At 32.1% G+C, this 115,343-nt stretch carries 98 protein-coding genes, 2 tRNA genes and 6 pseudogenes (2 of these 106 only partly in view); 61 read left to right on the top strand and 45 right to left on the bottom strand.

Annotation, left to right across the window (positions count from 1 at the left end; translation table 11 throughout):
- The 7 genes and pseudogenes from gpmI to EAG11_RS21155 form a co-directional block, all read left to right on the top strand.
- Positions 1–1,427, top strand: partial view of a 2,3-bisphosphoglycerate-independent phosphoglycerate mutase gene (gpmI, locus tag EAG11_RS21185; RefSeq protein ID WP_129540930.1) — the 3' portion only. 91 nt of this gene lie to the left of the window's left edge; 1,427 of the gene's 1,518 nt are visible here — the last part of the coding sequence; the start codon falls outside the window, past its left edge; the stop codon is at positions 1,425–1,427.
- 126 nt (positions 1,428–1,553) lie between these two features.
- On the top strand, positions 1,554–2,225 hold the full coding sequence (locus tag EAG11_RS21180) for a TetR/AcrR family transcriptional regulator (RefSeq protein WP_129540929.1): 672 nt from the start codon (positions 1,554–1,556) through the stop codon (positions 2,223–2,225).
- A gap of 12 nt (positions 2,226–2,237) precedes the next feature.
- Positions 2,238–3,896, top strand: a complete 1,659-nt coding sequence (locus EAG11_RS21175; protein WP_129540928.1) for a peptidase domain-containing ABC transporter — start codon at positions 2,238–2,240, stop codon at positions 3,894–3,896.
- Positions 3,897–3,901: 5 nt separating this feature from the next.
- Positions 3,902–5,314: an HlyD family secretion protein gene (locus EAG11_RS21170; protein WP_129540927.1), complete on the top strand. Its 1,413-nt coding sequence runs from the start codon at positions 3,902–3,904 to the stop codon at positions 5,312–5,314.
- On the top strand, positions 5,247–6,635 hold the full coding sequence (locus tag EAG11_RS21165) for a TolC family protein (RefSeq protein ID WP_129540926.1): 1,389 nt from the start codon (positions 5,247–5,249) through the stop codon (positions 6,633–6,635). Before EAG11_RS21170 ends, EAG11_RS21165 begins: the two co-directional genes overlap by 68 nt.
- 80 nt (positions 6,636–6,715) lie before the next feature.
- Positions 6,716–7,246, top strand: coding sequence for a helix-turn-helix domain-containing protein (locus EAG11_RS21160; protein WP_129538344.1), 531 nt, complete (start codon positions 6,716–6,718; stop codon positions 7,244–7,246).
- Positions 7,240–8,079 (top strand): annotated as a pseudogene (locus tag EAG11_RS21155) (IS3 family transposase); the annotation flags it as partial. The gene EAG11_RS21160 and the pseudogene EAG11_RS21155, both read left to right, overlap by 7 nt.
- A gap of 54 nt (positions 8,080–8,133) precedes the next feature.
- On the opposite strand, the gene EAG11_RS21150 reads toward EAG11_RS21155, so the two are convergent.
- On the bottom strand, positions 8,134–9,378 hold the full coding sequence (locus tag EAG11_RS21150) for a DUF445 domain-containing protein (RefSeq protein WP_129540924.1): 1,245 nt from the start codon (positions 9,376–9,378) through the stop codon (positions 8,134–8,136).
- A gap of 199 nt (positions 9,379–9,577) precedes the next feature.
- On the opposite strand from EAG11_RS21150, the gene map reads away from it, so the two are divergent.
- The 8 genes and pseudogenes from map to EAG11_RS21110 all read left to right on the top strand — a co-directional run bounded on the left by map (position 9,578) and on the right by EAG11_RS21110 (position 19,295).
- On the top strand, positions 9,578–10,396 hold the full coding sequence (gene map, locus EAG11_RS21145; protein ID WP_129540923.1) for a type I methionyl aminopeptidase: 819 nt from the start codon (positions 9,578–9,580) through the stop codon (positions 10,394–10,396).
- Between the two features lie 54 nt (positions 10,397–10,450).
- Positions 10,451–10,827, top strand: a pseudogene (locus EAG11_RS21140) (GxxExxY protein).
- Positions 10,828–10,908: 81 nt separating this feature from the next.
- A complete protein-coding gene (locus EAG11_RS21135) occupies positions 10,909–11,682 on the top strand; it encodes a class I SAM-dependent methyltransferase (protein ID WP_129540922.1) in 774 nt (257 codons plus the stop codon).
- Positions 11,683–11,799: 117 nt separating this feature from the next.
- The gene (locus EAG11_RS21130; RefSeq protein ID WP_129540921.1) at positions 11,800–14,709 is read left to right on the top strand and encodes a DEAD/DEAH box helicase; all 2,910 of its coding nucleotides are present in this window, start codon (positions 11,800–11,802) and stop codon (positions 14,707–14,709) included.
- Positions 14,710–14,772: 63 nt separating this feature from the next.
- Positions 14,773–16,026: a DUF5103 domain-containing protein gene (locus EAG11_RS21125; protein ID WP_129540920.1), complete on the top strand. Its 1,254-nt coding sequence runs from the start codon at positions 14,773–14,775 to the stop codon at positions 16,024–16,026.
- An 80-nt stretch (positions 16,027–16,106) separates the two neighbouring features.
- Positions 16,107–16,493: a Co2+/Mg2+ efflux protein ApaG gene (apaG, locus tag EAG11_RS21120; protein WP_129540919.1), complete on the top strand. Its 387-nt coding sequence runs from the start codon at positions 16,107–16,109 to the stop codon at positions 16,491–16,493.
- Positions 16,494–16,644: 151 nt separating this feature from the next.
- Complete coding sequence (gene pruA / locus EAG11_RS21115; RefSeq protein ID WP_035618140.1) at positions 16,645–18,273, top strand: L-glutamate gamma-semialdehyde dehydrogenase; 1,629 nt, start codon at positions 16,645–16,647, stop codon at positions 18,271–18,273.
- Positions 18,274–18,566: 293 nt separating this feature from the next.
- Positions 18,567–19,295, top strand: a complete 729-nt coding sequence (locus tag EAG11_RS21110; protein WP_129540918.1) for a hypothetical protein — start codon at positions 18,567–18,569, stop codon at positions 19,293–19,295.
- A 77-nt stretch (positions 19,296–19,372) separates the two neighbouring features.
- Here EAG11_RS21110 and EAG11_RS21105 read toward each other — a convergent pair whose 3' ends face one another.
- Positions 19,373–20,461 carry a hypothetical protein gene (locus tag EAG11_RS21105; protein ID WP_129540917.1) on the bottom strand — a complete coding sequence of 363 codons (1,089 nt, stop codon included), beginning with the start codon at positions 20,459–20,461 and terminating at the stop codon, positions 19,373–19,375.
- A gap of 310 nt (positions 20,462–20,771) precedes the next feature.
- Here EAG11_RS21105 and EAG11_RS21100 point away from each other — a divergent pair, with 310 nt between their 5' ends.
- The 4 genes from EAG11_RS21100 (at position 20,772) to EAG11_RS21085 (ending at position 25,562) form a co-directional block, all read left to right on the top strand.
- On the top strand, positions 20,772–21,824 hold the full coding sequence (locus EAG11_RS21100; RefSeq protein WP_129540916.1) for a sensor histidine kinase: 1,053 nt from the start codon (positions 20,772–20,774) through the stop codon (positions 21,822–21,824).
- Between the two features lie 46 nt (positions 21,825–21,870).
- Positions 21,871–23,037 carry an alpha/beta fold hydrolase gene (locus tag EAG11_RS21095; protein WP_129540915.1) on the top strand — a complete coding sequence of 389 codons (1,167 nt, stop codon included), beginning with the start codon at positions 21,871–21,873 and terminating at the stop codon, positions 23,035–23,037.
- A gap of 30 nt (positions 23,038–23,067) precedes the next feature.
- Positions 23,068–24,789, top strand: a complete 1,722-nt coding sequence (locus EAG11_RS21090) for a serine hydrolase (protein ID WP_129540914.1) — start codon at positions 23,068–23,070, stop codon at positions 24,787–24,789.
- A gap of 74 nt (positions 24,790–24,863) precedes the next feature.
- Entirely contained in the window at positions 24,864–25,562 is a 699-nt protein-coding gene (locus EAG11_RS21085; RefSeq protein ID WP_129540913.1) for a LytTR family DNA-binding domain-containing protein, read from the top strand.
- Between the two features lie 68 nt (positions 25,563–25,630).
- On the opposite strand, the gene EAG11_RS21080 is transcribed toward EAG11_RS21085, so the two are convergent.
- Both EAG11_RS21080 and rsmG read right to left on the bottom strand, forming a co-directional pair.
- On the bottom strand, positions 25,631–27,046 hold the full coding sequence (locus tag EAG11_RS21080) for an alkaline phosphatase (RefSeq protein ID WP_129541157.1): 1,416 nt from the start codon (positions 27,044–27,046) through the stop codon (positions 25,631–25,633).
- 304 nt (positions 27,047–27,350) lie between these two features.
- Positions 27,351–27,980, bottom strand: coding sequence for a 16S rRNA (guanine(527)-N(7))-methyltransferase RsmG (gene rsmG / locus EAG11_RS21075; protein ID WP_129540912.1), 630 nt, complete (start codon positions 27,978–27,980; stop codon positions 27,351–27,353).
- A 107-nt stretch (positions 27,981–28,087) separates the two neighbouring features.
- On the opposite strand from rsmG, the gene EAG11_RS21070 reads away from it, so the two are divergent.
- Together EAG11_RS21070 and EAG11_RS21065 are read left to right on the top strand one after the other, a co-directional pair.
- Complete coding sequence (locus EAG11_RS21070; RefSeq protein ID WP_129540911.1) at positions 28,088–29,185, top strand: acyl-CoA desaturase; 1,098 nt, start codon at positions 28,088–28,090, stop codon at positions 29,183–29,185.
- Positions 29,186–29,256: 71 nt separating this feature from the next.
- Complete coding sequence (locus EAG11_RS21065; protein WP_129540910.1) at positions 29,257–30,447, top strand: pyridoxal phosphate-dependent aminotransferase; 1,191 nt, start codon at positions 29,257–29,259, stop codon at positions 30,445–30,447.
- A 63-nt stretch (positions 30,448–30,510) separates the two neighbouring features.
- Here the strand turns inward: EAG11_RS21065 and EAG11_RS21060 are convergent, their stop codons facing one another.
- Positions 30,511–31,569 carry a serine hydrolase gene (locus tag EAG11_RS21060; RefSeq protein ID WP_129540909.1) on the bottom strand — a complete coding sequence of 353 codons (1,059 nt, stop codon included), beginning with the start codon at positions 31,567–31,569 and terminating at the stop codon, positions 30,511–30,513.
- Between the two features lie 260 nt (positions 31,570–31,829).
- Between EAG11_RS21060 and EAG11_RS21055 the strand changes: the two genes are divergently transcribed.
- The 3 genes from EAG11_RS21055 to EAG11_RS21045 all read left to right on the top strand — a co-directional run bounded on the left by EAG11_RS21055 (position 31,830) and on the right by EAG11_RS21045 (position 34,936).
- On the top strand, positions 31,830–32,423 hold the full coding sequence (locus tag EAG11_RS21055; protein WP_129540908.1) for a hypothetical protein: 594 nt from the start codon (positions 31,830–31,832) through the stop codon (positions 32,421–32,423).
- 38 nt (positions 32,424–32,461) lie between these two features.
- A complete protein-coding gene (locus tag EAG11_RS21050; RefSeq protein ID WP_129540907.1) occupies positions 32,462–32,920 on the top strand; it encodes a hypothetical protein in 459 nt (152 codons plus the stop codon).
- Between the two features lie 141 nt (positions 32,921–33,061).
- The gene (locus EAG11_RS21045; protein ID WP_129540906.1) at positions 33,062–34,936 is read left to right on the top strand and encodes a U32 family peptidase; all 1,875 of its coding nucleotides are present in this window, start codon (positions 33,062–33,064) and stop codon (positions 34,934–34,936) included.
- A 44-nt stretch (positions 34,937–34,980) separates the two neighbouring features.
- Here the strand turns inward: EAG11_RS21045 and EAG11_RS21040 are convergent, their stop codons facing one another.
- The gene (locus EAG11_RS21040) at positions 34,981–35,769 is read right to left on the bottom strand and encodes a hypothetical protein (protein WP_129540905.1); all 789 of its coding nucleotides are present in this window, start codon (positions 35,767–35,769) and stop codon (positions 34,981–34,983) included.
- Positions 35,770–36,195: 426 nt separating this feature from the next.
- Between EAG11_RS21040 and EAG11_RS21035 the strand changes: the two genes are divergently transcribed.
- Genes EAG11_RS21035 through EAG11_RS21020 form a run of 4 tightly spaced genes read left to right on the top strand, consistent with a single transcriptional unit; the run spans position 36,196 to position 38,736 of the window.
- Positions 36,196–36,675 carry a hypothetical protein gene (locus EAG11_RS21035; protein WP_129540904.1) on the top strand — a complete coding sequence of 160 codons (480 nt, stop codon included), beginning with the start codon at positions 36,196–36,198 and terminating at the stop codon, positions 36,673–36,675.
- Positions 36,676–36,680: 5 nt separating this feature from the next.
- Positions 36,681–37,841, top strand: a complete 1,161-nt coding sequence (gene purT, locus EAG11_RS21030) for a formate-dependent phosphoribosylglycinamide formyltransferase (protein ID WP_129540903.1) — start codon at positions 36,681–36,683, stop codon at positions 37,839–37,841.
- Positions 37,842–37,843: 2 nt separating this feature from the next.
- Positions 37,844–38,161 (top strand): DUF6370 family protein, encoded by a 318-nt coding sequence (locus EAG11_RS21025; RefSeq protein ID WP_129540902.1) that lies wholly within the window; start codon positions 37,844–37,846, stop codon positions 38,159–38,161.
- Positions 38,161–38,736 (top strand): Crp/Fnr family transcriptional regulator, encoded by a 576-nt coding sequence (locus EAG11_RS21020; protein WP_129540901.1) that lies wholly within the window; start codon positions 38,161–38,163, stop codon positions 38,734–38,736. Before EAG11_RS21025 ends, EAG11_RS21020 begins: the two co-directional genes overlap by 1 nt.
- Positions 38,737–38,850: 114 nt before the next feature.
- Here the strand turns inward: EAG11_RS21020 and aceA are convergent, their stop codons facing one another.
- Positions 38,851–40,131: an isocitrate lyase gene (gene aceA / locus EAG11_RS21015; RefSeq protein WP_129540900.1), complete on the bottom strand. Its 1,281-nt coding sequence runs from the start codon at positions 40,129–40,131 to the stop codon at positions 38,851–38,853.
- A gap of 33 nt (positions 40,132–40,164) precedes the next feature.
- Positions 40,165–41,766, bottom strand: coding sequence for a malate synthase A (aceB, locus tag EAG11_RS21010; protein ID WP_129540899.1), 1,602 nt, complete (start codon positions 41,764–41,766; stop codon positions 40,165–40,167).
- Between the two features lie 119 nt (positions 41,767–41,885).
- Between aceB and EAG11_RS21005 the strand changes: the two genes are divergently transcribed.
- The 4 genes from EAG11_RS21005 (at position 41,886) to EAG11_RS20990 (ending at position 45,578) form a co-directional block, all read left to right on the top strand.
- The gene (locus EAG11_RS21005) at positions 41,886–43,367 is read left to right on the top strand and encodes a helix-turn-helix domain-containing protein (protein WP_129541156.1); all 1,482 of its coding nucleotides are present in this window, start codon (positions 41,886–41,888) and stop codon (positions 43,365–43,367) included.
- Between the two features lie 458 nt (positions 43,368–43,825).
- Entirely contained in the window at positions 43,826–44,542 is a 717-nt protein-coding gene (locus tag EAG11_RS21000) for a pirin family protein (RefSeq protein ID WP_129540898.1), read from the top strand.
- A gap of 165 nt (positions 44,543–44,707) precedes the next feature.
- Positions 44,708–44,938 (top strand): (4Fe-4S)-binding protein, encoded by a 231-nt coding sequence (locus EAG11_RS20995; protein WP_129540897.1) that lies wholly within the window; start codon positions 44,708–44,710, stop codon positions 44,936–44,938.
- Positions 44,939–45,047: 109 nt separating this feature from the next.
- The gene (locus EAG11_RS20990) at positions 45,048–45,578 is read left to right on the top strand and encodes a YceI family protein (RefSeq protein ID WP_129540896.1); all 531 of its coding nucleotides are present in this window, start codon (positions 45,048–45,050) and stop codon (positions 45,576–45,578) included.
- Between the two features lie 357 nt (positions 45,579–45,935).
- Here the strand turns inward: EAG11_RS20990 and EAG11_RS20985 are convergent, their stop codons facing one another.
- A complete protein-coding gene (locus EAG11_RS20985; protein ID WP_129540895.1) occupies positions 45,936–46,799 on the bottom strand; it encodes an AraC family transcriptional regulator in 864 nt (287 codons plus the stop codon).
- Positions 46,800–46,898: 99 nt separating this feature from the next.
- Here EAG11_RS20985 and EAG11_RS20980 point away from each other — a divergent pair, with 99 nt between their 5' ends.
- The 5 genes from EAG11_RS20980 to EAG11_RS20960 all read left to right on the top strand — a co-directional run bounded on the left by EAG11_RS20980 (position 46,899) and on the right by EAG11_RS20960 (position 50,092).
- Complete coding sequence (locus EAG11_RS20980; RefSeq protein WP_129540894.1) at positions 46,899–47,261, top strand: DUF983 domain-containing protein; 363 nt, start codon at positions 46,899–46,901, stop codon at positions 47,259–47,261.
- Between the two features lie 154 nt (positions 47,262–47,415).
- Positions 47,416–48,291 carry an ACP S-malonyltransferase gene (fabD, locus tag EAG11_RS20975; protein ID WP_129540893.1) on the top strand — a complete coding sequence of 292 codons (876 nt, stop codon included), beginning with the start codon at positions 47,416–47,418 and terminating at the stop codon, positions 48,289–48,291.
- Positions 48,292–48,434: 143 nt separating this feature from the next.
- Entirely contained in the window at positions 48,435–49,106 is a 672-nt protein-coding gene (locus EAG11_RS20970) for a DUF4919 domain-containing protein (protein ID WP_164998746.1), read from the top strand.
- 24 nt (positions 49,107–49,130) lie between these two features.
- Entirely contained in the window at positions 49,131–49,457 is a 327-nt protein-coding gene (locus EAG11_RS20965; RefSeq protein WP_129540891.1) for a LytTR family DNA-binding domain-containing protein, read from the top strand.
- Positions 49,458–49,570: 113 nt separating this feature from the next.
- The gene (locus EAG11_RS20960) at positions 49,571–50,092 is read left to right on the top strand and encodes a hypothetical protein (protein ID WP_242499221.1); all 522 of its coding nucleotides are present in this window, start codon (positions 49,571–49,573) and stop codon (positions 50,090–50,092) included.
- 75 nt (positions 50,093–50,167) lie between these two features.
- Here the strand turns inward: EAG11_RS20960 and EAG11_RS20955 are convergent, their stop codons facing one another.
- From EAG11_RS20955 to EAG11_RS20935, 5 genes are all read right to left on the bottom strand, one after another.
- Positions 50,168–51,367 (bottom strand): glycerophosphodiester phosphodiesterase, encoded by a 1,200-nt coding sequence (locus EAG11_RS20955; RefSeq protein WP_242499220.1) that lies wholly within the window; start codon positions 51,365–51,367, stop codon positions 50,168–50,170.
- 116 nt (positions 51,368–51,483) lie between these two features.
- Positions 51,484–51,669: a hypothetical protein gene (locus EAG11_RS20950; protein ID WP_129540890.1), complete on the bottom strand. Its 186-nt coding sequence runs from the start codon at positions 51,667–51,669 to the stop codon at positions 51,484–51,486.
- 105 nt (positions 51,670–51,774) lie between these two features.
- Positions 51,775–52,680 carry a DMT family transporter gene (locus EAG11_RS20945; RefSeq protein ID WP_129540889.1) on the bottom strand — a complete coding sequence of 302 codons (906 nt, stop codon included), beginning with the start codon at positions 52,678–52,680 and terminating at the stop codon, positions 51,775–51,777.
- 83 nt (positions 52,681–52,763) lie between these two features.
- Positions 52,764–53,786, bottom strand: a complete 1,023-nt coding sequence (galE, locus tag EAG11_RS20940; protein WP_129540888.1) for a UDP-glucose 4-epimerase GalE — start codon at positions 53,784–53,786, stop codon at positions 52,764–52,766.
- A 36-nt stretch (positions 53,787–53,822) separates the two neighbouring features.
- Complete coding sequence (locus EAG11_RS20935) at positions 53,823–54,953, bottom strand: DegT/DnrJ/EryC1/StrS aminotransferase family protein (protein WP_129540887.1); 1,131 nt, start codon at positions 54,951–54,953, stop codon at positions 53,823–53,825.
- 165 nt (positions 54,954–55,118) lie between these two features.
- Here EAG11_RS20935 and EAG11_RS20930 point away from each other — a divergent pair, with 165 nt between their 5' ends.
- Together EAG11_RS20930 and EAG11_RS20925 are read left to right on the top strand one after the other, a co-directional pair.
- Positions 55,119–56,345 carry a 3-deoxy-D-manno-octulosonic acid transferase gene (locus tag EAG11_RS20930; RefSeq protein WP_129540886.1) on the top strand — a complete coding sequence of 409 codons (1,227 nt, stop codon included), beginning with the start codon at positions 55,119–55,121 and terminating at the stop codon, positions 56,343–56,345.
- A 371-nt stretch (positions 56,346–56,716) separates the two neighbouring features.
- Entirely contained in the window at positions 56,717–56,944 is a 228-nt protein-coding gene (locus EAG11_RS20925; RefSeq protein WP_129540885.1) for a hypothetical protein, read from the top strand.
- A gap of 152 nt (positions 56,945–57,096) precedes the next feature.
- On the opposite strand, the pseudogene EAG11_RS20920 reads toward EAG11_RS20925, so the two are convergent.
- From EAG11_RS20920 to mutS, 4 genes and pseudogenes are all read right to left on the bottom strand, one after another.
- Positions 57,097–57,443: pseudogene (locus EAG11_RS20920) on the bottom strand (DUF1508 domain-containing protein).
- Positions 57,444–57,589: 146 nt separating this feature from the next.
- A tRNA-Leu gene (locus tag EAG11_RS20915) sits at positions 57,590–57,675 on the bottom strand.
- Positions 57,676–57,689: 14 nt separating this feature from the next.
- Positions 57,690–57,762 (bottom strand) — tRNA-Gly (locus EAG11_RS20910).
- Positions 57,763–57,912: 150 nt separating this feature from the next.
- Positions 57,913–60,522: a DNA mismatch repair protein MutS gene (mutS, locus tag EAG11_RS20905; RefSeq protein WP_164998745.1), complete on the bottom strand. Its 2,610-nt coding sequence runs from the start codon at positions 60,520–60,522 to the stop codon at positions 57,913–57,915.
- A gap of 158 nt (positions 60,523–60,680) precedes the next feature.
- Between mutS and EAG11_RS20900 the strand changes: the two genes are divergently transcribed.
- From EAG11_RS20900 to EAG11_RS20890, 3 genes are all read left to right on the top strand, one after another.
- The gene (locus EAG11_RS20900; RefSeq protein ID WP_129540884.1) at positions 60,681–61,103 is read left to right on the top strand and encodes a DUF1573 domain-containing protein; all 423 of its coding nucleotides are present in this window, start codon (positions 60,681–60,683) and stop codon (positions 61,101–61,103) included.
- Between the two features lie 80 nt (positions 61,104–61,183).
- The gene (locus tag EAG11_RS20895) at positions 61,184–61,720 is read left to right on the top strand and encodes an RNA methyltransferase (protein ID WP_129540883.1); all 537 of its coding nucleotides are present in this window, start codon (positions 61,184–61,186) and stop codon (positions 61,718–61,720) included.
- Positions 61,721–61,741: 21 nt separating this feature from the next.
- Positions 61,742–62,335, top strand: a complete 594-nt coding sequence (locus EAG11_RS20890; protein WP_129540882.1) for a CHAP domain-containing protein — start codon at positions 61,742–61,744, stop codon at positions 62,333–62,335.
- Here the strand turns inward: EAG11_RS20890 and folK are convergent.
- Positions 62,336–63,468: pseudogene (gene folK / locus EAG11_RS20885) on the bottom strand (2-amino-4-hydroxy-6-hydroxymethyldihydropteridine diphosphokinase).
- Between the two features lie 448 nt (positions 63,469–63,916).
- The gene (locus tag EAG11_RS20880; RefSeq protein WP_129540881.1) at positions 63,917–65,104 is read right to left on the bottom strand and encodes a hypothetical protein; all 1,188 of its coding nucleotides are present in this window, start codon (positions 65,102–65,104) and stop codon (positions 63,917–63,919) included.
- 439 nt (positions 65,105–65,543) lie between these two features.
- Between EAG11_RS20880 and EAG11_RS20875 the strand changes: the two genes are divergently transcribed.
- From EAG11_RS20875 to EAG11_RS20865, 3 genes are all read left to right on the top strand, one after another.
- A complete protein-coding gene (locus tag EAG11_RS20875; protein ID WP_164998744.1) occupies positions 65,544–65,945 on the top strand; it encodes a helix-turn-helix domain-containing protein in 402 nt (133 codons plus the stop codon).
- 89 nt (positions 65,946–66,034) lie between these two features.
- Positions 66,035–67,798 carry a signal peptide peptidase SppA gene (gene sppA / locus EAG11_RS20870; protein ID WP_129540879.1) on the top strand — a complete coding sequence of 588 codons (1,764 nt, stop codon included), beginning with the start codon at positions 66,035–66,037 and terminating at the stop codon, positions 67,796–67,798.
- A 545-nt stretch (positions 67,799–68,343) separates the two neighbouring features.
- The gene (locus EAG11_RS20865) at positions 68,344–70,980 is read left to right on the top strand and encodes an AsmA-like C-terminal region-containing protein (RefSeq protein ID WP_129540878.1); all 2,637 of its coding nucleotides are present in this window, start codon (positions 68,344–68,346) and stop codon (positions 70,978–70,980) included.
- A gap of 77 nt (positions 70,981–71,057) precedes the next feature.
- Here the strand turns inward: EAG11_RS20865 and EAG11_RS20860 are convergent, their stop codons facing one another.
- The 3 genes from EAG11_RS20860 to EAG11_RS20850 form a co-directional block, all read right to left on the bottom strand.
- Positions 71,058–72,923 carry an alpha,alpha-trehalase gene (locus tag EAG11_RS20860; RefSeq protein ID WP_129540877.1) on the bottom strand — a complete coding sequence of 622 codons (1,866 nt, stop codon included), beginning with the start codon at positions 72,921–72,923 and terminating at the stop codon, positions 71,058–71,060.
- Positions 72,913–74,133 carry a sugar MFS transporter gene (locus tag EAG11_RS20855; protein WP_129540876.1) on the bottom strand — a complete coding sequence of 407 codons (1,221 nt, stop codon included), beginning with the start codon at positions 74,131–74,133 and terminating at the stop codon, positions 72,913–72,915. The genes EAG11_RS20860 and EAG11_RS20855 overlap by 11 nt, the downstream gene beginning before the upstream one ends.
- An 88-nt stretch (positions 74,134–74,221) precedes the next feature.
- Positions 74,222–76,867 carry a TonB-dependent receptor gene (locus tag EAG11_RS20850; RefSeq protein ID WP_242499219.1) on the bottom strand — a complete coding sequence of 882 codons (2,646 nt, stop codon included), beginning with the start codon at positions 76,865–76,867 and terminating at the stop codon, positions 74,222–74,224.
- A 157-nt stretch (positions 76,868–77,024) separates the two neighbouring features.
- Between EAG11_RS20850 and EAG11_RS20845 the strand changes: the two genes are divergently transcribed.
- Complete coding sequence (locus EAG11_RS20845) at positions 77,025–78,053, top strand: LacI family DNA-binding transcriptional regulator (protein ID WP_129540875.1); 1,029 nt, start codon at positions 77,025–77,027, stop codon at positions 78,051–78,053.
- Positions 78,054–78,059: 6 nt separating this feature from the next.
- Here the strand turns inward: EAG11_RS20845 and EAG11_RS20840 are convergent, their stop codons facing one another.
- Positions 78,060–78,854: a DUF2797 domain-containing protein gene (locus EAG11_RS20840; protein ID WP_129540874.1), complete on the bottom strand. Its 795-nt coding sequence runs from the start codon at positions 78,852–78,854 to the stop codon at positions 78,060–78,062.
- A 267-nt stretch (positions 78,855–79,121) separates the two neighbouring features.
- On the opposite strand from EAG11_RS20840, the gene EAG11_RS20835 reads away from it, so the two are divergent.
- A complete protein-coding gene (locus tag EAG11_RS20835) occupies positions 79,122–80,636 on the top strand; it encodes a GH3 auxin-responsive promoter family protein (protein ID WP_129540873.1) in 1,515 nt (504 codons plus the stop codon).
- Between the two features lie 458 nt (positions 80,637–81,094).
- Complete coding sequence (locus EAG11_RS20830) at positions 81,095–81,334, top strand: hypothetical protein (RefSeq protein WP_129540872.1); 240 nt, start codon at positions 81,095–81,097, stop codon at positions 81,332–81,334.
- 174 nt (positions 81,335–81,508) lie between these two features.
- Here the strand turns inward: EAG11_RS20830 and serB are convergent, their stop codons facing one another.
- The 6 genes from serB to EAG11_RS20800 form a co-directional block, all read right to left on the bottom strand.
- Positions 81,509–82,738, bottom strand: a complete 1,230-nt coding sequence (gene serB, locus EAG11_RS20825; RefSeq protein ID WP_129540871.1) for a phosphoserine phosphatase SerB — start codon at positions 82,736–82,738, stop codon at positions 81,509–81,511.
- A gap of 270 nt (positions 82,739–83,008) precedes the next feature.
- Complete coding sequence (locus EAG11_RS20820) at positions 83,009–83,452, bottom strand: VOC family protein (protein WP_129540870.1); 444 nt, start codon at positions 83,450–83,452, stop codon at positions 83,009–83,011.
- 26 nt (positions 83,453–83,478) lie between these two features.
- Positions 83,479–83,922 carry an SRPBCC domain-containing protein gene (locus tag EAG11_RS20815; RefSeq protein WP_129540869.1) on the bottom strand — a complete coding sequence of 148 codons (444 nt, stop codon included), beginning with the start codon at positions 83,920–83,922 and terminating at the stop codon, positions 83,479–83,481.
- Positions 83,923–83,932: 10 nt separating this feature from the next.
- Complete coding sequence (locus EAG11_RS20810) at positions 83,933–84,340, bottom strand: VOC family protein (RefSeq protein WP_129540868.1); 408 nt, start codon at positions 84,338–84,340, stop codon at positions 83,933–83,935.
- A 153-nt stretch (positions 84,341–84,493) separates the two neighbouring features.
- The gene (locus EAG11_RS20805) at positions 84,494–84,898 is read right to left on the bottom strand and encodes an SRPBCC family protein (RefSeq protein ID WP_129540867.1); all 405 of its coding nucleotides are present in this window, start codon (positions 84,896–84,898) and stop codon (positions 84,494–84,496) included.
- A gap of 38 nt (positions 84,899–84,936) precedes the next feature.
- A complete protein-coding gene (locus tag EAG11_RS20800; protein WP_129540866.1) occupies positions 84,937–85,344 on the bottom strand; it encodes a VOC family protein in 408 nt (135 codons plus the stop codon).
- Between the two features lie 141 nt (positions 85,345–85,485).
- On the opposite strand from EAG11_RS20800, the gene EAG11_RS20795 reads away from it, so the two are divergent.
- On the top strand, positions 85,486–86,451 hold the full coding sequence (locus EAG11_RS20795) for a GlxA family transcriptional regulator (RefSeq protein WP_129540865.1): 966 nt from the start codon (positions 85,486–85,488) through the stop codon (positions 86,449–86,451).
- 81 nt (positions 86,452–86,532) lie between these two features.
- On the opposite strand, the gene clpX is transcribed toward EAG11_RS20795, so the two are convergent.
- The 5 genes and pseudogenes from clpX to EAG11_RS20770 form a co-directional block, all read right to left on the bottom strand.
- Positions 86,533–87,765: an ATP-dependent Clp protease ATP-binding subunit ClpX gene (clpX, locus tag EAG11_RS20790; protein ID WP_129540864.1), complete on the bottom strand. Its 1,233-nt coding sequence runs from the start codon at positions 87,763–87,765 to the stop codon at positions 86,533–86,535.
- Positions 87,766–87,940: 175 nt separating this feature from the next.
- Positions 87,941–88,615: an ATP-dependent Clp endopeptidase proteolytic subunit ClpP gene (gene clpP, locus EAG11_RS20785; RefSeq protein WP_035617906.1), complete on the bottom strand. Its 675-nt coding sequence runs from the start codon at positions 88,613–88,615 to the stop codon at positions 87,941–87,943.
- 168 nt (positions 88,616–88,783) lie between these two features.
- Positions 88,784–90,108: pseudogene (locus tag EAG11_RS20780) on the bottom strand (trigger factor).
- Positions 90,109–90,227: 119 nt separating this feature from the next.
- Positions 90,228–90,572, bottom strand: a complete 345-nt coding sequence (locus tag EAG11_RS20775) for a phage holin family protein (RefSeq protein WP_129540863.1) — start codon at positions 90,570–90,572, stop codon at positions 90,228–90,230.
- Between the two features lie 56 nt (positions 90,573–90,628).
- On the bottom strand, positions 90,629–91,393 hold the full coding sequence (locus tag EAG11_RS20770; RefSeq protein ID WP_129540862.1) for an alpha/beta fold hydrolase: 765 nt from the start codon (positions 91,391–91,393) through the stop codon (positions 90,629–90,631).
- Positions 91,394–91,568: 175 nt separating this feature from the next.
- Between EAG11_RS20770 and EAG11_RS20765 the strand changes: the two genes are divergently transcribed.
- Entirely contained in the window at positions 91,569–92,966 is a 1,398-nt protein-coding gene (locus EAG11_RS20765) for a hypothetical protein (RefSeq protein WP_129540861.1), read from the top strand.
- Positions 92,967–93,006: 40 nt separating this feature from the next.
- Here the strand turns inward: EAG11_RS20765 and EAG11_RS20760 are convergent, their stop codons facing one another.
- From EAG11_RS20760 to EAG11_RS20750, 3 genes are all read right to left on the bottom strand, one after another.
- Positions 93,007–93,864: a DUF4249 domain-containing protein gene (locus EAG11_RS20760; RefSeq protein WP_242499218.1), complete on the bottom strand. Its 858-nt coding sequence runs from the start codon at positions 93,862–93,864 to the stop codon at positions 93,007–93,009.
- Positions 93,865–96,060, bottom strand: coding sequence for a TonB-dependent siderophore receptor (locus EAG11_RS20755; protein WP_242499217.1), 2,196 nt, complete (start codon positions 96,058–96,060; stop codon positions 93,865–93,867).
- Between the two features lie 159 nt (positions 96,061–96,219).
- Positions 96,220–96,933, bottom strand: coding sequence for a pyridoxine 5'-phosphate synthase (locus EAG11_RS20750; RefSeq protein WP_129540859.1), 714 nt, complete (start codon positions 96,931–96,933; stop codon positions 96,220–96,222).
- A 115-nt stretch (positions 96,934–97,048) separates the two neighbouring features.
- Between EAG11_RS20750 and EAG11_RS20745 the strand changes: the two genes are divergently transcribed.
- From EAG11_RS20745 to murI, 8 genes are all read left to right on the top strand, one after another.
- Positions 97,049–97,708 carry a CBS domain-containing protein gene (locus EAG11_RS20745; protein ID WP_129540858.1) on the top strand — a complete coding sequence of 220 codons (660 nt, stop codon included), beginning with the start codon at positions 97,049–97,051 and terminating at the stop codon, positions 97,706–97,708.
- Between the two features lie 85 nt (positions 97,709–97,793).
- On the top strand, positions 97,794–98,678 hold the full coding sequence (locus EAG11_RS20740; RefSeq protein ID WP_129540857.1) for an NAD kinase: 885 nt from the start codon (positions 97,794–97,796) through the stop codon (positions 98,676–98,678).
- Positions 98,679–98,851: 173 nt separating this feature from the next.
- The gene (locus EAG11_RS20735) at positions 98,852–99,535 is read left to right on the top strand and encodes a DUF6089 family protein (protein WP_129540856.1); all 684 of its coding nucleotides are present in this window, start codon (positions 98,852–98,854) and stop codon (positions 99,533–99,535) included.
- A gap of 4 nt (positions 99,536–99,539) precedes the next feature.
- Positions 99,540–100,277, top strand: a complete 738-nt coding sequence (locus EAG11_RS20730; protein ID WP_129540855.1) for an isoprenyl transferase — start codon at positions 99,540–99,542, stop codon at positions 100,275–100,277.
- A complete protein-coding gene (gene bamA / locus EAG11_RS20725; protein WP_129540854.1) occupies positions 100,210–102,939 on the top strand; it encodes an outer membrane protein assembly factor BamA in 2,730 nt (909 codons plus the stop codon). The genes EAG11_RS20730 and bamA overlap by 68 nt, the downstream gene beginning before the upstream one ends.
- Before the next feature lie 38 nt (positions 102,940–102,977).
- Positions 102,978–103,976: an OmpH family outer membrane protein gene (locus EAG11_RS20720; RefSeq protein WP_129540853.1), complete on the top strand. Its 999-nt coding sequence runs from the start codon at positions 102,978–102,980 to the stop codon at positions 103,974–103,976.
- Positions 103,977–104,011: 35 nt separating this feature from the next.
- Positions 104,012–104,509, top strand: coding sequence for an OmpH family outer membrane protein (locus tag EAG11_RS20715; protein WP_129541150.1), 498 nt, complete (start codon positions 104,012–104,014; stop codon positions 104,507–104,509).
- A gap of 127 nt (positions 104,510–104,636) precedes the next feature.
- On the top strand, positions 104,637–105,413 hold the full coding sequence (murI, locus tag EAG11_RS20710; protein WP_129540852.1) for a glutamate racemase: 777 nt from the start codon (positions 104,637–104,639) through the stop codon (positions 105,411–105,413).
- 328 nt (positions 105,414–105,741) lie between these two features.
- On the opposite strand, the gene EAG11_RS20700 is transcribed toward murI, so the two are convergent.
- Together EAG11_RS20700 and EAG11_RS20695 are read right to left on the bottom strand one after the other, a co-directional pair.
- Positions 105,742–106,263 (bottom strand): gamma carbonic anhydrase family protein, encoded by a 522-nt coding sequence (locus tag EAG11_RS20700; RefSeq protein WP_129540851.1) that lies wholly within the window; start codon positions 106,261–106,263, stop codon positions 105,742–105,744.
- A 31-nt stretch (positions 106,264–106,294) separates the two neighbouring features.
- Positions 106,295–107,281, bottom strand: a complete 987-nt coding sequence (locus tag EAG11_RS20695) for a type IX secretion system membrane protein PorP/SprF (protein ID WP_129540850.1) — start codon at positions 107,279–107,281, stop codon at positions 106,295–106,297.
- Between the two features lie 163 nt (positions 107,282–107,444).
- Between EAG11_RS20695 and EAG11_RS20690 the strand changes: the two genes are divergently transcribed.
- From EAG11_RS20690 to EAG11_RS20680, 3 genes are all read left to right on the top strand, one after another.
- Entirely contained in the window at positions 107,445–108,344 is a 900-nt protein-coding gene (locus EAG11_RS20690; protein ID WP_129540849.1) for a NifU family protein, read from the top strand.
- Positions 108,345–108,519: 175 nt separating this feature from the next.
- A complete protein-coding gene (locus EAG11_RS21980; protein ID WP_207209611.1) occupies positions 108,520–109,167 on the top strand; it encodes an apolipoprotein A1/A4/E family protein in 648 nt (215 codons plus the stop codon).
- A 100-nt stretch (positions 109,168–109,267) separates the two neighbouring features.
- On the top strand, positions 109,268–110,080 hold the full coding sequence (locus EAG11_RS20680; RefSeq protein ID WP_129540848.1) for a mechanosensitive ion channel family protein: 813 nt from the start codon (positions 109,268–109,270) through the stop codon (positions 110,078–110,080).
- Between the two features lie 11 nt (positions 110,081–110,091).
- On the opposite strand, the pseudogene tsaB reads toward EAG11_RS20680, so the two are convergent.
- From tsaB to EAG11_RS20655, 5 genes and pseudogenes are all read right to left on the bottom strand, one after another.
- Positions 110,092–110,762 (bottom strand): annotated as a pseudogene (tsaB, locus tag EAG11_RS20675) (tRNA (adenosine(37)-N6)-threonylcarbamoyltransferase complex dimerization subunit type 1 TsaB).
- Between the two features lie 70 nt (positions 110,763–110,832).
- Complete coding sequence (locus EAG11_RS20670) at positions 110,833–112,119, bottom strand: efflux RND transporter periplasmic adaptor subunit (protein ID WP_129540847.1); 1,287 nt, start codon at positions 112,117–112,119, stop codon at positions 110,833–110,835.
- Positions 112,120–112,125: 6 nt separating this feature from the next.
- Complete coding sequence (locus tag EAG11_RS20665) at positions 112,126–113,571, bottom strand: TolC family protein (protein ID WP_129540846.1); 1,446 nt, start codon at positions 113,569–113,571, stop codon at positions 112,126–112,128.
- 82 nt (positions 113,572–113,653) lie between these two features.
- A complete protein-coding gene (locus EAG11_RS20660) occupies positions 113,654–114,772 on the bottom strand; it encodes an efflux RND transporter periplasmic adaptor subunit (protein WP_129540845.1) in 1,119 nt (372 codons plus the stop codon).
- A gap of 41 nt (positions 114,773–114,813) precedes the next feature.
- Positions 114,814–115,343, bottom strand: partial view of an ABC transporter permease gene (locus EAG11_RS20655; protein WP_129540844.1) — the 3' portion only. The gene runs 742 nt beyond the window's last position; 530 of the gene's 1,272 nt are visible here — the last part of the coding sequence; the start codon falls outside the window, past its right edge — the gene reads right to left on this strand; it ends in the stop codon at positions 114,814–114,816.

Below are 115,343 nucleotides of genomic sequence, written 5' to 3'. Positions count from 1 at the left end.
TTATAAATAGTCTTTACAAAAACTACCCAAGCGCACAACTTCGTACCGATGGTTTAAATGTAGGTTTACCTGAAGGTCAAATGGGAAATAGTGAAGTTGGTCATATGAACCTTGGTGCAGGAAGAATCGTTTACCAAGATTTAGCAAAAATTAACCTTGCAGTAGCTAACAATACTTTAGCAAAAGAGCAAGTACTTGTAGATGCCTTTACTTACGCAAAAGAAAACAACAAAAAAGTTCACTTTTTAGGTTTGGTTTCAGATGGTGGTGTCCACTCACACACTTCCCACCTAAGAGGATTAATAGATGCTACTCAAGAATATGGCTTAGACAAAGTATTTATTCACGCTTTTACAGATGGTCGTGATGTAGATCCAAAATCTGGAGCAACTTATATTCAAGACTTAGAGAACCACATTGCAAATACTCCAGTTAAAATAGCATCAGTTATAGGTCGTTATTACGCAATGGATCGTGACAAACGTTGGGAACGTGTAAAACTTGCTTACGATTTGATTGTAAACGGGTTAGGCACACATTCTAAAGATGCTGTAGCTTCTATTAATGAAAGTTATAAAAATGATGTTACTGATGAGTTTATTGCTCCAATCACTATGGTTGACGCAAACGACAAACCTTTGGCAACTATTGAAGAAGATGATGTTGTTATTTTCTTCAATTTTAGAACTGATAGAGGTCGTGAGCTTACTGAAGCCCTTTCGCAAGAAGATTTTCATGAGCAAAACATGCACAAACTAAACTTATACTACGTTACGCTTACCAATTATGACGAAACGTATAAAAACGTAAAAGTTGTTTACAATAAAGACAATATCACAGAAACCTTAGGTGAAGTTTTAGAAAAAGCAAATAAAAAACAGATTCGTATTGCCGAAACTGAGAAATATCCTCACGTAACCTTTTTCTTCTCAGGAGGAAGAGAAGTCCCTTTTGAAGGAGAAACTAGAATCTTAAGAAATTCTCCAAAAGTAGCTACTTATGATTTAAAACCAGAAATGAGCGCCTTTGAATTAAAAGATGCACTTGTCCCTGAATTAAATAAAGGTGAAGTAGATTTTGTATGTTTAAATTTTGCCAATGGAGACATGGTAGGTCATACAGGAATTATGAGTGCCGCTATATTAGCCTGTGAAGCTGTAGATGCTTGTGTAAAAGAAGTTATCGAAGCTGCTCTAGCAAATGATTACACCACTATTGTAATTGCTGATCACGGAAATTGTGAAACTATGATTAATCCTGACGGAAGCCCTAATACAGCACACACAACTAATCCTGTACCAATTATTTTGGTTGACAAAGAATTAAAAACAATTCATGATGGTGTTTTAGGAGACATCGCTCCTACTATACTTGAATTAATGGGAATACCACAACCTGCTGCAATGACTTGTCATTCATTACTATAAAGTAATTTGAAACAAAAAACTAAAAGCTGCTCTTAACCATAAGAGCAGCTTTTTTTTTACACAAATAAAAGTTAAATCATCAAAGTTAAAAGTAATACTATTATATTTGCATTTAAAATAACTTATATGGAAATTATACTATCAAATTTAAAAATCCAAGTCAATGAAAAGATCTACGTAAAAGATCCTGAAACATCTGTATTAGGAAAAAAAATCATTGAACATAGTATACTTCTCATTGACGCTATTGGTTTTGATAATTTTACATTTAAAAAATTAGGTGATAAAATAGGTTCAAACGAAAGTTCTATTTATCGTTATTTCGAAAACAAACACAAATTATTAGTCTATCTGTCTTCTTGGTACTGGAGTTGGATGGAATACAAACTTGTTTTTAGCACTACTAACATTACGGACAAAAAAGAAAAACTTAATAAAGCTATAACAATTGTTACCGAAAAAGTAACAGACGACACAAATACAGATCATATCAATGAAGCGGTATTGAATAAAATCATTATTGCTGAATTCACCAAAACTCTTCATACTAAAGAAGTAGATCAAGAAAACAAAGAGGGTTTTTTTTTAATATACAAAAGAGTTATTAACCGAATTGTTGCTATAGTAAAAGAAGTAAATCCAGAATATCCTTTTGCAAAATCTTTAGTATCTTCTATTGTAGAAGGTAGTTTACACCAACATTTTCTAACAGATCATTTAAAGACTATCACAGATTGCAATGAAACTGTTACAACCACTCAATTTTATTTAAACCTTGCAGAAAACGTTTTGCGCTAAAAAGAAAAAAATATGACTCCAATAAAACGATTTTACAATCTACTCGAACTAGATAAAAAAGACATTTATCAAATTTTCTTTTATGCTATTTTTGCAGGATTAGTCAGTTTATCACTCCCATTGGGCATTCAGGCGATAATAAACTTTATACAATCAGGTAGAGTAAGTGTTTCATGGATTGTACTTATCATACTGGTAGTGATTGGTGTAGCGTTAGTAGGTATTTTATCTTTGATGCAGCTGCGTATTACTGAAAATTTACAACAAAAAATATTTGTCCGATTCTCCTTTGAGTTTGCAGCACGCTTACCTAAAATCACATCAAATCAGATATATGGACATTATTTGCCAGAGTTAACAAATCGTTTTTTTGATACGCTAACTATTCAAAAAGGAACTTCTAAATTATTAATTGACTTCTCAGCTGCCTTACTTCAAATCATCTTTGGGATTATTTTATTATCCTTATATCATCCTTATTTTATTATTTTCGGGGTTCTCCTTCTTTTGCTTTTATTCTTTATTTTCAAATTCTCTTATAGCCCTGGAATAGAAACCAGCCTAAAAGAATCAAAAGCTAAATACAGCGTTGTAAGCTGGTTACAAGAAATAGCACGCAACAGTTTTAGTTTTATCAATGAACTCACTCATGATTTTGCGCTTCAAAAAAACGATACTTTAGTAACCGAATATGTTACTTATCGCGAGAAGCATTTTAGCGTCATTAAAAAACAATTTACTCAATTAATTATCTTTAAAATAATAATAACCGCTGGTCTATTATCTATTGGGGGATTTCTAGTACTAGGTCAAGAAATGAACATTGGCCAGTTTGTAGCCGCAGAAATCATAATCTTACTAGTGATAAACTCTGTTGAGAAAATTATCTTGGGACTTCAAACCTTCTATGACGTTTTAAGTTCTGTTGAGAAAATAGGACAAATAAATGACTTAGAATTAGAAGAATACACAGACTCTAAAGACGATAATTACTACAATAACATAACGTTAGAGACTGAAAATTTGAATTTTAAATTTCCAGATTCAGAAAATTTTATTTTAGAAAATATTAATCTTAAAATTGAACAAGGAGAAAAAGTAGTGATTGATGGTACGAACGGCTCTGGAAAAACAACACTGATTCGATTATTATCAAGAGTTCTAAAACAGAACTCAGGTTCTCTTTACATCAATGATGACACCTATAAAAAAATAAATATAAAACAATACCGCTCACAAATTAACTACATAAATTACAATGAAACTCCATTTGAAGGAACTATTCTAGAAAACCTAACCTTTAATGACCCTAGTGTAAGCTCTGAAGATTTAAAATGGGCAATCGAAGGTGTTCAACTTGGCTCATTTATCAAACAATTACCAAAAGGTTTAGACACACATATTTTCCCCGAAGGGCAACAACTATCTTCATCAAATGCTCAAAAATTACTATTGGCGAGAAGTATTATTCATAGGCCAAAAATTCTTTTTTATGAAGATCCAACTGACACTATGGATGATAATGTTGCTAATGAAATTATTGACTTTATAACTTCAGACAAAAACAAATGGACCATTATTGTTTCTTCTAAAAATCCATATTGGGAAACAAAATCTACTCGAAAAATAACGATGCAAAGAGGACATATCATACTTGATCAAAAAAAATAAGAGTTATGCTAAACATTTCTGACAACAAAACAAAAATACAGCCCCTTAACAAGTATGAAACTGTGAAAAACCTAAGCAATAGGCCTCATTACAGAATTCTGAACAAAATCATTATAGGCACTTCTATCTTTGGTATAATTGCTCTTTTCTTTCCTTGGACACAAAACATTTCTGGATCAGGAGCTGTAACAACTCTAAAGCCTAACCAAAGACCGCAATCTATCCAGAGTGTTATTTCTGGAAGAATTGAAAAATGGTATGTTCAAGAAGGTGATTTTGTAAAAAAGGGAGATACAATCATGTACATATCTGAAGTAAAAGAAGACTACATGGATCCAAATTTGGTAGAGAATACTAAAAATCAAGTAACTGCAAAAAAGCATTCTCTAGAATCATATGACTCAAAAGTGAATACGCTGTCTAAGCAAATTGAATTCATAGAGAATGAACAGAAATTAAAATTAGAACAAGCAAAAAATAAAGTAAAACAATCTCTTTTAAAAATAAAAAGCGACAGCATCGATCTTATCGCTGTTAAAACGCAATTAAAAATCGCAAACACGCAATATGATCGTTCCGTACAACTAAACAAAGAAGGATTAAAACCCTTAACCGATGTAGAAGAAAAACGTTTAAAATTACAGGATGTTGATGCTAAGATTGTAACTCAGGAAAACAAGTATCTAACAAGCAAAAATGAATACATTAATTCTAAAGTAGAAATCAATAGAATTACTGCTGAATATTCTGAGAAGACAGCTAAAGCAAAAAGTGATCAATTTACAACTTTAAGTAATAAATTCGACACGGAAGCACAAGTCAATAAATTAGAAAATCAATACGTAAATTATAGCGTTCGAAATGGCATGTATTACATCAAAGCAGCTCAAAATGGGTACATCAATAGAGCTTTGCTAGCCGGTATAGGAGAAACCATAAAAGAAGGAACACCAATTGTAACCATAATGCCATCTGAGTATGATATTGCTGTTGAAACTTACATAAGTCCAATCGATTTACCGCTGATGTCAAAAGGCGAAAAAGTGCGTATTTGGTTTGATGGCTGGCCGACGATTGTGTTTTCTGGATGGCCAGATATTTCATATGGAACATTTGGAGGAAAAGTGGTAGCTATTGAAAACTTTATTAGCCCCAATGGCAAATACAGAGTCCTTATTGCTCCAGATCCATCTGAGGCAAAATGGCCAAAACAACTTAGTATTGGCTCTGGTGCTCAAACGCTTGCTTTATTAGATACTGTACCCATTTGGTTTGAAATATGGAGAACCCTAAACGGATTCCCTCCAAATTATTATAAAAGCGAGACAAAAACCACTAAAGAAAAAAATAATGAAACCGATATATTTAGTCTTTCTATTTATTGGTTTTACGCTTTTTGGCCAAGAACCAATCTCTAAAGAATTCACCTATAATGAATTTCTTGGATATGTAAAAAAATACCATCCTTTGGTTAAAAATGCTAATTTAGAAGTAAGCAAGGCTCAAGCTAATTTAATGATGGCTCGAGGTGGTTTTGACCCAAAAATTGAAGTCGATTTTAGTAAAAAAGAATTTAAAGACAAAGAATACTATTCTATTTTAAATAGCAGTTTTAAAATTCCCACTTGGTATGGAATTGAGTTAAAAGCAGGATTCGATAATAGCGAGGGTATTTATCTCAATCCCGAAAATTCTACTCCAAATCAAGGACTAACTTCTTTTGGAATCAATGTGCCTATCGGGCAAGGGTTATTCATTAATCAAAGAATGGCAGATGTTCGAAAAGCCAAAATTCAAATGAAACTAAGCGAGTCTGAGAGAAAACTACAAGCCATTAGTATTTTATACGATGCTTCGATTGCTTATTTTAATTGGAAGAAGAATTTCGACGAGATGAGGTTATATGAGATGTACAATAACAATGCACAAATACGCTTATCAGGAATTAAATCCTTAATAAGTCGCGGAGATAAACCAGCAATTGACAGTATTGAAGCAGGAATAAGTTTAAAAAACAGACAATTAAGCTATGAGGATTCTAAACTAAAACTAACCAAATCTAAATTGGAACTATCTAATTTTCTTTGGCTAGAAAACAATATCCCCTTAGAGGTTTCAGAAAATCTTATACCAGAAACAGCGCTAGAAAACACCTTACAAGAAACGCTAAAAACTAATGATCTATTACAGAAAGACTTTAGCTTGGATGCACATCCAAAAATAAATGCACTACAAAATAAAATAGATATCCTGAATGTAGAGAAAGATCTAAAGCAAAATATGCTGTTACCAAAAATAAATTTGGGTTACTCCTATCTATCGGAACCCAGTTATATTGACAATTATCGTTTTCAAGATTACAAATTTGGTGTGGAGTTTTATTTTCCTCTGTTTTTAAGAAAAGAACGCGGGAGCTTGAAATTAGCCAAATACAAAGTTCAAGAAAATGAATTTGCTCTGGCTTTAGAAAAAGTGCAATTGACCAATAAAATAAATGCGCAAAAAATAGAAATCACTTCACTGCAAAAACAGAAGAAACTTGCCAAAGATTTGGTCGAAAATAACATTACAATGCTCAACTCAGAAGAACGATTATTTTCATTTGGAGAGAGCTCTTTATTCTTGATTAATACACGAGAAAATAATTTAGTGAGTGCTAAGCTTGCCGCTATCGCTTTAGAAAATCGATTCTATATCTCTAATTCAGAACTTTTTAAAATCATGGCAAACCCAGATTAAAACAAAACTCAAAATATTCTAAAAAGAGACAAGTCTTTAGACTGCCCCCAAAAAGTTAGACACTATTTGGGGGCATTTTTATGGAAAGAAAAGTCAAGTATGATTACGCATTCAAACTTGAATGTGTAAGGTTAGTTATCGAGAAAGGATACTCCAGTGAAGCGGTATCTAATGAAAAGAGTATTAGTGAGTCAAATATTCGTAGATGGGTTAGCTTTTACAGAGCATATGGAACAATCGGATTGTTACCACGGAAGAATCGTGTCTATTCCATTGATTTTAAACAAAAAGTATTACTATCAATAGATAAGGATTTATTATCACTAAGGGAAGCTCGTTTAAAATTTAACATTCCCTCAGACTCAATTATTATCAGATGGAAAAGAGATTTTGCTAACTTTGGTTTAGAGGGATTATCATCTAAACCTAAAGGAAGACCCAGATCTATGAATTTTAAGAGAAAACAGAGAAAAACAGACAAACCCTTAACTAGGGAAGAAGAACTTTTAAAGGAACTGGAGTATTTACGAGCTGAGAACGAAATTTTAAAAAAGTTCAACGCCTTAGTTCAAGCCGAACAAGCCAATCAAAACAAAAGGCTCAAACCATAATGGAACTAAGGCATAAATATGATTTAGACCTCTTGCTAAATTGTACGAACATGGTTAGAAGTACTTATTATTACTATGAAAAAAGAAGTCAAGTAATTGATAAATACAAAGATGTTAAAGATTTGATTAAACAGATTTACAATCATCATAAGGGTAGATTAGGTTACAGGCGTATTACTTTATTAATCAGGCAAAAAGGAATTTTAATTAATCACAAGACAGTGTTGCGATTGATGAAAATTTTAGGATTAAAAAGTTTAATCAGAATCAAGAAGTACAGATCATATAAAGGAGAACAAGGAAAGATAGCTCCTAATATATTGCAGCGCAATTTTAAGGCTGATAAACCCAATCAAAAATGGGCTACCGATGTAACTGAGTTTAATATCTCAGGTAATAAATTGTACTTATCACCTATAATTGATCTTTTCAATGGGGAAATAATAAGTTATGATTTATCTGAAAGACCAAATTTTAATCAAATCACCAATATGCTTAAAAAGTCTTTTCGAAGAATATCAAATGATACTAATTTAATATTACACTCCGATCAAGGCTGGCAGTATCAAATGAAGCGATATCATCAGCTTTTGAAGGAGAAAGGATTAGTGCAGAGTATGTCAAGAAAAGGAAACTGCTTAGACAATGCAGTTATAGAAAATTTCTTTGGCATATTAAAATCAGAACTATTTTATATTATGAAATTTAAAGACATAAATCATCTAAAAAAGGAAATTATAGAATATATAAAATATTACAATAATGAAAGAATCAAACTGAATTTAAAAGGAATGAGCCCGATACAATATCGAGCTCATCATTATCAAAATTAATTATAAATTTGTCTAAACTTTTGGGTGCAGTCTACTTACGGCTTGTCTCTTTTTTTAAGTAATAATATGCTCTACAAAATAAATTAAAAGACCTACAAACCCTCCTACCACAGTTCCATTAATACGTATAAATTGAAGATCTTTGCCTATTTCTAATTCTAGCTTATTAGAAATTTCTTCCTTATCCCAGCTCTTTACTGACGAAGCTATCAGATCACCAATCATTTGTTTATTTTTCAGAAGAATACCTAGCAAATCTATTTTTACAAAATCATTTATTTTGCCCAACATTACCGGATCACTTTTTATACTGATTCCGAAATTCTGAATCATACTAATAATTCTGTTTTTTATTTTAGAATCATCTTTCTTTTCTAAATCGGTAGCAATTGCATCTTTTATCTGACTCCATATAGCGCTAATATATTCTATCACTTCTTTTTTATGAGCAAACTCAATCACTAAATCATTTACTTTTTGTTGCAACTCTGGTGAATTATTCAATTCAGAAATAAAATTAAGAACATAAGTATTTATTTTTCTTCGAATACCACTATCCGTATGTTTTGCTTCATCTATAAACTCGTAGAGTCCATTAAAAATACCGTCTGCAATTTTTTTATCTGCTACTCCGAGCGTATACCAAGGTGTAGATTCATTTACTTTTTCACGAATCACATCTCTATTATTCTGCAATTCTTCAGTAAGTATTTTTAGCACATTAGAAATTAATTGCTCTTGCTTTTCACTTTTGCTCAAAGACTCCAATCCAATCGCAATCCATTCTCCAAAGTTTATTTCTTGTAATTTAGCTTCAAATTTTACTTGAACAAACTTCTGAACATCCTCATCAACAATCGTTTTTAAAATACCAGGAATTACATCTTCAATAATCAAACAAGCAATTGTATTTGCATTGTTTTTTTCAGAAAGCCAATTAGCTGCTTTTTCAGCAAAATTAAACTGCTCGATTTTCGCTTCTAATTTATCTTTTATCAAGAACTCATCTGAAACAAAAGTTCCTAAATTTTGACCAATAGTATCTTTATTATTAGGTATCAAAGCCGTATGTGGAATTGGCAAACCCAAAGGATGCCTGAATAAAGCTACTATCGCAAACCAATCTGCAATTCCACCAACCATAGCCGCTTCGCTAAAAGCTTTGAGCCATCCTATTTTAAAGTAAATTGAAATTAGAAAAAGAACTACAGCTACACCCAATACACCCAACGCAAATCTTTTCATCTTTATCAAACCAACCGATTTGCTTATTCCATCTTGGTTATTAATGCTTTTCATAATAGGAAGGATTAATTAATAAGCTAATTTATTCAATTGTTTCAACAACTGTTTTCATTTTAATAAGATAATTTTACAAACTTTCTATATATTTATAGACTGCTATTAAATCTAATTATAAATGATATAATTAAATACAAAAGCTATTTAAAGAAAATAATATTAAAATTGTACTTTTGCCAACTGAAAATCCGAAATTATGATTATTGTAAAATCACGTGAAGAAATAGAATTAATGCGCGAAAGTGCCTTAATCGTATCAAAAACATTAGGAATGATTGCTTCTGAGATAAAAGAAGGAGTTACCACATTATATCTTGATAAACTAGCCGAAGAATTCATTCGTGATCACGGTGCAGTTCCAAGCTTTTTAGGTTTATATGACTTCCCAAACTCACTTTGTATGAGTCCAAATTCACAAGTTGTTCACGGTATTCCAAATAACACTCCTTTAAAAAGCGGTGATGTTATCTCGGTAGACTGTGGTGCATACAAAAACGGCTATCATGGAGATCATGCCTATAGCTTTGAAATAGGAGAAGTTGCTCCAGAAGTTAAAAAATTACTACAAGTTACCAAAGAATCTTTATATGTTGGAATCCGTGAATTTAAAGCAGGAAACCGTGTAGAAGATGTTGGAAGTGCAATACAAAAATATACCGAAGCACATGGATACGGAGTTGTTCGTGAACTTGTTGGACATGGACTTGGGCAAAAAATGCACGAAGATCCTGAAATGCCAAATTATGGTAAAAAAGGAAGAGGAAAACTTTTTGTAGAAGGAATGGTTGTTGCTATTGAACCAATGATTAACCTGGGAACAAGAAACATAAAACAACATAAAGATGGCTGGACAATTACAACAGCTGACGGTAAACCAAGTGCGCATTTTGAACATGATGTAGCTTTAATCGATGGTAAACCAGAAATCTTATCCACTTTCCAGTACATCTATAAAGCACTAGGAATCGAGAGCAACGAAGAAGATGAATTCAGAAAAGTGCCTTTGATATTATAACACGAATTTCACGAATTTTCACGAATAAAGCTTTTGTTAAAAATTTCACTGATAATGATGAATGAATTATATCTAAAAGAAGAGTCTTATAAAATAATAGGAATCTGTATGGAAGTCCATAAAATTTTAGGCAAAGGACACAGTGAAAAAGTTTATGGTGATGCTTTAGAATATGAGTTTCAAAAAAATCAAATTCCTTATGATCGAGAATTAAAATATAATATCGCTTATAAGGAAATCATACTGCCAAGTTATTATTTTGCAGATTTTGTTTTTTCAATGAAATTATTTTAGAGCTAAAAGCAATTACAGCACTAACGACGAGTGAAATCAGACAAACATTAAATTACCTAGCGGCTTCTCAAAATAAATTAGGATTACTAGTCAATTTTGGAGAAGATAGCCTTAAATATAAAAGAATAATACTTTAATCCCAATCAAAGGTTCGTGAAATTTCACCATCACATTAATTCGTGCCAATTCGTGAAATTCGTGTTCAAATCTATTTAACAGTGAAGAAACTTTTCAAACTAGTTCTTAATACCATTCCACGTCCATTATTAATTCGTTTGAGTTATGTGGCACGTCCTATTTTAGCCTTTTCATTAAAAGGAGATAAATTTACTGATCCTATTGATGGGAGAAGTTTTAAAAGTTTTTTGCCTTACGGATACGGAAAACAACGTAACAATGTACTTTCACCAAGTACTCTATCTTTAGAAAGACACCGTTTGTTATGGCTATACCTGAACGATCAAACTGATTTCTTTACAGCACCAAAAAAAGTATTGCACTTTGCTCCCGAACAAGCTTTTTACAAACTATTTCGCAAGCAAAAAAATCTTGATTACACAACAACTGACTTATTTTCACCTTTAGCAGATGTTAAAGCAGATATATGCAATTTACCTTTTAAGGATAATGAATATGACGTTATCTTATGTAATCATGTTTTAGAACACATTCCGGATGACACCAAAGCGATGCAGGAATTGTTTCGTGTTTTAAAACCTGGAGGAATGGCAGTTTTACAAATCCCACAAGATTTATCTAGAGCAGTTACTTTTGCAGATGACACTATTACAGACCAAAAAGAACGTGCTAAGATATTCGGACAATATGATCATGTACGTATTTATGGCCGTGATTATTTTGATAAATTAAGAAGCATTGGCTTTATCGTAATCGAAGAGGATTACACCAATAAAATAGCTCCAGAGCTAGTCGAAAAATATTGTTTAGCCAAAGGAGAAATTATCCCGCTTTGCTTTAAACAGGAAAACTAAATAGTCTTTTCTTCAAGTGATACAATCACATTTAAAAAGTTTTCAAAATAGCAATAATTTGAAAACTTTTTAATTTTATACAAGTCCTCAAATTACAACCAAACCAAACCTACAATCTTGCAACCTTCTAAATTATTTCAATTTTGTTTTGACATCAGTTTTGAAAAAAATCTGAATACTTATATCCCAACCGCTTATATCATTGAAAACACCGATGAAATTAGATATTTAAACAAAAAAGCAACAACAGGCGTTCTAGAAAGTTTCGGAATTGTTTTCGAAGATTTAGACTCAAATACACAAAAAATACTAACTGCTTGTGAAGCATTAAAGCCTGAATTTATTTTCAAGAAATTTAGTGCAAAAATCAAATCAGCAAAAATAATTACGGATTTACAAAAAGATTCCAAAATTGATTTTGCAATTCGCCAGCATTTACAACTAAATCTAAACACCTTTTACACGCTAATTGTAAAAGAACAATTTCCTTTATCAATTAACATGGGAGTTGAAAAGGATTTTTATCGCTCCCGAATTAGTATCGAACCTCTAGATTTTGAACCTCAAATTCAATTTGACAAACACTCAGAAGGAATTACATATACCCTATCTTTAAAAGAAAACAACACTACTTTTTCACCCATGAATAGTAGTGTCGACATACTATTAGACGAACCAAGCTGGTTAATTATTGATAAAAAACTAGGACAACTAAAGGAGTTGAATTCTAAAAAGCTCACCCCTTTTTTAAAGAAAAAATCAATCGAAATCCCTTCAAGATTAGTTGATGATTATTTTAAAAATTTCATTCCTGAAATAGCTAAAAAAACTGACATTGGAGCAACTGGTTTTGAAATTGAACTTCGTGATAAAATTATTTCTTGTACGATTCAACCCGTTTATGATTTCTTTAAAAACTGCTACTATCTCAACCTTTATTTCGACTATAATGGCTATTTATTTGATGCCAATAAAACTAAAAACACACATACATTTGTTGATTTCAGCATTGCTAATGAACCAAAAATAATTCAGTTTAAACGAAGTCCTGACGAAGTTTTATATACCGAAAAACTACTTGAAATTGGTTTCATAAAAATTAAAAATGAATTGTTTGGATGGAACACTGACACTGAAGCTCATGATCCTTATACTAATATTCAATTGGTTATTAATCGGAAAGAAGAGCTAGAAAGTTTAGGTTTTACAATTGAAAAACTTCAACTGGAAAGCAAAGAAATCATCACAGAAAGTCATACCATTTCGGCTTCAAAAGGAGAAACAAAAGAAGATTGGTTTGACATCAAAATAATCCTTACAATTGGAAATTTCACTATCAATTTTAGTGAAATTATTCCGAATATAAAAAGCAAAGAAAGGCTCTTTTTATTGCCTGACGGAAACTATTTTTTGATTCCATTAGAATGGCTCAGTAAATATAGCTCGCTGGCAAAATTAGCCAGAACAGAAAATGGAAATCTTCTTTTGCGTAAAAGTAATTTTGCGGCTTTGGATGCAATTCCGGAAATCAAAAACGATGTAAACCCTATTCTTAAAGCTGAATACGCCTCTTCTGATTTGTTAAAAGCTACTTTAAGACCCTATCAAATTGATGGTGTCAAATGGCTTTTGAGTCATTTTAACTCCAATTTAGGGGCTTGTCTGGCTGACGATATGGGACTTGGAAAAACGTTACAAACTTTGGCTGTATTAGTTGCCGTTCAGGAACAGCTAGGATTTACAACCAAAACCACCAATTTTGATTTGTTTCAAAACGAAACCGTTATTGAAAGAGATCCTTTAAAAACCTTGATTGTTCTACCTTCTTCATTGGTTTTTAACTGGTATAATGAATCTCAGAAATTCACACCGCATTTTTCAAAAATGCAGTATGTTGGTAACGACAGAAAACTATTAGCGAGTAGATTAGAATCATCCGATTTGATTTTCACTAGTTACAGCATCATTCACCGTGATATTGCAATTTTAGAAAAGTATAATTTTCGCTATTTAATTTTGGACGAAAGTCAATACATCAAAAATAAAAATTCTAAAATTTTTAAAGCGATTAATAAAATAAACACAGAACATAAAATAGCTCTAAGTGGTACACCTATCGAAAACTCATTAGACGATTTGTGGTCGCAAATGCAATTTATAAATCCTGATATTTTGGGTAGTTATAATTTCTTTGCGGAAAATTTCAAAATCCCGATTGAGAAAAAGCAAGATGAAGATAGTTTAACTGAGCTAAAAAATCTTATTCAGCCTTACATTTTAAGAAGAACCAAAGAACAGGTATTAAAAGACTTACCAGAATTAACAGAGCAGATTTATTATTGCGACATGGATCCTGAACAGGAGAAATTATATGAAAAAGAAAAATCAAAAGCTCGTAATTTTTTATTAAAAACAGATGGCTCCGGTCCAGACAAAATTAGCATCATCAATACGTTGATGAAGTTAAGACAACTGAGTAATCATCCTAAAATGGTAGATCAGGAATCAGAAATTGATTCTGGGAAATATAATGCAGTTACAAACTATCTAGAAACTTTAGTAAAAGGGAAACAAAAAACCATCATTTTTAGTTCATTTGTTACCAATTTGAGTTTTTATACAACTTGGTGTAAAGAGAACAAAATAGATTTTTGCGAGATAACAGGTGAAACTCCTGCTAAGAAAAGAGAACAGCAAGTAAATCTGTTTCAGGAAAATGAAAATCCTTTGTTATTTTTTATTTCACTCAAAGCAGGTGGCGTTGGTTTAAATATCACCAAAGCTTCTTATGTTTTATTCTTAGATCCATGGTGGAATCCTTTTGCTGAAAAACAAGGAGTAGGTAGAGCTCATAGAATTGGACAATTAAATAAAGTAAATGTCATTCGATTTATTTCAAAAAATACGGTTGAAGAAAAAATAATTAAACTGCAAGAAAACAAAAAACTACTATCAGATTCACTATTAGAAGAAAGCTATATTAACGACGAAATCGAAATTAATTTAGAATATATATTAGGTTCTTAACAAATAGGCCCATTTTTCGTTATATAAAATTCCTATATTTACATTTTTGCAACGTAATATATTATGCTAAAATCTATCTTCCGAAAATTAGTTCTCCTTCTTATTTTTACTTCGGCAAAAGCCCAAGTACAATCTGAAATTGCCCCTCCCTATAATATAAAGACTGTTTCTTTTGTACAAAGCGGACAAAATATTGTTCCAATATTCGAATTAGGAAGTGAGATTCAATTGCAATTTGATGACCTTTTTGGTAATGAAGCCGATTATTACTACGAAATAACGCACTGTGACTATAATTGGATTCCTTCAAATATTCCAAAAACAGAATATCTACAAGGATTTGATGGCCAGAGGATCACTAATTACATTAACTCATTCAACACACTACAAATATACTCACACTATAAACTCTCTTTCCCTAATCAATTCACTCATATATTGATTACAGGTAATTACATTCTCAAAATTCTGAATGAAGATAAAGAAGTGGTTTTTTCTAGAAAGTTTATTGTGTACGAAAATTTAGTTACTGTACCTGCACAGGTAAAAAGAAGCCGAACAGTAAACAATATTGAACATAAGCATAATTTAGATTTTTCTATAAAATCTAGCTCTCTTAACTTTCAAACTCCTTTACAAAATGTAAAAGTTCTTTTATTACAAAATGGCAATTTCAATACTGCAATAAAAAACATTCCGCCACAATATACCATCGGGAATGACTTAATATATAAATACAATGATGAAACTCAATTTTGGGCAGGAAACGAATTTCTATATTTTGAAAATAAAGACATTCGCAACGCAGGTAACAATGTGGGAAGAGTTGATTCAAGCAAAGACATATACAATTCTTATCTATATACTAACCAAGCGCGAGGAAACTTTCCTTACACCAACTATCCAGACATAAATGGTAACTTTCTTGTAAAAAATATAAACGCAACAAATAATGAGATCGAAGCTGATTATGCTTGGGTTTACTTCACCCTTTCGGCACCTGCTTTCCGACTCAATAAAGACATTTATGTTAATGGAATGTTTGATAATTACAGCTTAACTCCTGAGAATAAAATGGACTACAATACAGAAAAAGGAGTCTATGAAAAAGCAATAATGATAAAACAAGGATTTACTAATTATCAATATCAAATAGCTGATAAAAAAGGGGTGATCGATTTTGAAAATGCAATTGATGGTAATTTTTATCAAACCGAGAATGAATACACCATACTGGTTTATTATCGTGAGAATAGTGACCGTTATGATCATGTAATCGGAAAAGGATCCGCTAACTCACTGAATATCATTAACTAAAAAACATTTAGCAAATGATTCTTTTAAATCATTTTTTTTTGTAAATTTGCTTCTATTACGCACATATATAACACTTTAGTATGGTTTCTCAAATAACAAGAGGCATAAAAATATCCGTTTTAACTAGTTTTGAAGGTACTTACTTCAAGAACTACAAGATTCATTTTGCCTTTAGCTATGTAGTTACTATTGAGAACCATAGCAAAGATTCGGTACAACTTACTTCTCGCCATTGGGAAATTTTCGATTCGCTTAACGATATCGAAATAGTTGATGGTGAAGGCGTAATTGGAAAAAAACCAGTTTTAAAACCTGGTGAATTCCATACCTATAGTTCAGGATGTCTTTTATCATCTCCTTATGGAGCGATGAAAGGATATTTTAATATGGTAAATTTTACTACTACAAAAATTTTCAAAGTTATAGTACCTAATTTTAGAATGTGTGCTCCTTTTGCTTTGAACTAAATTCTTATTGCATCTAAATATTTTATAGTTAACTTATAACAAAATTATCAGATTATTAATTTAACCTTCGTACTTTTGTAGAGCGTTAGATAATTCGTATAAAATGAATTATCCAACTGTTAATTTGTCTAATTATCTAATTTTAAACAATATGCTAAAAGGATTTTTTCATGTACCTAAAGCGGTAAACGAACCCGTAAAAGGATATGCTCCAAACTCACCAGAAAAAGCAGCAGTACAAGCAGCTTACACTACAATGTGGAACTCTAAAATTGATGTTCCGTTATATATTGGAAGTGAAGAAATTAAAACTGGAAACACTAGAAATATTACGGCTCCTCATGATCACAAACATGTAGTAGGTACCTACCACTTAGCCGAAAAAACACATATCGAAAAAGCAATTGCTAATGCGCTTGAAGCAAAAGACGCATGGGCTAATATGGCATGGGAACAACGTGCTGCTATTTTCTTAAAAGCTGCTGAACTTATTGCTGGCCCTTACAGAGCTAGAATAAATGCTGCTACAATGATCGGACAATCAAAAAACATTCACCAAGCTGAAATTGATGCTTCATGTGAATTAATTGATTTCTTACGTTACAATGTTGAGTTCATGACCCAAATTTATGCAGATCAGCCAAAATCTGATTCTACAACTTGGAACCGTCTTGAATACAGACCTCTAGAAGGTTTTGTATATGCAATTACTCCTTTTAACTTTACTGCTATTGCTGCAAATCTTCCTGCAAGTGCTGCAATGATGGGGAATGTTGTTATCTGGAAACCAAGTGATAGCCAAGTATTCTCAACTAAAATTATCATCGACGTATTTAAAGAAGCTGGAGTTCCAGACGGTGTAATAAATGTTGTTTTTGGTGATGCATTAATGATTACTGATACAGTATTAGCAAGTCGTGATTTTGCAGGAGTTCACTTTACAGGTTCAACTCATGTATTTAAAGATATTTGGGCAAAAATTGGTGCAAACATTCACAATTACAAAACTTACCCAAGAATCGTAGGTGAAACAGGTGGTAAAGATTTTATCATTGCACATCCAAGTGCTAACGCTAAACAAGTATCAACTGGAATTGTACGTGGAGCATTTGAATTTCAAGGACAAAAATGTTCTGCAGCTTCAAGAGCTTACATCCCACAAAGTTTATGGCCAACAATAAAAGAACAATTAATTACTGACGTGAAATCTATGAAAATGGGTTCACCAGAAGATTTTGGTAATTTTATTACTGCTGTTATTCACGAAGGATCTTTTGACAAGTTAGCAAGTTTTATTGACCAAGCTAAAAAAGACGCTGATGCAGAAATAATCGTTGGTGGAAATTACGACAAATCTGTTGGATACTTTATTGAACCAACTATTATTGTAACTACAAACCCTAAATATACTACAATGGAAACCGAATTATTCGGACCAGTAATTACTATTTATGTATATGAAGATGCAAAATGGGAAGAGACTTTAGAATTAGTTGATACTACTTCTGAATATGCTCTTACTGGAGCTGTATTTAGTCAAGATCGTTACGCTATTGAAGTAGCTACTACAAAATTACAAAATGCAGCAGGTAACTTCTATATTAATGACAAACCAACAGGAGCTGTTGTAGGAATGCAACCATTTGGTGGTGCAAGAGCATCAGGAACAAATGACAAAGCAGGTTCTGCATTAAACTTATTGCGTTGGGCTTCACCAAGAACAATAAAAGAAACGTTTGTAACTCCAGAAGATTATAGATATCCTTTTTTAGGAGAATAGTCTCCAAAGTTTAAGAACATAAAACCCCACAAGCTTCAAATATTTTTGAAACTTGTGGGGTTTTCTTTTATAAAGTTTTTTTCACAAATTCATTTTTATTTGTAATATTTTTCGCTTTTTATTGATTTTCAAAAACATACAAGCGATAAAATACCCTATTATGCTATTTTTAAAACTTATCATGACATAGTTAAAATTAAGTACAAATGTAAATTTGAATATTCTTGATCAAGTAACATAGCCTTGAGAAATAAAAAACAAATATTCGTATGTAAAAATTAAATAAAGTAATTATGAAAAGTATAGAAAAAGCGCCAAAAATAATTCGCGAAGCCAAAAGCATCAATCATCCAATTGATTTTAAATGGAATGGAAAAATAATGGAAAAACTTATCGATCCTGCTGAAAATCACGACAAACTAGAACTCGCCTTAACAGGCATTAGCCATAAAGCTTCTTTAGGACTAACAGCTGCTTTACTCGAATGGATATACTGGCGTTATAAAAATCACACCGAAGCATCACAAGAAATGAAACAACGTATTGAAGCACTGTGGTGTGCAGTATCAAATCCTGAATACACAAAGCCATTAGTATTTGACCTCAATATGAATGTGCCTGCATCTGGACCTATAGACGGCCCGCTATGGGTTGCACTTATGAATGTGAGAATGATAGATGTACTACGTCGCAAAGGATCGTATTACCTTCAAAGTGAAATTGTTGGTCTAGCTCTACTTGCTCGTCACATCTCACCTAAGAAAAAAATATTTAACAAATGGCTTAAAAGCACCTTAAAAGAGCTTAACCTTTTATTCCCATGTCGATATGCTTATGATGATTTGGATAGTAATAACGATGTATATAATCCTTCTGCTGAACCTGTAATATGCCGTGATTTTTTCTTTGATCCATTTTACAAATACACCATAAAATCTTCAGAGATTGCAATTAAGACTTTTGTTGCAAGGCTGGATTACGAGATAAATCCTTTCTTATGTTTTCCAAGTGAAAACAACTAAAATCAACATTTTATATAAGAAAACACAAGTTTCTAATAATTTGAGACTTGTGTTTTACTTATGATAATGAATCAAGTCTATTTTCCTAATTCAAAACTAGAAATCGTGTGAAAAGAATCTATTTCAGTATTCTTCTCTCCTTTAAAAGTATCGTAGTTTACAACCAACAATTTCCCTTTATAAATTATCGTTTCACAAGGGTTATCTAATTGTCCATCAGAACCATCAGCATTACCATTTTCCCAAATTAGATGAATTGTATTTGTATTTAAATCTAACTGATGAACGCTATTATTATCGTAATTGGCAATAAAAATAGAATTCCTTTTTTCATCATAAAAAAATCCATCACAACATTTTAATTTATCCGAGTCAAAAACTACTTTTTTAGATTTAAGCTTACCCTCTTTTGTAAATTCAAGTTTTGTAATTACACCATCTCCAAAATTTCCTGCATACAGATTCCCTTTTTTATCAAAAGCAATACCGTCAATACCAATGGTTCGTTTTGTTACTTCGGGTTTAAGAGTAAATGTTGTTACTAAATAATTAGGTTTCGTATTTTTATCTAAAGTTATTTTACCCGAATTTAATTCTTTCAGAGAGAAGCTATAAATCCCACTTTCTCTCCTATTCTCAAAAAGAGCATCGGTTATATAAACTCTATCTTTATACCATCTTACTGCTTCACCAAAATTGAAACCTTCTGCTAATACCTCAGCATATTTAGGTTTTCCATTCTCAACTACAACCCTTAACAATCTAGAGAAATTTTCTTTATCAGCAAAAAACTGATTATCCATTATATATAAATTTCCATCAGGACCAAATTCCATTCCCATAGGATGTACCTTCTTTGTTACAGGATGCACGGGGAGTTTATCAAACCATGTTACAGGTTTGTCATTTTTATCAAAAGTCAAAATTTTACTTCCATGCTTTTCAAAAGTCATCGGATTAGTGATAGATAAATACAGATTACCTTTTTTATCCAGAGCCATCCCATCGGGAGTTTGACACGTTTCACCTAAATCGGCAAACAAAGTTGGTTTAATCATTTTCGAAACTTCGCTATAAGTTATTTCTTGCTTGTCTTCTTGTGAAAATAAATTTACGGCATTCATAAGAATCAGAATACCAATTGCATTTTTAATCATTGTCTTCATTTTGTTTAAGTTTAAGTGTTTTTGGATTGTTTAAAAAAGTATACTTTTTAGCTCATTTACTAAAAATAATGCGAATAAAAGAATCAGTTTTATCATGATTTATATATTTAAAGCGAATATAATTACAGCGCCAATTTGTTATTTAGTGCGCAATTGAAAACCCAGTTTTAGCATTCAAATAATCGATACTGAAAAAATATCTCATTCGTATGCTCAAACACTGTTTTTAGGAGTGATAATGCTTTATTTAAAGCTAAGAACAAAGCAGACTTCTATATTTTATTATCTTGTTCCCTCTTAAAACATTATAATGCATTTTTTAAAAAATATCGACCTAAAAAGAATCCTCTTCCATTGTATCTATTGGATTTCATTTTTGCTACTATACGTCAACGGAAAGTCTGATAATGATTCTTATTATGACTTTACGTTTGTTTATGCGTGGAAAATTTTAGCGCAAGCAACTGCCGCTTACGGATTAATTTATTGGATTATCCCTCAAACCCTTAACAAAAAAAAATATTTACTTTTTATACTTTTTGCTACAAGTTGGCTCTATTTTGTTTTTGCTCTTTTAATGATCTTTAAATACTATTATTTAGAACCTAAATTCCCTGGATTCTTTGATGATTGGCTTGGGCATAAAATGTCGGTTCCCGAAAGATTAACTTCTTTTAAATTAATCTTTAGAGAATTTTCTTTCATCACTTATCCTATTATTATTTTGGGTTTTATAAGTTTTAATCGCAAGCAGCAACGCCTTTTAAAGTTGGAGGAAGAAAAAAAATCAATGGAATTAAAAGTATTGAAGAATCAACTGAATCCTCATTTCCTTTTCAATACCCTAAATAATTTATATACACTAACGCTGAAAAAAGATGACAAAGCACCCGAAGTAATTGCTAAATTATCTGAAATTTTAGACTTTGTATTGTATCGATGCAACGAAGATTATGTTTCTATTGAAAAAGAAATTGCTTTAATCGATAACTATATTGCCTTAGAAAAACTACGTTATAACGAAAACAGATTAAATATTTCGTTTACCAAAGACATCCAGGAAAGCAATAAAATTTCACCACTTATTATATTGACATTTATAGAAAATGCATTTAAACATGGTGTTATTAATGAGACTGAAAAAGCTAATATTAAACTGAATTTAGAGAGTAAAAAAGGACAAATAATTTTTAGTATTGAGAACACAAAACCTCAAAATGATACTGCAGTAATTTCAGACAAATCAAAAATTGGATTAAAAAACGTTCGAAAACAATTGGATTTATTGTATCCAAAAAAACATCAATTAGAAATAGAAGAAACACAAAACATATATACCGTTAAACTTTTTCTTACTCTTTAACATTCTTGAATCAACTTATCACCAAAAACTAATCATTACAAATTTTATGAAAAAACAGTCCTTCATTGTTAGTCTTTTTTTTATTCTCTATTTTATTACTGCAAATAGTCAATCTAAAACAATTGATACTTTGGTTGATGTCGGTAAGCACCGTATTCATTTTAAAATAGTGAAAGGAAAAGGTACACCTATTCTTTTTGATGCAGGTGGCGGGAACGATGGTTCTGTTTGGAATTCGATTCTAAAACCTATTTCCGAATTAACAGATGCAACTTTAATAACATATGACAGAGCTGGTTTTGGTACAAGTACTATTGATACTCTACAAACCGATGATTTGAAACACGGAATTATAAGCAGTGTAGAAGACTTAGAAATTGGCTTAAAAAAACTTGGCTATGACAAAGAAATCATGTTGGTCTCGCATTCTTATGGTGGTTATCTCTCTACTCTTTATGCAGCAAGACATCCTAAACTAGTTAAAGGGGTTGTTTTAATTGACGTTAATCACAACTATTATGAAGATGGCTACATTCAAAAAGTACTTGCTACTCAAGACAAGCTTATACCTCAATGGAAAAAAAACAACAAAGGGATTTATTATATGTCAGCAACTATCGTAGAAACTGTAAAGACAATGAGTAAGTTCTCTATTCCTAAAAACATCCCTGTTATTGATTTTGTCAACGAAATTCCTTTCTTAAAGATACCTGAAGAAATTGAACGTTGGAAAGAGTGTCATAAAAAATATGCAACAAAGAATTCTAATGTTACCAGTATAACTGCTTATGGTTGTGGCCACGCGATCTGGATAGACAATCCTCAATTAGTAATAACTACAATTGCTAAAATGTATGCCAATGGTTCTAAACAAAAAACTGAAATTCAAGAGCGCACTTTACAATACGCAATTCAATCTTTTAACGAAGGGAAGAAAGAGCAATTAGCATACAATAATTCAGAAGATGATTTAAATAATTGGGGATATGAATTATTACACAAAAATGAAAATGAAAAAGCATCCGAAGTATTTAAACTTAATGTATTATTGAATCCTACAAGCTCAAACGCTTATGATAGCTATGGTGAAGCTTTGTTGAAAATGAACAAAAAAGAAGAAGCTATTGCAATGTATAAAAAATCTATTGCTCTCAATCCTGAGAATAAAAACGGAAAAGAAGTTTTAGAACGTTTAGCAAAAGAAATAGACTAGATTACTTAAAAAAATCAACATTAGAATAACATGAAAAAAAAATCAAATCATTCTTTATTAAAAGTAATCATTTTAAGTTTTATTATACAAGTGCTCCCTTTCTATGGTAGTGCACAAACTAAATCGGACGCACTAGACAAGTTAATGAAACATTACCATGCAAATGGTATTTTTAACGGAACTATTCTAGTTTCTGAAAACGGAAAAGTAATTTATCGCAACGCTTTTGGTTACGCAAATAATGAAACCAAACAGCTATTAACACCCGAGTCATGTTTTGATCTTGCTTCGGTTTCTAAGCAATTTACTGCAATGGGAATTATGATTTTAAAAGAGAAGAACAAACTTTCTTATGATGATAAACTCATAAAGTATTTTCCAGAATTTCCTGCTTATGCAAATGATATTACTATACGAAATTTATTAAATCACACATCGGGTTTACTAAACTATTATGAGTTCTCTGACAAAGACAATTTGACAAATTTTGAAATATTTAAAATATTAATAAATAGAAATCAATTAAGTTTTAAGCCAGGCGAAAAATATGCTTACAATAACGGAGGTTATGTAATATTGGCATTAATTATAGAAAAAGTTTCAGGTGTATCATTAACTACATTTATGAAAAAAAACATCTTTGATCCGTTGAAGATGAAAAATACATCTGTCTGTAATGATCCAGGATTTAAAATAAAAAATAGAGCCATTGGTTATAACAGGATTGGAGAAATAGATGATTATAAAATTTCGCACACAGGTTCTACTAGTATATTTTCAAATGTAGATGATTTATTTTTGTGGGAACAATCACTGTATACTGAAAAGCTTGTATCAAAGAAAACAATAGACGAGGCTTTTACCCCAGCAACTTTAAAGAATGGTTCTGTATCAAATTATGGGTTTGGATGGCGAATAAGCAAAGACAAACAACAAAAATCAGTAGAACATTCAGGAAGGCAGTTTGGATACCGCACTTTTATAAAGAGAGATTTAACTAAAAATAATTCTTATATTTTACTAACTAATTATGGTGATGCGATTGCATTTAATGAAATAAATCTTGCTATCGATAACATCCTATCTTCAAGTCCCTATATGCTTCCAAAAATTCCAGTTTTTTCTAAACTTAAAGAAGCCATAGATAATAATTCTGTCGAAACAGCTATAGAAATCACAAGAAAAGCTATAAAAGAAAAACCAAATGAATTTGCTCTTAACGGTGATGGTATTAATGAATTAGGATATAAATATTTAAGGGAGAAGAAAACAAACGATGCATTATCTCTTTTTAAATTTAATCTCGAATTAAATCCAAAATCTTCAAATACGTACGATAGTTTAGGTGAAGTTTACCTGGCTATAAACGATACAATAAAAGCTGTAGAAAATTATAAAAAATCAGCCGAACTGGATCCAAATAATTCTAATGCCATTAAAGTTCTAACTAAATTAGGAATTGCTACTGATAAACTGACTCGAGAAATCACAGTTCCGTCAGGAATTCTTAAAACTTATGAAGGCAAATATCAGTTGAATAAAAATTATTTCTTCACTGTTACTTCAAAAGAGGAACAACTGTTTATTCAGGGAACTGGAGAAGCTATAACAACAGTATTTCCTATATCAGAAAATAGATTTTACAGTAAAATAATAACAGCTCAATTTACATTTAACAAAAATGCAAACGGAGAAATTGATAGTCTTACATTAAATATGGGAAGTGAAGTGGTTGCACAAAAAGTGAACTAAAATTAACCGTTTATAAAAAACGAACATCTTACTGCGGTTTTAACATATAAAGAAAAACAAAAAAACTTTTTCAAATGAAATATAAATGCATTATCGTCGACGATGAACCATTGGCCAGAGAGTTAATCGCATCGCATCTATCTAATTTTGAGAATTTCGAACTAATCGATTCATTTGAAAACGCATTAAAAGCCTATACTTTTTTAGAAACAAATACAGTCGATTTATTATTTCTAGATATTGAAATGCCATTATTAAAAGGAAATGATTTTTTGAAGAAACTAAAAAATCCACCTAAAGTAATTTTCACAACCGCTTACCGAGAATATGCTATCGAAGGATACGAACTCAATGTTATAGATTATCTTTTAAAACCAATTACTTTTGATCGTTTTTTTGTTTCAATAGAAAAATTCAAACAATTACAAACTCCCAAAAAAGAAGACAAAATAGTTGCTGAAAATCATATTTTTGTATCTAGTGGAAGTAAGAATATCAAAATAATTCTTGGAGAAATCTTATATATCGAAAGTCTAAAAGATTATATCACAATACATCTTGAAAACGATAAATCACATCATCTTAAACAGAACATCTCTGCCTTCGAAAAATTATTAGATTCAAATTTTGTCCGAGTTCACCGTTCTTTTATTATTCAAACAAAAAAACTAACAGCTTATTCTAAAAATGAAGTCGAAATAAATAATGTAGAAATCCCAATAGGAAGCAGTTATAAAGAAAACTGGCTAACTTATTTAAAAACTATCAAATAATATAAAACCCCACAAACTTCAGATGATTCTGAAACCTGTGGGGTTTATTTTTTATCAAATCAAATAAATTAAAACTTATTTTCTACTTCTGCCGCTTGCAACATTAAATAATGCAAATCTGTATTTTTTACAAAAGGTTTTAAAAGTTCACTTCCTGGACCAAACATAGCCAATTCAACATAATCAGCAGAGTGATCCATACTAATCCAACCAACAGAGTTTATTTTACCCTGCATTTCTGCAAAAGCTTTATATGGTAATTTTTTGTAGTTATACAATCCGTCTTCTTTATGTAAGCCATCATAATAACTCAAAACTGTTTTTGCATCATCATCTGATACCGAATGTCCATTTGCCTTTTCAATAATTTCTTTTACTTGTGAAATTGAAGAATCAGGTTTAATCTGATTTAAAATCCATTCATTAGTCTGCGTATATTTCTGAACACTATCAAAATTCTCATTAGCGTATTTACCATAAATAATCCCGGGATTAGCATTCCCGTGGTCTGTAGTAATAATAACCAACGTTTCCTTGTCTTTTTCAGCAAAATCAATTGCAATTTTCACTGCTTCATCAAATTCAATTTGATCATTAATCAAACCTGCAATATCATTTCCGTGTGCAGCCCAATCAACCTTTCCACTTTCTATTTGCAAAACAAAACCATTTTTATGGTCTTTCATTCTATTAATAGCTTTCTGAGCCATTTCGGCTAAACTCGGAACCGTTTCTTTCAAGGTTTTATCGCTATTTCTATCTACATAATACGGAAGACCATCTTCTGAAAACACCCCTAAAATAGGCTTAGCGTTAGAAGCTGCTTCCATTTCAGAACGCGTTTTTACCACCTGATATCCTTTTGCGCTAAAAGCAGCATACATATCCTTTTTATCTTTTCTTACACTAGAGTTAAAATAGTTTGAACCTCCACCCATCATAACATCAAAACCAAGATCTAAATATTGTTCTGCAATATCATCCTGAGCATTTCTGCTTTTACTATTAACACAAAAACCAGCAGGAGTAGCATGAGTTATTGGAACTGTAGTTACGCAACCAGCCATTTTTCCTGCCTTCTTGAACTTTTGCCAAATAGGCAAATGTGGTTCTCCTTGAGGGCTAACATTAAGGACTCCATTATTTACTCTAAAACCACCACCCCATGAAGAGCTGGCTGCCGATGAATCGGTTACAATAGAACTAGCCGAAGCAGTATCCATCAATGCTCTCGAAACTCGATTGTCTTTATATAACTGTATCCAATTGGATCCTTTTCCAGTTTTTCTGTTCAAATACAAATCGGCCATATTTAATGTCCCAGTACTCATCCCATCACTAACTAAGAGAATAATATTTTTTGCTTTCTTATTTTTATTAACCGATTCTAAATCTAAAATATTAGCCGAACCCTGAAAAGGACTCATAACTGCTGCTCCAATTGTAAATAAAGAGCCATTTCTAAAAAACTTCCTTCTATCCATCATTACTTTGTTTATGTAAGTATTTCAAAGATAAAAAAATACACCAACTAACAAAATTATCTTTCTGTTATCATACCAAACTTGTCGCCTAATCATAAATTTTCTAAATCCATTTAAACACGAATGACGCCAATTCACACTAATTCATTTGTAAAATTAATTCCTCTAACAAAGTCAACCTATTAAGATTGGTGTGATTCGTGTTTGTACTTTATACTTGTATTCAAAACTTAGTAAAACAATCTAAAAAGCAAAAACCCCATCTAATCTAGACAGGGCTTTATAAATCGCATTTTGATAAATCTTAAACTGTAAACTTCAAAGGCAGATGAACTACTTTTTTTGTTTCAAAGAATTCATCTTCAAAGAAATCGGTTAAATTATATTCTGTTGCCTTAGGAAAATCTTTCAACTCTTCAGTTAAATCTCCACCTTTAAGGTATAAAATTCCGTTTTTAAGTTCGTGTTTGTGTTTTTTCTTGATTTTATCTTTAATCCAAGAAACAAAATCAGGCATGTTAGTTACAGCACGACTTACAATAAAATCGAAATCGCCTTTCACATTTTCAGCACGAAGCTGTTCAGCTTTAACATTCTTTAAATCTAGAGCATCAACAACTCCTTGAACCACTTTTATTTTTTTTGCGATAACATCAATCAAATAAAAACGAGTTTCAGGAAAAAGTATCGCTAAAGGAATTCCCGGAAATCCACCACCAGTACCCACATCAAGAACATAAGTTCCTGGTTCAAATTTCATGATTTTTGCAATCCCTAACGAATGTAAAATATGTTTTGTGTATAATGAATCTATGTCTTTCCTAGAAATAACATTGATTTTTTCATTCCAATCGTGATATAAAAAGTCTAATTTTTGAAATTGTTCGATTTGAAGATCGGTCAAATCAGGAAAATATTTCAATATCTCATCCATTGTTCTATTTTTTTAACAAAAGTACTACTTTACGATTGAAATATTTAACTCAATTTTGTAAATTGAAAATTTATAATAATTATCTTTGAAAACTATTTAATTTCATTATGAATAACACTGCTCCTACATTTGCAAGACAAGACAATCTGAAGTTTTTCAGAACACTTAACTCTCGGGTAAACAATTACTTTAAAGAGAATAACATTCAGAAAACTGGAAACTGGAAATTACACTTAAAAGCTGTTATTCTTTTTGCTGTTTTTTTAACTCCTTATTTTTTAATCCTTACACTTGACATGCCGTTTTGGGTAATGCTCCTTTTATCAATTGTAATTGGTATCGGAATGGCAGGTATTGGAATGAATGTAATGCATGATGGAAATCATGGTTCTTTTTCTAATAAAAACTGGATTAATAAATTCATGGGAGGAACAATTTATGTCCTGGCAGGAAACGTTTACAACTGGCAAGTACAACATAATGTTTTACACCATACTTATACAAATATCCCTGGACATGATGAGGATCTTGATGCTGGAAGAATTATACGTTTTACAAAACACGCAGAATGGCATAAGTTTCACCGTTTTCAACATTATTATTCTGTTTTCTTATATGGCTTATTGACATTTAATTGGGCCATTACGACTGATTTTAAGCAAATGCGTAACTACTTAAAAAGAAAATTATCTTATGGTGAACCAAAAAACCCAAAAATTCTTTGGACAACACTAATTATAACTAAAATCATATATGTATCAATTTGGATTGTTTTACCAATCTTGATTGGAATTACATGGTGGAAAGTACTTATCGGATTCTTTGTAATGCATTATACAGCTGGATTAATTTTAAGCATCGTGTTTCAATTGGCACACGTTGTGGAAGAAACTACAAATCCATCTCCAAATGAATTAGGAGAAATGGACAACACTTGGGCAATACACCAATTATTTACTACAACCAATTTTGCTCCTAAAAATGCTATTGTAAATTGGTACACTGGTGGATTAAATCACCAAATCGAGCATCATATTTTCCCAAACATATGTCACATTCATTATGGGAAAATTGCAAAAATTGTAAAAGAGACTGCAAATGAGTGCAACTTACCTTATTACGAATACAAAACAATGGGAAGTGCTATTGTTGCTCACTTTAAACATTTACGCGACTTAGGAATGAAACCTGGATTATCTGCTTAAACTAAAAAAAACTATTAATAATTAACCCTCCTTAATTAAAGTTAAAATTAAGGACATTCAAAAATTTTATAATGAACCATATTCTTTCAGACAGAATCAACAACCTTGCGACATCACAAACTTTAGCAATGGCTGCTTTGGCACGCGAATTAAAAGCCCAAGGAAAAGACATTATCAGTTTAAGTTTAGGGGAGCCTGATTTTAATACACCTGATTTCATTAAAGAAGCAGTTAAAAAAGCTGTTGACGAAAATTATAGCACATACTCTCCAGTAGAAGGATACTTAGAATTGAGAGAAGCTATCTGCAAAAAATTCAAAAGAGATAACGGATTAGATTATAAACCTTCACAAATTGTAGTTTCTACAGGTGCAAAACAATCTTTATACAATATTGCACAAGTAATGCTTAATGATGGTGACGAGGTTATTTTACCTGCACCTTACTGGGTTTCTTATTTTGAAATCGTAAAACTTTCTGGAGGAGTTCCTGTTGAAGTTCCAACATCTGTAGATACTGATTTTAAAATCACACCTGAGCAATTAGAAGCTGCTATCACACCAAAAACAAAAATGATGTGGTTCAGCTCTCCTTGTAATCCTTCTGGATCGGTTTATAGTAGAGAGGAATTAACAGCTCTAGCAAAAGTTTTAGAAAAATATCCAAACATATACGTTGTTGCTGACGAAATTTATGAGCACATTAATTTTTCAGGAACTTTCTGTAGCATCGGTTCAATTCCGGGAATGTTAGAAAAAACAATCACTGTAAATGGAGTTGCAAAAGCATTCGCTATGACAGGATATAGAATTGGTTACATCGGAGCCCCTGAATTCATTGCAAAAGCATGTACCAAAATTCAAGGACAAGTTACTTCTGGAGCAAATTCTGTAGCACAACGCGCTACAATTACTGCTGTAGATGCTGACCCAAGTGTATTAAACCACATGGTACAAGCTTTCCATACACGTAGAGATTTAGTAGTTGGATTATTAAAAGAAATTCCAGGTGTAAAAATCAACGTTCCAGAAGGAGCATTTTATGTATTTCCAGACGTTTCTTCTTTCTTCGGAAAAACTCTTAGAGGAACAGAAATTAAAGATGCAAACGATTTATCAATGTATCTTTTAGGAGAAGCTAACGTAGCAACTGTAACAGGTGACGCTTTTGGAAATCCAAACTGCATACGTTTTTCTTACGCAACAAGCGAAGACATATTAAAAGAAGCTTTACGCAGAATCAAAGAAGCTTTAACAGCTTAATCAAGATTCAAATTATACAAATTAAAGCCTCAAGGAAATTTTCTTGAGGCTTTTTTTATTCTTCTAATTAATCAATAAGGATGTTATGTTTCTTGTAAATGCGGTTGGGGAATTGCAATCACAATTACTCAAACCTATTACATAAATCTGCTCAGTTGGCTCATAAACTCCCATAGCTTTAAAACCAAAAATACTACCTCCATGCTCACGCACAAGTTTTCCATTCAACTCTTTTATATGCCATCCATATCCGTAATCAATATTAGCACCATTATTTAATTTATAATTGGTGAACACTTTTTTAGTAGAAATAGGATTAAGCAGCACATTAGCATCAATGGCATTTTGCCATTTTAACATATCATCTACATTTGACATTATCGAACCTGAAGCATAAGGAATAGAAAAACTGATATAAGTAGCATTTATATACCCCTCTTTATCTCGATAACCAAAAACTCTGTTTTTTATTATTCTCTCATGGCTTGCATAATAAGTATCAGTCATTCCTAACTTCTCAAAGATATTATGATTAACAAACTCTTGATACGTCTGACCCGATGCAATCTCAATAATATATCCTAACAAAACGTAACCTGAATTGCAATATTTAAATTGTTCCCCAGGTTTAAAATCTACTGGTTCATTCTTAAAAAAATCAACTAATTCTTTAGGTGACAAATCACTTCGAGCGATATTTTTAATTGATTTCATACTTGTAAAATCCTTAATTCCTGAAGTATGTGTTAGTAAATGATGTATTGTAATACCATTCCCGTTAGTTGGATAATCAGGAATAAACTTTGTGATTTCATCATCCAATTTAAGCTTACCCTTTTCAACTAACATCAAAATTGAAACAGCTGTAAATTGCTTAGTCATTGAACCAATTTCAAAAACAAAATCTGGTTGCATTTTAACATTCAATTCTAAGTTAGCCATACCAAAAGCTTTCCTATATATTGCTTTACCCCCTTTCGCAACTAAAAAAACTCCACCAGGCGCTTCTAACTTAAAGTTTTCGTTCAACAATTTATCTATTCGATTCTCTAAAGTTTGAGAAAAAACAACAGAATGAGATATTAAAAATATCACTGTAAAAATTCTAAGAACTAATTTCATTTGATTGTTAATTTAATGATTGATGTTTATTCTGACGACATTATAACTCATTAGGTTACAAAACAAAAAGCATAAAACATAACATATCTAAAATCATGAATTCTAAATTTCTGACATCCCTTTTCAAGCAAGCATTGCTTTTTAGATTATTTTATTAGTATTTTAGCCAAAAAAACTTTGTAGCACTTAAAAAAACTCAATAGTAATTAGTTACAGACATTAGTCTTAACAAAACATTGCAAACCAAAAATTATCCAATTATGACCTCTCTATTCCGAAAAACATTTATCATTATCATTTTTATAACATTTTCATCAAATCGGGCAAAATCGCAAACAACTGGCAATTACATCAAAGCATCAATCGGTTATGGATCAAGCAGCTCTTATTACATCGAGAACTATGGAAGTCAAGATGAATTAGATGTTATGGGAGGAGGACTATACCTTCAAGGTGAGTATATTGTAGGAATAAAATCATGGTATAGTTTACGAGCATACGCGGGTGCAATTTTTGAATCTGTTGATAAAAATCAAAACGTGCAAAATCAACCGCTATATAAAGTTACGACGAATGCCTTTTTAATGGGAGGTAAAGTCCGTATTTGTGCACCTATACCTTGGGTAGCCCCATTCATTGAAGGTGGTATTGGAGCTTCAATAGGTAAATTCGAAACGTTTACACCCAACGTTAATTTTAATAAAAGTACTATTTTATTACATATCCCATTTAGTATCGGATTAGCTGTAGGCAGACATAAAAGTCTAGAAATTGGTATTTCTGGCTACTTTCACCCAACGGCTAAACAATCTACGGGGGTATTTGCTCTAGGATATACTTTTCCAATAGATTAATACAAAGATAATCTCAAATAAAAATTTGAATTAAAAAAATGGTAAACAAAAAAGCAATATTAAATCTAACATTACCATTAACAATCATCATATTTATTCTTTTTACAAAATGGTGGATAGTTGATATTGTCGATGGATCAGATGCTGTTATGTATGGATTCCCCTTAATCTATAAATCACCTGCATTTCATACTTCTTTAGCAGAACAATATTTTATAATGGAATTTTTAATTGATTTTCTTTTTTATTTTACCGTCTTATCAGCAATATTATTTTTGATAAATAGATTTATATCTGAAATTAAAATAAAAAGAAGTTTACTAATATTCATTTACATAATTACAGGGGCATTATTAGCTATTGAAATTTTATTTGCAGTAGCTTTTGAACCAAGTTTTTCAATCAAACGAGATTTTGACATAGAAGTAAGACAAACTGGAGTTAAATTTTATTTTTATGAAAAGGAAAGGGACATTTTCAAGAATTTACATCAATAAATTAAAAACATAAACCATCATCAACCGCTATTACTTAACTATTTCGAAAAAAAGTCACCTCAGCACTAGCAATCTCAAATAATTTATAAGACATTTGCAAACTTTTTTCCGTGAATACCATAGAATGTTAAAGTCTTAAAAATGAAGAAGAAAATCGAAATATTAGCTCCGGCTAAAGATTTAATTGGAGGAATGGCAGCTATAAATAGTGGAGCCGATGCAGTTTATATTGGTGCACCACAATTTGGAGCACGTTCTAATGCAAATAACTCTCTTGAAGATGTTGCTGCTTTAGTAAAATACGCCCACTTATTTAACGCTCAGGTTTTTGTGGTAATGAATACCATTTTGTACGATAATGAACTTGAGACTTGTCGCCAAATGATCTATGAGTTATACGATATTGGTGTAGATGCATTAATCATTCAGGATATGGCTATCATGGAGATGGAGCTACCTCCTATCGTACTTCATGCTAGTACACAAGCTAACAATCGTGATGCTGATAAAATTAAATTCTTAAAAGATGCAGGAATAAAACGTGTGGTATTAGCCCGCGAATTAAACTTACATCAAATCAAAACGATATATGACGAAGCTGATGTTGAACTAGAGTTTTTCGTAACTGGAGCTCTATGTGTATCATTTAGCGGAAACTGCTATATGAGTGTGGCAAACGGAGAACGTAGTGCCAATCGTGGATCTTGCGCTCAAAACTGTCGTTTGCCTTATAACTTAATCGACGGAAACGGAGAAACATTAATCAAAAATAGTCACTTACTATCGATTAAAGATTTAGATATATCAGATCAAATTCCGAACTTAATTGAAGCAGGAATCGTTTCTTTTAAAATCGAAGGAAGATTAAAAGATGTAGTTTACGTAAAAAACAATGTGTCTTTTTTACGTCAAAAACTAGACAGTTTTCTAGAAGCAAAAGGAAATGACAAATACATCAAAGCTTCTTCAGGAAAGTGTACCTATACTTTTGATTCTTCTTTAAACAGAACGTTTAATCGTGGTTACACCGATTATTTTGTAAACGATAGAAATCATAGTATTGGATCTTGGGAAAGCCCAAAATCAAAAGGACAATATATTGGTAAACTAATCCGAACTGTCGGAAACGCTTACGAAATCGAAAATGGCGAATTGTTAAACAACGGTGATGGACTTTGTTTCATCAACGAAAACAATGAAGCCGATGGAATTTATGTAAACAAAGCCGAAAACGGAAAAATATATCCAAACGTTTTAAAAGAAGTAAAAGACGGAACTTTTATTTACCGTAATAACGACGCTGCTTTCATCAAAATTGTAGAAAGAGAAGACAGTGCTGTTCGTAAACTAAGCACCACTTTACTACTTACTGAAAACGAAACTGGTTTTGAATTAATCGCAACCGACGAAGACGGAAATGTAAGCGTTGTTACTTTAGAACATTCAAAAGAACAAACTAAAACTGGCGAATCAATAGAAGAAAACATCAAAACACAATTGGCAAAAACAGGTTTTACACCTTATACAGCCGATGAAATCAATGTAATGTTTACCCAAAACTGGTTCCTTCCTATTTCAAAAATCAACGAAATGAGAAGAACAGTTTACGATCAATTAACTGAAATTCGTTTAGCAAATTATAAGCGTGAAGAACACCAATTGGTAAAAACATCACATCCATACCCAGAAACCAAATTGGACTTTATGTACAATGTTTCAAACAAAACGGCACGTAAATTTTACGAACGTCATGGTGTAACCGAAATCGAAAAAGCATTTGAATTGCAATGGGATCCAGGAAAATCACGCGTAATGACAACCAAATATTGTATTAAATACGAATTAAAAAAATGCCCAATACACCAAAAAGACATAATGGGTGTTAAAGTAAAAGAACCATTGGTATTAAAACAAGGTGAACTTGAATACAAACTGAAATTCAACTGCAAACCTTGCGAAATGGAAATTTGGGAGAAAGATGCCGAATTTGAAATCGAAGAAGATCATTTTCATTAAAACTAAAAAAAGCGATACTTTTACCAAGTATCGCTTTTTTTTATTTATTTTTTCTTCGTGTTTTTTGGTACTGGCTTTGTTACCGCCTTTGGTTTCGTGTTTTTTTGATCCGCTTTTTGTTCTGTTTTCGGTTCACGTTTCTTCGCATGTTTCGCATTATACAAATTGACAACTTTTTCAATGTCATCATATTTATATTCCTTCTCTTCGATTTTTTTAGCTATATCCGGATTATCACTAAAATAATAAACACCAAACTGCCTAAAAAAAGCATTATAACCAATAGAAGCTCCATTCGAACTTACAGAAACCAATATAGGATAATCCTCATTATTCCTTTTCATATAATGATTAACCTGTTTGCTAACCACTTCCATTTTAGATTCTTTTATCTTTTCTTTTGTCTCTTCATCCTTTACCTTAACTTCTTTTATTCCATATTCTTCACCACCTAAATACAAAGATACTTTTCCACTAATCGTTTTACACAACCATCTTTCTTTAATAACCTTAAAATCTGTACCTTTCTTTTTATATTCTTTTGTTTTCGTCCATAAGAAAGTATACGACAACTTTTTCTCTGCATCAAAAATCTGAATTGAATCTATTTCACTAGCCGTATATTTTTCATTAGTATCTCCTACTTTAATTTTCACTTTCTTATCTTCAAAATCAGGAAAATGAAGTATACCACTAACTGTTTGCTTGTCTTTTTTAAAAATTACAGCTTCAGCTTTCTGCTGGCCCAGTCCAAATCTATAAATAACGATCTGACAATTTGCAACAGCTGTAATGAGTAAGACACTCATCACTAAAAAAAATTTAAATTTCATTTTTGGGGGTTTTATTTATAAGCTGGCAAATATATAAATATAGTATCGCTTTAAAACAAGTTTTAAATCAGCTATAAGTATAATTATTAACAAAAAATTACACCATAAAAATTTTATATCCTTCGTGTAAATCTTTGCGAACTTTGCGGTTAAATCAATACAACCAATAATCGAATCTACAAAATCCACATGAAATCTTTACGGGCAAATCAACACAATCCCAAAAATAAATTATTAGATTCTGATTACGTAGACGCTCTGCGGTGCGCCTATACACTCATTGATTGTCAATAATTAAAACACATACAAAACAAATCTATCTCTACACAGTATCACCTACAGCCAACAATTAAATCTGCCGAATCTGCAAAATCTACGTGAGAATAAATTCCATTTTTTTATCTTTACTCTCAAAACTAAATCCAAATGGCATTAAACAATAGCATAACAAAACATTCGATTATTGCTGGCTTTTGTGTGTGTGCTATATTTCCGTTATTAATATTTTCAGAAAGCTATTTTGTTGACCTTTGCATCAAAATATCTGATTTTGGTGTTTTTTGGAATCCTATCTTTTGGGGCGTACTATTTCCATTATACCTAATCTTTCTATTCTGGAGTTCTGGTAAAAAAATAAGTCATTCATTAAATCAAATAACATACTTTCAGGCTTGTTCACAATTCTCATTTGCTGTATGCTTAAAAATCATTATAGCACTTTTTACACTTTATATAATCGGACAATTTGTTAATGGAATTTCAGTTGTATTACATTCTCAGATCTACGATCAAATTGTTTTTTCGATACTAATGATATTATTTTTATCCTTTTTATTAATGATAATGACTTTTATTAGTAGTTTGATAATTGTAAAACTAAGTCAAGACCCTCAAACATTAAATTAAACACAATGAAAATACTACTTCTAGGTTCAGGCGAATTAGGCAAAGAATTTACCATCGCTGCACAACGAATCGGACAAACCATAATTGCTGTTGATAATTACGAGAATGCACCAGCAATGCAAGTTGCTCATGGCTTTGAAGTCATTAATATGCTCGATGGCGAAGCACTTGATCGCATTGTTGCAAAACACAAACCAGATTTTATAGTTCCCGAAATAGAAGCCATTCGTACCGAACGTTTTTACGATTACGAGAAACAAGGTATCACGGTTGTTCCTTCTGCAAAAGCAGCAAACTTCACTATGAATCGTAAAGCAATTCGAGATTTGGCTGCTAAAGAACTCGGACTTAAAACCGCCAAATACCAATACGCAACCTCAGCCGAAGAACTACAAAAAGCCGTACAGGAAGTAGGAATGCCGTGTGTAGTAAAACCACTAATGTCATCTTCTGGAAAAGGACAATCAACCATAAAAAATCAAGATGACATCCTGAAATCTTGGGATTATGCTGTAGCAGGCTCTCGTGGAGACGTTATCGAAGTAATTGTGGAAGCTTTTGTAAATTTCAATTCAGAAATTACCCTTTTAACGATTACACAAAATAACAATCCAACACTTTTTTGTGCTCCAATTGGCCACCGCCAAGAACGTGGCGATTATCAAGAAAGCTGGCAACCTGCTAGAATTTCTGATAAAGATTTGTACGAAGCTCAAGACATGGCAGAAAAAATCACAGAAGCTTTAGGAGGAGCAGGTCTTTTTGGAGTAGAATTTTTTCTAACTAATGAAGGTGTTTATTTCTCCGAACTTTCTCCTCGTCCACACGATACCGGAATGGTAACTTTAGCAGGAACACAAAACTTCAACGAATTTGAATTGCATTTACGAGCGATCTTAAGTTTACCAATTTTTGAAATCACATTAGAAAAAGCAGCTGCAAGTGCTGTAATTCTAGCCTCAGGAGAGTCAAACAGCCCAACTTATACCGGAATAGAAAAAGTAGCTGCATTACCTAAAACTGACTTCCGTATCTTTGGGAAACCAACTTCAAGACCTTATCGCCGTATGGGAGTCATTTTATCACATGACCTATTAGAAACTCCTATTGAAGAAGTGGTAGAAAGAGCAAAAAAAACTGCACAATTAATAACCGTAAATTTATAAAGATGAAAAAAATAGTATTCTTAGCATTTCTATTCATGAGCATTACAATCAATGCACAAGACAAAAAAACTACCGAAAAACCTCAAATTGTAGAAGCAGCCTGTGGTGAATGCCAATTTGGAATGAAAGGTAACAGTTGTGATTTAGCTATTCGTATTGATGGAAAACCCTATTTTGTAGACGGAACTAAAATTGACGAACATGGAGATGCTCATGCAAAAGATGGTTTTTGTAATGCAATCCGTAAAGCAGCTGTTACTGGAAAAATAGAAAACAACCGTTACAAAGTGACTTCATTTACATTGATAAAAGAAAAATAATGGCTTTAATTCTAGAGAACATTGCCAAACACGTTTCGCTAACACCTGAAGAAGAGGCACATTTTTTATCAAAAACAGAAACTCGCTTTTATAAAGCCAAAACTATTTTGCTGAATGCAGGAGATGTTTGCAAAGAATCTTATTTTATAAACTCAGGAATTATTCGAAGCTTTAACATCAATGACAATATTGTTGAACATGTACTAAGTTTTTCGTGTGAAGGCTGGTGGATTAGCGATATGTATAGCTTGATTACACAAAAACCAGGTCAGCTATTTATCGAAACTATAGAAGATTCTGAAGTAGTAGTACTTAGCAAAGAAAACCAAGAACAATTATATTTTGATATTCCAAAATTAGAACGCTTTTTCAGGATTTTAACCGAGAATTCATTAGTTGCTAATCAGCAACGTTTAATGGATAACTTAAGTTTATCTGCCGAAGAACGCTTTGAAAAATTCTGTACCAAATATCCAACACTAATCCAGAAAGTACCTCAAAAACAAATAGCTTCTTTCATCGGAGTTACACCCGAGTTTTTTAGCAAAATGAAAGCAAGACTTTTAAAGAAATAGTTTTTACTTAACCATTAAGACATTAAGTTTTATTAAGTCCAAAGCTTAATTTTTCTTAATATCTTAATGGTTTAAATTTTAAAATCCGTTCAATGTTAAACTGATTTTACTGAATTAAAACTGTTCTACTTCAGTAGAATGTTTCATTGCTGTGGTAGTTGATTTCCCTATCGTTACTGTATTTTGTACTGCATCGAAATAAGAAGTTCCTACAAAAGCCTGATGTTTTACAGCTCTAAATCCGCTACTTTGCAAAGCAAATTCTTTCTCTTGCAATTCAGAATATCCAGCCATTCCTCTTTCTTTATATGCTTTAGACAACTCAAACATACTTGTATTTAAAGCGTGGAAACCAGCTAAAGTGATGAATTGGAATTTATACCCCATTGCAGCTAGGTCTTCCCTAAAAGTTTCCATCTCAGCAACAGATAATTTAGCGGCCCAATTAAATGATGGAGAACAGTTATAAGCCAACATTTTATCGGGAAATTGTTCACGCATAGCATCAGCAAACTTTTTAGCATATACCAAATCTGGATTGCTAGTTTCCATCCAGATTAAATCAGCATAAGGCGCATAACTCAATCCCCTAGCAATTCCTTGATCGATACCGCTATTTACATAAAAGAAACCTTCATTCGTTTTTTCGCCTGTAATAAACGGCGCATCTCTAGGATCTACATCACTTGTTAATAAATTTGCTGCATCAGCATCTGTTCTTGCTACAATAAGCGTTGGTGTTCCCATAACATCTGCTGCTAATCTTGCCGCTACCAATTTATTAATAGCTTCTTGAGTTGGCACTAAAACTTTCCCTCCAAGATGTCCGCACTTTTTAGCAGAACTCAATTGATCTTCAAAATGAACTCCAGAAGCTCCAGACTCAATCATAGATTTCATTAGTTCGAATGCATTTAGGTTTCCTCCAAAACCAGCTTCGGCATCGGCAACAATAGGTACTAAATAATCTTTTTTATCTTCAACTCCATTAACAACCTGAATCTGATCTGCTCTTAATAAAGCATTATTTATCTTCTTAACCACCATAGGCACACTATTTACAGGATAAAGAGATTGATCAGGATACATTTCGCCAGCCAAATTCGCATCAGCAGCGACTTGCCATCCACTCAAATAAATAGCTTCTAAACCCGCATCAACTTCTTGTATTGCCTGATTACCTGTTAAGGCTCCTAATCCTGCTACAAAATCCTGACTTTTAAGTTTTTTCCATAATTTTTGAGCTCCCATTTTGGCAATAGAATGTTCTATTTCGTAAGAACCTTGTAAAGTAACCACTTCAGTTGCTGTGTAAGGTCGTTCTACTCCTGCCCATCTTGGGTTTGTTAACCAATCGTTGATCAATTCCTGAATTCTGTCTTCTGTTGTTTTCATCGTATCGTTATTTGGGTTGTTAGTAAGCAATTTTTATAAATATTTATAACACGGAATGGTAAGAAAGTTTTCAAAGTCGAGCGTTACAACTAATCTTTCCAGTACTTTTTCAGCCAGAGGAAACCAGCGTTTTTCATAATCTTCTTCGCCCAATTCCTTTTTAATTTTACTGAATTCATCTAAAGCTAATTTGTGATAATATGCCAGATTCAACTGTTTCCCATTATCCAAAACCACTTTATTATATAACCATTGCCACAATTGCGATCTCGAGATCTCTGCTGTAGCCGCATCTTCCATTAAATTATGTATCGCCGCCGCACCTTGCCCGTTAAGCCATGAAGCCAAATACAAAACTCCTACATTAATATTTTTTCGAACTCCTTCTTCAGTTATAGTCCCAATCGGTACTTCAAGCAAATCTTGTTCAGTAATAGTAAGATGTGGTCTTGCTACATGAATCTGGTTTGGTGTTGGCATTGCTGCATCAAATACAGCTTTTGCTAATGAAACCAAATCTGGATGCGCTACCCAAGTTCCGTCGTGACCATTACGTACTTCACGCTCTTTATCCGTTTTTACTTTCGCGAAAGCGATAGCATTAGCCTCATCATTATTCTTTATCGGAATTTGTGCAGCCATTCCGCCAATCGCATGGATTCCTCTTTTGTGACATCTCTGAATCACCAAATTAGAATACGCTTTCATAAAAGGCGAAGTCATATTTACCTGATCTCTGTCTGGAACCAAAAACGAAGGATGTTTGTGGAATTTTTTTATGTATGAAAATATATAATCCCATCTGCCACAATTCAATCCAACGATGTGCTCTTTTAGTTCGAATATAATTTCATCCAACTGAAAACTTGCAGTTATTGTTTCAATGAGCACGGTAACTTTAATCGTTCCCTGAGGTATTCTTAAATAATTCTGAGTAAACTCGATAACATTGTTCCACCAGCGCGCTTCTAAATAATGCTCTAATTTTGGAATATAGAAATATGGAGCTGTTCCGTTTTCAAGTAATTTTTTATGATTATGAAAAACATATAAGCCAAAATCAACCAATGATCCCGAAACTACCTGACCTTCTACCAAAACATGCTTTTCTGTAAGATGTAATCCTCTTGGGCGAACAATTAAGGTTGCTATATTTTCATTTAACTGATATGTCTTATTTTTAACAGCATCTGTTAAACTGATTGTTTTATTAACAGCATCAATTAAATTCACCTGTCCACTCATTAGATTAGCCCAAGTTGGTGATGTACTGTCTTCAAAATCAGCCATAAAAGTCTTTGCTCCAGAATTCAAGGCGTTGATAATCATTTTTCTATCCACTGGTCCTGTAATTTCTACTCTTCTGTCTAATAAATCTTTCGGAATAGCTCCAGCCGTCCAAGTATCTTCTCTGACCAATTTCGTTTCGGATGGAAAAACTGGCATGACACCTTTATCAAATAAAACTTGTTGTTGTCCTCTTTGTGCCAACAATAATTTTCGTTCAGAATCAAATTTTAAATGCAATTCTGTAATAAATGCAATCGCCTCATCTGTCCAGATAGCTGCATAAGAATTGTTTTTTTCGGCTAAAAATTCCATTGCCGACTCTGTAGTTTCTAATTGATTTTTCATAGCTAATTCGTTTTACACTACAATGTTATAAAAAAGTTCAACACAAAACAAGCGAACGTTCGCTAAATATTAAAAATATTTTTTTGGCGATTATTTTTTTATTGGTTACATTTGATATTATGGATATCGAAAAAGACTACATCAAGCTTATTTTTGGGCTAAAACTCAAGCAAGTCCGAACTCAAAAAAACCTTTCGTTATTTGGCTTAGCCAAACTCACGAATCTTTCCAAATCTTATTTGAACGAAATAGAAAAAGGAAAGAAATATCCAAAGACTGATAAGATTTTACTCTTGTGCGAAAATCTTGACATTAGTTACGATCAAATGGTTTCTTTGAAACTAGATAACAACTTGGCACCGATAGGCGAAATTTTAAAATCTGGTATTCTAAAAGAAATTCCGTTAGAACTTTTTGGCATCCATGAAAATGATTTAATTGATATTATTGCTAATGCTCCTGCAAAAGTCAATGCCTTTATTAGTACCATAATAGAAATTGCTCAACATTATAATTTAAGCCGAGAGAGTTTTTTCTTAGCATCATTGCGCTCTTATCAGGAAGCACACATCAATTACTTTGAAGACCTAGAAAACAAAGTAATCGCTTTCTCTAAATCATTTCAGATTAATCTTGAGAATCAAATTTCGACACTAGAATTGAGTGCTATCCTAAAAGAAGAATATGGCTATACCATTAAAGATCTTCTCTTTAAGGACCAGGAAGCTTTGGGTGATTTACGATCTATTTATGTTCCAAAAAGCAAAACACTATTACTTTCCAAAGAAATAGATGATCCTCAAAGAGCCTTTATATTAGCCAAAGAAATAGCATACAACTATTTAGAAATAACCGATAGATTATTAACATTCAGCTGGATAAAATTTGACAATTTTGATCAGGTCTTGCATAATTTTTACGCTTCTTATTTTGCCGGTGCCCTTCTATTACCAAGAAAACTATTAATAGATGATATCAATCTTTTTTTAACCAAAGAGAATCCAAAACCGGAAGAGTTTGTTGCATTAATCGAAAAATTTAATGTTTCTCCTGAATCTTTTTACCAAAGATTAACCAATCTTTTACCAAAAGATTTTCATCTAAAGAACTTATTCTTTCTGAGAATGTCACACCAAATAGGCTCTGGCACATATCAGATAAAAAAAGAACTCCATATTACCAATCAACAAGAACCTCATGCCAATGAGATGAATGAGCATTATTGCCGCCGATGGGTTTCTATTAAGACAATTGACGAAGCTATCAAACAAAACAAAGCTCATTTTTTTGACGCTCAAATTTCAAGTTATGAAAATAGCGGAAACGAATATTTGGTTTTTTCATCAGCTACCAAAGATCCCTTTGTAGAAAATTGTATGCGAAGTATTTCGGTTGGAATTTTAATTACTCCAACCATGAAAAAGAAATTCAAGTTTATAGAAGCTAAACCAATCATAAAACAAATTGTTGGCGTTACTTGCGAAACCTGTGCTGTTAAAAATTGTATGGAGCGAGCTTCTCCTCCTAAACAATTAGAAAGCAAAAAACGACACGAGAACACCGATTTAGTTGTACAACAATATATTGCAAAGTATAGCTAGTTTTATAGATTTATAGATCATTAGACAAGCTTTGTAGTCAATCTTGTCTTTCTGAGGCACGAAGAACCTCCACGAGAAACGAACACAATACATTTCTAAACAGCAATAATTCTTCGACCCCGCTCAGAATGACAAGATTGTGATTAGATTAGCTATAAAATAGAGTAAATACTCTATTTATTTTCTAATACAAAACCTCCCTACATTGTCGAATTAGGGACGGTGATTCTTCGACTCCGCTCAGAAGGACAAGATTGTGGTTACGTTATAATTATCTCAAACACAACCTTAGTAACTTAGAACCTCAGCAACTCAGAGCCTATTTTCCTCTGAACCTTTGCAACTTTTAACCTAAAAAACAAGAACCTTAAAAAATCACTTCTTAATCTAGGTTAAGTGCTTTCCCTTTCCTTTGGTTGTAAATTTGCACTATCAAATAACAATTAACACACACAATCATGGAAAATATAGTAATTCACAAAGCAGAAACAAGAGGAAATGCTAATCACGGCTGGCTAAATGCTTACCACAGTTTTAGTTTTGCTGCTTATTACGATTCGGAACGCATACAATTTGGAGCGCTTCGTGTTTTAAACGATGATACTATTGCAGCAGGAATGGGCTTTGGTACACATCCTCACGATAATATGGAAATTATTACCATCCCGCTTGAAGGTGATTTAGCACATAAGGACAGTATGGGGAATACCGAAATCATCAAACATGGAGATATTCAGGTAATGAGTGCAGGAACAGGAATTCAACATAGCGAATTCAATCCAAATGCAGATAAACAAACTAAATTATTACAAATTTGGTTGTTTCCAAACAAACGTAATGTTACCCCTCGCTACCAGCAAATTTCTTTAAACACAGAAGATAGACATAATAAATTACAACAAGTACTATCTCCAAATCCAGATGATGATGGCGTTTGGATTCATCAGGATGCTTGGTTTCACATGGGGAATTTTGATGCAGGTACTACAACAGAGTATTCAATCAAAAAAGAAGGAAATGGCTTGTATGCATTTATCTTAAAAGGAAATGTAACAATAAATGATCAAGAATTAAACACTCGTGATGCTATTGGAATTACAGATTTTAAAACTGTAAGTATCAAAGCAAACACAGACACTGAGTTTCTATTAATGGAAATTCCGATGAATTATTAATTCAAACCATAATAAACAAATCTTCCCAATGGGGCTAATAATTTAAAATTCAAATTATTAGCCCCATTTTTCTTCTATTATCATTCTAACAACTCAAAAGAAAGATTAACTTTATGAGACTAATTGATCTATCAGAAACAAAATAAACCGCAAAAACTTCCTATAATGAATCCAAACGACCTAATAAAAGAATATACCAATGGTGAAGTAACCATAGTATGGCAATCTGGAAAATGCATTCATTCTGCAAATTGCGTCAAAAACAATCCTGATGTCTTTCATCCCAAAGAAAAACCATGGATACAGCCTGAAAATTCGAATACTGACAAAATTATAGAGACAGTAAAAAAATGCCCTTCAGGAGCTTTGACATTTTACTTGAATAACAAAAGCTAAATAACAAAAGTCATTTCTTAATCTAGGTTAAGTGCGATTACGATACTCCCGAAGTAACTTTGTACTATCAAAATGAAATTATTATTATTTAAATAAAAACAAAAAAATTATGGCAACTACAAAATGGTCAATTGACCCAACTCACTCAGAAATTGGTTTTAAAGTTAAACACATGATGTTTACTAATGTTTCAGGTAAATTTAACGAATACGAAGCAACTATTATTAGCGACGAGAATAACTTCGAGAATGCAACGATTAATTTTTCTGCAGATATCAAATCTATCGATACTGGAAACACAGACAGAGACAATCACTTAAGAAGTGCCGATTTCTTTGACATTGAAAACAGCCCAAAAATGACTTTCAAATCAAGTTCTTTTACAAAAATAGATGATGGAAACTATGAACTTACTGGTAAATTAAACATTAGAGGTGTTGAAAAAGAAGTAAAATTTCCAGTAGAATTTAGTGGAATCATGACTGATCCTTGGGGAAACACAAAAATCGGCTTGAATATTACAGGAAAAATCAATCGTAAAGATTGGGGATTAAACTGGAATTCTGCTATAGAAGCTGGTGGCGTATTAGTAAGCGATGATGTTCGCTTGAACATTGAACTACAATTTGCAAAACAATAATTATCCTATCATAAATTTAGCTTTTAATTTGGTTAGAAGCCCTGTACTTTGAAAGAAGTATGGGGTTTTGTTTTTTTTGCCTCCCAAAGTTGTGGAATTATATTATGAAGACGCATTACTGTGCACCTCTACAAACATGACACTAACAACCATTACTTATTATTGTTAAAAAATCTGTTTTTATCTGTGTCTTTACTTTTGTGAACTTGTTTAATCTGCGTTCTATTTACCATGAGATTTACGATTGCAATTCGGTCAGCTACTCCTATTACGAGGCTTCGACTCACCACAGCCGGGCAATTAGTTTTCAATTCCAATCTTACTTCTCTCATCTTGCTTCTCACCTCTCACAAAAACTCATTTCTTCAAATTCCTAAACTCTGTTGGTGACATATTAGTGTATTTTTTGAAAACTCGAGAGAAATAAGAATAATCATCATAGCCAACTTCTTCTGCAATTTCATTTACAGCTAGTTGCTTATCGATTAACATTCTTTTTATTTCCAAAACAACACGATCTGTAATTACTTCTGTTGCAGTTTTTTTCAAGATATCATTACATATTCTATTGAGATGCTTTAAAGTAATATGCAATTGTTGTGCGTAAAATGAAGGCGATTTATTTGTCTTGTAATGCAATTCCAAAAGCGCTTCAAACTTTTTTATTTTAACATTATACGAATGAACCTCATGGATCTCAGAATCATTATATTTTCTTGCGATTTCAATATGGATGGAGTCTAATAGGTTGAGCATCTTATCCAATTGATATTTGTTTTTTTGCTTACTTTCTCGCATTAGCAATTCAAAATAAGGCGTAATTCCTTTTGTCGCTTTCGCATCGAAATAAACTTGTGGCTTATTATTTATTGAACTGTAAAAAGCATAATCATTGATTTTTTTTTGACCAAAATACAGATTGTACATTTCCTGAGAAAAGATTACCACAAATCCTTCTACGTCTTGTGACAGACTCCAAAAATGAATCTGCCCAGGCTGAAGCAAAAACAAACTTCCCTCTTTTATATCAAATCTATCAAAATCAATCTCATGAATTCCTGAACCAGCTGTAAAAAAAACCATTAAATAAGAGTCATGGCGATGTGGTTTTTCGACAAAACTATGTGTTTTTAAATGTTCAGTAAAAGAATTTACATAAAAATCACTTCTAGTATCATTACAACTAAAATTGGCAACACTATAAATTGGGTATTTTTTCACGGCTACAAATGTCTTTATTGTGCTATAATAAGCGAAGATATAAAAATTGAATTGAAAACTAGCAAAGTATCTTTGTATATAATAAAAAATGAATCAATTATGTCATATATGATCACCCACGTTTTACGAAATGAATGTCCTAATTGTCACAAAGGAAAAATTCTTGATGAGAAAAATATATTTTTCACCTTCAAATTTCCAAAAATGCACAAAGAATGTAGTGAATGCGGTTTTAAATTCGAGAAAGAACCTGGTTTCTTTTTTGGCGCCATGTACATGAGTTATGGACTAACCGTTGCACAAGGTATTGCTACTTACTGCATTGCTCAGTTTTTCTTTGAAAAAAATTTCGATTTAAGAATTATTCCAATTATCGCTGTAGTAATCATTGCTTTTTCTTTTTTTAATATCCGACTTTCGAGATTGCTATGGATTTATATGTTTAAGAATTATTCAAGCTAAAAAAATACTATTTTTGCCTTTCTTCCAAAAAAGTGTTTTAATTTTGGCGGTCAGGAACCCACTTTTTATTTTATCGGAAAAATTTTTCTAATGTGGGTTTCAATTGAAACTAATTTTTCAATTTTAGAATCACTAAATTTTTAAATTAAAACAAATGAAAGCATACGTATTTCCAGGTCAAGGAGCACAGTTTACAGGAATGGGTAAAGACTTATATGAGAATTCGGCTTTAGCCAAAGAATTATTCGAGAAAGCTAACGAAATATTAGGTTTTAGAATTACAGATATCATGTTCGAAGGTACTGCCGAGGAACTAAAAGAAACCAAAGTAACTCAACCTGCAGTGTTTTTACATTCGGTTATTTTAGCTAAAACTTTGGGAGAAGATTTCAAACCAGAAATGGTAGCAGGACACTCATTAGGAGAATTTTCTGCTTTGGTTGCAAATGGAACTCTATCTTTTGAAGATGGATTAAAATTAGTTTCTCAACGTGCTTTGGCAATGCAAAAAGCATGCGAAATCACTCCATCTACAATGGCTGCAGTTTTAGGATTAGCAGATAATGTTGTTGAAGAAGTTTGCGCTTCAATAGACGGAATTGTAGTTGCTGCAAATTATAACTGTCCTGGACAATTAGTAATTTCGGGCGAAACAACTGCTGTTGAAAAAGCTTGTGAAGCAATGAAAACCGCTGGCGCTAAACGTGCTTTAATACTTCCTGTTGGTGGTGCTTTTCACTCACCAATGATGGAGCCTGCAAGAGAGGAATTAGCTGCTGCGATTGAAGCAACAACTTTCTCTACTCCTATTTGTCCAGTATATCAAAACGTAACTGCAAGTGCCATTTCTGATGCAAACGAAATAAAAAAGAATTTAATCATTCAGCTTACAGCTCCTGTAAAATGGACTCAATCTGTACAGCAAATGATTGCTGATGGTGCTACTTTATTCACAGAAGTAGGCCCAGGAAAAGTTTTAGCTGGTTTAATCGGTAAAATTGATAAAGAAGCTGTTACTGCAAATGCATAATTTTTTATCTTGATAGCTATCAAGATCAATCACAGTTTTCAATTTTTCAGTCTAAAAATTGTCAATACAAATAGAATCCTCACAGGCATATGTTTGTGGGGATTTTTTTAATATTTTTGTTTCACACATTGAACCCTCTCCCGATGAAAAGAATAATTCTATTAGTTCTACTTTTTAATTGCTTTACTATTTTTTCTCAAGAATTTAAATTTGAAGCTCCTGATTATAAAAAAATTGAGAACACTATTAAAGACAAAAAATCAACTTTATATTATCCAAAATTACAATTAAAGTTTGAAGCTGCAGACTCGACAATGACCCTTGAAGAAAAAAGACATTACTATTATGGCTATACTTTTCAAAAAGAATATGCTCCATATTTTAAGTCTAAACATTCCGAAAAACTAGAAGACTTTCAGAAAAAAGAAAACCTTACCCAAAAAGAATACGAAAAAGCAACTGAACTTTGTAATTTAATTTTATCAGAAAATCCATTTGACATAAGAACAAGAAATTATAAATCTTATTGCTTAGACAAATTAGAACGTAAAAAAGAGCTCGAAAATAATATCATAAAAACTAACATTATATTTGAAACCATTTTAAGCTCTGGAGACGGCGTAACTAAAGAAACAGCTTTCTATGTTATCAACACGTCTAATGAATACGCCCTACTAAATGCTTTAGGCTTTGAGTTTGGAGGAAGTCAAAGCTTAATTGAACATTATGATTTTCTTGACTTAAAAGAAAATGAATATAAAATAAAAGGATTTTATTTCGATGTAAGTCCATGTTTAAACAGTTTTAAATTTTAAAACCGTAAAAACCAAAAACTAACAATGACATCTGAAAAATTTACCTTCATTAAAACCGATAAAAAGATAATCAAATTATACTTTGATACTATTGCTGTCATTACTGGTTTAGGTAATTATGTACAAATAATAACTGTAGATAATACAAAATACACTTATTACAAATCCCTGAAAGATTTAATAGATGTATTACCCAATGAATTTATGAGAGTTCACAATTCTTCGATAGTTAATTTAACCAATATTGATAGTATCGAAGACAATCATATTATGGCCAAAGGAAATAAAATTACCATTGGCAAAACCTACAAAGAATGCCTTACTACCGCTCTGGATAAATTTATATTATAACCGCCCACATAAAAAAACAAACAGTGTGTGTAGTATTTACACACGTTTGTATAAAATAGTTTCATGTGCTTTATACTTTGTTTTCATTTGCCTGAATATTAAACAATTCAGTAATGATGAAAGTAATTTTAAAAATCATATTAACTATTATTATGTCTACACAAATTTCAAATGCACAAAAATATCCTTTAAAGGAGGATGTAGCTACTATTAACGGAATTATAAAAGCTACTTACGAAGCCGTTTCGGGAGAAGCTGGAGAAAAACGACAATGGGAACGTGACCTTTCACTTCATGACCCAAATGCGATTTATTCTTTTCCGCTAGAAAATACTGCTGGCAAAACGCAACAAACCACAATGCCTCTTAAAGATTTTCATAAAGAAACCGATACTATGGTTGCAAAAACTGCCTTTTATGAAAATGAAGTAAATAGAGAAGTTCGCGTATTTGGGAATATCGCCCACGTTTGGAGCACTTATGAAACTAGATTAGCAAAAAATGGTCCTGTTGCCCGAAGAGGAATTAATAGCATACAACTTTATTACAACGAAGGTAGATGGTGGATTACATCTTGGACTTTTGACAAAGAAAAAGAGGACAGGAAAATCCCTCAAACTTTCGATCCACAGTAAACAAAGCTGTAAAACAAAAAAAAATCCCAAACCATCAAATTTGATAGTATGGGATTTCTATTACTTAAAGCAAAATTATCTTGCTTGAACCGCTGTATCTGTAAAATCGGAAAACACGCCATCCAGCCCTAATTTATAAAAAGCCTGATATTCTAAAGTTGGATTATTTTTATAGCCACTCAACAATCGCTTTCCTTCATTTCTGAACGTATAAGCATGCACTTGTAATCCTTTTTTATGTGCATCTGAGATTAAAGTCGTTGGTGGCAACGCTACTTTATCGGCATCATCAACTTTTCCGTCTCCATTAATATCGTCTGCTTTTCCATCATTATTGGCATCTACTCCTTTATACGGAATAATAAATGGCTTCCACGGACCAATTCCTGTTGCATAGGTTTTAACAAAATCTAAACCTTCCTGAGTTCTAAAAAATCCGTAATCTCTAGTATCGCCTTTTAAGTGCCAATCATATGGTTTTCCATCAGAAATCATTCCTCCGTCTGGAACTGCAAAAACTAAATCTCCATTTAGAGCTACATCGTAACAACCTAACAACTGAATTGTTTTCACACTTGATTTAGTTCTTATGTATTGCAAATTAGAAACTTCAAATGACTGAATATAAACTGGAGACGAAACATTATTCCATCCCTCGACAGCTAACATTTCTAATAATTTATCGGTAATTTTTAAACCCAAAGCCTCATGAAAAGAGGGATGTTTTGTTTCTGGATAAATCCCTACTACACGACCTAGTAGTTTCGATTTTTGTTTTGCCAAAGCAATTACTTCTACAAATGTTGGAATCGCATATTTATTATTATATTCTTGTGAACGCTCCGCAAAAGCTTGTTTTGCTTTTAATTGTTTAATTTCTGCTAAAGTAAAATCAGAAACAAACCAATCGGTTATCATTGCGCCATCAATATTCTTAGTCGTTTTTTTAGAAGCAAAAGCCGGAACTTCTGATACGTTTGTTGTTCCAGACAACATTGGTTCATGGCGCACTACAAGTTGCCCATCTTTCGTCATTACTAAATCTGGCTCTATAAAATCAGCTCCCATTTCAATAGCTTTAGTATATCCCTCAATAGTATGTTCTGGTAAATAACCTGATGCACCACGATGAGCAATCACAATGGGATTTGCTCCAATTAAAGTAGGATATTTCCCTTTTCCGAGAATTTGATTACCATCATTCATATTACAAGCCAATAACAAAATTACACCGCTTAAGAAAATTGTACTTTTAAAAATTTGAAATGAATTCATAGTTTATATTTTTAGCAAATAAATACAATTTTACATCAATTTATATTAGTACTGAGTTAAGCATCAGTTATGCTTTTTTACTTAAAAAAAACTATCAAAATATTCAAAATTATTCCTCACCATTGACGTATTCGTTTAATAGACTGGGCTTTTGCCTCCTCAGGTGTAAATCCCTTTTTCATCTCTTCATCAAAATCAAAAGTAGCCCTATCAATTCCCTTAAATTTAGCTGGAGAAGCTTCATAAGTAACCGAAGGTTCTTCTACTTTATTTATTTTAGAATTTTCTTTTTTAGCATTCATGACGAATTTATTTAACAGCCCAATTTACAACATTTTACACCAAACAAAAAATCTCAAACTATCAAGATGATAATTTGAGATTTCCATACAATTAGAAATAAGATTTTACGCAATCTTTTTTTCTTTCTTTTTATAATTGATAATAAAAACTCCTGATATAATAAGTGCTGTTGCAATAATAAAATCGACAGTAATTACTTCGTCTAACAGCAACCAACCCAGAAAAACCGCAATTATAGTGTTGAAGTAAGACAAAATAGAAACCTGTATAGCCGTTACTCGTTTTAAAGCATAATGATAAGAGAAAAAAGCAAGTATCGACCCAAAAACAGATAAATATAAAGACGCAAAAATACTTCTCGCGCTCCATAAACTTACATCTGGATTTGGAGAAAAAATAAATGCTAAAACCAACTGAACCAAAGTAGCAATTGTAAACTGATAAAATAAATTCAGTGTAATATTATTCGACTTATGAGTATGGGTCTTTGTATAAATTGTTCCTGCTGCCCAACCTGAAATTGCTAAACTCATAAATATAAGTCCGTGTTGATAATTAGAATCTAAAAATGAACCCAATCCATCTTTAAAAATAAAAACAACTCCTGTGAAACCAATTATAACTCCTATAATACCTTTTAAACTTGGTTTTTGCAATCCAAACAAAACACTACCTATAAAGATTAGTACAGGCGACAAAGCACTCATTATAGATGCTAACCCACTTGGTAAAGTTTGTTCGGCGACAGTAGTAAAACCATTTGCAATAACAATCATTAATAAAGCTGGAATTAATTGGTGTTTAAAATTCTCCCAACCAATCCATTTTAATTCTTTTTTAAACAGTAAAATAGTCATCGCTATTAATCCTGCTAAACCCTGACGAATAGAAGTTACAAACCACGGCGGAATAGTTTCTACCGCAACCCTGATTCCTAAAAAAGTCGTTCCCCACACAATCCCTACTGTCGCCATGCAGAGGTATAATTTATAATCTGGCTTTTGTTGCATCGCTAATACTATCCATTTTAAATAAAAAAATCCCAAATTATAATGCTATAATTTGGGATTTTTAAAATACTATCTATTTTAAACTAAGAAACTTTGTTTCTTATCTTTTCTTCCCATTTCCAAGCGCTCTTCATCGCTTCATCAAGCGTTGATTGGGCTTTCCACCCCAGCACATCATTAGCTTTGGTTGTATTTGCATAGGCCTCGGTAATATCACCTTCTCTTCGTGCTACAATTTTATATGGTAATTTTTTATCACTTACCTTTTCAAAACTCGTAATCACCTCAAGAACAGAACTTCCTTTTCCTGTACCCAGATTAAATGTTTCTACTTTTTCCAGATTTTTTTTATTCAATAATCTTTGCAGTGCTACGACATGCGCTTTTGCTAAATCGACCACATGAATATAATCCCGTACACAAGTTCCATCGGCTGTAGGATAATCATCTCCATAAACAGATAATTCCTTACGCAATCCAATTCCAGTTTGTGTAATAAAAGGAACTAAATTTTGAGGAACCCCAATTGGCAATTCTCCTATTTCTGTTGACGGATGTGCTCCAACTGGATTAAAATAACGCAATAAAATAGCATTAATATTAGTTGCTTTCGCAGTATCTCTAATAATTTCTTCTCCTATTTTTTTGGTATTCCCGTATGGAGACATCGGCTGTTGCACAGGAGCATCTTCTGTAATTGGCATATTTTTGGCTTGACCGTAAACTGTACAAGAAGAGCTAAATATAAAACTAGCTTCTGGTTTTTGCTGTAGTTCTTGTAAAAGATACACCAAACTACTGATATTATTTTCGTAGTACAGAAGTGGATTTTCGACACTTTCACCCACAGCTTTTGAAGCCGCAAAATGAATTACTCCAGTAACATCATTATATTTTTTAAAGAAATTTTGTACTGCCGTTTTTTCTCTTAAATCTAATTTCTCGAATAATGGAGTTTTACCTGTGATGGCTACGATTCCTTTTAAAACATCTTCTGAGGAATTAGAAAGGTTATCGATTATCACCACTTCAAAGCCTTCATTTTGCAATTCGACTACGGTATGTGATCCGATAAATCCTAATCCTCCTGTTACTAATACTTTCATTTCTTGGTTGTTTTTTGGCTATTTATTTGATTTGGTTTATTTCAAAAACTCAATTACACTATCCGTAATAAATTTAATTTGCTCATCATCAAGCTCTGTATGCATTGGCAATGAAAGCACTTCCTGCACCAATTGATTGGTTACTGGGAAATATTCTTCTTTATAACGAACATCAACATATGCTTTTTGCGAATGCAACGGAATTGGATAATAAATTGCACAAGGAATTCCTTTATCCTGTAAGTGTTGTAACAATCCGTTTCTATCTGCATTTATAATTCGCAATGTATATTGATGAAAAACGTGATCATTTTCGTCAGGATTAAATGAAGGTGTAATAATATTAGCATGTCCTGCTAACGCAGCATTATACTTAGCCGCAGCTTCACGACGTGCTTTATTATACTCATTTAATAACGGAAGTTTCACATTCAAAACCCCTGCCTGAATACTATCTAAACGTGAGTTTACCCCCACAACATCATGATGATAACGCTCATACATTCCGTGATTTACAATTCCACGAATCGTATGCGCCAAAGCATCATCATTGGTAAAAATAGCACCACCATCTCCATAACAACCTAAGTTTTTAGATGGGAAAAATGAAGTTGCAGCTACATGCCCCATCACTCCTACTTTAGTTTTTGCTCCAGATTTAGAAATATAATCAGCTCCTATTGCTTGTGCATTATCTTCGATCACATACAAATTGTGCGCTGCTGCAAGTTCCATAATTGCATCCATATTAGCAGCACGACCAAACAAATGTACCGGAACAATTGCTTTAGTTTTTGGAGTTATAGCTTTTTTAATTGCATCGATAGAAATATTCATACTATCCATTTCAACATCTACTAAAACCGGTGTTAATTGCAACAAAGCAATCACTTCTACAGTAGCTGCAAAGGTAAAGTCGGCAGTAATAACCTCATCCCCTGGTTTTAAATCCAATCCCATCATTGCAATTTGCAATGCATCAGTACCGTTTGCACAAGGAATAACATGTTTTACTCCTAAATACGTTTCGAGATTTTTTTGAAACTGATGAACCAATGGTCCATTAATATATGTATTCGTATCTAAAACGTCTTGAATTGAAGCATTTACAGCTACTTTTATTTTATCATATTGACTTTTTAAGTCAACCATTTGAATTTTTTTCATTGTGATATTCTAATTTAAAGTTTGCATTCTCGAATAAAGAAAGTTCAATTTTAATTGACTTTCAAAATAATACTTCCGAAAACGAGGAACAAAAATAGTTATTTAATGAGTTTAAACCAATGAAAATAATTGAAAGAAACGTATTTTAGCCCCAAATATCCAACTATGCTTTTCTTATACAATCTAATCGTAATTATTGTAAGCTTTTTATTAAAAATAGTGGCACTTTTTAGCCGTAAAATCAAACTTTTTGTAGATGGCAGAAAAAGCGTTTTCACAACCCTACATGAAAAGATAAAGCCCACTGATAAAACAATTTGGTTTCACGCTGCTTCACTAGGCGAATACGAACAAGGCTTACCTGTTATTGAAAAAATTAAAGAAAAATACCCTTCACATAAAATCATTGTTACTTTTTTTTCTCCTTCAGGTTATGAAGTTAGAAAAAACAATACTGTTGCTGATGTAACTCTTTATTTACCATTAGATACAAAGCAAAATTCCAAACAGTTTTTAAAATTAGCACATCCAGAAATGGTTTTCTTTATTAAATATGAATTCTGGCTAAACTACCTTAACGAATTAAAAAAGAACAACACGCCTACCTATTTAGTTTCTGGAATATTCAGAGACAATCAAATATTCTTTAAATGGTACGGTAGTTTTTACAAAAAAGCACTTGATGCATTTACTTTCTTTTTTGTTCAAAACGAAAGCTCCAAAAATAAAATCGAATCTATTGGTTACAAAAACGTAATTATCTCAGGCGATACTAGATTTGACCGTGTGGTTGCTATTTTAGAACGCAACAATACTCTAGATTTTATCGCTGAATTTAAAAACAGCTCGACTACTATTGTTATTGGTAGCTCATGGCCAAAGGATGAAGTTTTATTAACCGAATATATCAATACCACTCAAGAGCAAGTGAAATTTATTATTGCTCCTCATAATATCAAACCAGAACAAATTACTACGCTACAGCAATCTATTACTAAAAAAACAATCTTATTTTCTGAAAAAGAAGGCAAAAACTTAGCAGATTATGACGTATTCATCATTGATACTGTTGGAATATTAACCAAGATATACAGTTATGCAACAATTGCATATGTAGGTGGTGGTTTTGGAAACCCTGGCGTTCACAATATTCTTGAACCAGCAACTTTTGGTCTTCCTATTGTAATCGGTCCAAATTACTCTCATTTTGCCGAAGCTACTGAACTTGTTCAATTAGGAGGTTGTATTTCTATTGCCAATGCAACAGAATTAGAAACTGCATTTAACAGCCTCATTTCGAATCAAAATTACCTCAATGAAAAAGGCTTAATTTGCAAGTCTTATGTCCAAAATAAAAAGGGAGCAACAGACACAATTATGAGTGCAATTTAATCTCACTCCCTAATTTACCATAAAATATGTTATCCAAATCATAATTTTTTATTGTTCAGCAATGAAAATCGATTTATAATTTTAATTTCACACAACTAACTCCAACTCTTTTTTAATACGGTAGATTCAATAAAAAAATTAAAAAACACCGTGTTTACTAGCATTACCGAGCACTCCCCTCAAAAAAACATTTAATTAAACACTAATTTACCATACAAAAAAGCCTTTTAACGTTTTTGGCACGTTAATTGATAATAAGATAAACGTAGGCATTGAAGAATATTTTAAAAAAAAATAAAAAAATATTTTACATATTAAAAAATTTATATCTTTGCCACGAATTAATAATTAACCTTTTATAATAAAGTAAGATGAAAAAAGTATTTTTAAGTTTAGCTGTTGTTGCTGTTTTAACTGTTGTATCTTGTAAAAAAGCTGACGCTGCACCTGCTGACGACGCTGCTGCTGTAGTTGATTCTGCTGCTGTTGTTGTTGATTCTGCTGCTGCTGTAGTTGATTCTGCTGCTGTTGTAGTTGATTCTGCTGCTGCTACTGCTACTGAAGCTGCAAAAACTGCAACTGAAGCTGCAAAAAAATAATTAGAACTTAAATTCTAAAATTTTTAAAGCCATCCGCATAGCGAGATGGCTTTTTTATTGAATCAAACTCTAGCTTATATTTTAAGCAAAAAAAAGAGAGCGCATTTTGACAAGTCAAAATGCGCTCTCTTTTTTCATTTCAATCCCACCACCTAATCTTCAAAAACAAAATCATTTACAGAGAAATCCAAAACCTCAGCTTTAGAACCATAAGTAACAATTTCTTTTATTCCTTTTTGAAGAAGCAACTCGGTCGTATATTTTCTACTTGTTGCAAAATGATTATCATTAAAAACCAACTTAAAAAATACTTTCCTCCAGACGATTTAAACTTCAAAAATTTAGCCGAGTCTATACTACCCTTAAACTTCTCAATCTCTTCTTCACACTCAAATTTAAGCTCATAACTAAGACTTGTAAAGATAACCTTCCCCTTTCTGGAAGTAAACACAAATTTATACTCATCATTAAACCTCTTACTTATTACGAAAGCCCCCATTTATTTTTTTAGATTTTTTTTTAGATTGCCGATTCTAGAATCAACTAAAGATTTTTTCAAAGTCCAAGATCAAGTACTACAAGCTCATCTACAATTACAGACTTTTGTAAAATAAAAAAACCCCTTCAAAAAGAAGAGGTTTCTTGTACTCAGAGCGGGACTTGAACCCGCACGAACATTGCTGTTCACTGGATTTTAAGTCCAGCGTGTCTACCAATTTCACCATCCGAGCATTATATGGTGTTGAGCGAAAAACGGGGCTCGAACCCGCGACCTCGACCTTGGCAAGGTCGCGCTCTACCAACTGAGCTATTTTCGCCTTTCAAATTCTAATTAAGAACTACAATACTTGAATTGTGCCGTATTGCGAGTGCAAATTTAAGACATTTATTGAGTTACACAAGCATTTTTTAAAAAAAAATTTCACTTATTTTATAATCAACTGATATCCTAAACTTTAAATATGAAATTATTTTCTTGTAATCATTCTTTTAATCTCATTAAGCTTCATAAGCGCCTCCACTGGCGTTATCGCATTAATATCAAGATTTAAAATCTCTTCTTTAATCTCTTCCAACAATGGATCGTCTAGATTAAAGAAACTCATCTGCATTTCATCACTATCCGACTTTATCCCATTTAACGCATCACTTGAATGATCTTTCTCTAATTTCTTCAAAAGCTTTTGTGCTTTCAAAATCACAATCTGAGGCATTCCAGCCATTTTTGCAACATGAATTCCAAAACTATGTGCACTACCTCCTTTTACAAGCTTTCTAACAAAAAGAACCGTATCCTTTAATTCTTTTACTGCAACATTATAATTCTGAATTCTAGGCAACGAATCTGTCATTTCATTTAACTCGTGATAATGCGTAGCAAATAATGTCTTTGGTCTCGACGGATGTTCATGCAAGAATTCAGCAATAGCCCATGCAATCGATATTCCATCATACGTACTAGTCCCTCTTCCTATCTCATCTAGTAAAACCAAACTTCTGTCTGAAATATTATTCAAGATTGAAGCCGTTTCGTTCATCTCGACCATAAAAGTCGATTCTCCCATCGAAATATTATCTGAAGCACCTACTCTAGTGAATATTTTATCTACCATCCCCATTCTAACACTATCTGCAGGAACAAAACTTCCCATTTGAGCCAGTAGTACTATTAAAGCGGTTTGACGCAAAATAGCCGACTTACCAGACATGTTGGGTCCTGTAATCATAATTAACTGCTGCGTTTCTCTATCCAAGAAAACATCATTAGCAATATACGGCACACCAACTGGTAATTGTTTCTCGATAACAGGATGTCTTCCATTCTTAATTTCTAATTCGAAAGTATCATCAATTTGCGGACAAACATATTTATTCTCGATTGCCAATTGTGTAAACGAACACAAACAATCTAGTTGCGCTACCAGGCTTGCATTCATTTGCACTGGCTTAATATATGTTGTTATCCAAGAAACCAATCCCTCGAAAAGCTCTAATTCTATTTTATGAATTTTTTCTTCGGCTCCTAAAATTTTAGTTTCATACTCTTTTAGCTCTTCGGTAATATAACGTTCTGCATTTACCAAAGTTTGCTTACGAATCCATTCTGACGGTACTTTATCTTTATGTGTATTCCTAACTTCGATATAATATCCAAAAACATTATTAAAAGAAATTTTTAGAGAAGTAATTCCAGTTCGCTCCGACTCTCTTTTTTCAATCCCCTCTAAAAATTCTTTCCCTGAAGTAGAAATTGCTCGTAAATCATCTAACTCTTCGCTAATACCTTTTGCAATAGCATTACCTTTATTAATAGATACTGGTGCTGAATCTTGATTTAAAGTTGTTTTAATCTTTTCACGCAATAAATCACAACTATGTAAATTATCACCTATTGTTTTTACTGCTTTTTGTGAACTTTTAAGTGCAAGATCTTTTATAGGAATAATTGCATCTAGCGATTCTTTCAGATAAACTATCTCACGTGGAGAAACTTTACCTGCAGCAATTTTAGAAATCAAACGCTCTAAATCTGATATTTGCTTAATTTGATACTGAATATCATGCAGTACCTCTTGATTTTCCTTTAAGTAAGACACCACTTCGTGACGACTCTTAATCTTATCGCTATCTTTAAGAGGCAATGCCAGCCAACGCTTTAACAAACGTCCTCCCATTGGCGAAAGCGTTCTATCTATAACATCTAAAAGTGTAACTGCATTTGGATTATAACTGTGATACAATTCCAGATTTCGAATCGTAAATCGATCCATCCACACATAAGCATCTTCGGCTATTCGCTGAATCGCTGTTATATGCTGCACTCTATTATGTTGTGTTTCGGACAGATAATATAAAATAGCCCCCGAAGCAATAATTCCTTCTTTTAATTCTTCTACTCCAAAACCTTTTAAAGAAGCAGTTTGAAAATGCTTCGTTAAAATCTCTAAAGCATAATCCTCTTTGTAAATCCAATCTTCTAAATAAAAACTATGGAAATCCTCTCCAAAAGCTTCTTTGAAATCATTTTTATTATGTTTTGGAACCAGAACCTCACTTGGCCTAAAATTCTGTAATAACTTATCAATGTATTCAGCGTTTCCTTGAGCCAGTAGAAATTCTCCAGTAGAAACATCCAAAAATGAAACTCCTATATTTTTATTAGCAAAATAGATTGACGCAAGAAAATTATTGGTTTTAGACTGCAACACCTCATCATTAAGAGAAACACCTGGAGTTACCAGCTCAGTAACACCTCTCTTAACAATTGTTTTAGTCATTTTAGGGTCTTCTAACTGATCGCAGATTGCTACACGAAGTCCCGCTTTTACTAATTTTGGCAAATACGTATTAATAGAATGATGCGGAAATCCTGCCAAAGCCGTTTCTGTTTCTGAACCTGCTCCACGTTTTGTTAATGTTATACCAAGGATTTTAGAAGCCCTAACAGCATCTTCTCCAAAGGTTTCGTAAAAATCACCAACTCTAAATAGCAAACATGCATCTGGATATTTTCTCTTGATTTCATTGTACTGTTTCATTAACGGTGTTTCTTTCACCACTTTCTCTTTCGCTGCCAAATTACTGTGTTTTTTAAATGAAAAATTATGACAGCGAATTTATAAATTTTAAAGCGAATAAAGAATCCCTGAAAAAATTAAAATATTTTTAAGGCAATTTTAAGTTACACTTTCATTATTTTCCATAAATTTGTTAATAATTAAAAATTAAACTGAAAATGAAAAAAATAATTCTACTTGTAATGTTTACAGTATTAAGCGTTGCTACATCTAATGCCCAAGCTAAAGCTAAAACTGCTAAAGTTGATGGTGCTGGGATGGTTTTTGTTAATGAAGTTATCGATTACGGAACAATTGCACAAAATGCAGATGGAAAACGTGAATTTGTATTTACTAACAACGGAAACAAACCATTAATCATTACTAACACACAAGGATCTTGTGGATGTACAGTACCAACTTCTCCAAAAGAGCCTATCGCTCCAGGTGGAAAAGGTATTATTGGTGTAAAATACGCTACTGACAGAGTAGGTGCTTTTACTAAAACTGTAACAGTTACATCTAATGCAGCTGGACAACCTACAAAAATACTTACTATTAAAGGTACTGTTTTAGCGGCAAATGAAGCTCCAAAAAGCTAAATCGTAAAACAACCACAAAAATAAACGAAAAGCTTCCTTACTATTTGGAAGCTTTTTTTATTACTAGAATTTAAATATTTATGAGAAAACTCGAAAACAGCGAACTCGAAAGAAAATCTATTACTGATTTTAAAAAATCAGAAAAAACACCTCTTATATTAGTCTTAGACGACATTCGCAGCTTACATAATATAGGCTCTGTGTTTCGAACTGCAGATGCTTTTTTGATAGAAAAAATAATTTTATGCGGTATCACTGCTACTCCACCGAACAAAGAGATTCATAAAACCGCACTTGGTGCCACTGAAACTGTTACTTGGGAACATCACGAGAACGTATTAGAAGTAATTGAAAATCTTAAAAAAGAAAACATTACAACTCTAGCTATCGAACAGGTAGAAAGCGCTGTTTTTCTACAAGATTTTGAAGTAGAGAAGGACAAAAAATATGCTCTAGTATTTGGAAATGAAGTATATGGTGTTGCTCAGGAAGCTGTTGCGATTTGCGATGGTTGCATCGAAATTCCACAATTAGGGACCAAACATTCTCTTAATATATCTGTAAGTGCTGGAATTGTTGTTTGGGATTTATTCCAAAAAATGAATTGGCCAAAATAAAACAACTTTAGCTCTATCATAATGAAATTCAAGCGTTGGACTTATCTCTTAATTGGTTTATCAATATTTCTTTTCTCAGGAATATGGGCCTTTAAAAAATTCAATTTTAATACTGAACACTCCATAGGACAACCGCTAGACAGTTTAAATGGGGTTAGTGTTTATTACAATGGCGGAGTTAATAATGTTACCGATAGAAATCTTACTGCAGACAATTATAATCTTGGATTAAAATACCAATGTGTAGAATTTGTAAAGAGATATTATTATGAACATTTTAATCATAAAATGCCTGACAGTTATGGTCACGCCAAAGACTTTTTTAACTCAAATCTTAAAGATGGCCAGAGAAACGAAAAAAGAGATTTGGTACAATATACGAATCCGAGCAAAAGCAAACCAAAAGCTGATGATCTTTTAATTTATAGTGGAACTATTTTTAATCGATTTGGACATGTTGCCATTGTTTCAAATGTTACTGATAAAGAGATTGAAATAATCCAGCAAAATCCTGGTCCATTTAGCAAATCCAGAGAGGTTTTTTCTTTAATTGAAAAAGAAGGCAAATGGATAATTGGCAATGACCGAATTTTGGGCTGGTTAAGAAAAGAATAGTTATCCTATTTTTTTCTTAATTTCCTCTAAAACAAAAAGATAGTCTTCATGCTTTTTCACAAAATCACGATCTGAAACATCAATAATTAGAACATTCAGATCAGATTGTGATTTAATGTATTCTAAATATCCATTATTGATTTTATCCAAATACTCAGCCTCAATGTTCTGCTCGTAGCTTCTGCCTCGCTTTTTTATGTTCTGTAATAAACGTTCTGTATTTTGATATAAATAAACATACAAATCTGGCTTTGGCATTTCCTTATAGATAATATCGAACAAGTTTCGATACAAGCGATATTCATCTTCAGCAAGTGTTATTTTGGCAAATATTAATGATTTAAAGATGTGATAATCGGCTACGATAAAATCTTTAAATAAATCAAATTGCGCTAAATCATCTGATAATTGCTGATAACGATCTGCCAAAAAGACATTTCTAGCGGAAAAGCATATCGATTTTGATCTTTATAGAATTTAGGTAAAAAAGGATTATCTGCAAAACGTTCTAATACTGTTTTAGCATTAAAATCATCGGCTATTTTATGAACCAAAGTTGTTTTTCCAGCTCCAATATTTCCTTCAAAAGCAATATAATTAAATCGTTGCATTGGAATTTCCTGCAACGGACTTTTCAAATCCTGAACAACCGTACAAATACTATCGTCGGGTGTTATTGCAATTAATTCTGGAATTGTTTTTTGAAAAATTGGATGCTTCCAATTCAAATTTAGATCTTGAATGGGCATCAAGACAAAATTTCGATTTTGCATCAAAGGATGTGGAATCTGAAGTTTATCGGTATTGATAATTTCATCTTCATAAATAATCACATCAACATCTATAAGTCGAGATTGATATCCTTGTTGTTCTGAACGAATACGTCCTAATTGCTTTTCTACTTTTAAAACTTGACTTAATATTTTTTGTGCCGATGCATTGGTATGCAAAACCAAGGCACAATTATAAAATGCATCACTTTCAAAACCCCAAGCTGGCGTCTCATATAACTTCGAAACTTGAACAACAGTACCAATTTCCTGATGTATCAAATTAATACAGTTTTCTATATTTCCTAACCTATTTCCTTGGTTACTTCCTAGGGATAAAACGACCTGATATTGTGATTTCATAATTAGATGCAAATTAACTAAAAGTATTTTAGAAAATAAGAATCTTTAGGACTGTTCTTCTTTATTTGTTTTTAATTAAAATCATTTTAAACCACTTAAAAACTAGGAAAAAAAACAATATTGGTATAAATAATTCCCCCAATTCAGCTAATGAAAATTCTGAATTAGTTTTTAAAAGAGTCCTGATAAAATTCCAGGAATTTTGTGGGAAATATAGAATTGAATCTGGATTTTTGATTAAAACAAAGTATAAAAAAAACAATATAAAGCCATAACAAACTAAACCATAAAACAATAACAAATACTTTTGCAAAAAGCTCTGGATACTTTTGATAATATTCAGGGTTGGTTGCTAAGAAATAGTGTCCAAAATTACCAATTTAAAATTGTCTAAAATAGACAAGTTTTGTATGTAATTATTAAATTTTAATCTCATCTCGTATCTATTTTAAAAATTCCCTACAACCTCAAATTCTTTCTTATTCTTATCCTCAGATACTTTTTTTAAAAATGCATTTAACTCACTGGTCAATGGCAACTGATTTTGATTATCCCAAAATTCTTTGGAATAAGAAGACTTTGCCTTAAAAATATCTTTATCTTCAGAAAAATTAGATTTTACTTTTTCAGCTATAAAGCTATTCGTGATAAATAAATCTGTAGTAAAATCATAAATTATTACTTCTAAATTATTTTTTAAAACCTCTACATTCCCATTTATCTTAGCATTACTTACATAATATTTATTATTCTCATTATTTTTAGCATATTGCACTAAGGATTGAAAAAATGTAGTTCTCCATTTATAAATACCTTTCTCCACATATGGAACACTATTTGCATCGGAATATTCATCTATAAATACCTCTTTTATAGCATAGTCTCTCCTATTTATAATGAAATACCCATCAGCAACCTGTCCTTTTTCAGTTTTCTCTTTTGCGATAAAATTAATTTTTCTATAGTCTGAGTCAGTCGATATAACTTCCGTAAAAGAATATTTATCTTCTACATTTAACAATATCGCAGATGTTCTATCGAGTGTTTGTTTAAAACTTTGGAATTGAAAATTCGTAGCATCATTCGTTTCCGAAATACCTGTTTTTCTCATATTTACAATTTCAATCGTATAAACACTATTCTTCTTTTCTTTAGTTCTAAACAGTCTTTCTCTATATGCTTTCCCCGAAATATCCTGTAATCTTACAATTGCTTCATTCTTTTTTAACAGACATCTCAGAAAAAAATTCTCTCCATAAGGCTCTATAGGATAATTTACATTGATATTATCATACACTTTTCTCATATAAGCACTGGCATTGTTCACTATAACTTCATCCAACACAATTGCTTTTCTTTCCATAAAAACTGTGTCCTTACTTATAAGCAAATCAAATGTGGTTTTTATATCATTATACCCTATTGCACTAAAATTTATTTCATTCTTACTTGAAACAAAAACAAACACTCCTTCTTCGTTTGTTATCGAATTGTCTTTGTCATTAAAAACAGTTACAGATTTCAAAGGTAATTTTGTATCGATATCTGCAACAACTTTGTTAAGCACTATTTCCTGGCCTTGCAATGGAAAAGATAGCAAGAATAAAAAAAATAAAAGTTTAAAAATCTGCTTCATATTTAATCTTTTTTATAAATTCTAAAAAGAAAGAAGCACTCAAAATATGTGCTTCTTTCAAAATTTGAAGTGATTAATCACTAAATGCTAGAATGTCGCTCCCGATTCTGATGGCCCTATAACAACTTCATCAATCCAAGCAAATTCGTATCTCTTCTCTAATTCTTCAACTTGAAATTTTTCAAGCAATTGGTTTTCTTTTTCTAAAAACCCTTCTGGTAATTGATTTTCTACATTCTTAAAAATTGGTTTTAAATTTTTAATTAATAACTAATCTACAAAAACCACCTCCTTAATTATAATCCTTATACGTTAAGATTTTAAAAATAAAGTAAGAATAGTTCTATTTTTCAAACTTATTTTATAATTTTATTCTTTCTTATTAAAAATCGCATAATAACTGCATAATAAATAAATTTAATATTAAAAGAAAATGGGTATGAGAATTAAATTAAGACAGATTAGAGAAAGCAGAGGCTTCTCTCAAGAACAAATGGCAGAATATTTGGAGATCTCTCAACCTCAATATTATCGAAAAGAAAGAGGAAGTAGTAAAATACAAGAGCATGAATGGGATATTCTTGCGAAAGTATTAGAGGTCGATAAAAACCAACTAAGAAATAAAAATACAACATTAACTTTTAATGATTACAACGAAGAAATTAGTATCCAATCTTCACAGACACTACATTATTCTGAACAATTAGTATTAGAACTCAAAGAACATGTAAGTACTTTAAAAGAAAAAATTATCTTTGTAAAAGAACAATATGAATCCCGTCTTAAAGACAAAGAGGATCTTATTTTATTTTTAAAACAAAACAACAATAAATCATCTTAATCAAGCTAGAGCTATGCAATTATTGGCTATTTCATCTTAAGATTTGTAACAATTCAGCACTTTAAGCTACTTATTAAAAAAATGTAATTATGAAATTTTTAGGAAATGTAATAGCTACCGTAATCGGTATTTTTGTTTTTTTCATGCTGTCCTTTTTTGGAATGATGTTATTAGCAGCGCTTTTTGGAGGCGATAGTAATGCTGTTACCGTAAAAAGTGACTCTGTAATTGAACTTGATTTAAGAAAAATACAAAATGATTATGCTGGAAAATATAAAGACCCTTGGGTAACTATTTTTTCTGAGCAAAAAGGTATTGGGCTAACAGATATCATTAATGCCATAGATGTTGCAAAAACTGATGATAACATCAAAGGGATTTCTATTCTTAATGATGCCTCTTCTTTAGGAATGGCTCAAAGTAAAGATTTACGAAATGCTCTTGAAAGTTTTAAAAAATCAGGAAAGTTTGTAATGGCGTATTCTAATGGGTATTCTCAAAAAGAATATTATTTAAATTCTGTTGCAAATACAATTTACTTAAATCCTGTCGGTGATTTAGATTTTAAAGGATTGTCTTCTGAAATTATGTTTTTCAAAGATTTTCAAGATAAGTCAGGTATTCATATGGAAGTAATCCGTCATGGAAAATATAAAAGTGCTGTTGAACCATTTCTTGAAAACAAAATGAGTGATGCCAACAGAGAACAAACTGGCGCTTTATTAAGCTCAATCTGGAATACTGTTGTTGCCGACATTTCTAAAAGTCGTAACATTCCTGTTGATCGATTAAATGAAATCGCCAACGGTCTTTTAGCTAGAACACCTGAAATGGCAAAAGCAGAACGCCTTGTAGATGTTATAGCTTACGAAGATGTATATCATGATGCTATTAAAAAAGTCCTGAAGGTAACTGGTGATGATGACTATAATAAAATTTCTATTTCTGATTACACTCAAAACTTCATTACTACTGCTACTAGTTCTAGCACTTCGGGTGACCAAATAGCTATTATTTATGCTCAAGGAGAAATTCAAAGTGGCGAAGGTGACGTTACAGTTATTGGTGAAGGATCTATGCGTCGTTCTTTACAGGAAGCTCGCAAAAATAAAGATGTAAAAGCAATTGTACTACGAATTAATAGCCCTGGAGGAAGTGCTTTAACTTCAGATTTGATTTGGAGAGAAGTAGAGTTAACTAAAAAAGTAAAACCTGTTGTTGTTTCTATGGGGAATTATGCAGCATCTGGAGGATATTATATTGCTTGTAATGCTAATAAAATATTTGCTGAAAGCAATACAATAACTGGTTCTATTGGAGTTTTTGGAGTACTACCAAATTTCACTCCTTTAGCAAACAAACTAGGAATTAATACTGAGCAAGTAAAAACTCATACAAATGCTGCCAACTATAGTCCATTCGTACCTTTGGATGAGAACTTCAAAGCTGTAACTTTAGAAAGTGTCGAACATATTTACAGAACTTTTGTAACCCATGTTGCCGAAGGAAGAAAAATGACTTTTGAGCAAGTTGATGCAATTGCACAAGGAAGAGTTTGGACTGGTTCTGAAGCCCTTAAAATTGGTCTTGTAGATAAAATTGGTGGATTAAATGACGCTATAGCTGAAGCTGCAACTCTTGCCAAAATAAAAGACTACAGCACACAAAACTATCCAGAATACGAAAAGAAATTCAATGATATGTTGCAAAACTTGCCTTTTGCAAAATCAAAAGAGAATTTTATTAAAGAAGAAATAGGTGAAGAAAATTATTTTATTATCGAACAGGTAAAAAGATTACAAAATAAAAAAGGCGTACAAGCCATGATGCCATTCGAAATTAATATTCAATAAATATAACTTCATTACAATCACAATCCGTTTAAGTCAGACTTAAACGGATTTTTTGTTTTATGCAACAATAGAAGTTTTTTCACCACGAATTATGCGGATTCCCATCAATTAATTTATTAACCCTGCTTTGAGATTCGAAAAATGCGATGGAAAGTTTTCAACATATACCAACAACAATCCTAACTTATAAAATTCATTAAAGTTAACTCAGGTTTAATTTAGCGATAACACATATAAGTGCATCTTGTAGCTACTTTAGCAAAATATTACAAGGGAGGTTATACAAGCATTTAAGACATTTTAAGCTAGTAGAATTCATAACGATAATAACCCTGTTTATTTTTTTGGATAGCTTACTCATATCATCCCCTCGATATGTTGTAGGCTATTTTTTTTTGATTAAACTTAATACAAGACTTACAAAAGAGCATACTTGAATTTCTTTTTATAAGGGAAATTCAAAAAGAATAACTCATAAAAGTTTATTTTTGCAATAAGCAGGCATAAAAATTGCTTGTAATAACTGAATTCAAATAACTATACATATGCTAAAGAAAGTTCTGAAAATCGCAGGAATAGTAATCGTTTTACTGATTGCTTCTTTATTTGCCATTCCGTTTTTTTTTAAAGACCAAATTAAAACCAAAATATCCGAAGCCATCAATGAGAGCGTTGATGCCAAAGTTAGTTTTGTCGATGCCGATTTGAGTTTATTTAAAAACTTCCCGAATGCCAATGTTTCTATAGAAAAACTAGTGATTATAAACAAAGCTCCTTTTGAAGGTGATACTTTAGTTTCATTAGGAGAATTGAATTTAAAAATGAGTATTAAAGAACTTTTCAAAGGAAAAGATGAACCTCTGAGCATTCAAGGAATTGATACTAAAAATGGATTAATCAATATTATATTCGATAAAAATGGTGTTGGAAATTTTGACATTGCACTAAAAAAAGACGAATCTAAAAAAGACGAAACTGCTAGCAAACCACTTTCTTTAAAAATCCAAGGGTACAAAATTGAAAATTTTACTTTTAGATATTTTGACCAAGGTTCCAAAATAAAAATGGTTATTGATAGCTTGAACCATGAAGGAAAAGGTGATTTTACAGCTTCGAAGCTGGACTTAACTACAAAATCGACTGCCAAAGTATCTTTGGATATGGACAAGATAAATTACATGAAAAATGTATCACTAACTCTTGATGCTGTTTTAGGTATTGATTTAGAAAAAAGCAAATACACCTTTAAAGAAAACAAAGCGTTGATTAATCAGTTACCATTAGAATTTGATGGTTTTATTCAAATGGTTGAAGGTGGTCAACAATATGATTTAAAGTTTAAAACTCCTACCTCATCGTTTACTAACTTTTTGGGGTTAATTCCATCTGCCTATTCTTCTGGATTGGATGGTGTAAAAACTACAGGAGATTTTTCTGTTGCTGGATTTGCCAAAGGCTTATTTTCGGACACTACTGTTCCTAAATTCAATATTGAAATTGCATCCAACAATGCTTCATTTAAATATCCAAACTTACCTAAATCAGTTCAGAACATTGTAATCGATACTAAAATCATAAACGAAACTGGAATTTTAAATGACACTTATGTAAATTTAGATAAACTTTCGTTCAAGATTGATCAAGATGTTTTTAATGCTAAAGCAAATATCAAAAACATTACTGTTAACCCTATTGTAGATGCTGCCTTAAAAGGAACGATTAACTTAGCTAATCTTTCTAAAGCATATCCAATAAAAATGGACAAACCCTTAGCTGGAATTTTAAAAGCTGATGTAACTACTAATTTTGATATGGCTTCAGTTGAAAAAAGCCAATATCAAAACATAAAAAATGCTGGTACAATGAGCTTATCTGGATTTAAATATACAGATGAGAACAATAAATCAATGAATATTAGCACTGCTTTGGTTCAATTTAATCCAAGTACAATCAACTTAAAACAATTTGATGCTACCACTGGAAAAAGTGATATTAGCATTAATGGTGTTCTTGAAAACTTCTATGGTTTTATGTTTAAAAAACAAGAGTTAAGAGGAAATTTCAATATGAGTTCAAACCAATTAGCTGTTGATGACTTTATGACTACAGGAGAACCTGCTCCTGCTAAAACCGAAACAGATAGTAAAGCCAAAGCTAAACCAGCCGAGGCAATGAAAATTCCCGCTTTCCTAAATTGTACTTTGACTGCAAAAGCAAATACGGTTTTGTATGACAATTTAAAACTAACCAATGTTGCTGGAAAGATAATTGTAAAAGATGAAAAAGCAACTTTAGAGAACTTTAAAACATCTATTTTTGGTGGAACTATTGGGCTAAATGGAGCTGTTTCTACAAAAGAAAAAGTCCCTACTTTTAATATGAATTTAGGCTTTAATCAGGTTGATATTGCGCAAACTTTTACGCAATTAGACATGATGAAAAAAATTGCTCCTATTGCGGGAATCATCAATGGTAAATTAAATTCGACTATAAAACTTAACGGAAATCTAAATGCCACTGAACTAACTCCTGATTTAAAATCAATTTCAGGAGATTTGATAGGTCAATTACTTTCAACTACTGTAAATGCTAAAAATTCGACGGTATTAAATGCTTTGACTTCAAACATTAAATTCATTGATATGAATAAAGTAAATTTGAACGATATTAAAGCAGCCTTAACTTTTGACAACGGAAAGGTTAACGTAAAACCGTTTGACATTAAATATCAAGACATTAAAATTACTGTGGGCGGAACACATGGTTTTGACCAAACGATGAACTACAACCTAAAACTTGATGTTCCTGCTAAATATCTTGGATCTGAAGCCAATGCTTTTATTGCTAAATTATCTCCTGCAGATGCTGCCAAATTAGATAATATTCCGATTAATGCATTAATCACTGGAAATTTCTCTAACCCAAAAATTTCTACAGATATGAAAAGTGCTGTTACAAGTTTAACCACACAATTGGTTAATCAACAAAAAGATAAACTTACTAAACAAGGAACAAGTGCTTTAACTGATTTGATTAATAAAAACACCAAATCAAAAGATACTACAAAAGCGGGTGCTGCAAATAAAGAAAAAACCACTCAGGAGGTAACTAATAAAGCGAGTGAATTATTAAATGGTTTGTTTAAGAAAAAGAAAAAAGAAGAGCCTACAACGACTCCATAAATCATCATTACGTTTAAAAAAAGCCTAAGAATATTAATTCTTAGGCTTTTTTATTGATGGCTATTAAATTTTTCTTTCTAAAACAATGTATCAGGATCTGTTAGTTTTTCTAATTCTGCTTTTAGTTCTGCTTTTAAAATACTCAATCCAACCTGATAGGAAGCATTCATCCATCCAAAACCTTCTTCAGTAATATAATCGAATGCTGTACCTACATTTCCGTATTCAGCAAATATTTTTAGGGAACTGGTTTCTAAATTAAATTTCTCCGGAATAGTCCCGTTATAATCTACTGCATTGCGAGTAATAAGCCATAACCATCGATAAATCATTTCCTGAGCTTCATTTACATAATTATAGTTCAGTAATCCTTCCCATAAAAACATTTGATGTGGCGCCCATCCAAAAGGGTAATCCCATTGTCGTTGCGGCGAGTTTACATCTAGATCATCTATTGCTTCTTTGGTACTTCCTGCAATTCCTCCTTTTAATTTAAATTTCGGCAATGCATTTTTAACTAAAACTTCTGCTTGTTCTTTGCTGCATAATTTTGCCCAAAGCGGATAAAATGTTGCTGCTGCATCAAATTGGTGTGATTCATTCTTTATAAAATTATAATCGTAATAAATCCCTGCATCCTTATCCCAAAGCAATTCATTAATTTTTTCTTTTCTTAAAGCTGCTTTTTCTTTCCAATATTCACTAGAATATGTTGTGTGTTTTTCATCTACAAAATGATTATCAAACTCTGTTTCAATCAAGAAAGCAATATCAATTTCATACTTATAGAGCAAACTATTTAAATCTATAGTGTTTAAATCGGCACAAACATCTACAAATCGATTTGTTGTATCATGACCACTTTCTCGCATACTGCGATCGTGAACAAAATAAGCGTCTAGGCTAGCATCGGTGATTTCTCTATCAAGATATTTTTTCTCAAATTCTCTTAAAGGTAAATTATACAACAACGCGTACTTCTCCAAAACATCATCAAAATGCCCTACCTCAACTTCAAACGGTAGTCCAATTCCTTCTGCTTTATATCGGTTTAGTCCATTTGACGTAAGCCTCTTCCCTTCTTGCATCCAAACAGTTTGATATTCTTTTATCGCCGTATGAAGATGTTTTGCAATCCAGTCTCTTTCTGGCTTAGAATTTTCGGTAATGGCGACAATTAAAGAAGTATATAATGGGGGTTGTGTTCGTGTTAAATAATAACTTCTATTTGCATTAAGTATCTTGCCATAATGATCGATTTGATATTTAAAATTCTCAGCAATCCCTACAGCAAGCTCTGGTTTATTATCTAGTAAAAGTCCTATAGCGATAAAGTAGCTATCCCAACCGTACATCTCGTTAAACCTACCGCCCGGAACTACAAACGGAATCCCTTTTATCTCGTTATTATCTTGTTGCAATGCCAGAGCCAAAATCCCTGGCTTTTTATTTAAAGTCAATACGTATTCTGATGAAATATCCTCGGCTAGCTGAACCACTTTTAATTTAGGAATCGTTTTCTCTAACTCTTTAAAATATTCAAAAGCTACAGCATCTGTTGCGGGAACATATAAATACGAAATTGCGTTTTCTATCTTTTCGTCTTCTACAATTTTTGCCACGCCTTTTGCATCAATAGTTCTCGTTAATCCGTTCCAATACAAATCTTTTATTTTTCTCGAAATACGGCTTACAGGATTCTCTATTATTTCGGAACTATTTATTTCTGCAAATTCTGAATTGCTTTTCTTAGACAATGCCAATTCCTGTAATAAATTAGACAGATAATAAGTTCCTTCAACATTTAGAGAATTTCCTTTTTCGTCTTCCAATAAAAAACTTTTAGGCCCTTTATCGTCTATCGTAATTTTTTTATCTCCATCTGTATCTTCTTGTGCCAATAACCGTTGTAGCGTCTGATTTATGTTTAGTTTAAATTTCATTTTTAGTCGTTATTTTTTTTAATATAAAGAATGACACCAATAATAATGACATCGGAATCAATGTGTAATAAAATGCATTTTGTGGCCCTTGATTTTGGAATAACCATCCAATTATTCTTGAGCCTATTGTTCCTCCCAGTGCCGAAAACACTACGATTAATCCTGTCATGGAGCTATGCAGTTTTTTAGGCAAAGCACTTAATATAACCGAATTGAGCAACGGATAAATAGGTGCAATAAATAATCCTACTAGCGGGAATGCAAAACCTATTAATGGAATTTCACTAAAGGAATGGATCGTTTTTACCTCTAGCCCTACTGCTTTTGGCAATACAAAAATCACAATAAGCATAGCGCATATAATACAGCAACTCAATACCCAAATCCAGTTTATCTTTTTGGTAATTTCTCCCGCCAAAATTCTTCCTATTGCCAATGAAATAGCCAGAATACTTGCCATCATTATACTATTGTTTTCTGATAGATGAAGTACTTTATCATTAAATGTTGGTAACCAAGACATGATTCCTTGCTCAATCATTACAAACAAAAAGGCACTTATTACAAAAACTATTACAAGCAACTTTCCCATCAGTTTTATCATTTGCACAAAATCATCAGCAAGGTTGGCTCCCGGAATTTCTACGGGTTTTTCTATTTTTATAAAAAACAAAAAACCAAATGATAATAAGGTCAATAAAGCTAAAAACCAATATACATTAAGCCATGAATCGGGATTAGTATCAGTATTAAAAGCTGGAAATAAAAAATAGGCCAGCGCAATTCCTATCATAAAAACGCCTTCGACACTACTCATCAAAGCATTGTGTTCTTTCTGATTATTAGTTACTGTACCAATAAGGGAGTAAACAGATACTTTTATCAAGGCAAAAGAAACTCCAACGGTTGCAAAAAGCAATTTGGCATAATTAAAAGAGTTGCCATAATACATCGCAATACAGGCAAAAGTTACCAATCCTAATCCAATAAGCATTGCTTTTTTATAGCCTATTCTTGGTAAAAATGAAGCTATTAAAAATGAAACAATTGCGATTGGTAAATCCTTAAAAGCTTCTAGAATACTAGCTTGTAATTCGTTTACGCCATAATTTTTTTGCGCTTTTAAAATTACTATCCCAACGCTGTTCAGTAATATTGCAAATACAAAGTAATTGAGATATAATACTGCTGTTATTCCTGCTTTTTTCATCTTAACATATTGATTTACTAACGAATGTAACAAAAAACCAAATGCCGTTATTTAAACAGCATTTGGCCGAACTAATTAATATAAAAATCTAAAAGTTAATTGCTACAGAAAATCTGAAAGCGCGTCCTAAAATCGGTCTTGCCAAAAACACATCTGTATCTGATGTTGATTGTCTAGGATTACCTTCTGTTAAACCAATCTCATTGAACAAATTAGTTCCATCTACAGCAAATCGTAAATTATTAACAGTGTAGCTTAAACCAGCTCCAACTTCTTTAAAGGCTGGTAAAACTTGTTTGTTATCCTGATTTGTATATTTTTTATCAAAATAAGAATACTGAACATATCCTGATAATCTTTTAGTTATATCTACTTCTGGTCTGATAACACAGAAAAATTTAGGGATTCTACGAGCTGTGTTTCCGTTAAAGTTAAATGTACTTCCATCCGCATTTTTACCAGTAAAATTATCATATTCTGGATTTTGAACTGTAAAATTAAAATTCAACCTAGCAATACTATATCTTAGATTAGTTTCTACTTCTAACCCTAAATTGTTTACATCAGCAAATTTATTTTCAGATGTTCCGTCAGCCAATATATCTGTAAAGGCAACGTTTTTTAAATTCATATGAAATAAATTGGCGTTTACCGAAAGGAATGAATTCGCATATTTATACCCCAACTCTAATTGATTTACAAAAGTATTTTCTAGTTTGCTCAAATCTTTGGCATTGTCATAAAATGACTCTTCGATTGGTGATCTAAAACCGTGGCTGTATCTTATATAAGAAGCCATGTTTTCGTTAAACTTATAATTCCCTGCTGCTGTATAAGAGAGTTCACCCACATCATATCTCCAATACGTATATGGATTGCCTTGTATTGTAGTTACTGCATCATCTGCTGTATTATTATCCAAAACTCCTAGGTTTTCGGCTCCAAAACGCGCATTATCTCTATATCCAGAATATACATTTTTATCGTATCTCACGCCAGCATTAAATGTTAGGTTCTCTGTAGCTTGAATTTCGGCATCAACATAAAAATCATTTAATTTTCCTTTTGTTTCTGCATCTCTTTCAAGCCAAGTAATTCTTTCAATTCCGTTCCAGGTATGCGCAATTCCGCTTGCAGTATTATTTACATTTACCAATCTTGGGTTATCAGTAACATCTACTAGGTAATTACTCCAGTTCCAGTATTGCTTAGATTTCCAATTTGAATAATAATATCCAACTGTAAGATTAACAGGTTTTAAATCGAAATTAAAAGACAGGTTATTGGCGAAATTTTCCATTTGTTTGTGAATATACCAATGATCTGCTCTCATTATTAATGCATTTGGATCTAATGCTGTATTATTATCTACGTATGTATAACTTAAATCTCCCGTATTTGCTGAAGCTAATTTTTGTACATCTGTTGCATAACCATCCTGTGTCCAAGGCCCTCCACTACTATAAATCGCATTATAATTCAAATCGATTTTAGTATTTCTGAATGCATTTTTTAAAGTGACTTTGTCGGCTATTTTCTTTTTAAATTCCGCTCCAATAGCGTCTACAACTGGATGAACTCCATCTTCTAAATCAGCTTTAAAAGTTCCTCCTCCATATTGGGGTACACTTAAATGTGAAAAATTTGCTGAAGTCAACGTTCCATAATTTGGATTAAATCCAGCTACACCTTCTACTTTTCCGTTATTGCTTTTTAATGGAATTGGTAAATAGAACGTATTTCTGTCATCTAGTTTTTTGTAATTTAATCTCAAATAACCTCCGTCATCAAACTTATAGGTAAGGTTCATTTTTACTTGTCCTCCTTTGTTTGCAGTAAAACCCGTTTTTCTTATTCCGTCATCGGCTCTATAAAACCCTCCAACATTAAAAAACAATTTATCTTTTACCAATGCACCTCCTAAATTAAGATCGGTACGAAACAATCCATAATCTCCTACAGTGAGTTTAGCTCTTCCCTGAAATTCATTTTGTCCTGTTTTCGAAATAAAATTGACAATTCCTCCTGGTGCATTCGATGCAAAAATCGATGCTGAACCTCCTCGAACGGCTTCCATTTTGCTTACTGTTTCATCTAGTCTGTACCAGTTATCTGCATTGGCAAATTGCAAAGCTCCATCTTCAAAAACGGCTAAACCATCTTCCTGTATTTGTACATATTCATAGGCTCCTGCCGACGGAATCCCTCTTGCAAAAAGGTTATTCCCTACTTCTCCTCCCGATGTTTCTACAACAAATCCCGGAATAGTCTGCAGAATATCTGCTGTACTTATTGGCGCTCTATTTTCGATTGCTTTTGCTCCTAATGTCGTAATTGCAATACTCGATTCTAGTTTTGACCTTGGATTTGACGATCCTGTAACAACTACCTCTTTCAAACTTTGTGATTCGGCTTCTAAATGAAAGTCGTTTTTTGAATTTTCTCCGTCCTTAATCGTAATACTTTTTTGAGTTGATTTATATCCTACGTTTGTAACTAGAATAATGTAAGTTCCTCCTGAAAGATTAAGAAATGTATATCCTCCATCTGCATCTGTACTCACTCCTTGTGAAGTTCCTTGAATAACAACATTTACTCCCGGTGCTGTTTGCCCGTTTTCATCGAATACTTGTCCAGAAATACTGCTTTTTTCTTGTGAAAAAACCATTGCCGGAAGAATGAATAGCAATAACATCCAGAATGAGGTTATTGTGCTAGAATTAAACTTTTTCATGATTTATTATTTGGTTAGGTTATTAGTTAGGGTAAAACTATTGCCTATTTATTTATATCAATGAAGAATTTTATCGAAAACGTTTTCGATTTAACCGAAAACGTTTTCGATTCAATAAATTTAATTAATTATCAATTAGTTTTATTACATTTATTCTATGAATGATACCAGACTTATAGACATTGCCGTTGCTTTAGGAATTTCTGTTACTACAGTTTCAAAAGCATTAAAAGGGTACACTGATATTAGCGATACTACCAGAGCAAGAGTTCTTGAAATGGTCGCTACTATGAATTACAAACCCAATGCCAATGCAGTAAATCTAAGAACTAACGAAACCAAAACTCTTGGCGTTGTTATTCCCACTATGGTACATCATTTCTTTTCGAGTGTTTTAAACGGAATTATAGACGAAGCCGAAAATAGAGGGTACCTCGTAATCATTTTGCAATCTAATGAAAAGTATGAGCTGGAGAAAAAGCAGATTGCTTTGTTACAGCAAAAAAGAGTGGATGGAATTTTGATTTCGTTATCCAATGAAACGGATGATTTCTCCCATATAAACGATGCCATAAAAAAGAATACTCCTGTAGTATTGTTTGATAAAATTGCCAAATTGGTAGATTGCTCTAAAGTTGTTATTAATGACCGAAAAGCAGCTTACGATGCTGTAACATATTTAATAAATAAGGGATATAAAAAGATTGCTCATTTTAGAGGTTCTTATACTCCTCAAAATTCTATTGATCGTTTTCTCGGATATAAAAAAGCGCTGGAAGATCATAATATTCCTTATGATCCTACACTGGTTTATTTATGTGATCACAACTCCGATTTTGAAGATGGTTATGCCAATGCACAAAAACTAGTTGCTGAGCATAAAGACGTTGATGCTGTTTTTGCCATCACTGATTTGGTAGCTATTGGCATTATAAAATACCTCAACGATATGAATATTAAGATTCCAGAGCAAATTGCCGTTTTTGGTTTTAGCAATTGGTTTATGTCTACCGTAATTTCGCCAAAGCTTACCACGATTGACCAACCTGGTTATGATATTGGTCAACGTGCTGCTTCTATATTAATAAATGAAATTGCTCAAATTAAAGAACATCTTCCGGTTATTCATCAAACTATCGAACTCCCAACACTCATTATAGAGAGGGAATCAACGATAAGAAATTAATATTTCTTATACATTTATTGTTACTACATAACCTTCGGAACCACGGATATTAAAAACTGTTCCATCTTCAAACAATAAATACTGTCCTTTTATTCCTGTAAGCTTTCCTTGAAAAGTTGGCGTTTTATCCAGACTTAAACTTGCTACTTTCTTTGGATATTCAAGAACTGGATAATGCAGTTCGTACAAATCATTTTTCTCTGCATAGAAATAATCACGAACTTCATCTGGAATCAAGTTTTCGACTTTAGCTTTCTCTAGAATCAAATCAACACTTTCGATATTATTCTGAAGCATTTTTCTCCAATTTGTTTTGTCAGCATAATGGCTCTTTAATGCCACCTCGGTAATTCCTGCCAAATAACGATTCGGAACTTCTACGATTGCCAATGCTTGTGTTGCTCCTTGATCTATCCAACGTGTAGGTACTTGTGTCTTTCTGGTCACCCCTACTTTTACTTCGCTGGATAAAGCCAGATATACTATATGTGGTTGTAATTGAACTTTTTCTTCATATACCAAATCTCGATCCTGAATTCCTAAATGTGCCGTACTTAATTCTGGTTTCATAATCCAATCTCCAACAGCTGGACTTGAGTAAAAACAATCATAGCAAAATCCCTGACGGAATATTTTTTTCTTTTTACCACAATTCAAACATTGATACCCTACAAAATTAAGCTCAATTTCTTTATTCAATAATTGATTGACATTTATAAAACTGTCTTCAAAAACCAAATAATATTGAATTGGATTCCCTATTTCGGTTTGCATCTTTGTAAGTACGCCTTGATATTGCATTAGATTTTATTTTTTAGTCCCGATAGCTATCGGAAGCTGATTTTATTTTTTTTGATTTTAGATTCGTTCTTAAGATTTTAAGTCTCGATACTGTTAAAACTCTATTTTTGAATTGGAATCTTTGCCATAAATAGAATTGTCATTTATAAAAAAACACTATTTTTGATACAACGACAAAGTTAGTATTTGTCTATCGATATTCAAATCTTAAATTCCTGACTTTTTATGTTAGTAAGAAAATCAGTAATCTAAAATCTAAATTCATTCATGCCTCTATCAATAATCAATTCATTTGCCTCTTGGGTTCTCAAACAAAGAATTCATCAAATAGAGCTTTTTCTTAAATATCCAAATGAAGTTCAGGAAGAGCTTCTTCATAATTTAATATTGGCTGCCGAAAATACTATTGTTGGAAAGCAATACGATTTTGCCTCGATAAATTCTTATAAGACTTTTTCTGAAAGATTACCTATTGCTACTTACGAAGAATTGCAACCTTTGATTGAGCGTACACGCCAAGGCGAGCAAAATGTTTTTTGGGAAACTCCGATAAAATGGTTTGCAAAATCTAGCGGAACTACCAACGCTAAAAGTAAATTTATTCCTGTAAGTAATGAAGCTTTAGAAGATTGTCATTATAAAGGAAGTAAAGATTTATTGTGTTTGTATCTGAATAATAATGAAGATTCAGAATTGTTTCTGGGTAAGAGCCTTCGCTTAGGCGGAAGTTCACAGATTTATGAAAACAACAATACGTTCTTCGGAGATTTATCGGCTATATTAATTGAAAACATGCCTATCTGGGCTGAATTTAGTAGTACGCCAAGTAATAAAACTTCGCTTATGAGCGAATGGGAAACGAAAATTGCTGCTATTATTAATGAAACAAAAAATGAAAATGTAACCAGTTTTGCTGGTGTCCCTTCGTGGATGTTGGTTTTAATGAATCGTGTTCTTGAAGATTCTGGAAAAGGAAATTTATTTGAAATATGGCCCAACCTTGAAGTTTATTTTCATGGTGGCGTGAGTTTTTCTCCTTACAGAGAACAATACAAAAACATATTGCCTAAAAAAGATTTTAAATACTACGAAATATACAATGCTTCTGAAGGTTTCTTTGCCATTCAGGATTTAAATAATTCTAGTGATCTATTACTAATGTTAGATTACGGAATTTTCTACGAATTTATTCCGATGGAGACTTTCGGGAAACCGGAACAAAAAGTAATCCGTTTGGCAGATGTGGAATTGAATAAAAATTATGCTATCGTTATTACTACCAATTCTGGTTTATGGCGTTATTTAATTGGTGATACGGTTCGTTTTACTTCTTTAAATCCATACCGAATTCGAGTTACAGGAAGAACCAAACATCATATTAATGTTTTTGGTGAAGAGCTTATGGTTGAAAATACGGATCAGGCTATTGCCAAAGCATGTCAGTTAACAAATACTGAAGTTATAGATTACACTGTAGCTCCGATATTTATGCAAGACAAAGAAAAAGGCGCTCACGAATGGATGATTGAGTTTAAGAAAAAACCTGCTGATATAGGACTTTTCCAAAAAGCTCTTGATGAAACCTTACAATTCCTAAACTCCGATTACGAAGCCAAACGTTATAATAATATGACGCTAAATCCTTTGGTGATTAATGTTGCCAGAGAGAATTTATTTTATGATTGGTTAAAAGAAAAAGACAAATTAGGCGGTCAGCATAAAATACCTAGACTTTCAAACCAAAGAGATTATTTGGAGCAGTTGAAGAGGATGCAGGTTTAAATATCGTTTAATTTAACCATAGATTTTGTCGAAAAATAACCACTATTTGTCATTCCGAAGAATGAGGAATCTCCATTAGTTGCTCGACAATCTAGAAATATTTTACGTAAGTTTCTTGTGGAGATTCCTCATTCTTCAGAATGACAAGTTTGCGAAAAAACAGATTGAGTATTTACTCTATTTTTAAGATAATCTACCAAAACATATCGCTACATGCACGAGTGAGACACTCGCACTAGGAGGAAAAATCAAAATTAACTACTTTTTTATTGAAAGGGAAAACCCTTTGATTACAACGGTTTTTTGCTATGTTTGCTTTTCCTAAATTACAAAATCATGACATCTAAAAAACTTTTGCCCGTGCGGTATGGTGACGGTATTGGAAACAACCGTAACACTTCTGTAAGTGTAGGACACCTTAGCTACACGGGTTTTATATTTCCTAAAATTACAGAGTTATGATTACAAACACAAACAACCTTTCAGAAGAAGCCAAAACAAGGCTTATGAATTTTTTCAGCCATATGATAGAACCAAAAGATATGGCTAAGATAATTAGGCAAGCAAATTATCTTCTTGCTATAAGTGCTATTAGGGAAAATCAATGCCTTCAGAACGAAATGATCAACTTCGAAAACAGCTTTTATTGGCTCAATGAATTAGCCGAAGCTTTAAATCCTTATTTGAATGTAGAATAAGTTTTAATTCGCATATTTTTATTAAACCTCGATTTTAAAAAATCGAGGTTTTTTTGTTTAATTTCTAGGGTTAGCGTAAACATCCTACTTGTTTACGCGATTTTGTCAGGCTGAGCGGAGTCGAAGCCCCGTATATCCTTCGACTCCGCTCAGCCTGACATTATTGTAAATAAACTACATCATGTCGATATATCGGTCATGATATCCTAATAGGTATAAAACACCGTCGAGTCCTAGACTTGAAATCGAGGTTGATGCATTTTCTTTTACGGTAGGTTTTGCGTGAAAGGCGATTCCTAGACCTGCTAAATTTAGCATTGGCAGATCGTTGGCCCCATCTCCTACTGCTATAGTTTGATTGATGTGAATTCCTTCCTTTTCGGCAATTGCTTTTAAGTATTCGGCTTTCTTCTGGCCATCGACGATGTCACCTAAATATTTACCAGTTAATTTCCCATCTTTAATTTCTAATTGGTTGGCATGCACGTAGTCGATGCCTAGCTCTTTTTGCAAATATTCTCCAAAATAAGTGAATCCTCCCGATAATATAGCGGTTTTATATCCGTAATATTTTAAGGCTTTCATTAAACGATGTGCTCCTTTGGTTATTGGTAACTTTTCAGCAACCGATTGCAAAACGTCTTCGCTCAAACCTTCTAACAATGCCATACGTTGTTTGAAACTTTCGTTGAAATCTATTTCGCCATTCATAGCCGATTCTGTAATTGCTCTTACTTGCTCTCCTACTCCATTCAGCTCTGCCAATTCGTCTATTACTTCCGTTTGAATTAGTGTTGAGTCCATATCGAAACAAACTAAGCGTCGGTTTCTTCTATAAATATTATCTTCCTGAAATGAGATATCTACATTTAGGGTTCTGGAAATTTCCATAAAACTTGCTGTCATTGCAATCTTATCTACAACATCTCCTGTTAGGGATAATTGTATGCATGAACGTGGATATTCTTCTGTTTCAACAACAGATGTTCTTCCTGTTAATCGTATTATAGATACAATATTTAAATTTTGATCGGATAATAATTTGGCAACTGCTGCTAATTGTGAAGCTGCTAATTTTTCTCCTAGAATATTAACTATGTAACGTTGCTTGGATTGTGTTTTTACCCACTTTTCATAATCTTCAATAGAAATTGGGATAAACTTTACCTTTACTTCTAATTCATAAGCTTTAAACAATAAGTCTTTTAGAACTGGTCCTGAAGTTGAACCGGCTTGGATTTCGAACAAAATCCCCAGAGAAAGCGTATCATGAATATCAGCTTGCCCAATGTCTAAAATAACGGCATCATAAGTAGCCAATACTGCTGTTAATCCTGCTGTAACTCCTGGTTTATCATGACCTGAAACTTTTAATAAAATAATCTCTTTATCTTCTGTTGTCATTTTATCTTTATTGATTTAGAAGTGACAAAAATCGGCAATCTATTGTTGATAAAAAAGAATATGCTTTGTTTTCTTATAAAGAAAAAACACAAATCGATATGATTTATTTAAATAATTTAATGTTCTGTTCTAATGCTTAATATAACTTGTATTGGGACAACTTTTAATAAAAAAAGATTATTTAGAATAACTGAAGAAACAAATAAGTCTTGTTCTAAAATCACCCTAAATAATCTCCTGAATTAATTAGCTTTTAGTAATTATTTTAATTTAGCTGCTTGGCATATTTTCATCAAAATTCACCATCCAGTTTACTCCAAACTTATCGGTAAACATTCCGAAATAAGCTCCCCAAAAGGTTTTACCCATTGGCATAAATGGATTTCCTCCTGCTGAGAGTCCGTTAAAGATTCTATCTCCTTCTTTTGCGCTTTCGACATTAATTGAAACAGAAAAATTTCCTCCAAAAGTTACCGCACCTGATTGTTCGGTACTATCACTTCCCATTAAAATGGTTTGTCCGATAGGCAAACTAACATGCATAATTTTTTCTGCTTCTTCGCTGTCGCTTGATACTTGAGAACAATTTTCGTCTGCAGGCATATCTTTGAATTTTCCAATGTATGCAAATTCGCCTCCAAAAACTGATTTGTAAAATAGAAATGCTTCTTCGCAATTTCCATTAAAAATTAAATAAGGATTTACTGCTGCCATGATATTTTTTTTTATTGTTAGTGTTTTTATTCTTTTTCTTCTGATAATTCTTTTACCTTTTCTAATCCTTTCGGAAAAACATCTTTAAAATAATCTATATATTTTTCGAGCGTATCAACTTTAGCATCAAGAATAGTATAACCATTCTCTAGAGTCAATCGATACGTTTCCATTGCGCCAGTCCATGTTTTTGTTTCTTCATCGATTGGCATTTCTTTAAAATTTTTCAATGCACTTATATGCCTGAATGCCATATATTCGCTTGGTATTTTCTTTTCGATAATGCTGTTCATTCCTTCTCCATTTGGATCTAAAAAATGGATTTTATCTCCTTCGTTCCAATTGCTTACCACATAAGTCCCTTCACAGAAAACACTTGTCCATTTTCTATATGTTTCGTCTGTCCATAAAATATTCCAAACTGTTTCTCTCGGTGCTTTAATGTTGATCTTAAATTCTAATGTTTCCATAATCTGTTTTTTATGATAATTTACTAAAATCCATAAATAAAGAATTCCAACGGTGTCCATCTAAATCTGCAAAACCACAACCGTACATCCAACCTTGATTCAAACTTGGAGCTGCAAAAACATTTCCTCCTGCTTCCTGAACTTTTTTAGCAAGTGTATCTACCTCATCTTTACTTTCAGCATCTATAGAAATTAATACCTCCGAGCTTGTTTTTGTATCTGTCAACTTGTTTTGAGAGAAATCTGTAAACATATTCTCTTCAAAAAGCATTATTACAAATTTACCTTCTCCAACTAGCATACAAGTTGATTTTGACGTATCGTGCTCTTCATTAAATGAAAAACCTATTTTCGAGAAAAAGACTTTCGATTTTGCCACATCTTTTACTGGCAGATTAAGCCATATTTGTTTTGCCATTTTTTGATATTTTAAGTTATTATTTTTAAACCATAGAAGATAATTTAAACTATGGTTATATACTTATCGCCAAGACATTAAGTCACAAAGTTTTTTTATTCATATTTGAGAGAAGCCCTAGAGCCTTTATCTCTTTGAACCTTTGTCTCTTCTTTAATTACTCTCTACATAACTTTTAAAATTATCTATAATCGCCTGCCATCCACCACGTTGCATCTCTTCTGAATTTTCTGTCTCTGGATCAAAACTTTCTATTATTTCTACTCCGTTTGGAGTTTCTCTAAAAGTAATTTCCACCTTTCTCCCATCTCCAATTACATATTCAATAATTTCGTTTTCTTTTACTAAGGTATATTCTCCTTCAAAATCAAAACTCATACTTCCGTCTCTGGCCGCCATTGTAGATTTAAATTTTCCTCCTGTTTTTAAATCATTCTCAGCGTATGGTGTATGCCATTCTGGAGATGGGCTATTCCATTCTTGTATGTGTTTTGGATCTGTCCATATCTCCCAAACTTTAGCTATTGGCGCTTTTATTGTACTTTTAATTGTTATCATATTGAATCGTTTAATAATTGTATTTTCTAAATTGACTTTTAATTTTTTGGTGCCTGACTTTCATCCATGAAAAATACCTCCCAATGATGCCCATCTAAATCCAAAAAAGCTTTTTGATACATCCAACCATAATCTTTAGCTTCCATATATTCGATTCCACCAGCTTTTACTACTGCTGCAATTATTTCATCTACTTTTTCCCGACTATCAACAGATAACGCCATTAAGATTTCGGTTGTGGTTGCTGTATTGCAAATTTGTTTTTGTGTAAATGTTTTAAAAAACTCTTCTAACAAAAGCATTGCAAATATATTTTCTCCGATTTCTAAACAAGCTGCTTTATCATCTGTGAAATTTAAATTAAATGTAAAACCTAATTCCGTAAAAAAAGCCATACTACGTTTTAAATCTTTTACTGGAAGATTTAAGAAAATTTCTGTTTTCATTTTTATATAAATTTACAAATTATTTAAAGTAAATTTATACTAATCACCTAGTCTTTAGGCTACAATAAAAGTCATTTTTAGGGTCATTTAAGACAAAAAAACTATTTTTGTATAAGCCATTTTCATTAAAAAAGAGAAATAATGAGTAAAAAAGTTGGGTTAATCGTTCCGCATGACTATAAATTATTGAGTATTGCAGCTATTCTTGAAGTTTTTGAAACTGCTAATAAGCTACATTCTGAAAATGAAAAACCATTTGAAATATTCGTTTTTCAATCGTCCGAACAAATAGAGCAAGAAAAATTATTTAACTATAAAGTTAATTCTATCCAATCTTCTGAGGAAAAACTCGAATTGATCTTAATTCCTGCGTTTACCACAGATGATATGAGAGGAATGATTGCAAAAAACAGCAATTTCCTTCCTTGGCTAAAAAAACAACATTTGTTTGGGGCAGAAATAGCTAGTTTCTGTACAGGAGCTTTCTTGCTTGGTGCTTCGGGATTACTAGATGAAAAATCAGCTACAACTCATGTTGATGCCTGTAGTGCTTTTAACCAATCGTTTCCTTTAGTAAATTTAAAACCCGAAGAAACATTAACCGCCGACGGAACTCTATATACTAGTGGCGGATCAACTTCTTCTTTTCATTTACTGATTCTTTTGATTCAGAAATATTGTGGAAATGAAGTTGCTGTACAAATTGCTAAGATTTTTTCCATTGATTTAAATCGCCATAAACAAAGTTATTTTAGCACTTTTCGTCCTAATCATTTACACAATGATTCTCTTGTTGCTCAATTACAACACAAGATAGAAAATGAATACAGTACAATAGAAAAACTGGAGGAGATCACTAAAGACATTCCGACTAGTAATCGTAATATGACTCGGAGATTCAAACAAGTAGTTGGCATTCCTCCTATAGAATATTTGCAGAACATTCGTGTAGAAAGTTCTAAAAAGTATCTAGAGCAGACACAACTTTCTATATCAGAGATTATTGAAAAAACGGGGTATAACGACCCTAAATCTTTTAGAAAAGTTTTTTACAAAATGGTTGGAATGAAACCGATAGAATATCGAGAAAGATTTAGAGTAAGATAAAAAAAACCTGCTCAACTAAATGAGCAGGTTAAGATGAATCTTTGCCAAAGTTTTATACTTGTCAAAGTTATTTCAAAAACATTACGAAGCGATTTCTAATCGTTTCAATAAATTTTTATTCAATGTTTCTTTAGCGTACTCTCTATCAATCTCTAATGTTTTAACATCTGAACTTGGCAAATCGTACATAGCATCTGTTAAGATTGCTTCGCATAACGAACGTAATCCACGTGCTCCTAATTTATATTCTAATGCTTTATCAACAATAAAATCTAATGCTTCATCAGTAATTGTAAACGCTACTTCATCCATTAAAAACAATTTTTGATATTGCTTAATTAATGCATTTTTAGGCTGGGTAAGGATAGCACGTAATGTTTCTCTATCTAAAGGATCCATATGTGTCAAAACTGGTAAACGACCGATAATTTCAGGAATCAATCCAAAATCTTTAATATCTTTTGGAATGATGTATTGCAATAAATTGTCTTTATCGATATTATCCACATTTTTTGATGTACTATAACCAACAGCCTGACGATTTAAACGTTTTGAAATAATACGTTCTACTCCATCAAAAGCTCCACCAGCGATAAACAAAATATTTTGGGTGTTTACCTCAACAAATTTTTGGTCTGGATGCTTACGTCCTCCTTTTGGTGGTACGTTTACAACTGTTCCTTCTAACAATTTTAATAATGCTTGTTGCACACCTTCTCCCGAAACATCACGTGTAATTGATGGATTATCGCTCTTACGGGCAATTTTATCTATTTCATCAATAAAAACGATTCCTCTTTCGGCTTTGGCCACATCATAATCGGCAGCTTGAAGCAAACGTGTCAAAATACTCTCTACGTCTTCTCCAACATATCCAGCTTCTGTTAAAACAGTAGCATCAACAATTGCCAAAGGAACATCTAACATTTTTGCAATAGTTTTTGCTACTAATGTTTTTCCTGTTCCGGTTTGTCCAACCATAATAATGTTACTTTTTTCAATCTCTACTTCGTCATCCAACTGTTGTTGCATTAAACGTTTGTAATGATTGTAAACAGCAACCGACATCACTTTTTTAGTTTGATCCTGACCTATTACATATTGATCTAAAAATGCTCTAATTTCTTTTGGTTTCTTTAATATTAAATCACCAACTAATTTTGAACTTCCGCTTGATTTTAACTCTTCTAAAACAATTCCGTGTGCTTGTTCGATACACTTATCACAGATATGTGCATTAATACCAGCAATTAATAAATTGGTCTCTGGCTTTTTTCTTCCACAAAACGAACACTCTAATACTTCTTTTGCCATCTATTTTTAGTTGCAAAGTTACAAAGGTTCTAAGGCTCTGAGTTTCCAATATCGAAAGCTCATAACTAAATCAACCTATAACTTCATTTTATTTTAACCTAAATTTCTTCTTTTCAAAATCACAAAGCAATGTACTTTAAAACTTTGTGCCTTTGTAACTTTGAACCTTCAAAATTTATCCTCTTCTCAAAACTTCATCAATCATTCCGTACTCTTTAGCTTCATCGGCAATCATCCAGTAATCGCGTTCGCTATCTTTATGTACTTTATCAAAAGTTTGTCCTGAATGCTGAGAAATGATGTTGTATAATTCATCTTTCAGTTTCAACATTTCACGTAGATTAATTTCCATATCTGTAGCAACTCCTTGTGCTCCTCCAGATGGCTGGTGAATCATTACTCTTGAATGTGGCAATGCTGAACGTTTTCCTGCTGCTCCTGCACATAATAAAACAGCTCCCATTGAAGCAGCCATTCCTGTACAAATTGTAGCTACATCTGGTTTAATATATTGCATTGTATCATAGATTCCTAATCCTGCATAAACACTTCCTCCTGGAGAATTTAGATAAATCTGAATGTCTTTAGATGCATCTGCACTTTCTAAGAACAACAATTGCGCTTGAACAATATTTGCAATTTGATCATCAATTCCTGTTCCAAGGAAAATAATTCTATCCATCATTAATCTTGAAAAAACGTCTAACTGTGAAATATTCAACTGACGTTCTTCTATAATATATGGAGTCATATTAGTTGGAGTCATTGCACTTACGATTTTATCGTAATACATAGCATTTACTCCTTGGTGCTTTGTAGCAAATTTTTTAAATTCTTTACCGTAGTTCATATTTTTTTGTTCTAAGTTGTACGTTACTATATTATATATTTTATTTAATCAAAGGTCATACCTCTTTATAAACAATGCCAATATGTCTTATTTTAAATTTGAAACCTAAAAAAAGAGCGTCAAAGAATAAATTCTTTTGACGCTCAAATATACTTATTTTTTTAGAAATTATTCTCCGTAAGAAGCTGCAATAAATTCTCCGTAAGTTACTTCTTTAGTTGTTGGATTTGCTTTTTCTTTAAACAACTCCAATAACTTCTCAGCTACAACTTGCTCAGAAAGTCTTTTTACTTCTTCTTGGTTTGACAATACTCTTGCAACAATTCCTTGAACTTCTTCGTCTGTTGGATTTGTTTGTCCAAATTGAGCCATTTGTTGTTTGATAGCAGCTGTTGTGAATGCTTTCAAATCTTCAAATGTAATTTGGATATTACTTTGAGCCATTGCTTTTCCTTCAATTAATTGAAAACGTAATCCTTTTTCTGATCTTGCGTATTCAACTTCTGCTTCTTCTGGAGATAATTTTTTCTCACCTACAGTTTGCAACCATTTTTTTAGGAATTCAGCTGGCAATTCAAATTTAGTGCTCTCAATTAAGAAATCTTGAACATCTGCTAATAATTTTTGATCTGCTTGTTGTGCAAATTGAAGCTCTGCATCTTCTTTAATTTTTGCTTTCAAATCTTCTAATGAAGCTACTTTACCTTCACCGAAAAGTTTATCAAACAATTCTTGGTTTAATTCTGCCAATTCAGCACCATTGATAGCTTCGATGGTAAAGTTAACATCTACATCTAAACCGTGAACATCATCATGACTTACTTTTAAGTAATCCATTAATTGGTGATCATCTTCGAATAAACCTTTAGTATTTACAGTTACAACATCTCCAACTTTTTTACCGATAAATTTATCAGCAGTTTTTTTATCTTTAAAGATAGAAAGTGAGATTGTTGTAGTATTGTTAATTCCTTTTTCTTCGTTTGTAAAAGTTCCTGTAATATCAGAATCAGCTACAACTACATCTTGAGGAATTGCTTTCCCAAATTGTTTTTGGATACGCTCTACTTGACCATCGATTAATTTATCATCAGCAGTAACGATATATTTTACGATATCATTTTTAGCTTCAAGATCAATTTCGAAGTTTGGTACTAAACCAATTTCATATTCGAATACTAATTCTTCAGCATCCCAATCAAAATTTTCGTTTTCTTTAGCAAGAGGAGTCCCAAGAAGATTTAATCTTTCAGATTGTACATAACGCTCCAAAGCCAAATCAACTACTTTTTAACTTCTTCTTGTTTTATTCCTTTTCCGTATTGTTTTTCAACAAGATCTTTAGGAACTTGACCTTTTCTAAAACCTTTTACAGTTGCCAAAGGCATTTTTTCGTTTAATCTTTTTTGAACTTGACCTTTGTAATCCATATGAACAACGTTCAATACAATTGTCTCATTTACTGCGTTTATTGCTACTCTTTTAATATCCATCTTCTTCTTTAATTTACATAATAAAATTGGGTTGCAAAATTATAAAATTTTTGCAACCCAACCAAGCTTTTTAATATATTGATAAGAAGTGCTTTTTAAGACTCTTCCTCCTTACTATTTTATCTATCTTCTCCTAATATTTTATACGTAATAGACTGTAGAATAGACAGAACAATACTAAATATTAGCGCTGTCCAAAACGAATCGACAGTAAACCCACCAACAATTTTGGTACATAACAAAATAATTATAGCATTAATAGCCAACAAAAACAATCCAAACGTAATCAAAGTAACTGGCAATGTGAACAATACTAACAACGGCTTAATAAAAACATTAAGTAATCCTAGCACCACAGCAACAATTAAAGCAATAGTAAAACTAGCTACATGAACGCCTGGCATAAAATGAGCTATTAGCAATACTAAGCCTGCGGTAATCAATATTCTGAGTAGTAATTTCATATTTTTTTGTTTTAAAATTTATTTAAAAGTAATAAAATTTTCATTAAACAAAGTAATTATTTCTTCAAAAAATCGATAGCTAACTCGTAAAACATCTTAGGATTTTCGGCATGTAACCAATGCCCAACGTTTGGAATCGTCTCAATATTTGAATTTGGAAAATGCTGTTTGATGTTCTCAAAATCTGAATCTAAAATATATCTCGATGCACCTCCTCTAATAAATAATGTAGGGTTATTAAAAACTAAATCAGAGTCTAGCTCTTTACCAATAGCCTCTAAATTAGTATTAAAGACTGGTAAATTAAATCTAAATGCTAATTGCCCTGGTTCATGCCAATATAGATTCTTCATTAAGAATTGTCTTGTTCCAAAATCAGATATATACGTCGCCAAAATAGCTTCGACATCATTACGACTTGGTTTTACCGAAAAATCAACTGCATTTAATCCAGCCAAAATATCTTGATGATGTTGCGGATAATATTTAGGAGCAATATCGGCTACAATTAGTTTATTAACTTTTTCAGGATGTGTTGCGGCAAAAAACATAGCCGTTTTACCACCCATCGAATGTCCTATGACATCGACTTTATCCAAGTTATTCGCTTGACAATATTCGAAAACATCCTGCACCATCGCCTCATAAGTAAATACATCCGAATGAAAACTACGTCCGTGATTACGTAAATCTAAAATATGAACCTGAAAACCATCAGCAGCAAATTGAGTCCCAAGTGTTTTCCAATTATCAGACATTCCTAAGAATCCATGAAGAATTAGCAATGGCTTGCCCTCCCCTTCTATTTTTGAGTATAACATTTAATAATAATTTTATTTTAATTGACTAAATCACCTTACAAAGGTAAAAAACTAATTTAAGCAAACGAAAAATCATCAAAAACAGGTATTGTATATCCAATTAATAAAGACTATTTTCGCAAAAAATATTAGTTCTTTTCTTATAAAAACTAAACTAACCCTTAACTCTTTTACTATGATTAAAAAAATCATTATGGCTTCTGTGATTATTTCACAATTGGCTATTTCGTGCTCAAATAATGACGACGAACCTGCTAATGAACCCACTACAACTACTCCAAAAGAAGAAACATTACAAGAACAAATTGCAAGAATTAGCAAACTTCCTTACTCTTCTTTAACTCCTGCTGACCAAAAAGTTAAACTAGAGGTTGAAGCAAATGAAATGCTTCTGCAAATGGAAAAAACCAAAACATCTGGTGCAATCGAAGCTATCCAAAATTTAAGAAGTTTACTAAGTCTTAGTCCAACTGATATTTTTGGCGGAAAAAATGGCAATGAAGCAGAAGACATTTTAAAAGTAGCTGATGTTTACGGTATTTATACTTGGAACGATGCTGAAAAAATTTGGACTAAAGCACCTTCAAGTACAGATTTAAAATTTGTTTTCCCTGCTAAAACAAATGGAAAAGAAAACAACGCAACATTTTCTGCTAAAAGTGTTTCTTCTGACATAAAAGTAGAACTTACAGACACTTACGGAAGCTGGTCATATGACCCTATAAATGAAGAATACGTACAAAGTCCAACCATAAATGACTACTACTTTTTACCAACATCAGCTAACGCTACTTTAACAATTGGTGGTGCTCAAGCAGCAACTATTATTTCCAATGCTAAATACTCTAACGGAAGTATTTCTCCAGATCAAGCCAGTTACAAAATGGTATTAAACGATGGCTATACTCTTGAAATTAGCGGTAATAAGAAAGCTACAGACAATACAACTAAAGGTTCATTTACCTATAACGGAAAGAATTTAGTAGAATTTACTGCAGGAAGCACCGCAGATATTGATGGTTTACTAAAAGAAGAACCGCTTGCTCAATACAAAGGTAAAGCGAATGGATTAGCAAAAATAATGGACAACTTTATTATTATTGCCGATATGGACTTAGCAACTGAGGCAGCTGATAACGCAACTTTAGAAAAAACAAGACCTGCTGATCTTGAATACAACAATCCTAATAATAACTACAAAGCATATTTTACTGCATTGAATGCATACGAAAAAAAGTATTCTGAAGGGTCTGCTGCCAACTTTAATAAAAATATGAAATTAATTTTAGTATCTAAAAAAGACGGAACTAAAATCGCAGACATTATTCAACAATCAGAAAAAAGAGGAGCTGATTATGTTTTTAAATTACCTGTTTGGGATTCTCAATATAAATATTGGTCATGGGGTAATGATGAAGGTGAATCATTTTCACAACCATACCTTGAAGAAATATATTACTTAAGATTTAATGACAAAACCGAAGTAGAAATGAGTGTTTATTTCTCAAAAGATTTTGAAAAACTTGAAACTAAATTCAACGATTTCGTAAAGTCTTTTACAGATAAAAAATAAAAATAATTTAAAGCCGATTTGAAAATAATTCAAATCGGCTTTATTTTTTTGGAACCGTTTTGACCTGAACAGTACTTTGTCCGTAACCAGCCCAAATACCCACACCTCCTTTAATATTCGATTTTAAACTTGTATTAGAGGGATAGATTGGATTTTTACTGTTTACAATTTCGTTTTGCCAACTATTCCAAAAATTAAATACTTCTTTATTCATTGTTCTCAATTTCACAAAAATTAAATCACCATCCGTAAAATAAGGTGTAAATTTAGATTTTGGAAAAAACAATCTTCCCCTATTTACTTGCATAGAAACCGAATGCGAATCAAAATTATCATCATCTAGATTTCCATAAAAAGCAGGAACAAAAATCGGTTCCTTCTTATCTACTTTCGTAGCTATTTGATAATAATTCTTTTCATTTACAGGATCGTCAAACTTTATAAAAATATATCCAGTAGTATCAGCTACATTCTTCTTTTCGTAGATAGCACTTGCAATTGGTACCGTATTAGGAATACTTGTAGTAGCTTCTACTATTCTATTTAAATATTCAATTTTTAATGTATAAGTCTTTCCTGCTTTTCCTATGATTTCGCTACCAAAGTATATAAATGGAGGAATTCTATCATTATCCTTTTTAACTCTTAAAACTTCTGTTGTTTCCCCATCTGACACTGTTATCTTTGCTGAACGTATCACATGATTTAGGACATTGGTCGAATCAACAACGTCATTTATTGGTATCGTCCTCGATAATATTACTTGCGGGCCATCTCCTTCTTCAATCCAACCTTCGACAGCCAGCTTTGATTCCAATTTAATTCCGTCGCTAAAAATATCATCATTACAGCTCCACACCACAATCATCAAAAGAAATAAAATGTATTTTTTCATCATCTAAAATTTAAACCTCCAACTTATAGAAGGAAGTATTCGATACAAAACTTTTTTTTCTGGTTTAACAATTACATTACTTTTATCGTCATTCATTAGTACATTTATCACCACATAGATAGGATTCTCAACATTGAAAGTATTATAAATGGAAAAATTAAGAGCACTTTCTTTTTTTGCCGTTTTTACAAAATAATAATTAACCGAAAAATCTGTTCGGATATAATTTGGCATTTGCGCATTATTATACTCCGAATATTCCTTTACTGGATTGTTATTTACAAAATACCAAGATGTTGGCATTGTAAAACGATTCCCTGAACTAAAAATTTGAGTAACTCCAAAATTCCATTTAGAGTTTAAATCATAGGTTCCAACCAAAGCTAGATTATGGCGTCTGTCATATTTAGCATAATAGGTATTTCCATTATTAAGTTTATCAAAACTTCTATCTGACCAACTCAAAGTATAACTTATCCAACCTTTAAACTTGCCACTGCTTTTTTTCAACATAAACTCTAATCCATATGCTTTCCCATTCCCTTCTAATAAATCATTTTTTAACATCGAAATCTCATTAAACTGTGTAACTCCATAAGGATATTCAAGCAAATGCTTCATAGAACGATAAAATGCCCCAAATGAAGAAGTGAAATTTTTAGAAATAGTTTGATTCGAACCTAAAGCAAACTCGTTTGAAGATTGCGCTGGAATTCCATCTGTGCTTGCGATCCAAAAATCGGTAGGAATACCTACACTCGAAGTTGTTATTAAATTCAAATATTGATTTTGCCTGTTATAAGAAGCGTAAAATGAAAGATTCTTGTGCATATAGTAATTAAGAATTGCACGTGGCTGAAAATGCAAAAAAGATTTTGAACCTGAATTATAATAATTGACTCTCAAACCTAATTCTGCAATTAAATTATCTCCTAATTTTGGCTTAGTTGTTGTGAAAATCGCCAGTTCATTAGCAGTAATTAATCCGTTTTGTCTTGAATTATTGACACCACTAAAGTTTTCTATTTCTATTTTTTGTGGTTGCAAATTGTGATAAACATATTGCAGTCCCGATTCAAATGGAATTCCTTTTATTGAATGAGTTATTGAATTTGTAAAGCCAAAATCCTCGACAAATGAAGAAACCCCCATTTGTATTGTCGATTGCTCCATTTTTAATTCATTTGTGTATCTTGTATAATAGATAGCATTAGTCATTGTTACATCTGGAGACAACTTAGAGACTAAAGTAGGCGAAACATTAAAATTACTCCATTTTAAATTTGCATTCAAAGCCAAATCGGAGTCTTTTATTTTCAATTTATCAGCACTAGAAAAAGCTGAAACGGTCAATAAATTATTTTTAGAAATTTCAGTAATAAAAGTTAAGTTAGCATCCGAAAACCCGTATTTCATATCCTGAACATCCTCGTTATTGGGATCTGATTTTAATAATGGAGCAACTATTTCATCTATATATGTTTTTCTTCCTGATATCCTAATTCCTGTTTTTTCACTAATCGGGATACCTAATGTAACCTGTGACGCCAGCAAACCAATATTTCCATCAACTGTAAGTTCTGAAGGGATTTTTTTATTAGGAATTAATAAAGTTGTTGAACTTAAACGTCCTCCATATTTAGAGTTCGAACTTGATTTATCAAATTCAACATCTTGTATATGATCTGTATTATAAAAAGGGAAAACGCCTAATAAATGTGACATTCCATAAATAGGAGTTCCATCGTATAACATAGAGTTATGCCCAGGATCACCCCCTCTTACATACAGATATCCATTTGCATCTCCAGAATTCTGCACTCCAGGTGTAAGCTGTAAAATCTTGACTATGTCGGTTGTCCCTAAAATAGTTGGAACTGTAGATAGCTCCTTAGGATTAAAAGATAATTTACTTCCTGAAAGATTTGTTATTACAGTCTTTTTATTATTAGCTATCAGAACTTCTTTTAAAAGTGAGCTGTCATTTTCTAGCTCAATAGTGATTATTGTGTCTCTTCTACAATCAAAACTGATAGATTTTTCTATATACCCAAAATGGTTAACGGTAATTTTTACTAATCCCACCGGAAGATTTTGGACAAAGTGACTCAAAGTATCACTTGTAGAATAATAGTATTTATTATTCGTTTCAAAAGAAATGTTTACTCCAATTAGGCTTTCATTCTCTACTGTTCTCACAGTTCCTGCTATTGTAGCTCTAGACTGTGCAAATAGGTTAGAAAAACAGAGTAAACAAAATAAAATAATTAGTCTCAACACTTAATTTTAATAAGAAAAGTGCGAAAGTAAACAATTATAACCCAATTACATCAGGTTATAATTGTTTTAATTACTTTGTTATTTTAGTTTACGTAAGTACATATTAACCACATTGTCTAATCCAAGATAAAGTGCTTCCGAAATTAAGGCATGACCAATAGAAACTTCTAATAATCCTGGGATATTTTGTTTAAAAAACTCAATGTTATCCAAACTCAAATCGTGACCAGCATTTATCCCTAAATGAAGTTCGTTGGCCAATTTAGCAGCTTCTACATAAGAATCGATTCCTTTTTCGTTTCCTAAACTATATTGATGCGCAAAAGCCTCTGTATATAATTCGATTCTATCTGTTCCTGTTTTTTTAGCTCCTTCAATAATTTCAAGAACTGGATCTACAAAAATCGAAGTTCTTATTCCGTTACGCTGAAACTCCTGTATCACTTCTGTCAAATACGATTGATTTTTTATAGTATCCCAACCTGCTGAAGAGGTAATAGCTCCAACTGCATCTGGAACCAATGTTACCTGATCTGGCTTGCATTCCAAAACCAAATCAATAAAATTGTGTTGCGGATTTCCTTCAATATTATATTCGGTATATACAATTGCTTTTAAATCTCGCGCATCTTGATAACGAATATGGCGCTCATCTGGACGTGGATGTATCGTTATTCCTTGCCCTCCAAATTTTTGAATATCGGTTGCAACTTTTAATAAATCTGGCACATTTCCGCCACGTGCATTACGTAACGTTGCAATTTTATTGATATTTACACTTAACTTTGTCATATAAATGGATATTAATTCTAGTAACACTATATTTGTTACGACAAAAATACAAAGTAAAACTTAGGAGTTTTTGCTATTTTTTGATTATTTTGCATCAAATATTGCTAATTGTATTATGACAGATATTACTAATTATATTACCAATGACTATAGAGCTATAAACAGTCAAGAAACCATTGCTTCAGCACAGGACTTCTTTACTGATTTAAGCTATTCGCATTTTCCAGTTCTGGAAGATGGAGTCTATATTGGTTGCATAGCTTCCGATGACATTGAAACTTTTGATAGCGACAAAAAAGTAATTGATTATAAATATACTCTCGAACATTTTTTTGCTAGAAGCAATATGATCTGGCTTGATGTATTGGAAGTTTTTGCTAAAAACCATACCAATTTAATCCCAGTTTTAGACGAAAACAATATTTATCTTGGCTTTTATGAAATAGGCGATATCATTAAATTCTTTCACGAAACCCCTTTTTTAAAAGAACCGGGCGGAGTAATAATCGTAAAAAAAGGGCTTCTAGATTATTCTATGAGTCAGATCACTCAAATTGTAGAAAGCAACAATGGTAAAATTCTAGGCGCATTTGTTTCTGATGCCAACTCAGATAGTATTGAAATAACCATTAAAATTAGCTTAGGAGCGATGAACGAAATCATTCAAACCTTCCGAAGATACAATTACGAAATCATATCAGAACACCAAGAAGACACATACATTAACAATTTAAAGGAACGCTCTGATTATTTAGACAAATACCTTAATATATAAAAAATTAGGCGGTGTGTCAATTAGATAATTTTCACATTATGCAATTGACAAATTATCTAATTGACACATTATTTAATCAAAAAGAATGAAAGTAGCTATCTACGGACAATACTATCTAAATAGTACAGACCCAATTATTAAAGACATATTTGTTTTTTTTACCTCGAATAATGTCGAAATGGTTATCGAAGCCAATTTCTTGAAGATGCTCCATGAAAAAAAGATAATCGAAAAAGAATACAAAACTTTCTCAACTCATACTGAATTAGACAGTAGCTTTGAAATGTTGATAAGTATCGGTGGAGACGGAACCATATTAAGAGCTGCAACTTTAATCCGTAATTCCGGTGTACCCATTTTAGGCATCAATGCAGGAAGATTGGGATTTCTTGCTACAGTTCAAAAAGAAAACATAGCAGCATTTATGCAATTTGTAATTGACAAAAAATATACCGTATCACAAAGATCATTATTAAGCTTAACTACAGAACCAAAAAATGAAGCCATAGAAGAACTTAATTTTGCTATGAATGAAGTTACGGTCAGCCGAAAAGACACTACATCGATGATAACAGTAGACACTTATTTAAATGGCGAGTACTTAAATTCATATTGGGCAGATGGATTAATAATATCAACTCCTACAGGCTCAACAGGATATTCATTAAGCTGTGGTGGCCCAATATTAACTCCTGATGTAAATAGTCTTGTTATTACACCTATTGCACCGCATAATTTAACAGCAAGACCACTTATAATACCAGATGATACAGAGATTAAACTTCGAGTATCAGGAAGAGAAGATCATTATCTTGTCTCTTTAGATTCGAGGATAGCTTCAATAAAAAACGAATCTATTTTAACAATAAAGAAAACCGATTTCAAAATAAATATGGTTGAAATTCCCGGAGAAACATTCTTAAAAACCTTACGTAATAAACTACTTTGGGGAGAAGACAAAAGAAATTAATCACTTTTTTAAGTATCCTTTATACTATTTGTAATGTTTTTCTCGTTTTGCAAGTGTCGAATATTCAGTAATTGTTGAGATATATCATCTATAATTCAAAAAATGACAGTTTTAACTTAATGAGCATTGATTCGTATTGATTATTATTATATTTGCACGCAATTTTTAATTAAATGAACAAAATTTTTAATTTATTGTTATGTTTCTTTTTCTTTACAAGCATGAATGCTCAGATACATGAGGTTGGTGTTTTTTTAGGAGGGAGCAATTATATTGGAGATGTTGGAAGTACAACTTACATTTCACCAGACAAGCCTGCTTTTGGGCTATTATACCGATGGAATAAAAGTCCGAGACACGCCTATCGATTTTCATATACTCAATCGACAATCACTGCAAATGATTTAGATTCGAAAGAAGGAGGAAGAAAACTAAGAGGGTATCGTTTTGACAACACAATAAGAGAGCTTTCTGCTGGACTTGAATTCAATTTTTTTGACTTCAATTTACATGAATCCAAAAGAAAAGTCACACCTTATGTATTTTCAGGACTAAGTTATTTCAGATATGATTCATTATACATTCAATCTGGAGAAACAGAAAAAGAAAAAAAGACAGGTTCAATTGCAATTCCGATGATAGTTGGCGTAAAAACAAATTTAACTACTAATTTTGTTTTAGGACTAGAAGTAGGTGCACGATATACCTTTACAGATAATCTTGATGGTAGCAATCCGGATAATGATAATTTAAAATCATTGCGTTTTGGAGATTTAAATAATAATGACTGGTATGTCTTCTCAGGAATAACTTTAACGTATACCTTTGGAAACAAACCTTGCTATTGCCCATATTAAAAAAATGAATTTAGACACAATAGATAAAACAAACTTGCCAAGACATTTAGCCATCATAATGGATGGAAATGGACGCTGGGCTAAACAACAAGGGTTTCTTAGAGCTTTTGGTCATGAAAACGGAACAAAATCTGTTAAAGAAACCATCGAATCCTGTGCCAAAATAGGAATCGAGTATTTAACATTATACGCCTTTTCTACAGAAAACTGGAATAGACCTAAATTAGAGATTGAAACTTTAATGAAGATACTCATCAATTCATTAAAAAAAGAACTCGGTACATTACAGAAAAACAATATCAAACTTAATGCAATTGGCAATTTAGAGAAACTACCTAAATCTGCTCAAAAAGAGCTTTTGGATGTTATTGAAAAAACAAAAAATAACACAAGGCTTACGCTCACATTAGCTTTAAGTTATGGCTCAAGAGAAGAACTTATAAACGCTGTTAGAATCATCAGTAATAAAGTTAAAAATAATATAATTTCAATAGACACTATTGACGATTCAATTATAAATGAGCATCTTTACACGCAAAATTTACCCGACGTAGATTTATTAATACGAACAAGTGGAGAACATAGAATAAGTAATTTTTTGTTATGGCAAATTGCCTATGCAGAGCTATATTTTACTAATGTGTTATGGCCAGACTTTAAAGAAAAGGATTTATATGAGGCTATCATTAGTTATCAAAAAAGAGAACGTAGATTTGGAAAAACAAGTGAACAAATTAAATAATTTTTTAGTGTTACAAAAAAGAATAAAAATAGTACTTACTTTATTGGTTTTTAGTAGTTTTTCACAAATAAAAGCGCAAGAAAGAATTCCATTTGACCAAGGGAAAAAATATATTCTTGCCGACGTATCTGTTGTTGGTAAAATAAGCTTCAACGAGCAAACTGTTGTCACTTTTTCAGGCCTACAAAAAGGACAAGAAATAACAGTTCCTGGTGAAGAAATAAGTGGAGCTATAAAAAAACTTGGAAAGCTTGGTCTTTTTGACGAGATTACATTCTACGTAAATAGAATTGAAAATGATAGCATATATTTAGACCTAGATATCATTGAACTTCCTAAACTAAATGATGTTAAAATTGTTGGCGTTAAGAAGAGTAAAGTTGAAGGACTAATTAAAGACAATAGTTTAACAAAAAACAAAATTGTAAACGAAAATTTAATTACGACTACTAAAAATTATATCGAAAACAAATATAAGAAAGAAGGCTACTATAATACCAAAGTAACCATCACCACTACTGCAGACACCACATCTACAAACCAAGTAAACATGCTGGTTCGTGTAGATAAAGGAGATAAGGTAAAAATTAGCAAAATCGAATTTGAAGGCAATAAAGCCCTATCTGATGCTTCATTAAGAGGTGCAATGAAAGACACTAAGCAAAAAAATCCTATTCGTATTTTTAAAGCTTCAAAATTCATTAAAGACAAATACAAAGCCGATTTAGAAAAAGTTATTGCTAGCTACAAAGAAAAAGGATATAGAGATGCAAGAATATTGCATGACTCTATTACGTACGATAAAAAGAAAAATACACTAGCTATAAAAGTAGATGTTGAAGAAGGTAACAAGTACTACTTTGGTGATATCAAATTCTTAGGGAATACGGTATACTCTGACCAACAATTAAATGGTTTTTTAGGCATTAAAAAAGGAGAAACTTATAATGGTGTACTTTTAGAGAAAAGGATTTCCGATAAGACGAAACCTGATGCAGAAGACATCACCAATTTATATCAAAATAATGGTTATTTATTCTCTAACATTAATGCTGTAGAGGTAAAAACTGTAAATGACACTATTGATTTTGAAATTAGAGTTACCGAAGGTCCAATTGCATATTTTAACAAAATATCAGTTGTAGGTAATGATAAAACAAATGACAAAGTAATTTACCGTGAGTTAAGAACTAAACCAGGTGAAAAATATAGCAAAGATTTACTAGTCAGAACAATTCGTGAGATCGGACAATTAGGATTCTTTGATCCAGAAGCAATTGATCCTAAATTTAAAAATGTCGATGCTGGTGCAGGAACTGTAGATATAGAATACAATCTTGTAGAAAAAGGATCTAGCCAGATAGAACTTCAAGGTGGTTATGGAGGTGGTGGTTTCATCGGAACCTTAGGGCTTTCGTTTAACAACTTCTCTGCTCGAAATATGTTTAACAAAAAAGCATACAAACCTTTACCAATGGGTGATGGACAAAAGGTAGCTCTTCGTTTACAAGGAAGTACTTATTTTCAAACTTATAGTGTATCATTCTCAGAACCTTGGTTTGGAGGAAAAAAACCAGTACAATTCAGTTCTTCTATATCATATAGTACACAGTTTTTAAATAACTACATTACACAAAGAGTAGACAAAAGCAAAAGCTTTAATATCTTAACATTATCTGTTGGTTTAGCCAAAAGATTATCTGTGCCAGATGATTACTTCGTATTATCTCAATCAGTTAGTTACCAACACTATGACCTACATAATTACAATACAGGATTATTTACTTTTGGAAACGGTACATCTAGAAACTTAGCCTATACTATAGGATTAACAAGAAGCAACAAAGGTATAAATCCAATATTCCCAACATACGGTTCAGAATTTAGTCTTTCAGCTAAACTTACTCCTCCTTATTCATTATTCAATGGAATTAACTATGGAGATTTAGCAAATCAAAAAGAGTACAAATTAAAGAATACGGTTGACAGATCAAATCAGCTGGATGATAATGATAATATAGTAAAGATTGGAGACTATGTTGATGCAAAAGGAAACAAGGTTGATGACTATACTCTTGCAGCTACAGATCAAGGAAAAGTTGATCAAAAGAAATTTAATTGGTTAGAATACTATAAAATTAAGTTCAAAGCTGATTGGTATACCAAAGTTTATGGTAAATTAGTACTCCGAACGTTAACTGAATTCGGTTTCTTAGGTGCTTATGATCAATCAAGAGGCGTAGTTCCTTTCGAAAGATTTTATTTAGGAGGAGATGGTATGGCAAATTATTCTATGGATGGTAGAGAAACAATAGCATTAAGAGGATACGAAAATAACTCATTAACGCCAGTAAATAATAATGGTGAACAAATTGGAGCTACGATTTACAACAAATTCTCGTTAGAATTACGTTATCCAATTACATTAAAACAATCAGCTTCGATTTATGTACTTACATTTGCTGAAGCAGGTTCATCTTATGCAAATTTCAAAAACTATAATCCTTTCGATTTAAATCGTTCAGCTGGTGCTGGTTTACGTGTATTCATGCCTGCATTTGGACTATTAGGTATCGATTTTGGTTACGGATTTGATACATTACCAGGACAATCAAAACCAAGCGGTTTTAAAACGCATTTTATTATTGGTCAACAATTTTAATCGTATTGGTAAAAAAAATTTCAAATAAAATTAATGTTATGAGAAAACAATTTTTATTTATAATTTTGGCTTTGATAGTAGTAAATACAAGTCAAGCGCAAACCAAATCGACAAGAATAGGATACATCGATATGGAGTATATCCTACAAAATGTTCCTGACTATAAAGAGGCTCAGACGCAATTAGAACAGAAGGCCGAAAAGTGGAAACAAGAAATTGAAACTAAGAAATTAGACATCAATAAACTTAAAGACGCTTTGAAAGCTGAAAAAGCGTTATTAACGAATGAGTTAATCGATGAAAGAGAAACAGAAATCAAGTTCCTTGAAAAAGAAACATTAGATTACCAACAACAACGTTTTGGTGTTAATGGCGATTTAATTAGGCAAAAATCTGCTTTAGCAAAACCAATACAAGATCAGGTTTTTACTGCTGTTCAAGATATTGCAGAAGCTAGAAAATATGATTTCATATTTGATAGATCATCTGATTTAACGATGCTTTTTGCCGCAAAAAGATTTGACGTAAGCGATCAGGTTTTACGAATTATAACCAGAACCGACAAGAGAGAGCAACTCACAAAGAAACAACTTGCTATAGAAGAAGAAAAAGAAAATAAAGAAACTGCGATTGACGAAAGTCCTGCTTTACAGGAAAGGCAAAAAATCCTAAATGATAGAAAAGCAGCAAGGGATAAAATACTAGAAGATAGAAAAGCAGCTCAAGAAGAAAAGATAAGAGCATACGAAGAAAACAAAAAAGCAATTCGTGATGCAAGGGAAGCTAAAAAAAATGGCACGGTTTCTGAAACAGTAAAAAAGGAAAGCACACCATCAGTAACTACTCCAACTACAGAAACAGCTAAAACAACTGTAACTGACGATGCGAGAGCCAAACAAGCTGAAGAAAGACAAAAGCTTTACGACGAACGCAAAAAAGCTTTAGAGGAAAGAAGAAATAAAATTTTAGAAGAAAGAGAAGCTGCCAAAAAAGCAAGAGAGCAAAAGGCAAAAGAAGAGAAAGAAAAACAAGGATAATACGACCAATAATTAATTAATATTTTAAAATGATGATGAAACAAATCAAAACTTTACTAATTGCTGCAATACTAGTTTTAGGAGCAAACCAAATGAATGCTCAAGCTAAAGTAGCTCACGTTGATGTAAGCGAAATTATGTCTAAAATGCCAGCAATGATAGAAGCACAAAAACAGCTTGAAAAACTAAGCGGTACATATGATGCCGATTACAAAAAAATGGTTGAAGAATACCAAGCAAAATTAAAAAAATACGAAGCTGAATCAGCTACAGTAACAGATGCAGTTAATGGAGAACGTTCTAAAGAAGTTCAAGATATGCAAAAAAGAATTGTAGACTATAGAGACAATGCTCAAAAAGAATTACAACAAAAAGAATCTGATATTGTAAAACCATTAATGGAAAAAGTGAGAGCTTCTATCCAAAAAGTTGGTAAAGCAAAAGGATACCAATATGTATTAGATGGTTCTACTCTTTTATTAGCTGATGGTCCAAACGTTACTGCTGATGTGAAAAAAGATTTAGGTTTCTAAAAAACTGTCTTAATAAAGTTTAAAAAAACTGCTCACCTATAAAATGGTTCGAGCAGTTTTTTTTTATACTCAAAAATCTTAAATAAAGTCTTTTTTTTGATTCTAAAAAATACTTAACTTTGTTTTTATGACAAATAATAATCCAATAGGCGTTTTCGATTCTGGCATTGGTGGTACTTCTATTTGGAGCGCTATTCATCAATTACTTCCAAATGAAAAAACTATCTATTTAGCAGACAGTAAAAATGCCCCTTATGGTCAAAAAACCAAAGAGGAAATAGTAGTTTTAAGCAAAAAGAATGTAGATTTTTTACTAGGCATGGATTGTAAATTGATTGTTGTTGCATGCAATACCGCAACCACAAATGCAATTAAAGAATTAAGAGAACAATATTCTATTCCATTTATAGGAATAGAACCTGCAATAAAACCTGCAGCAATAAAATCGAACACGCACACTATTGGAATACTCGCTACTCAAGGCACTCTAAATAGTGAATTATTTAATAAAGCAACTGAAATATATCAAGACACTAAAATCATTGAACAGGTTGGTCATGGCTTAGTACAATTAATTGAAAATGGAGATCTAAACTCTCCTGAGATGACACAACTTCTGGAATCTTATCTCAGACCAATGATTGAGGCTAATATTGATTATTTAGTACTAGGATGCAGTCATTATCCTTATCTGATTCCGCAGATAAAAAAAATCCTTCCAGAACACATTCATATTATTGACTCAGGAGAAGCTGTTGCTAAGCAAACTCAAAACATACTACGTGAGAAAGTCGGCTTTAATAATAAACCTGCAAATGAACCTGTGTTTTATAGCAATAGCAATCCAAAAGTTTTGTCTGACATACTAGGAAACAAATACAACGTTTCTGAAAAAGATTTCTAGTAATTATTCAAATTCCCTCCTAACAAACTATATTTTATCTAATGATAAATTGAGTGATAATTTATGATAATTTTCTTTCATAAGACCATCACCAATTTTACCTTTTTGACCCATAAGAGTAAAAAATATTCAAAGCTGAAAAAGTATTACACTCCAGAAGAAGGCTTAGTCCTAACGAGAAAGGCATATCGCTAACTCACTGATTATCGCCTTCAAGAATTCACCAATCGATTACTAATATAAAACATGTAAAATCCATCCAAAAAGAAACAAAGCCTTGATTGGAGATAAAAGAATTCCTATAGCGAAGCTATAAAATGCATTATAACTACTCCTCCTCTTCTTTAAACCAACTCGAATACATTACATAATTATTAGAAATGCGTTCGATTTCGCCAGCAAAATCAGATTGATCGATATCCTTTACTTTCTTAGCAGGCACTCCCGCATATATACTTCCTGAAGTTACTATTGTATTTTGAGTTACCACAGCACCTGCAGCGACAATAGCATTACTTTCGACAATACAATTATCCATTACAATCGCTCCCATTCCTATCAATACATTATCATGAATTGTACAACCATGAACAATTGCATTATGTCCTATAGAAACATTATTCCCTATTATCGTTGGGTGTTTCTGATAAGTACAATGAATTACAGCACCATCTTGGATATTAACCTTATTCCCTATCTTAATAAAATTAACATCTCCTCTAATTACAGCATTAAACCAAACACTACATGAATCTCCAAAAGAAACTTCTCCTACAATTGTAGCATTTTCGGCTACGTAGCAATCATTTGGAATATTAGGTGTTTTTCCGTTTACAGATTTTATCAACATGAGTTTATTTATTTTTTAAAATGAATTCTAATTAGTTTACTGCAGGACAATCACAATCGTATTTTTCACGCTTACAAAATAAGTTGATTCCCAAAGTAATTTGATGGTATGCGCCATTATCAAATTTCACGTTACCTGTAACTTGAGAATAAGTGTAAGCAAACATAAAGTTTTTATAATTAACCCCTAAAATAGGTGTTATGTATTGTAATTTTTGAGTAGAAATTCCTGAACCATTATAATATTGAGCGCCATCAAAACTTCTTCTATAAGATAATCCAGCCCAAAGGCTACCAAAATCCATATTTTTATACGCTTTTAAATTAAAATCAACCAACTTCTCTTTTGTCTTATCAAACAATTGAAAAAGCACTGAAGGCTCCCATAATAATTTTCTCTTATTTCCGAAAACATATCCTGCACTCAAAAGATATTTCCTGAGATTATCACTTTCAAAATCTGTATAAATTTGCCTTCTTGTTTCTACTGCTCCTTGAACTGTAGCGTGAGCATAAAAATTTAAAAAATTATATGAAGCCCCAAAATCCACATTAAAATAGGAATCCTTCTGTATGTTACCAAAAACAATTGGGTCAAATTCACCAAATGAAGTTTCGTCTAACTGGTTCTGAATTACTCCTGCATTAATACCAAATGACAGCTGATTCAAATCTATTTCATCTCTCGAAAAAAGAATATGATAAGCATAAGTAAGTTTAATTCCTTTTTGAGAATGATACCCGTTTTTATCATTAAAAAGTATAACTCCTGCCCCTGATCTATCACCAATACGGCCGTTAAAACTTAAAGTCTGAAGTGCTGGTGCATCATCCTGACCAAACCATTGCTTGCGTGCTGTTAATCTTAATTTTGCACAATTTGCAGCGCCTGCCATTGAAGGATGAATCAAATAATAATTATCAGACAAATAATCTGAATAAACTGGAATACCTTCTTGAGCATAAGAGTACGAAAATATAAATAATAAAAAAACTGAATATTTAATTTTGGAATACATTAAAGGTAGCTTTGTTTAAATAGATGTTAAAAACGTATATCAGTAATATACTTTGGTAAATATTACTACGATACAGAAAATAATACGTTATTTTTATATTAAAAATCAAATATAACTATTAGTAGAAAATAACTTTAGTAAATTTGTAAAAAATTACTAAATCATGACAAAACTCACTATAAAAGAAACGCAAAACCCAAGCATATTAAAATTTGAATTTCCTGACTTTATTACTAAGAATGAGAGCTTTGAATTTAAAAATATTGATGAAGCTAAAAACTCTCCACTAGCACAAAAGCTGTTTTATTTACCGTTCGTAAAAACAGTATATATTTCGGGGAATTTTGTTGCTATCGAAAGATATAACATTGTTGAATGGGACGATGTGAAAGATGCTGTAGTAGAGCAAATCGAATCATTTGTAAACGATGGTGGCGTTATCATTTCTATTGATGAGAACAAACCTAAAAAACAACCTATAACTGTTTATGGTGAATCAACACCAAACCCAGCAGCATTAAAATTTGTTGTTAGCAGAATGTTGACAAAAAATGCAATTGAATACAAAAACATTGATCAAACTGCATCTTCTCCACTAGCTAAAGAATTATTCAGATTTCCTTACGTTAAAGAGATTTTTATCGATGAAAATTATATCTCGGTAACTAAATACGAAATTAACGATTGGCAAGAAATCACTCTTGAACTAAGAACTTTCATTAAACAATATATTGAAAATGGAGGAACTGTTCTAGACGAAAGTTTAATCGAAGTGGCAACTAAAAATGATGTTACTAAAGATGAAGCTTTTGATAAATTAGACACTACATCGCAACAAATTATTAATATATTAGAAGAATATGTGAAACCTGCTGTAGCTGCAGATGGTGGAAACATAGCTTTTGATTCTTACAATGATACTGACAAAACTGTAAAAGTAATTTTACAAGGAGCATGTAGCGGTTGCCCTTCGTCGACATTTACTCTTAAAAGTGGTATAGAGAACATGCTAAAAAGTATGTTAAATGATGAAAACATCAAGGTAGAAGCTGTAAATGCTTAAACAACTTTTATAAACAAATCAAATAAAAGCGCTTCGTACGAAGCGCTTTTTTATTATCTAAGAAATAAAAAAACAATCACAAATTACTTATTATCAATAAATTATAACTACACAGTTAGCTTAATTCTTAAAAAAAGATTAATATTGTAATCTATATTAACTAACAAGAACTATTATGGGATTATCATCATTTTTTAAGAATTTATTTGGCACTGCTAAGGATTCTGCTACTGAATTAGCAACCCAAGCCGAAAACACGTTTGAGCAAGCTAAAGAAGCTGCAACTCCGTATATTGAAAAAGCAGAAACATTTGCTGAAGAAACAATAGAAAAAGTTAAGGAGGTATCTACTCCATATCTCGAGAAAGCAGAAACATTTGCTGAAGAGACCATTGCCAAAGCTAAAGAAGTATCTGCTCCATATATTGAAAAAGCAGAAACACTAGCTGGAGAAACGATAGAAAAAGTTAAAGAAGTATCAGCACCATATCTCGAAAAAGCCGAAACATTTGCAGAAGAGACTATTGAAAAAGTTAAGGAAGTAACTGCTCCATATCTTGAAAAAGCGGAAACATCAACCGGAGAAACAATAGAGAAAGTTAAAGAAATAGCTAACCCAATATTAGATAGTACTGAAAATCATCTTCATCAAGCAAAAGATGTAGCTACTGATCATACTGAAAAAGTATCAGATGATTTAATCAAAGTGGTTGATTCAATTAAAGAGAAAGCTGCAGAAACTACAGATGCTATTGTTGAAGAAACTAAATCACTTGCTACAGATGCTCTCGATAAAACTTCTGATGAAGCATTAAATAAATAGTTAAAGATAACAGCAATATTTATTAATAAATTAATTAATTTTTATCTTTGCTTAACTAATTCAAACCTTCTCATAGAGAGGGTTTTTTTATACTAAAAAAATGAATCTAAATCCCGATCAAATTAGCGGTTACGTTAACCAATTTATCCAAGTACTAGTTGATTATTCCCCTAAACTAATATCTGCCTTTCTTATTCTATTTGTGGGGCTTTATATTATTCGCGTTGTCAATAGATTAATACGTCGTATTATGGAAAAAAGGAACTTAGACCCTACCTTAACTAAGTTTCTTGCTGATATTTTATTATGGGCTTTAAGAATATTACTATTTGTATCATTCATTTCTAAACTAGGAATAGAAACATCCTCATTTGTTGCCATCTTAGGAGCAATGGGTCTTGCTGTTGGATTATCACTTCAGGGATCTCTTTCTAATTTTGCAGGAGGCATGCTTATTATTCTTTTCAAACCTTTTAAAGTTGGTGATACTATTGAAGCACAAGGCATAGTTGCAACTGTAGCTGAAATACAGATATTTGTAACTAAATTATATACTGCAAACAATCAAACTGTATTTATACCAAACGGGGCTTTATCTAATAACACAATTATTAATTACTCAATGCAAGGACAACGTAGAGCCGACTTGACGTTTGCAATTGCCTATGATGCCGATATTAAAAAAGCCAAAGATATTCTTGAGAAAATTTTAAAGGACAATCCAAATGTGCTTAAGAATCCTGCACCTGAAGTTTTCGTGAAAAACTTAACAAGTAGCTCTGTAGAATTTGCAGTACGCCCTTGGGCAAAAAACGAAAATTACGGAACTGTTTTTTCTCAGACACTAGAAGATTGCAAAATTGCTTTAGACGAAGCTGGAATTGCTATTCAACCTTACACATTACAAAAATAAGAGTGTGTATTTTATTGTTTTTTTGAAGTTGTAACCATAAAGTCTTTCAAATAATAAGGTTCAAAATAAGCGACATCTACAGTGTCGCTTTTTTGTATTTATCATAACTTATAACACTCATTTCTTTTGCTGAAGGATATTTAATATCTTCCAGAAAAATAAAATTTTCTTTTGTTAAAACTGCTTTACATTTTTCAGCACAATCTCCAACGAAATAAAGTGTTTCGCTACATTCTTCAAAAGAATTTTCGGTAATTATTTCAGCTAAAATCTCTCTTTGCTTTTCAAACTTTGAGTCAAATACTGCACTATACACTTCCATACGTCTGGCATCTAACATCGGAACGATTAAACCATTGCTAATCTTTGCTTGTGAAGCTAACGATTGTAATGTATCAACAGCAATTAATGGAATCTCTAATGCAAAACACAATCCTTTTGCCGCCGAAACTCCGATACGTAATCCTGTATAAGAACCAGGACCTTGACTAACCGCAATTGCAACTAAATCTTGAAAAGAAATTCCAGCTTCACGAACACATTCTTCGATAAACACATGTAATCTTTCGGCGTGAGAGTACCCCTCTTCAGAGATTTCTTTACACAAAATTATTTTCCCTTCTTTTGCTAAAGCAACAGAACAGTTCTTTGTAGCAGTTTCAATATTAAGAATATAAGCCAAACTAATTTTATATTTTATGAGAACAAAAAACAATCTAATCCTATCACAGAACTAGATTGTCTTGTCATTGTTATTTTTTTACTTTTTCAGATTTGAGGCTAACCTTATCACCTGAGTTCAAATCTTTTGAAACTGTTGTGTATGGTCCTGTAATTACCATATCACCAGCCTTAAGTCCCGACATCACTTCGATATTTGTGTCGTCTTGAATTCCTGTTTTTATAATTCTAATTTTAGCTTTATCCCCTTCTTTAACAAAAACGCATTCAAATTTTTTGTCATTTTTAGGAGCTATTTTTTTATCATTTGGGTCTTCAACTTTAATTTCTTTTACTGCTGTTGTATCTGATTTTACAACTACTGAACTTATTGGCACTGCCAAAACATTCTTTTTTGTATTTGTTATAATATCAACCGTAGCGGTCATTCCTGGTCTAAAAGGAGAATATGCTTCTGGTTTTCCTTCGATTAAATCTTTATAAGACTCTTTTAAAATTCTAACTTTAACTTTAAAATTAGTTACCTGATCTGCTGTTAAAGTACTACTTGCTGAGTTAGAAATACTAGTTACTATACCTTTAAATTGCTTTTTTAGATAAGCATCTACTTCTACATTTGCTTCGTCTCCAACTTTAATTTTTACAATATCATTTTCGTTTACATCTACTTCAACTTCCATGTTGTTTAAGTTAGCTACTCGTAAAATTTCGGTTCCTGCCATTTGCTGTGTTCCTAAAACGCGCTCTCCAAGCTCAACATTAAGTACTGAAATTGTTCCATCTGCAGGAGCATAAATAGTCGTACGTCCCAAATTATCCTTGGCTTCAATTACAGATGCCGAAGCACTTTGTACTGCAAAATAAGCATTTTGTTTGGTCGCTTTTGCTACTTCAAAAGAAGCAACTGCTTTATCCCAATCAGACTTAGAAATTATTCCCTTCTCAAATAACTTTTTATTTCTTTCATAATTCGCTTTTGCTTCCTTAAAAGAGGCATCTGCTTGACTCAAACTAGCTTTAGTTCCTGACAAATTAGAAACTGTACGATTATAACTAGATGTATATAAATCAGGATTTATTTTTACCAATAAATCTCCTTTCTTAACAACTTGTCCTTCTTTTACATTAAGTGCAATAATTTCCCCCGAAACTTCTGATGAGATTTTCACTTCTATTTCTGGCTGAATTTTTCCTGTTGCCGAAACAGTTTCTACAATAGTCGACGCTACTACTTTTGCAACTTCTACTTCAGTGCCTGCATCTTTATTTCCTATTACACCTGCTTTCGAAAATCCAATTAAGGCTACAATAACAATAACGACACCTCCTAATAAAAGATAAATTGTTTTTTTTGACATAATAAACTAGTTTTTAACTATCGGAACAATAGGAATTCCAAAATAGAATTCTAATATTTTTGTTTTAAAGATATAATCGTATTTTGTTCTAATTACTTCTGATTGCGCATTGGTAAGTAGTGTTTGCGATTGGTTAAAATCGAAAGCATTCATTAAACCTACTGCAAATTTTTCTTTTGCATAATCATAAGCTCCTTGTCTTGCTTCCAAAGCCACAACCGCAGCTTCATGTGCATTTAATGCTCCTTTAGTATCAGTAAAAGCAGTATAAACATTACGTTGCAAATCTAAGTTTTTTTGTTCTAAATCAATTTTAGATTTCTCTAAACTTACTTTGTTACGTTCTACATTATTTCTTGTTGAGAACCCATTAAATATTGGTATGCTTAATTGAACCCCAAAAGACTGTCCTTTATTATCACTAAACTGATCAAAAATTGGCGCTGCACTTCCTAAAACTGGAGCATAATTATCTTGCAAAACCGATTGATTGGTTCCTTGTACGTAACCAATTTGTTTAGTAGGATTTGCAGCATCTGGGATTGCACCTTTAACAATATCTGAATAACTTGCTCTTGTATTAAAATTATAAAAAGCACTTAAAGTTGGCTGATAAGCTCCTTTGGCGATAGAAACGTTCTTCTCAGCAATTTCAAGATTGGTTTTAGCTATTTTTAATTCTGTCCTCGTTTCTTTAGCTTTTTCATAAATTGCTGTTGGTGTCTGTGCCAAAATAGTTTCTCCAGCATCAATATTTGTATCATCTACTACATCAAAATCATTAAATTCTTTTAATTGTAATAACTGCGCTAAGCTAAGTTTTGATATTAATAACGTATTTTCAGCAATAACAACATTTTGTTTACCTGTAGCTACAGTTGCTTTAATGTCGAGTAAGTCTCCTCTAGGAATCGTTCCTGCTTTCACCAATTCATCAGAACGAGTATATTGTTTTTCACTAATTGCTAATTGTTCTTGTTGTACTTTTAAATTTTCTTTATTAAACAACACTTGTAAAAAAGCATTCGCAACGTTAAGCGAAATATCTTCTTGCATTTTTAACAATTGATATTTGGAAGCTACTATAGATAAATTAGCTTTTCGTAATGCATTCTGATTTTGTAATCCTTTATATATATCAACTGCAACTGATGCACCTATAGCTGAATATTGAGTTGTTTGATTTTCTAATAACCCTGTAGTGATATTCTGATTTAAACCGATATTCCATGAATGTGAAACTTGTGCATTAGCAGTAGGTAGAAATCTACCAAAAGCATCTTTTTTATCAATAGAAATACTTTGTGCATCCAATTCCGATTGTTTTATCGAGATATTGTTTTCTAACGCATATCGTACACATTCTTCTAGAGTCCATTTCTTAGATTGCGCCTGCATTGACGCTCCTAATAATAAGACAAAAACAAGATAAATATATTTATTATTTTTCATAAACTTTGAATCAAAGCATAGCAAAGATACTATACAAATTTAACATTCTCTAAAAACCAAAAATTCTTTTATTTTTTAACTTTTACTTATTTTTTTCTTCTTCTTTTATCAAGCCCTGATTCCAGATTTTTATCTTGTCTGTGGCTGTAATCCCTTTTATTACCTGTACAAAAATTCCATCACTAACTCCTAAAACAACATCTTTTCTTTGAAATTTTTGTGGTGCTGTTTCTACTTCAACATATGGCTTTTGAGTTTTTTTATCAAATTGAACTAATGATTCTTTTATAGCCAAAACTTTTTCTGCTTTCTCTAATATAATTGATGCATTAGCACTTAAACCTGCTCTAATAAATGTATCATCTCTGTTTTCTAGTGATGCTTTAATCTGAAATTGAATTGCTCCATTTTCCACTACTCCTTTTGGAGCAATATAACGTAAAACTGCATCAAATTTTTTATTCTCGATAGCACCAATTGTAATTTCGATTGGCATTTTTTCTTTGATTTTACCAACTTCTGATTCATCAATTTTTCCAACAAAAATCATCTTTCCAACATCAGCTACACTAGCAATTGTTGTTCCTTCGTTAAAATTATTACTCTCAATAACCTGATTTCCTACTTTCACAGGCACATCTAGTACCATTCCAGTTACTGTAGATCGGATTAAGGTGTTAGCATAATTTCCTAATCCTGAAGTAGTTCCTGTTTTTACAATATCAAAACTTTGTTTTGATGACAAATAAGTTTGTTTTGCCTGTTTGTAAGCTAGTTGTGTTGCATCAAAATCGTTTGCAGAAATCACTCCTTTATCAAACAATGTTTTTTGTCTCTGGTATAATTTTTCTTGGTTATCCAATGCAATCTTTGCTGTTTGAACCTGATTCTGAGTATTACTTACATTCGAAACGTTTGCAACAACTTTTATCTTTGCAATCATATCTCCTGCTTTAATACTTTCTCCTGCTTTAATGTAAACAGCTTCAATAATACCTGAAATATTTGGCTTGATAAGAACCTCTTCATCAGGCTGAATATTACCCGTTGCGATTGTATTTTTAACTATCGTTTTTATTTCCGCTTTCTCCGTTTGATAGACAATTGGCGACTCTTGATTTTTTGCATACAAATAATACAAAGCACCAAAGAAGACTACTGCAATAAAAATTAAAATGGTTATGGTTACTCCTTTTTTCATTTTGTTTTTTTGTTTAATCGATTATTTTATTGATTGATAATTTATTCTGCTCGTAAGGCATCTACAGGCTTTACGTTTATTGCTGTTTGAGCCGGAATAAATCCTGCCAGCAAACCTGATCCTACTAAAATTAATAACGCTACAAATACGACTCCTAAATCTACAGTCGGATTAGCAAACATTGTATCACCATCTGCAGGCATCGAAGCCAGCACCATATTGAGTATTGCTATAACTCCTGTAGCAACTGCAATACCTAACATACCCGAAATAATTGTTAAGAATATTGATTCTGAAAGTATCTGTCTTCGTATTGCCCCAGGAGTCGCTCCCAACGCTCTTCGAATTCCTATTTCTTTAGTTCTCTCCTTCACTACAATAAGCATAATATTAGAAATTCCAATAACTCCAGAAATCAAAACCAATGTCCCCACGAAATAAGCAATAAATGTTAAGATTGTGAACAATCCTTGTACTTGGTTAAATCGTTCAAACAAATCAAAATTCCCTACTGCTCTATCATCTTTAGGATTAACTGAATGTCTTTCCTTTATTATCTCTATAATTTTAG

The organism is Flavobacterium sp. 140616W15, assembly GCF_003668995.1.
Taxonomy (GTDB): Bacteria; Bacteroidota; Bacteroidia; order Flavobacteriales; family Flavobacteriaceae; genus Flavobacterium.
Note: the sequence above shows the minus strand (reverse complement) of the source record. Positions and strands in the feature narration are given on the sequence as shown.

Bases quoted from the DNA above. Each gene is read 5' to 3' on its own strand.
- EAG11_RS21180 (WP_129540929.1), top strand. From the start codon at position 1,554: ATGGAAATTATACTATCAAATTTAAAAATCCAAGTCAATGAAAAGATC.
- EAG11_RS21175 (WP_129540928.1), top strand. From the start codon at position 2,238: ATGACTCCAATAAAACGATTTTACAATCTACTCGAACTAGATAAAAAA.
- EAG11_RS21170 (WP_129540927.1), top strand. From the start codon at position 3,902: ATGCTAAACATTTCTGACAACAAAACAAAAATACAGCCCCTTAACAAG.
- EAG11_RS21165 (WP_129540926.1), top strand. From the start codon at position 5,247: ATGAAACCGATATATTTAGTCTTTCTATTTATTGGTTTTACGCTTTTT.
- EAG11_RS21160 (WP_129538344.1), top strand. From the start codon at position 6,716: ATGGAAAGAAAAGTCAAGTATGATTACGCATTCAAACTTGAATGTGTA.
- EAG11_RS21150 (WP_129540924.1), bottom strand. From the start codon at position 9,378: ATGAAAAGCATTAATAACCAAGATGGAATAAGCAAATCGGTTGGTTTG.
- map (WP_129540923.1), top strand. From the start codon at position 9,578: ATGATTATTGTAAAATCACGTGAAGAAATAGAATTAATGCGCGAAAGT.
- EAG11_RS21125 (WP_129540920.1), top strand. From the start codon at position 14,773: ATGCTAAAATCTATCTTCCGAAAATTAGTTCTCCTTCTTATTTTTACT.
- apaG (WP_129540919.1), top strand. From the start codon at position 16,107: ATGGTTTCTCAAATAACAAGAGGCATAAAAATATCCGTTTTAACTAGT.
- pruA (WP_035618140.1), top strand. From the start codon at position 16,645: ATGCTAAAAGGATTTTTTCATGTACCTAAAGCGGTAAACGAACCCGTA.
- EAG11_RS21110 (WP_129540918.1), top strand. From the start codon at position 18,567: ATGAAAAGTATAGAAAAAGCGCCAAAAATAATTCGCGAAGCCAAAAGC.
- EAG11_RS21105 (WP_129540917.1), bottom strand. From the start codon at position 20,461: ATGAAGACAATGATTAAAAATGCAATTGGTATTCTGATTCTTATGAAT.
- EAG11_RS21100 (WP_129540916.1), top strand. From the start codon at position 20,772: ATGCATTTTTTAAAAAATATCGACCTAAAAAGAATCCTCTTCCATTGT.
- EAG11_RS21095 (WP_129540915.1), top strand. From the start codon at position 21,871: ATGAAAAAACAGTCCTTCATTGTTAGTCTTTTTTTTATTCTCTATTTT.
- EAG11_RS21090 (WP_129540914.1), top strand. From the start codon at position 23,068: ATGAAAAAAAAATCAAATCATTCTTTATTAAAAGTAATCATTTTAAGT.
- EAG11_RS21085 (WP_129540913.1), top strand. From the start codon at position 24,864: ATGAAATATAAATGCATTATCGTCGACGATGAACCATTGGCCAGAGAG.
- EAG11_RS21080 (WP_129541157.1), bottom strand. From the start codon at position 27,046: ATGGATAGAAGGAAGTTTTTTAGAAATGGCTCTTTATTTACAATTGGA.
- rsmG (WP_129540912.1), bottom strand. From the start codon at position 27,980: ATGGATGAGATATTGAAATATTTTCCTGATTTGACCGATCTTCAAATC.
- EAG11_RS21070 (WP_129540911.1), top strand. From the start codon at position 28,088: ATGAATAACACTGCTCCTACATTTGCAAGACAAGACAATCTGAAGTTT.
- EAG11_RS21065 (WP_129540910.1), top strand. From the start codon at position 29,257: ATGAACCATATTCTTTCAGACAGAATCAACAACCTTGCGACATCACAA.
- EAG11_RS21060 (WP_129540909.1), bottom strand. From the start codon at position 31,569: ATGAAATTAGTTCTTAGAATTTTTACAGTGATATTTTTAATATCTCAT.
- EAG11_RS21055 (WP_129540908.1), top strand. From the start codon at position 31,830: ATGACCTCTCTATTCCGAAAAACATTTATCATTATCATTTTTATAACA.
- EAG11_RS21050 (WP_129540907.1), top strand. From the start codon at position 32,462: ATGGTAAACAAAAAAGCAATATTAAATCTAACATTACCATTAACAATC.
- EAG11_RS21045 (WP_129540906.1), top strand. From the start codon at position 33,062: ATGAAGAAGAAAATCGAAATATTAGCTCCGGCTAAAGATTTAATTGGA.
- EAG11_RS21040 (WP_129540905.1), bottom strand. From the start codon at position 35,769: ATGAAATTTAAATTTTTTTTAGTGATGAGTGTCTTACTCATTACAGCT.
- EAG11_RS21035 (WP_129540904.1), top strand. From the start codon at position 36,196: ATGGCATTAAACAATAGCATAACAAAACATTCGATTATTGCTGGCTTT.
- purT (WP_129540903.1), top strand. From the start codon at position 36,681: ATGAAAATACTACTTCTAGGTTCAGGCGAATTAGGCAAAGAATTTACC.
- EAG11_RS21025 (WP_129540902.1), top strand. From the start codon at position 37,844: ATGAAAAAAATAGTATTCTTAGCATTTCTATTCATGAGCATTACAATC.
- EAG11_RS21020 (WP_129540901.1), top strand. From the start codon at position 38,161: ATGGCTTTAATTCTAGAGAACATTGCCAAACACGTTTCGCTAACACCT.
- aceA (WP_129540900.1), bottom strand. From the start codon at position 40,131: ATGAAAACAACAGAAGACAGAATTCAGGAATTGATCAACGATTGGTTA.
- aceB (WP_129540899.1), bottom strand. From the start codon at position 41,766: ATGAAAAATCAATTAGAAACTACAGAGTCGGCAATGGAATTTTTAGCC.
- EAG11_RS21005 (WP_129541156.1), top strand. From the start codon at position 41,886: ATGGATATCGAAAAAGACTACATCAAGCTTATTTTTGGGCTAAAACTC.
- EAG11_RS21000 (WP_129540898.1), top strand. From the start codon at position 43,826: ATGGAAAATATAGTAATTCACAAAGCAGAAACAAGAGGAAATGCTAAT.
- EAG11_RS20995 (WP_129540897.1), top strand. From the start codon at position 44,708: ATGAATCCAAACGACCTAATAAAAGAATATACCAATGGTGAAGTAACC.
- EAG11_RS20990 (WP_129540896.1), top strand. From the start codon at position 45,048: ATGGCAACTACAAAATGGTCAATTGACCCAACTCACTCAGAAATTGGT.
- EAG11_RS20980 (WP_129540894.1), top strand. From the start codon at position 46,899: ATGTCATATATGATCACCCACGTTTTACGAAATGAATGTCCTAATTGT.
- fabD (WP_129540893.1), top strand. From the start codon at position 47,416: ATGAAAGCATACGTATTTCCAGGTCAAGGAGCACAGTTTACAGGAATG.
- EAG11_RS20970 (WP_164998746.1), top strand. From the start codon at position 48,435: ATGAAAAGAATAATTCTATTAGTTCTACTTTTTAATTGCTTTACTATT.
- EAG11_RS20965 (WP_129540891.1), top strand. From the start codon at position 49,131: ATGACATCTGAAAAATTTACCTTCATTAAAACCGATAAAAAGATAATC.
- EAG11_RS20960 (WP_242499221.1), top strand. From the start codon at position 49,571: ATGATGAAAGTAATTTTAAAAATCATATTAACTATTATTATGTCTACA.
- EAG11_RS20955 (WP_242499220.1), bottom strand. From the start codon at position 51,367: ATGAATTCATTTCAAATTTTTAAAAGTACAATTTTCTTAAGCGGTGTA.
- EAG11_RS20950 (WP_129540890.1), bottom strand. From the start codon at position 51,669: ATGAATGCTAAAAAAGAAAATTCTAAAATAAATAAAGTAGAAGAACCT.
- EAG11_RS20945 (WP_129540889.1), bottom strand. From the start codon at position 52,680: ATGCAACAAAAGCCAGATTATAAATTATACCTCTGCATGGCGACAGTA.
- galE (WP_129540888.1), bottom strand. From the start codon at position 53,786: ATGAAAGTATTAGTAACAGGAGGATTAGGATTTATCGGATCACATACC.
- EAG11_RS20935 (WP_129540887.1), bottom strand. From the start codon at position 54,953: ATGAAAAAAATTCAAATGGTTGACTTAAAAAGTCAATATGATAAAATA.
- EAG11_RS20930 (WP_129540886.1), top strand. From the start codon at position 55,119: ATGCTTTTCTTATACAATCTAATCGTAATTATTGTAAGCTTTTTATTA.
- EAG11_RS20925 (WP_129540885.1), top strand. From the start codon at position 56,717: ATGAAAAAAGTATTTTTAAGTTTAGCTGTTGTTGCTGTTTTAACTGTT.
- EAG11_RS20900 (WP_129540884.1), top strand. From the start codon at position 60,681: ATGAAAAAAATAATTCTACTTGTAATGTTTACAGTATTAAGCGTTGCT.
- EAG11_RS20895 (WP_129540883.1), top strand. From the start codon at position 61,184: ATGAGAAAACTCGAAAACAGCGAACTCGAAAGAAAATCTATTACTGAT.
- EAG11_RS20890 (WP_129540882.1), top strand. From the start codon at position 61,742: ATGAAATTCAAGCGTTGGACTTATCTCTTAATTGGTTTATCAATATTT.
- EAG11_RS20880 (WP_129540881.1), bottom strand. From the start codon at position 65,104: ATGAAGCAGATTTTTAAACTTTTATTTTTTTTATTCTTGCTATCTTTT.
- EAG11_RS20875 (WP_164998744.1), top strand. From the start codon at position 65,544: ATGAGAATTAAATTAAGACAGATTAGAGAAAGCAGAGGCTTCTCTCAA.
- sppA (WP_129540879.1), top strand. From the start codon at position 66,035: ATGAAATTTTTAGGAAATGTAATAGCTACCGTAATCGGTATTTTTGTT.
- EAG11_RS20865 (WP_129540878.1), top strand. From the start codon at position 68,344: ATGCTAAAGAAAGTTCTGAAAATCGCAGGAATAGTAATCGTTTTACTG.
- EAG11_RS20860 (WP_129540877.1), bottom strand. From the start codon at position 72,923: ATGAAATTTAAACTAAACATAAATCAGACGCTACAACGGTTATTGGCA.
- EAG11_RS20855 (WP_129540876.1), bottom strand. From the start codon at position 74,133: ATGAAAAAAGCAGGAATAACAGCAGTATTATATCTCAATTACTTTGTA.
- EAG11_RS20850 (WP_242499219.1), bottom strand. From the start codon at position 76,867: ATGAAAAAGTTTAATTCTAGCACAATAACCTCATTCTGGATGTTATTG.
- EAG11_RS20845 (WP_129540875.1), top strand. From the start codon at position 77,025: ATGAATGATACCAGACTTATAGACATTGCCGTTGCTTTAGGAATTTCT.
- EAG11_RS20840 (WP_129540874.1), bottom strand. From the start codon at position 78,854: ATGCAATATCAAGGCGTACTTACAAAGATGCAAACCGAAATAGGGAAT.
- EAG11_RS20835 (WP_129540873.1), top strand. From the start codon at position 79,122: ATGCCTCTATCAATAATCAATTCATTTGCCTCTTGGGTTCTCAAACAA.
- EAG11_RS20830 (WP_129540872.1), top strand. From the start codon at position 81,095: ATGATTACAAACACAAACAACCTTTCAGAAGAAGCCAAAACAAGGCTT.
- serB (WP_129540871.1), bottom strand. From the start codon at position 82,738: ATGACAACAGAAGATAAAGAGATTATTTTATTAAAAGTTTCAGGTCAT.
- EAG11_RS20820 (WP_129540870.1), bottom strand. From the start codon at position 83,452: ATGGCAGCAGTAAATCCTTATTTAATTTTTAATGGAAATTGCGAAGAA.
- EAG11_RS20815 (WP_129540869.1), bottom strand. From the start codon at position 83,922: ATGGAAACATTAGAATTTAAGATCAACATTAAAGCACCGAGAGAAACA.
- EAG11_RS20810 (WP_129540868.1), bottom strand. From the start codon at position 84,340: ATGGCAAAACAAATATGGCTTAATCTGCCAGTAAAAGATGTGGCAAAA.
- EAG11_RS20805 (WP_129540867.1), bottom strand. From the start codon at position 84,898: ATGATAACAATTAAAAGTACAATAAAAGCGCCAATAGCTAAAGTTTGG.
- EAG11_RS20800 (WP_129540866.1), bottom strand. From the start codon at position 85,344: ATGAAAACAGAAATTTTCTTAAATCTTCCAGTAAAAGATTTAAAACGT.
- EAG11_RS20795 (WP_129540865.1), top strand. From the start codon at position 85,486: ATGAGTAAAAAAGTTGGGTTAATCGTTCCGCATGACTATAAATTATTG.
- clpX (WP_129540864.1), bottom strand. From the start codon at position 87,765: ATGGCAAAAGAAGTATTAGAGTGTTCGTTTTGTGGAAGAAAAAAGCCA.
- clpP (WP_035617906.1), bottom strand. From the start codon at position 88,615: ATGAACTACGGTAAAGAATTTAAAAAATTTGCTACAAAGCACCAAGGA.
- EAG11_RS20775 (WP_129540863.1), bottom strand. From the start codon at position 90,572: ATGAAATTACTACTCAGAATATTGATTACCGCAGGCTTAGTATTGCTA.
- EAG11_RS20770 (WP_129540862.1), bottom strand. From the start codon at position 91,393: ATGTTATACTCAAAAATAGAAGGGGAGGGCAAGCCATTGCTAATTCTT.
- EAG11_RS20765 (WP_129540861.1), top strand. From the start codon at position 91,569: ATGATTAAAAAAATCATTATGGCTTCTGTGATTATTTCACAATTGGCT.
- EAG11_RS20760 (WP_242499218.1), bottom strand. From the start codon at position 93,864: ATGATGAAAAAATACATTTTATTTCTTTTGATGATTGTGGTGTGGAGC.
- EAG11_RS20750 (WP_129540859.1), bottom strand. From the start codon at position 96,933: ATGACAAAGTTAAGTGTAAATATCAATAAAATTGCAACGTTACGTAAT.
- EAG11_RS20745 (WP_129540858.1), top strand. From the start codon at position 97,049: ATGACAGATATTACTAATTATATTACCAATGACTATAGAGCTATAAAC.
- EAG11_RS20740 (WP_129540857.1), top strand. From the start codon at position 97,794: ATGAAAGTAGCTATCTACGGACAATACTATCTAAATAGTACAGACCCA.
- EAG11_RS20735 (WP_129540856.1), top strand. From the start codon at position 98,852: ATGAACAAAATTTTTAATTTATTGTTATGTTTCTTTTTCTTTACAAGC.
- EAG11_RS20730 (WP_129540855.1), top strand. From the start codon at position 99,540: ATGAATTTAGACACAATAGATAAAACAAACTTGCCAAGACATTTAGCC.
- bamA (WP_129540854.1), top strand. From the start codon at position 100,210: ATGAGGCTATCATTAGTTATCAAAAAAGAGAACGTAGATTTGGAAAAA.
- EAG11_RS20720 (WP_129540853.1), top strand. From the start codon at position 102,978: ATGAGAAAACAATTTTTATTTATAATTTTGGCTTTGATAGTAGTAAAT.
- EAG11_RS20715 (WP_129541150.1), top strand. From the start codon at position 104,012: ATGAAACAAATCAAAACTTTACTAATTGCTGCAATACTAGTTTTAGGA.
- murI (WP_129540852.1), top strand. From the start codon at position 104,637: ATGACAAATAATAATCCAATAGGCGTTTTCGATTCTGGCATTGGTGGT.
- EAG11_RS20700 (WP_129540851.1), bottom strand. From the start codon at position 106,263: ATGTTGATAAAATCTGTAAACGGAAAAACACCTAATATTCCAAATGAT.
- EAG11_RS20695 (WP_129540850.1), bottom strand. From the start codon at position 107,281: ATGTATTCCAAAATTAAATATTCAGTTTTTTTATTATTTATATTTTCG.
- EAG11_RS20690 (WP_129540849.1), top strand. From the start codon at position 107,445: ATGACAAAACTCACTATAAAAGAAACGCAAAACCCAAGCATATTAAAA.
- EAG11_RS21980 (WP_207209611.1), top strand. From the start codon at position 108,520: ATGGGATTATCATCATTTTTTAAGAATTTATTTGGCACTGCTAAGGAT.
- EAG11_RS20680 (WP_129540848.1), top strand. From the start codon at position 109,268: ATGAATCTAAATCCCGATCAAATTAGCGGTTACGTTAACCAATTTATC.
- EAG11_RS20670 (WP_129540847.1), bottom strand. From the start codon at position 112,119: ATGTCAAAAAAAACAATTTATCTTTTATTAGGAGGTGTCGTTATTGTT.
- EAG11_RS20665 (WP_129540846.1), bottom strand. From the start codon at position 113,571: ATGAAAAATAATAAATATATTTATCTTGTTTTTGTCTTATTATTAGGA.
- EAG11_RS20660 (WP_129540845.1), bottom strand. From the start codon at position 114,772: ATGAAAAAAGGAGTAACCATAACCATTTTAATTTTTATTGCAGTAGTC.